The organism is Stutzerimonas stutzeri, assembly GCF_002890895.1.
Lineage (GTDB): Bacteria > Pseudomonadota > Gammaproteobacteria > Pseudomonadales > Pseudomonadaceae > Stutzerimonas > Stutzerimonas stutzeri_AB.
The window spans coordinates 1-113,904 of sequence record NZ_POUL01000003.1 but is presented as its reverse complement, the minus strand read 5'-3'; the positions used below and the strand labels follow the sequence as shown (position 1 = coordinate 113,904).

The window sequence follows — 113,904 nt, the reverse complement described above, 5'->3', positions numbered from 1 at the left end:
AAACTATTATCCGCTCCGCCCTGCGCCGACTGCTCGAGCGCAACCAATACGAGGTCAGCGAAGCCGGCTCGGTACAGGAAGCTCAGGAGCGCTTCAGCATTCCCTCTTTCGATCTGATCGTCAGCGACCTGCGCCTGCCAGGCGCTCCCGGTACCGAGCTGATCAAGCTGGCCGAAGGCACGCCCGTGCTGATCATGACCAGCTACGCCAGCCTGCGCTCGGCAGTGGACTCGATGAAAATGGGCGCGGTGGACTACATCGCCAAGCCCTTTGATCACGACGAGATGCTGCAAACCGTGGCACGCATTCTTCATGATCGGCAGCAAGCTGCCGCAGCGCCAGCTGAGACATCACGCAACGCCACGCCCGCTGCTGACGCAACGACAGAAGACTCCATCAATGGCGATCTTGGCATCATTGGTCGCTGCGGCCCGATGCAGGACTTGTTCGGCAAGATCCGCAAGGTCGCTCCGACCGACTCCAACGTATTGATCCAAGGCGAATCGGGCACTGGCAAAGAGCTGGTTGCCCGCGCAATGCATAACCTTTCCCGTCGCGCCAAGGCGCCGATGATCTCGGTCAATTGCGCCGCCATTCCGGAAACCCTGATCGAGTCCGAACTCTTCGGCCACGAGAAAGGTGCCTTTACCGGCGCCAGTGCCGGCCGCGCCGGCCTGGTCGAGGCCGCTGATGGCGGCACCCTGTTTCTCGACGAAATCGGAGAGCTGCCGCTGGAGGCACAGGCGCGACTGTTACGCGTACTGCAGGAAGGCGAAATTCGGCGGGTGGGCTCTACCCAGTCGCAAAAAGTCAATGTGCGCCTGGTCGCTGCAACCCACCGTGATCTGAAGACGCTGGCCAAAAATGGGCAATTTCGCGAAGACCTCTACTACCGACTGCACGTCATCGCCTTGAAACTCCCGCCCCTGCGTGAACGCGGCGCCGATGTGCTGGAGATCGCCAAGGCTTTCCTGGCACGCCAGAGCGAGCGCATGGGCAGTGAGGGTTTGCATTTCTCCCGCGAGGCCGAGCAGGCCGTACGGCAGTACGGCTGGCCGGGGAACGTGCGCGAACTGGAGAATGCCATCGAGCGCGCGGCAATTCTCAGTGAGAGTGACGAGATCAGCGCTGAGCTACTGGGTATCGATATCGAGCTCGACCCTCTCGACGAAGATTTCGATGAACCCGGCGTTCCGCTCGGTTCCGCTGTCTCGACCAGCAACGAGCCAACCGAGGATCTGTCGCTGGAAGACTATTTTCAGCATTTCGTACTTGAGCACCAGGACCACATGACCGAGACCGAGCTCGCCCGCAAGCTCGGCATCAGCCGCAAGTGCCTGTGGGAGCGTCGCCAGCGACTGGGGATACCACGACGCAAATCGGCCGCCGCTGGGTAGTGCGCTGTTACCGCCACTACCAAGACGTAACAAAATGCGGGTTCATCGGTAACGGCCGCCACCGACCCCACAGGCAAAACCAACCACGAAAAACACCAAACCATTGATTTTAAAGACTTTTCAAAAACTGGCACGGCTAATGCTTTATATCTAGCACAACAACAATAACAAGCAGACCCACAACAAGAACAAGACGTACCGGCTCTAGCAAAATAAAGACAATAAGGCAGAGGCGTAGCTAACTGATTCTTTTGGAGAGGAAATGCCAAATGGGGTTTTGCCCCACGACCAGGCTGAGAACAACAAAAACTGCATAAGCAGCGCCTGAACTGGTTGGATCGAATGATCAATGGTAAATCAGCGACCAAAGAAATCCGTTTGCTCTTTGCTCCCAATGTAGGAGCGATTCCCGGACGCGATAGCTGAAGGGAACGGGCGACCCAAACAAAAACAACACGCCCGAAATACTAATAACAACAAAGCACGCGACATCATTTAAAGGGGGAGCTTCGGCTCCCCCTCGTGCTTTCTGGCCCTCGCCGTACTTTGACACCTCTCCGCGCTTCGTTCACCATCCCTGCTCCCGGTGCTAGAATCCACGCCTGTTTCGTGGCTATTCACCTCGCCACCTTGTCATTTCGCCACACAGTGCCTCTCATGCTGAAAAAGCTGTTCCAGTCTTTTCGTTTCCCCCTGCGCCGACTACCGCATCCTCGTCGCACCCCCGAAATACTGTCCAGCCGGCAGCATTCGCTGCACCGCAACGATCTCAGCCGACACGCTGTCAGCGTCGTCGAGCGCCTCCAGCATGCCGGCTACGAGGCTTATGTCGTGGGCGGATGCGTCCGCGACCTGCTGCTGGACCTGGAACCCAAGGACTACGATGTAGCGACCAGCGCCACGCCCGAACAGGTGCGCGCCGAATTTCGCAACGCCCGCGTCATTGGCCGCCGTTTCAAGCTGGTCCATGTGCATTTCGGTCGCGAGATCATCGAAGTCGCGACCTTCCGCGCCAACCACCCGGAAGAAGACGATTATGAAGCCAACCATCTGGCTTCGCGCAACGAGAGCGGGCGGATTCTGCGTGACAACATCTACGGCACGCTGGAAGACGATGCGCAGCGCCGCGACTTCACCATCAATGCCCTGTACTACGACCCTTCCTCCGAGCGGATCCTCGACCACACCCATGGTGTGCACGACATACGCAACCGACTGATACGTCTGATTGGCGATCCAGAGCAGCGTTACCAAGAAGATCCGGTGCGCATGCTGCGAGCAGTCCGCTTCGCCGCCAAGCTGAACTTCGAAATCGAAAAGCACAGCGCCGAGCCGATTGCTGATCTGGCCGAGCTGTTGAACGACGTGCCGTCTGCCCGCCTGTTTGATGAAATCATCAAGCTGTTCCTTAGCGGCAAAGCCGAACGCACTTTCGAATTGCTGCTCGAATACGACCTGTTCGCACCGCTTTTCCCAGCCAGCGCCGATGCACTGGAAGCCAACCCCGAGTATGCCGGCACGCTGATCCGCAACGCCCTGATCAATACCGATCTGCGTATCGCCCAGGGCAAGCCCGTCACCCCGGCCTTCCTGTTTGCGGCGCTGCTCTGGCCGGCCTTGCCGGCGCGGGTCGCCGAGGTTCAGTCACGGGGCCTGCCGCCAATCCCGGCCATGCAGGAAGCGGCACATGACCTCATATGGGAACAGTGCCAGCGCACGGCTATTCCCAAGCGCTTCACCATGCCCATGCGCGAGATCTGGGACATGCAGGAACGCCTGCCGCGCCGTCAAGGGCGGCGTGCGGACCAGCTCCTGGAGAATCCACGCTTCCGCGCCGGCTATGATTTTCTGCTGCTGCGTGAGAGCGCCGGTGAAGAAACCGATGGCTTGGGTGAATGGTGGACGGACTACCAGGAAGCCAACGAGAGCGAGCGCCGCAACATGATTCGGGGGCTGAGCAACAAGGACGATGGCAGCGGTGCTCCACGCAAACGTCGTCGCAGCAACCGTCGCAAGCGCGGCCCCAACGAAAGCGCACCGGCGTCTGCCGATTAAATGGACCGGGTTTATATCGGCCTGGGGAGCAACCTGGCCGAACCTCGCCATCAGCTGCGTAGCGCCCTCGACGCCCTGAACAGAATCCCCGACACGCATCTCGCCGCTGTGTCCTCGCTGTATCTCAGCGACCCACTAGGCCCGCCGGATCAGCCGCGTTACCACAATGCCGTGGCTGCGCTGAACACTTCATTGCCACCCCTGGCCCTGCTCGATGCGCTCCAAGCCATCGAGCTGGCCCAAGGCCGTCAACGCAAAGCCGAACGCTGGGGCCCGCGAACATTGGACCTGGACATCTTGCTGTTCGGTGATCGCCTGATCAGCGATGCGCGCCTGACGGTGCCGCATTACCACATGCATGCCAGAGCCTTCGTTCTCTACCCGCTCGCCGAGATAGCCCCGGACGGCCTGCAGCTCGCCGACGGCCGCTCGCTTGCCGCGCTCGTCGCCAGCTGCCCTTACGAAGGCCTCGAGCGGCTTGGCGAGCCGCTGTAACCCCTGGGTAACAGATGTAACCTTTGGGTAACACTCACGATTGACTTAGTTCGCCGCCATCTGGACTATAAGCGCCCTCTGCCGGCACGCATCGAAACGGGGCAACCCTGACGCTCCGCCTGCAACCGTGATCCCCGAGAGGCTTTAGGAGGACGGCATTCATGCCAGACGTAACCCTGACCACCCTGCAAGGCCTCAAGCAGAAAGGCGAGAAGATCGCCATGCTGACCTGCTATGACGCCACCTTCGCCAAGATTGCCTGCGAGGCCGGTGTCGAGATGCTGCTGATCGGTGACTCCCTGGGGATGGTCCTGCAAGGTCACGACAGCACCCTGCCGGTTTCGGTTGACGAGATGGCGTATCACACGGCCTGTGTCAAACGTGGCAACCGCGGGGCGATGATCGTCGCTGATCTGCCGTTCATGGCCAACGCCACCCTCGAACAGACGCTGAACAACTCGGCGACCTTGATGAAGGCCGGCGCGCACATGATCAAGGTCGAAGGCGCAGCTTGGCTGGCCGAGTCCATTCGCCTGTTGGCCGAGCGCGGCATCCCCGTCTGCGCGCACATGGGGCTTACCCCGCAGGCCGTGAACATCTTCGGCGGTTACAAGGTTCAGGGCCGTCAAGAAGCTCAGGCGCTGCAGATGATTGCTGACGCCAAAGCACTGGAGGATGCCGGGGCGGCGATGCTGCTGCTCGAATGCGTTCCGAGTGAATTGGCCGCACGTATTACCCAGGCGGTAACGGTACCGGTAATCGGTATTGGCGCCGGTAGCGCAACAGATGGTCAGGTCCTGGTTCTGCACGACATGCTCGGCTTGTCGCTGACCGGCCGAGCACCGAAGTTCGTCAAGAACTTCATGCGCGAGCATGGCGACATTCCGACCGCCATCGCCGCCTACGTCCTGGCGGTTAAGTCCGTCGAATTTCCTGCCGCCGAACATGGGTTCTCCGCATGAACGTGGTGAAAACTGTTGCCGACCTGCGCGCCGCAGTAACCCGCGCACGGGGCGAAGGCAAGCGCATCGGCTTTGTGCCGACCATGGGCAACCTGCATGCCGGCCACATTGCATTGATCAAGAAGGCCGGCCAGCGCGCTGACTTCGTGGTTGCCAGCATCTTCGTCAATCCGCTGCAGTTCGGCCCCAACGAAGACCTCGCCAGCTATCCGCGCACGCTGACGGCCGACCAGGACAAGCTGTTCGACGCCGGCTGCCACTTGCTGTTCGCGCCCAGCGTCGAGGAGATGTATCCGCATGGTCAGGCGCTGCAGACCATCGTCCGCGTACCAGGCGTGTCCGAGGGGCTCTGTGGCGGCAGCCGCCCAGGCCATTTCGACGGCGTCTCTACCGTTGTCAGCAAGCTGTTCAACATGGTGTTACCGGACCTTGCGGTCTTCGGCCAGAAGGACTTCCAACAGCTGGCGGTCATCCGCACTATGGTCCGCGACCTGAACATGCCCGTGCAGATCATCGGCGAGCCCATCGTACGCGCCGAGGACGGCCTGGCGCTGTCCTCACGTAACGGTTACCTCAGCGCTGACGAGCGCGCAACCGCCCCGGTGTTGCACCGCACGCTGCAGCAACTGGCCGAAGCCATACGTAACGGTGAGCGCGACTACTCGGCGCTGCTTGCTTCAGGCCATCAGCGCCTGCAGACCGCCGGCTTGCGCCCGGACTACCTGGAAGTTCGCAACGCACTGGATCTCAGCCCGGTCACGGCCGACAGCCGCGAATTGGTGATTCTCGCCGCGGCCTACCTCGGTAAGACCCGGCTGCTGGATAACCTGCTGGTAGACATCTCCCAGCGAGCGTCCTGATACAGCCGACCATCGGCCTAACCCAGCCCGGCCCTCAGTCTTGAACACACCTGAGGGTTCGGGCACACTCTGCGCCGCTTGCGCCCCCGGAGGACCCCGCCATGCACGCCATCATGCTCAAGGCTAAACTGCACCGCGCCCAGGTGACCCACTCGGTTCTGGATTACGAAGGCTCCTGCGCCATAGACGGTGACTGGCTCGACCTCGCCGGCATCCGCGAATACGAGCAGATCCAGATCTACAACGTCGACAACGGCGAGCGCTTCACTACCTATGCCATCCGCGGCGAGGAAGGCTCGAAGATCATTTCCGTCAACGGCGCCGCCGCGCACAAGGCCGGCGTGGGTCATCGAGTGATCATTTGTGCCTACGCGCACTACAGCGAAGCCGAACTGGCCAGCTTCAAGCCACACGTTTTGTATATGGGCGCCGATGGCGATCTCAGTCACACCAGCAACGCAATTCCGGTTCAGGTCGCCTGAATTCGAAGTCAGTTGATCAAAAGCCCGCATCACCCAAGTGATGCGGGCTTTTTTGTGTGCAGAGGGTTTCCCCCGACCCTATAAATCTGCAATGGTCGTCTTGTCTTGGTCGCTATCGGCAGCCTGTGCGCAACGCTTCGGAACGCCGCGCGTTTTTGCCAGTCAGACCAGTCTCGACGGTGCAGGATGCACCGTCGCCGTTGCGGTCCAATCGCAGCGGAACGCGCCTGCCGCATTCAGGACGAATGCCAGCGTGCCAGCATGATCGAATGACTGTCCGAACGAATCGCAGAGCCGCAGACAGTCCGCCAAAGCAAAGGAAGCCGCACAACCATGAGCTACTACCAGCACCCTCTCGATGCCACCGGCTTGCCATCCTGGAAGGCCTTGGAAGAACACCGCCTGGCCATGCAGAACTTCAGCATGCGCGAGGCATTCAAGGCCGATCCGACGCGCTTCGATGACCTGTCGGTTTCCTGCAGCGGCCTGTTTCTTGATTACTCAAAGAACCTGATCACCCCGGAGACCCGCACCCTATTGGTGAACCTGGCGCGCGAGGCCGGCGTCGAGCAGGCGGCCCGCGCCATGTTCGAAGGCGAGCGGATCAACGCCTCGGAAAACCGTCCGGTACTGCACACCGCGCTGCGCCGACCGATGGGCGAGTCGGTGATGGTCGACGGAAAGAACATCATGCGTGACGTGCATGCGGCGCTGGCGCAGATGACCGACATCGTCACCCGGATCCATAACAACCTCTGGCGCGGCTTCAGCGACAAGACCATCACAGACGTGGTGAACATCGGCATCGGCGGCTCGTTTCTCGGCCCGCAGCTGGTCTCCGAAGCGCTACTGCCCTTCACTCAGCATGGCGTGCGCACGCACTACCTGGCGAACATCGACGGCAGTGAATTTCGCGAGGTAACCGACAAGCTGAACGTCGAAACCACGCTGTTCATCATTTCCAGCAAGACTTTCGGCACCCTCGAAACCCTGAAGAACGCCCAGGCTGCGCGCACCTGGTACTTGGGTAAAGGCGGCACCGAGGAAAAGCTCTACCGGCATTTCATCGCGGTCACCAGCAATAAAAAAGCGGCCGTCGAGTTCGGCATCCGCGAGAAGAACATCTTTCCAATGTGGGACTGGGTTGGCGGGCGCTACTCGCTGTGGTCGGCGATCGGCCTGCCCATCGCGCTGGCCATCGGCATGTCCAACTTCAAGGACTTGCTCTCCGGTGCCTACAGCATGGACCAGCACTTCCTCAACGAGCCGTTCGAAACCAACATGCCGATCCTGTTGGCGATGTTGGGCATCTGGTACCACAACTTCTGGGACGCGCAGAGCTACGCCTTCCTGCCCTACGACCACTACCTGCGCAACTTCGTCAAACACCTGCAGCAGATGGACATGGAATCCAACGGCAAGAGCGTGCGCCAGGACGGCACACCGGTGTCCTGCAATACCGGCCCGGTGATCTGGGGCGGTGTCGGCTGTAATGGCCAGCATGCCTACCATCAGTTGCTGCACCAGGGCACACCACTGATTCCCGCAGACTTCATCGTGCCTGTGGTCAGCCACAATCCGGTCGCCGACCACCACGAGTGGCTCTACGCCAATTGCCTGTCACAGAGCCAGGCTTTGATGCGCGGCAAGACGCGCGAAGAGGCGGAGGCTGAACTGCGTGCAAAAGGCATGAGCGAAGCCGAGATCGAGCGTCTGGCGCCGCACAAGGTCATTCCGGGCAACCGACCGAGCAACACCGTGGTCATGGAAACCATCAGTCCAGGCCGTCTCGGTGCCCTCATCGCACTCTACGAGCACAAGGTGTTCGTCCAAGGCGTGATCTGGGGCATCAACTCGTTCGACCAGTGGGGCGTGGAGCTCGGCAAGGACCTGGGCAAAACCGTCTACGGCCAGATGACCAGCTTCGATGCGCAGCCCGCCGAGGACGCTTCGACCCAAGGGCTGATCAACTTCTTCCGCGGCCGTCATCGCGGCTGATCGATGCAGAACCGGACAGCGCCTGGTCGCTGTCCGGCAACCCTCCCGCCACTGTTCTGATGACTTGCACGCGTGCGACCCTGGATTGATCGGCCAGGCCTGGGTAACACCTGCGCTTCGGGTAACATTCAAGTTCCCAGTCACGCCAGACGTTGCCTTTGGAAATCATCCGCCGTCATATTGAAACGCAGGTGCTCAGCCTGACCGGACTGGCCATCGGCGGTGTCGACTACGAAAACCCACCAGGTGACCCTGGCCTGTTCGGCCCGGAGTCAGTCTGCTGGCGCGTGCACGGTGACTTCACCTCCATGTTGGTGGGCGGGATCTCTGCCCTGCTGTTGCAAGCCCTGCATCCACTCGCCTTAGCCGGCGTCTGGGACCACTCGAATTTTCGCGACGACTTGCTCGGTCGGCTGCGCCGCACCGGCCAGTTCATCTCGGCGACTACATTTGGCAGTCAGACCGATGCGCAGCGACTGATCGAACGGGTCCGGGCCATTCACCTCAAGGTTACTGGGCATGCACCGGACGGCCGCCCCTATGCTGCGTACGACCCAGACTTACTGACCTGGGTGCACGTTGCCGAAGTCAGCAGCTTTCTCAAGGCGCACCTGCGCTACCTCAACCCCGCATTGCCAGGTCAAGAGCAAGATCGTTACTACAGTGAAGTGGCGCGTATTGCCAAAGCGCTCGGCGCCCGCCATGTGCCGCATTCCCGGCAAGAGATTGACGACTATCTGAAAGCGATTCGCCCACAGCTGCTCTGCGATGAGCGCTCACGGGAGATCGTGCGCATCCTGTTCGACGCCCCTGCTCCGAGTCGCCTGGCCAAGCCGTTTGGCGCGCTGATGATGCGCGCCGGCGTCGACCTGTTGCCGGACTGGGCCAGCGACATGCTTGATCTCAGCCAGTCCGACCGCCAAAGACAACTGATCCGAATGGCCGTCAGGCGAACCGCGCCGGTCCTGCGCTGGGCCGTGCGCAGCGGTTCGGTTCACCGGGCGCGCCGCCGCATGGGCCTGCCCATACGCTAGCGTGACCGGCAGGTTCCGCACCTGGAGCCACCTTTCGGCCTGTGCCACCATGAGCGCCCCGCGGAGCCCGCACCTTTCTCGAGGTTCAAGATCATGCAAGACGTCGTTATCGTCGCTGCCACTCGCACCGCTGTCGGCAGCTTTCAGGGCGCCCTGGCCAACATACCTGCCGTCGAACTGGGCGCCGCGGTGATTCGCCAACTCATTCAGCAGAGCGGAATCGATGCCGCGGAGGTCGACGAAGTCATCCTCGGCCAGGTGCTGACCGCAGGTGCGGGACAGAACCCGGCGAGACAGGCTTCGATCGGCGCAGGCCTACCCCATGCGGTACCCTCAATGACTCTGAATAAGGTCTGCGGATCGGGCCTGAAAGCGCTGCACCTGGCTGCACAGGCGATTCGCTGTGGCGATGCTGATGTGGTGATTGCCGGCGGCATGGAAAACATGAGCCTGGCGCCCTATGTCATGCCCGCCGCCCGCACGGGCTTGCGCATGGGCCACGGCAAGCTGGTCGACAGCATGATCCAGGACGGCTTGTGGGACGCCTTCAACGACTACCACATGGGCATTACAGCCGAAAATCTGGTGGAGAAATACGGCATTACGCGCGAGGCCCAGGATGCGTTCGCGGCGTCCTCCCAACAGAAAGCGGTAGCCGCCATTGAAGCCGGGCGCCTGCGCGGGGAAATCACCCCAATCGAGATTCCGCAGCGCAAAGGCGAGCCGCTGGTGTTCGACACCGACGAACAACCGCGGGCCGGCACCACGGCAGAGAGCCTGGCCAAGCTCAAGCCAGCCTTCAAGAAAGACGGCAGCGTCACGGCGGGTAACGCCTCCAGCCTTAACGACGGTGCAGCAGCGGTGTTGCTGATGAGTGCCGAAAAGGCCAAGGCGCTCGGCCTACCGGTCATGGCTCGCATCGCCAGCTATGCCAACGCTGGCGTCGACCCGGCCATCATGGGCATTGGCCCGGTGTCGGCCACGCGTCGCTGCCTGGAAAAGGCAGGTTGGACACTCGACGAGCTCGATCTGATAGAAGCCAACGAAGCCTTTGCGGCACAAGCGCTGTCGGTGGGTCAGGAACTGGGATGGGACGCGAACAAGGTCAACGTCAACGGCGGCGCCATCGCCATCGGCCACCCGATCGGCGCATCTGGCTGCCGCATCCTGGTGACTCTGTTGCATGAAATGATCCGCCGCGACGTCCACAAAGGACTGGCGACGCTTTGCATCGGTGGCGGTCAGGGCGTCGCGCTGGCAATCGAACGCTGACCGACGGGTAGCCCGCCGGCCAAACGCCGGCGATTTCCGCTAAACTGCGCGGCCCTCTTCCCGAGTCGCCGCGCATGTCCTCTCTCGAACAGGCGCTGCGCGCCGCTTACCTCAATCGCGAAGCACTGCTGTCCGAACTGCACCATCAGGCCACTGACTGTTACCGGTTGTTCCATGGCAGCCAGGAGGGCGCTCCCGGCCTCACCGTCGACCGTTATGGCCCGCTGCTGCTGGTGCAGAGCTTCCATCAGACGCTCGAACGTGGCGCCCTGCTGGCCCTGCATGAGCAGACCTGCACGAACCTGGGCACACGCCTGTTACTCGCCTACAACGACCGCTCTCAAGGGAACTCGCGTATTGACCGCAGTGACCCCGTCTACCGCGCCGATCCAGCTGCGCTGGAAGACCTGATCGGCCATGAGTGGGGCCTGAACTACCGCGTTCGCGCGCGCCATAGCGGTCAGGACCCACTGCTGTTTCTGGACTTGCGCAATGTCCGCCGCTGGATCAAGGCCAACAGCGCGGGCAAGTCAGTGCTCAACCTTTTCGCCTATACCTGCGGCGTCGGCCTCAGCGCTGCCGCTGGTGGCGCTCGCGAGGTGTGCAACCTGGACTTCGCCGAAAGCAACCTCGCGGTCGGCCGCGAGAACGGTGCGCTGAACCCTGAGTTGGTCCCGATGCAGTTCATTCAGTCGGATTACTTTCCCGCGATCCGTCAGCTCGCTGACATGCCTATTCCACAGCGACGTGGCCGTCCTCTGCCGGCTTACCCGCGCCTTTCACCCAAGCAGTTCGATCTGGTGTTGCTCGACCCACCGGCCTGGTCAAAGAGCGCATTCGGCACAGTCGACCTGCTGCGCGATTACCAGAGCCTGCTCAAACCCGCACTGCTCGCCACGGCTGAGAACGGCGTACTGATCTGCTGCAACAACCTGGCAAAGGTCGACCTCGACGACTGGAGAGATCAGGTCCTGCGCTGCGCGACCAAGGCCGGCCGGCCGGTTCGGGACTGTCAGGTGCTGCCACCGGCAGCCGACTTCCCTTCGACCGACGGCAAGCCGCCGCTCAAGGTGCTGATGCTCCAGTTGTGAGGCAATGCGCCCGCGCTCGCGGGAGGAACCCGCGTGTCATGCCATACTCCAAGGCAGTTCATCGCCTGGAAAGTAGGTCCGCATGCCCAACGGATTGAAGCGCGCGCTCATCGGCCTGATGACCGCCCTGATCGTTTATTGCCTGCTCGGTTTTCTGATCTTGCCCGGAGTGGCGCAGCGCGTCGTAAATCAGCAACTGGTCCAATACGCGACGGTACCGGCTCACCTTGAGCGGATCGAGTTCAACCCGTTCACGCTCGAGCTAAGGCTCCACAAGCTGCACATGGGCGAGCCGGAGGCCGAGCAACTAGCGTTCGAACGGTTATTTCTCGACCTCGAATGGGACAGCCTGTGGAGTCGAACCCTGCACCTTTCGGCTATCGAGCTCATCGGGCCGAATGCCGAAGTTCTGTTTGACCTCGACGGCAAACTGAACCTGACCGAGCTGTTCGAGCTGCCTCGGGCTGAAGCGTTGCCGGAAGAGGACTCCGAGCCCCTTGCCCTGCGTATCGACCGCTTGAAATTGGCCGGCGGCCGGGTGCACTTCGCCGATCAGCGAACCGAAGAGCCGATCGACTTCATCCTCGACTCGCTGGATTTCGAACTGCTTAACTTTGCGACCCGTTCAGCCGACGCGGCTGATGCCGTTCTGGTTGCCAAGGGCCCGGACGGATCACATATCGAATGGAAAGGTCAGCTCAACCTCTCCCCCATCACATCAACCGGCCAGCTTGAAATCGACGGACTGGCGCTTAAGACGTTCTGGCCCTATGTCCGCGACATGGCCCCGCTCGCTCTTAACGAAGGAAAGCTGAGCCTGAAGACGAGGTACCAGCTGGACCTCAGCGAAGGCACTTCACTGCAACTGAGCGACGCGAGCGCTACGCTGGCCTCGCTAAGCATCGATACCCTGGAAGGGCAGCCACTGATTCGGCTGAAGAGAGCAGAGATTGCCCAAACTTCGCTGGATTTGCAGAAGCGACAAGTGACCCTTGGCCAGGTACGCAGCCAGGCTCTGGAAAGCTGGCTGATCCGTGAGCCAGACGGTCAGCTCAATTGGCAGCGCCTCGTGGCAGGCAATGCGGAGCCACAGCCCACCGAAACATCTGACGAACCAAAGCAGGAAGAACCTCAGCCTGCGCAAAAAAGCGATGCCCCCAGTCAACCTTGGCGGATCGTTATAGCTGACGCTGAACTGCGTGGTTACCAGCTGCACCTGGCTGACAGAGCTCCTGAGCCGAACGTCGAACTGGAAGTCGGGCCGCTCGATCTGGACGTGCGCAACTTCGACAGCCGCGGCACCTCTCCAGTGGAGCTAAAACTGAAGACAGAGGTCGGCAAACAAGGCTCGCTGCTTGCCGAAGGGCAACTGACGCTGACGCCAATGCAGGGACGTTTCGACGTGACGCTGGCAGGTATCGACCTGCGCTTGGCGCAGCCTTACCTATCACCATTCGTTCACCTGGAGCTCCGCAGCGGACTGCTGGCCAGCCAGCTTGCCGTCGACTTAAAGGGCATCGAGCCGCTGACATTTCATATCGGCGGTTCCGCCGAGATCACACAGCTCCATACACTGGACACCATTCAGGACCGGGATCTGGTGAAATGGCAGTCATTGCAGGTCAGCGGCCTGAATTACAACTATCCGAGCGAGCTGCAGATCGACAAGCTCGACCTGAACCAACCGTATGCACGCTTCATCATCAACCCGGACCTGTCGACCAACATCAATGACCTGCTGGTGGACAAGCCGGCAGCTACGCCCAGTCCAGAGGTGGCTTCTTCGGAAGCATCAGCATCTCCAGACGAGCCAGACGTGCCCTTCGCATTACGAATCGGCGGGATTCAGATAGCCGACGGTTCGGCCAATTTCGCTGACCTGAGTCTGCGTCCGCCGTTCATCACTGCCATCCAGGATCTTGGCGGCAGCATTGGCACAATCGACAACCGACAACACAACGCTGCCAGCGTTGATATACAGGGCAAGGTTGACCGCTACGCACCTGTGAGCATCGAGGGCAGCCTGACGCCCTTCGAGCCACTCCAGAGCCTCGACATCACCACCCGTTTCAAACAGGTCGAGCTGACGACGCTCTCGCCCTACTCGGCCAAGTTCGCTGGCTACCGCATCCGCAAGGGCCGCTTGAATCTGGACCTGCATTACCGCATCCAGCAAGGGCAGCTGAATGCTGAAAACGAAGTGGTGCTGGAGGAATTGCAGCTGGGCGAAAAGGTCGACAGCGAACAGGCCGTCGATCTGCCAATACGCCTTGCAGTGGCGCTGTTGAAGGACAGCAGCGGCACCATTGCGCTGAAGATTCCGGTACAGGGAGATCTCAAGAATCCACAGTTCGATGTAGTGCCTATCATCTGGCAGACGCTGCGCAATCTGGTGGTTAAAGCGGCCAAGTCCCCATTCAAGTTTCTCGGTGGGCTCGTAGGTCGTGACCAGGCTGACCTCAGTCAAATCCTCTTTCCGCCGGGCAGCAGCGAACTGGACAGTGCTGCGCGTAGCAACCTGGATACGCTCGCGAGTGCGCTCAAGGAGCGACCGGTGTTGAGGCTTGAGATCGAAGGTATGAGCGCCCCCGCCGTGGATGGGCCCCTACTGGCCGAACAATGGCTGGAGCGCGAATATCAACAGACCTGGTACAAGGTCTTGCAGCGACGTGGTGACACTGTGCCCGCCGATCCTGCAATGCTTGAAATCAGTGAAGACGAAAAAGCCGCCATGTTGGAAGGCATCTATCGCAGCCGCCTGCAACAGCAGCCGCCCACTGAGTGGCAAAGCCTCGACGAGGACACTCGAACGCTACAGCTGCAGCAGGCAATCGTTAGCAGCCGAGAGAGCAGCACCGCCCTTCTGCGACGCCTGAGCCGTGCGAGAGCCGCCAGCATCAAGGATTATCTGGTGGACAATACAGGGCTGGCAGCAGACAGGGTTTTCCTGCTCGACACAGGCATCGCCCAAACTCCCCAAGGTAGAGAAGTCCCAACGGTGCTGCATCTGGAGGCGGAATGAAACGGACAGGCAGGCGGCATTGGAAAGTGGGCCTCTCTTTCGCGGTCGGTTTGATGAGCTCAGGAGTCGGCGCGGACACCCTCCGTTGCGGCAGCAGCCTGATCAACACTGGCGACCGTACCTTTGAAGTGGAGCGTAAATGTGGCGAACCGGTCCAGCGCGACCTGGTGGGTTACACCCTGGGCGCAAATCAGCGCCGCGAGATGATGCGTGAAGAATGGGTTTACGGCCCAGACAATGGCGTATTCAGCATCCTCACATTCGAGGGAAACCGGCTGGTACGGATCGAAACCAGTCGCGCCAACTGAGCTCTGGGAGTCGACATGCGAAAAAGTACCTTGCTTGCCGGGTTTACCCTCACGCTCTTTGCGCTGCAGGTGCAGGCTTCTTCGACATTCCGTTGCGGAAGCAAGCTGGTAAGCCTGAGAGATTCGACAGCCGATGTCCACGCCAAGTGCGGTGAGCCGACCAACCGTTCATTCACTGGATATAAGGAGCTGGTCGACGAATACGGTTTCCGTCAGGAGGTCCAGATCGAGGAATGGACTTACGGCCCCACCAATGGCATGTACCATTTTTTGCGCTTCGAAGGTAACCGTCTCAGCAACATCGATAGCGAACGAGGCTGATGGATAATAAAAAACCCGCTGCAAGCAGCGGGTTTTTTATTATTGCCTAAGCGGTTAGTCCACCGCTTTCAGGCCATCTGCAGAGACGTCTTTGACGCCTTCAATGGTCTTGGCCTTGTCGATGGCCATCTCACGCTGCGCCTCGGTGGCAACTGTCCCGGACAGAGAGACGACACCATTATTGGTTTCGACTTCGATCTGCATGCCTGGAGTCGAGTCGCCAGCAAGCAGAGCAGATTTGACCTTGGTAGTGATCCAGGTGTCGGACATCGCCTCACCCGCTTCGTCTGCGGTGTGCTCAGCAGCATCCATGGTGTCGCTTGCAGCCAACATCATCGGTTGCGCTTCGTCAAAAGCTGAGGTGGTTTCGGCGAACGCAGCGCCTGCCAGCGGCAAGCTGAAGGCAGTTGCAATAGCAGCAGCAGTTATAGAGGTCTGGATCTTGTTCATGAGGCGCACTCCTGTTTCTCATAGTTGCTGCGGCATAGCCCTACCGCAGGTTCACCTTAAAGATCGCAAGCTGCATGCCAAATGGCGGAATATTAAATTCCCTTATTATTCAGATACATAGCGCGGCATAGTGCCGTTAAGCCACTAGCACTCTGCATGTTTCGAGCAAGCGAAGCGTGCAGACTGCAATACCCAGGCTAGCGCAACGATCTGATTACCTTATGCCTGCGCAAAAAAAGAGCCCCGAAGGGCTCTTTTCTGTCACGGGGATGCTTATGCGCCAGATGCCTCGGCCGCAGCTACATCCTTGATCGACAGCTTGATACGGCCGCGGTTATCGACGTCCAGCACCAGAACCTTCACTTCCTGGCCTTCTTTGAGTACGTCGGTGACCTTCTCGACCCGCTGATCACTCAGCATCGAGATGTGCACCAGACCGTCCTTGCCCGGCAGGATGTTGACGAAGGCGCCGAAGTCGACAATGCGCTCAACCTTGCCGACGTAGATCTTGCCGATCTCTGCCTCAGCGGTAATACCCAGAACGCGCTGCTTGGCGGCCTCTGCAGCCTCCTTGGTCTCGCCAAAGATCTTGATCGAACCATCGTCCTCGATGTCGATAGAGGCTTTGGTTTCTTCACAGATGCTGCGGATGGTGGCGCCGCCCTTGCCGATGACGTCACGGATCTTGTCCTGATCGATCTTCATCGCAATCATGGTCGGTGCGTTGGCCGACAGCTCGGTACGCGACTGACCAATGACCTGATTCATCTGACCGAGAATGTTCAGACGCGCTTCCAGCGCCTGACCCAGCGCGATCTCCATGATCTCTTCGGTGATGCCCTGGATCTTGATGTCCATCTGCAGCGCAGTAACGCCCTTGGCGGTACCGGCGACCTTGAAGTCCATGTCGCCCAGGTGATCTTCGTCACCCAGGATGTCGGTCAGAACGGCGAACTTCTCGCCTTCCTTGACCAGACCCATGGCGATACCAGCAACAGGCGCCTTCATCGGCACACCGGCATCCATCAGTGCGAGGGAGGCACCACAAACCGAAGCCATGGAGCTGGAACCGTTGGACTCGGTGATCTCGGAAACCACGCGAATGGTGTACGGGAACTCGTCAGCGCTTGGCAGCATGGCCGAAACGGAACGACGGGCCAGACGGCCGTGACCGATCTCGCGGCGACCAGTAGCGCCCATGCGACCACACTCACCGACCGAGTACGGCGGGAAGTTGTAGTGCAGCATGAAGGGATCTTTCTTCTCGCCTTCGAGGGTATCGAGCAGCTGAGCGTCGCGCGCGGTGCCCAGAGTGGCAACCACTAGCGCCTGGGTTTCACCACGGGTGAACAGCGCCGAGCCGTGAGTTTTGTCGAGCACGCCGACTTCGATGTTCAGACCACGCACGGTACGGGTATCACGGCCATCGATACGCGGCTTGCCGTTGACGATGTTCTCGCGGACGGTGCGGTATTCGATTTCGCCAAAGGCTTCTTTGACTTCACCGGCTGACGGCTGACCTTCTTCACCGGAGAACTTGGCAACGATCTGGTCTTTCAGCTCACCCAGGCGCGCATAGCGGTCCTGCTTGATGGTGATGGTGTACGCCTGCGAGATGGCCTCGCCGAATTCGCTACGAATAGCGCTGAGCAGCTGAGTGTTTTCAGCTTTCGGCTGCCAGTCCCAGGTCGGCTTACCTGCTTCAGCCGCCAACTCGGTTACGGCCTGAACAACGGCCTGGAACTCGTCGTGGGCGAAGAGTACGGCGCCCAGCATCTGATCTTCGGTCAGCTCTTTGGCTTCTGATTCAACCATCAGCACGGCGTCTTTGGTACCGGCAACCACCATGTCCAGGCTGGATGCCTTGAGTTGCTCGTATGTCGGGTTTAGCAGGTAGCCGGTTTCCGGATGGAAGGCGACGCGTGCGGCACCGATCGGACCGTTGAACGGAATACCGGAAATTGCCAGCGCAGCCGAAGTACCGATCATCGCAGCGATGTCCGGATCGGTTTTCTTGCTGGTCGACACGACAGTACAGATGACCTGTACTTCGTTTTGAAAGCCTTCTGGGAACAGCGGACGGATCGGACGATCGATCAGGCGCGAGGTCAGCGTTTCCTTTTCGGAAGGACGTGCTTCACGTTTGAAGAAGCCACCCGGGATCTTGCCGGCTGCGTAGGTCTTTTCCTGGTAGTGGACCGAAAGCGGGAAAAAGCCTTTGCTTGGGTCGGCGGTCTTGGCACCGGTGACGGCGACCAGCACGGTCACATCGTCATCAACGGTGACCAATACGGCACCAGTGGCCTGACGGGCAATTCGGCCAGTCTCGAGGGTAACGGTCGATTGACCGAATTGGAATTTCTTGATTACCGGGTTCACGGTGGTTCCTTCTCTTTGTTGCCTTGGGGGAATCGTTCTCACATCCTGCGGGCACAGCCTCGCGCGGGACATGTCACACAAAATTTGTGGGCAGGGGTGGGAGTCGTCCCTACCGCTGTCCGAAACGTGCGCTTCTGAAAGGCAAAAGCTGGAAGCAGGGCAAACCCCACTTCCAGCTTTGGCATTCAGCTTCGCACCAGCATCGCTTAGCGACGCAGACCCAGACGACCGATCAGGGTGCTGTAACGAGTAGTGTCCTTGCCCTTCAGGTAGTCCAGCAACTTACGACGCTGGTTAACCATACGGATCAGACCACGACGGGAGTGGTGGTCTTTGCCGTTGGCCTTGAAGTGACCTTGCAGCTTGTTGATGTTGGCGGTGAGCAGGGCAACCTGCACTTCCGGGGAACCGGTATCGCCTTCAGCTTGCTTGTACTCGCCAACGATCTGGGCTTTTTCTTCAACGCTAAGTGCCATGATGGGCTCCTTCTATGAACAGGCCGGGATTGCATCCCGTGTTTTAAAAGAGGAGTGACCGTGCCTGCCAACAGCCATCCTCGTAACGCGACGCACCTTCAGGGCGCGCTGCGTATCGGTCACTCGGACCGAATCAGTCGACGCGGCGCAATGCGCCCGTCCTCGCTCACTTCACCGATTCCGATGAAGCGACCATTGTGATCCTGCACCCGCACCATGCCGAATTTCGGCGCTTCCGGTGCGCGTACCGGCTGCCCATGCAGCCAATAAAATGCGCTGTGCTCTGACAGCTGCAGCAGCGGCCAATGTTCAAGTCCGCTGTCCACTGGCTTCAGAAAGGCATCAACCGCCTCAGCACCACCCTCTGAGTGCACCCGTTCAAGCTCTTCAAGACTGACCGTCTGACTCAGATCGAACGGTCCCGCTTGGGTTCTTCGCAGCTCGGCTACGTGAGCACCACAACCCAAGGCATGCCCAATATCCTCGACCAACGTCCTTATATAGGTACCTTTACTGCAGGCGACTGCCAGACGCGCTCGGTCATCCTCAAGCGAGAGCAAATCCAAGCGGGCAATGGTAACAGAACGCGGCTCGCGCTCCACTATCTCTCCTGCCCGTGCCAGTTTGTACAGCGGCTGACCATCGCGCTTGAGCGCCGAGTACATCGGAGGGATCTGCTGCAAATCACCCCGGAACTGCGGCAAAGCAGCTTCTAGCTGTGCGTGGCTGACGGAGACGGGCTTGCGCTCAATCACCTCACCCTCAGCATCAGCCGTCGTGGTAGTCACGCCAAGCTGGGCGACGGTCTCGTAGCCCTTGTCAGCGTCCAGCAGATATTGAGAGAACTTCGTAGCTTCGCCAAAGCACAGGGGGAGCACGCCGGTTGCCAGCGGATCCAGGCTACCCGTATGTCCAGCTTTCTCGGCGTTGAGTAACCAGCGAACCTTCTGCAAGGCTGCGTTCGAAGTAAACCCACGGGGTTTATCAAGAATGATGATGCCGCTGACGTCGCGGCGAATGCGCTTTACCTGTGCCAAGCCTACTCTCCAACATCATCGCTGTGCTTGCGATCTTCTGCTACAGCGCGCTCGATGAGCGATGTCAACTCGACGCCACGACGCACACTGGCGTCATAGTTGAAGTGCAACTGCGGCACGGTACGAAGCTTCATTGCCTTGCCCAGCTGCATACGCAGGAAACCACTAGCGTCGTTGAGAATCCGAAGGTTGGCCTTGACCGCATCTTCATCGTCGTCTTTACCCATGACGGTGATGAACACCTTGGCATGGGACAGATCTCGACTGACTTCGACGGCGGTTATGGTTATCAGACCCAGACGCGGGTCTTTCACTTCACGCTGAATCAACTGCGCCAATTCACGCTGCATCTGATCGCCGATACGCTGGGTACGGCTGAATTCTTTGGCCATAAAATCTGCCTTGAGCAGCAAGCTGCTAGCCTAAAAAACGTTGTACTGCAAAGGCAAACGGCAAGCCTCAGGGTCGCCCCTGAATGCTTGCCGTCTGTTGCCTAACAGCTGCTGTTACAGCGAGCGCGCCACTTCGACTTTCTCGAATACTTCGATCTTGTCGCCGGCCTTGACGTCGTTGTAACTCTTCACCGCGATACCACACTCCATACCGGCACGTACTTCGGCGACGTCATCCTTGAAGCGACGCAGCGATTCCAGCTCGCCTTCGAAGATCACCACGTCGTCGCGCAGAACGCGGATCGGACGATTGCGGTGCACCATGCCCTCGGTGACCATGCAACCCGCCACGGCACCGAACTTCGGTGAGCGGAACACATCCCTGACCTCTGCAATACCGAGGATGTTCTCGCGAACATCGCTGCCCAGCATGCCGGTCAGCGCTTTCTTGACGTCTTCAATGATGTCGTAGATGACGTTGTAGTAACGCAGATCCAGACCTTCCTGCTCGACGATCTTGCGCGCACCAGCATCAGCACGAACGTTGAAGCCGAACAGCACTGCATTGGACGCCAGCGCCAGGTTGGCGTCGCTCTCGGTGATACCACCGACACCGCCACCGATGACGCGCACCTGAACCTCATCGTTGCCCAAGCCACTGAGCGAGCCCTGCAGGGCTTCCAGCGAACCACGAACATCGGATTTGAGGACGATGTTAAGCGTCTTCTTCTCTTCCTGGCCCATGTTCTCGAAGATATTTTCCAGCTTACCGGCATGTGCCCGGGCCAGCTTCACTTCGCGGAACTTGCCCTGACGGAACAAGGCCACTTCACGGGCTTTCTTCTCATCGGTCAGCACGCTGAGCTCATCGCCAGCGTCCGGCGTGCCATCGAGGCCAAGAATCTCGACCGGAATCGAAGGGCCAGCTTCCTTGATTGGCTTGCCGTTCTCATCGAGCATGGCGCGAATACGACCGTAGTTGGAGCCAACCAGGGCCATGTCGCCCTGACGCAGCGTGCCGTCCTGAACCAGCACGGTAGCAACCGGGCCGCGTCCCTTGTCCAGACGCGACTCGACCACAACACCACGGCCCGGGGCCGATGGGGTTGCTGTCAGTTCGAGAATTTCCGCCTGCAGCAGAACCGCCTCGAGCAAATCGTCGACACCGGTACCCATCTTTGCGGAGACAGATACGAACGGCGTGTCGCCGCCCCACTCTTCCGAAGTCACTTCGTGAACAGATAGCTCGCTGCGGATACGATCGAGATCGGCGCCCGGCTTATCGATCTTGTTCACGGCCACTACCAGCGGGACACCAGCGGCCTTGGCATGCTGAATTGCTTCGATGGTTTGCGGCATCACGCCATCGTCCGCCGCCACGACCAGAATGACGATATCGGTCGCTTGAGCCCCACGGGCACGCATCGCAGTAAACGCAGCGTGGCCCGGAGTATCAAGGAAGGTAACCATTCCACGATCAGTTTCGACGTGATAGGCACCGATGTGCTGAGTAATACCGCCCGCTTCACCAGCAGCAACCTTGGCGCGACGGATGTAGTCGAGCAGCGAGGTCTTGCCGTGGTCAACGTGACCCATCACAGTCACCACCGGAGCACGAGTGATAGCTTCACCCTCGAACTTCAGCAGCTCGGCCAGCTGTTCTTCCAGAGCGTTATCACTGACCAACTTGACCTTGTGGCCCAGCTCTTCAGCGATCAACTGGGCAGTTTCCTGATCCAGGACCTGGTTGATGGTCACCGGGGTGCCCATCTTGAACATGAACTTGATGACTTCCGCCGCCTTGACCGACATCTGCTGCGCCAGATCACCGACGGTGATGGTCTCACCGATGGCAACTTCGCGAACGATCGGGCCGGTTGGGCTTTGGAAACCATGCGCGTTGCGCTTCTTCAGCTTCGACTTGCCGCGTCCGCCGCGACGGAACCCATCGGCGTCGTCTTCGCCGCTTCGCGCTGTGCGCGACAACGGAGCCTTTGCCTTCAAGGACGGGCGATGCTGAGCTTGCTTGCGATCACGACGCTCGTCATCGTCGCTGCGTGCCTTATCGGGACGGCGCGGTTCATCCTTCTTGCGCTCCTCGACGGGAGGGGCGACGGGAGCAACGACCGGGGCAGGATCAGCAGACACAGCTGCAACCGGTTCAGGTGAAGCGGCGGCCGGCGCTTGAGTTTTTGCAGCTTCGGCCTGACGACGAGCTTCTTCCTCGGCTTGCTGGCGAGCCTCTTCAGCCGCTTTCTGACGAGCGGCTTCCTCGGCTGCGCGCTGCTCCTCGAGTTCGCGCTGCTTCTCCGCCTCGATTTCGTCAGGACTGCGCTTGACGAAGGTTTTCTTCTTGCGCACTTCCACGCTAATGGTCTTGCTGCCACCCACTTTCAGCTTGGTGGTGGTCTTGCGCTGCAAGGTAATCTTGCGCGGCTCATCCACCTTGGCGCCGTGGCTGCTTTTTAGGTGCGCCAACAGCGCCTGCTTTTCATTATCGGTCACTACTTGCTCGGCGCTGGTGTGCGACAGTCCTGCCTCACGCATCTGCTGTAGCAGTCGCTCGACCGGTGTGTCGACCACCTGGGCCAGTTGTTTCACCGTGACTTGCGTCATGCATCTCTCTCCTCAGGCCGCTAATTACTTACTCGAACCAATGGGCTCGGGCGGCCATGATCAGCTTGCCGGCACGTTCTTGATCTATGCCGTCTATGTCGAGCAGATCGTCAATCGACTGCTCGGCCAGGTCTTCGCGGGTGACTACACCCCGCACTGCCAACTCGACCGCCAGTTCGTTGTCCATACCATCCAGCGCAAGCAAATCCTCCGCCGGCTGGGCGTCTGCCAGTTTCTCTTCCGTTGCGATCGCTTTAGTTAGCAAGCGATCCTTGGCGCGGGTTCTCAGCTCGTTGACGATATCTTCGTCGAAGCCTTCGATGCCGAGCATTTCCTCCATAGGGACGTAGGCGATCTCTTCGAGAGAGGTGAAACCTTCCTCGACCAGTACTTGTGCCAGCTCCTCATCGACATCGAGCTCTTCGATGAAATTGCGTAAGATGTCACCAGTTTCTTCTTGCTGCTTGCTCTGGATGTCCGCTTCAGTCATCACGTTCAGCGTCCAACCGGTCAACTGACTGGCAAGACGTACGTTTTGCCCGCCCCGACCGATTGCCTGGGCCAAATTGTCTTCGCCGACCGCAATATCCATGGCATGCGCATCTTCATCGACGATGATGGCAGCCACTTCAGCTGGAGCCATCGCGTTGATAACGAATTGCGCGGGGTTCTCGTCCCACAGCACGATATCGACACGCTCTCCGCCGATCTCGCCGGAAACGGCCTGAACACGCGAACCGCGCATACCAATGCACGCGCCTTGCGGATCGATACGCTTATCTTTCGAGCGCACGGCTATCTTGGCGCGAGATCCTGGATCCCGCGAAGCAGCCATCACTTCAATCAGCCCTTCGGCGATTTCCGGAACTTCAATGCGGAAAAGCTCAATCAGCATTTGCGGCGCTGTGCGAGAAAGGATCAACTGAGGACCGCGATTCTCGGTACGGATTTCCTTAAGCAGCGCACGAACTCGCGCACCGACCCGAAAGGTTTCCCGAGAAATAATGTCTTCTCGGGCCAGCAACGCTTCCGCGTTATTGCCCAGATCGACAATGACGCTGTCTCGCGTAACCTTTTTCACCGTGCCGGAGATGATCTCGCCCATGCGATCACGATAGGCCTCAACCACTTGAGCGCGCTCGGCCTCCCGGACCTTCTGCACGATGACCTGCTTGGCTGTCTGAGCGGCGATCCGACCGAACTCGATTGACTCGACCTTTTCTTCCAGGACATCTCCAACTTTGGCCCCAGCATCGACAGCCTGCTTCATGTCGACGGTCAACTGGTGTGCCGGATCGTCGAATTCTTCTTCCTCGACCACCGTCCAGCGGCGGAAGGTCTCGTAGCTACCGTTCTGCCGATTGATCTCGACCCGCAGGTCAACCTCGTCCTCGAAGCGCTTCTTGGTAGCAGTGGCCAAAGCCAGCTCCAATGCCTCGAAGATTACACTGGCCGGTACGCCTTTCTCGTTGGATACCGACTCCACAACCAGCAGTACTTCTTTGCTCATCGTACGCCTCGCCTATCGCAATCCATTGGGGTCCGCGGGATCCGCGACTCACTCAAAACGGGGAATTATGTTGGTCTTGTCGATCATGTCGATCGGCAACAGGTATTCATGGTCGTCGACCAGCACCACTACATCCTGCTCCTCGACCCCGCGCAGAAGACCTTGGAAATTGCGCCGACCCTCAAAGGGCGAACGCAGCTTTATTTTGACCTGTTCGCCCACATGGGCCGTGAACTGCTCGAGCGTGAATAGAGGCCGATCCATACCAGGCGAGGACACTTCAAGGGTGTAGTCAGAGCTGATTGGATCTTCAACGTCGAGCACACCGCTCAATTGGCGGCTGACCTTTTCGCAATCATCGACAAGAATTCCGTTGGAATGGTCGATATAGACCCGCAACAAAGAATGTCGACCCTGCGAAATGAATTCGATACCCCAGCATTGATAGCCGAGCGCCTCGACCACTGGGGCCAACAAGGCCTGCAACTGTTCTAGCTTGCTCGACATCGAAGTCCCTCGCGCATGCTGTACAAATGAAAAATGGGCGAAACGCCCATCCATGACGATCGCCTGTAGATGCCGGCGACCTGGCTTGAAGCTAATAAAAAGCCCCTCGACAGGGGCTTTTTATCAACTGGTTGCGGGGGCTGGATTTGAACCAACGACCTTCGGGTTATGAGCCCGACGAGCTACCAGACTGCTCCACCCCGCGTCAAACTGGGCACGAATTATACGACCACACTGACAACAGGTCAACCGAAAGACTAAAACAAGAAAGCCCGCATCTGCGGGCCTGCTTGTTTGGTACCGAGGAGGGGACTCGAACCCCTACAGCCTATGGCCACTACCACCTCAAGGTAGCGTGTCTACCAATTCCACCACCTCGGCAAAAACCTTATTCCTGCTCCTGCAGCTGAGGCACATCATCTGCAACAGGTGCGGATGGAGCGCTTTCCAACACAGGCACATCTTCCGCTACTGGCTTACTGACCGGCACTTCAAGAACCGCCGGATCCGGCAGACCTGCCCCTGAGAGCTGGTCAGCCTGACGAGTTGCGAAAAATGCCAACCCAAGACTCGTGGCGAAAAAAACGGCCGCAAGTATAGCAGTAAATCGACTAAGAAAGGTAGAGGACCCCTGACTTCCAAATACAGTTGCGGAAGCACCCGAACCAAAGGAAGCGCCAGCATCAGCCCCTTTACCTTGCTGCAGCAACACCAGCGCAACCACACCAATGGCAACCAGCAGATGCACCACAATCACAACAGTCTGCAACATCTGATCAGTTCCCTGCGGCACGACAAATCGCACCGAAATCATTCGCTTTCAGGGAGGCGCCACCGATAAGCCCCCCATCGATATCCTGCATCTCGAAAAGCTCAGCAGCATTTTCCGCTTTTACACTGCCTCCGTAGAGGATTCGCACGCCATCAGCGATACGTCGATCTTCGCGAGCCAGCTGCTCCCGAATCGCAGCATGCACTTCTTGAGCCTGCTGCGGCGTCGCAGTCAACCCAGTGCCTATCGCCCAGACTGGCTCATAAGCCACCACCGCCTTTTCGAACGCGCCAACTCCAGCGTTAGCCAAGACACTAGCAAGCTGCCGACCAACCACTTCCAGAGTCTGCCCGGCTTGACGCTGCTCCAGCGTCTCCCCCAGGCATAGCACCGGCGTCATCCCGCACGCCAATGCAGCTGCAAATTTTTTGCCTACCACTTCGTCGCTTTCGCCCAAAATCAGACGCCGCTCGGAATGACCAACCAACACCCAACTGGAACCCGCATCAACCAGCTGAGAAGCCGACTCCTCACCTGTCAGCGCACCGAACCCGGCATCCGCCGCGCAGTCCTGAGCCCCTACAGCAATCGCCTTGCCCTGTAGACCACTCACGACCTGTGTCAGATGCAGACTCGATGGAAAGACAGCAACTTCTATAACCGCCGGAAGATCCTGCTGGCGAAGCGCCTCGATCAGCTCTGCGACGCTGGCGCGGGTACCGTTCATCTTCCAGTTACCAGCTACCAATGGGCGACGCATGCTTTACCTCGTCGGTCAAAGTGGGCGCAGATGGTACTCAACGAAAAGGCACCTGGCAAGCGTAAATCACACACAAACTTCCTTAACCGCGCTCGCCAGCTCCTCGGCGTAACTGCGGACCTGATTTTCGTCGTCCCCTTCAACCATAACCCGCACCAACGGCTCGGTGCCGGATTTTCGTAACAGCACCCGACCACGACCAGCCATACGCTCCGTAACGCTGTCACAGACAGCCTGCACCTGGGGATGGGCAATCGGATCCCGATTGCCACTGAACCGCACGTTGATCAATACCTGAGGGCATTTGCTCCAGACCATGCGCTCCTGCGCAAGGCTACGACCGCGACGCTTCAGAGCAAGCACAACCTGGAGCGCAGCAATGATGGCGTCTCCAGTGGTGACATGCTGCGCGCAGACAATGTGACCTGAGTTTTCCCCACCAAGCACCCAGTCACGCTCGAGCATTTCAGCCATCACGTAGCGATCACCGACTTTAGCCCGCACAAAAGGAATGTTGCGCGCCTTAAGTGCCAATTCTAGACCGAGGTTGCTCATCAACGTCCCGACAACCCCACCGATCAGACGGTCTCGGTCCTGCAAATCTGCGGCAATAATGTAGAGCAACTCATCGCCATCAACCTGAGTGCCGGTATGATCGACCATCATCACCCGATCACCGTCACCATCAAAGGCTATACCAAGATCAGCGCCCTGCTCAATCACGGCCTTCTGCAGCTGCGCGACATGAGTGGAGCCTACGCCGGCGTTGATGTTCAGCCCATCCGGCTGAGCAGCGATAACCGTCACCTCCGCCCCGAGCTCTCGGAAGACGCTGGGTGCAACCTTGTAGGTCGCACCGTGAGCGCAATCAAGCACAATTTTCATACCGCTAAAATCTGTGCTGGTCGGCACACTGCTCTTGCAGAACTCAATATAGCGCCCTGCTGCATCATTTATCCGTGAAGCCTTGCCTAGTTGCACCGACTCCACGACCGTCATCGGTGTGTCGAGCAGCTCCTCGATCATCAACTCAACCTCATCGGGCAGTTTCGTCCCGCGGCCAGAGAAGAACTTGATGCCATTATCGTGATGAGGGTTATGTGAGGCGCTGATCACGATACCAGCGTCCGCATGGAAGGTACGCGTCAGGTAGGCGACCGCGGGGGTCGGCATAGGCCCCAGCAGCAAGACATCGGCGCCTGCGGCAGAAAGCCCGGCCTGCAGTGCCGACTCGAACATATACCCAGAGATCCGAGTGTCTTTGCCAATCAAAATGCGACATTTCCCATGCTTGCGAAATGCCATACCTGCGGCCCAGCCAAGCCTCAGCATGAATTCCGGCGTGATCGGAAATTGCCCCACATGGCCACGAATACCATCGGTGCCGAAATACTTTCTACCCATACATATTCCCTATTCTGCCGCCTGCACTGCAGCAATCATTCGAACTACATCAACCGTTTCGGCCACGTCATGCACCCGAAGGATGTTAGCGCCTTTGGCAACAGCCAGCGCGGCCAGCGCCAGGCTGCCATAAAGACGATGCGACACATCCCGCTGCAACGTTTGGCCGACCATACTCTTGCGGGACACACCGACAAGCAACGGACGCCCCAGCGTATGGAGCTGCTCCAGTCTGTTGAACAGGCTCAAGTTATGCGCGAGATTTTTTGCAAAGCCGAATCCCGGATCGAGCACGACCCGGCCGGCTGGGATGCCTGCAGCTGCACACGCCTCTATGCGCTCACGCAAAAAGCTGACGACCTCGCGGGTCACATCGTCGTAGCGCGGATCGTTCTGCATATCGCCGGGCTCACCTCGCATATGCATCAAGCACACCGGAAGCCCACAGCTTGCTACAGCCTCCAGCGCCCCATCGCGAGATAGAGAGCGGACATCATTAATCAAGCCTGCACCGAGCCGGGCAGTCTCGCGAATCACAGCAGGCGTCGAGGTGTCGACCGAGATAATCACGTCAAGCTCTCGAGCAATCGCCTCTACTACAGGCGCAACACGCTCAAGCTCTTCGATCGGCGAAACAGCGCGCGCCCCCGGGCGAGTCGATTCCCCGCCCACGTCAATTAACGTCGCCCCCGCCGCCATCATGGCGTCGGCGTGCCGTAATGCAGCAACGACACCCGCATGCCTGCCGCCATCGGAGAAAGAGTCGGGAGTGACATTCAAGATGCCCATGACATGTGGGCGGGACAAATCAAGAACCCGGCTGCCACAAGACAGCCGGGTTGAGTACATCTTTTCCCTCATCTAACGCAGCCTTAGCTTAATGCTCGCCAGCGGGACCACCAATCGGCGCCTGTGGGCGGCCATCTTCTGGCTGAATAGGCGTTCCGGTTGGACCAGAGCCATTCTGCCAGTCACGCGGTTCACGGGGAGTCCGACCTGCCATAATGTCATCAATCTGATCAGCATCGATGGTCTCGTACTTCATCAGTGTCTCGGCCATCACATCGAGCTTGTCACGGTTGTCAGCAAGAATCTGCTTAGCCGTGCCGTAGCACTGATCGATGATGCTACGAACCTCGAGATCGATCATTTTTGCCGTGTCACCGGACACATTAGTGTGCTGGCTACCCGCACTGCGACCAAGGAACACCTCGCCCTCTTCCTCTGCGTACATCAGCGGGCCCAACTTTTCGGACAGGCCCCACTTGGTAACCATATTACGGGCCAACTGGGTAGCACGCATGATGTCATTGGAGGCACCAGTGGTAACCCCCTCAAAGCCGAGCGTCATTTCCTCAGCGATACGGCCTCCAAACAGCGAGCAGATTTGGCTGATCAAGGCTCGCTTGGAAAGACTGTAACGGTCTTCTTCGGGTAGAAACATTGTCACACCCAAAGCCCGACCGCGCGGAATGATCGATACCTTATAAACAGGATCGTGCTCCGGAACAACGCGCCCGACGATGGCATGCCCCGCCTCGTGGTATGCCGTATTGAGTCGCTCCTTTTCGGACATGACCATGGACTTGCGCTCGGCGCCCATCATGATCTTGTCTTTGGCCAGCTCAAACTCTTTCATTTCCACCAAGCGCTTGCCGGCGCGTGCTGCAAACAACGACGCTTCGTTCACCAGATTGGCCAGGTCCGCACCTGAAAAACCAGGCGTGCCCCGCGCAATCAGAGCCGGCTCAACAGTGTCACCAAGCGGAACCTTGCGCATGTGGACTTTAAGAATCTGTTCGCGACCACGAATATCGGGGAGCCCAACGACTACCTGACGGTCGAAACGACCGGGGCGAAGCAGCGCAGGATCGAGCACATCCGGGCGGTTCGTGGCAGCAATGACGATGATGCCGTCATTCATTTCGAAACCATCCATCTCGACCAGCAACTGGTTCAACGTCTGCTCACGCTCGTCGTGACCACCGCCGAGACCCGCGCCGCGATGGCGACCGACAGCGTCGATCTCATCGATGAAAATGATGCACGGTGCATGCTTCTTGGCTTGCTCGAACATGTCGCGCACGCGGCTAGCACCCACCCCGACGAACATCTCAACGAAATCGGAACCGGAGATGGTAAAAAACGGAACCTTGGCCTCGCCAGCGACCGCCTTAGCCAAAAGCGTTTTACCGGTACCCGGTGATCCAACCATCAGCACGCCACGCGGAATGCGGCCTCCGAGACGTTGAAACTTACCGGGGTCACGCAGGAACTCGACCAGTTCGGTGACTTCTTCTTTCGCCTCGTCACAACCAGCGACATCAGCAAACGTAGTTTTGACCTGATCTTCGGATAGCAGACGAGCCTTGCTCTTGCCAAAGCTCATCGGGCCGCCTTTGCCACCCGCGCCGCCTTGCATCTGCCGCATGAAGAACATGAAAACCGCGATGATCACCAAAATCGGGAAGCTAGCTACCAACAGCTGCGTCCAGATGCTCTGCTGCTCAGGCTGCCGGCCTTCGATCACCACATTGTTGTTGATCAGGTCACCGATCAGGCCGTTGTCCTGAATCGCGGGGCGAATCGTCTTGAACGTCTCGCCGTCACTGCGCTTGCCGGTAATGACGAAACCGTCGACGGTCACGCGCTCGACCTGACCTTCTTTCACCTGCTCGATGAAATCCGAATAGTTGAGCGTTTGCGGCTCTGTCGGGCTGGAAAAGTTGTTCATCACCGTCACCAGGACAGCGGCAATGATCAACCACAAAATCAGGTTCTTTGCCATGTCGTTCAATTCACTACCCTCTAGAGCAGGCGGGTTTTCGGGAGCCTGCATGACGGCCGATGGTTCGCTCTCGGCCTAACTTACTACACAACGTTGCTGAACGCGCAGCTCGGTCTGTAACCCGATATGAAACATGCTAGCCGGTAAATCATAGGCTCGGGTTCGACGGGATGGTTCAGCTCCATTCGGTTAAGACCGCAGCGCTTCCAGCGCGTTGCCATCGCCCCGGTATCCGCGCGCTAGCAGATACTGTTCACGTGAGCGGTCCCTTGATGACAAGGGTTTACGCATCTGCACCTTATCGAAATTCTGCCGCACATCCTTCAGGTAGGCATCGAAACCATCCCCCTGGAAAATCTTGATCAGAAAGTCCCCACCGGGGCGCAGAACTCGCATGGCCAGATCAAGCGCAAGCTCGCAGAGAAACATCGCTCGCGCCTGGTCAGCAACCTTCACCCCACTCATATTGGGGGCCATATCGGAAATCACAAGGTCAACTTGCGTTTCACCAATGGCCTGAAGGATCTCAGCGAATACTTCGTCCTCAGTAAAATCACCAAGAACAAAGGTCACGTCAGCAATGCTGTCCATGGGCAGAATATCGGATGCAATCAGCCTCCCGCGATCACCGATCACCCTGCTGGTGACCTGCGACCAGCCGCCCGGTGCAGCCCCGAGATCGACCACTGTCATGCCTGGCCGGAGAATACGATCCTTTTCTTGAATCTCGAGAAGCTTGTAGCTCGCTCGCGACCGATAGCCATCCCGCTGCGCCATCTTTACATAGGGATCATCAAAATGTTCTTTCAGCCAACGCGGGCTGGTCTTGGAGCGTGCCAAGCTGTTACCTCATCTGTGCGGCTCAGAGCGTGTCAGTTACACTAGCCGGGTTTTCCAGGGTTCTGACGCAAGGGTCGAATTATGCCGCTCACTAACGAGCAGAAGAAACAGTACAAATCCATCGGCCATCATCTGAAGCCTGTATTGATCGTATCGGAGAACGGCTTGACCGAAGGCGTACAAGCCGAGCTGGAGCGAGCCCTTAACGATCACGAATTGATTAAGGTGCAGCTGCGGATCACCGAGCGTGACGATCGGCGCGCGCTAACCGATGAATTGTGCAGAATTGGCGGCTGCGAACTGGTTCAGTCTATCGGCAAGATGGCACTGATCTATCGCAAGAACCCCAAAGTGAACAAGCAGCTTTCTAACGTGCATCGCTTCCAGAGCTGATCAACTTTTCAGCCGCTGTCTTCTGCTATCGCTCCCGCCCGGGAGCGACTTGCAGCACCAGGATCAACCCGCACAAACCCATCGCCAAGTAACTGAACACCAACCAGTACGGTGATTCGATCATGCCAGCTCGCGCCGAAAAATGACTTCCGGCCAGGAGCAGCACTGCCAGTAACAGCTGACCTCGCAGATCGCGCCAAAGACTACGAAGCCCGCAGAGCTGGATCAGCACCGCCGCCTGAAGCAACACACAGAACGCAGCGAAGCCCACCAGCAAAGGCCGCAGACTGCCGGCGACCTCTTCGATCAGCAACGGCGCCAAACCGGTCTTGGCCAACGCCGGCAGCATTACAAACTGCAGCAGCCATAACCCGCCTACCCAGAATGTCTGGGCCAGCTGCCAACTAATAAGGCCTGCGCGCATCGGTCGAATCTCAGAGATGGCGAACCTCGACGATCTCGAACTCGACCAGCCCTCCCGGCGTTTTCACCACAGCGACGTCACCTTCGACCTTGCCGATCAGGGCGCGCGCAATTGGGGAGCCTACGGAGATCTTGCCCAGCTTGATCTCCGCCTCGTCCTCACCAACGATCTGATAAGTGACGCGCTCATCAGTCTCGACATTGGCAATCTCAACGGTGGTCCCAAAGATCACCTTGCCGGTGTGCGGAATGCTGCTGACATCGATGACTTGGGCGTTCTGCAAACGCCCTTCGATATCACGAATCCGCGCCTCGACCATGCCCTGCTGTTCGCGAGCGGCGTGATACTCGGCGTTTTCCTTGAGATCCCCCAGCTCACGCGCCACGCCGATGTCATGACTGAGCTTGGGGCGAAGGACCTTGGTGAGATGGTGCAGCTCTTCTTCCAAGGCGCGCGCGCCCTGGACAGTCATCGGGTATTTAGTCATGCCTTGATTCCTGCATGGAGATCCTGCAAGCGACGTACAGTCTTCTCGGGACCGAACTTCAGCGCCTCACAGATCGCCTGCCCACCAGCCAGGGTGGTGGTGCAGCAGATCTTGTGCTGCAGAGCGTTACGACGGATTGAGTAAGAGTCGGCGATGGACTGACGCCCCTCGGTAGTATTGATGATCAGGGTGACCTCGTCATTCTTGATCATGTCGACAACGTGCGGGCGACCCTCGGTTACCTTGTTTACACGACGCACCGGCAGCCCAGCAGCCTCAATGATCTTTGCCGTGCCAGCCGTACCGACCACTTCGAAACCAAGCTCGATCAGATCACGCGCCACCTGGGCTACGTGTGGCTTGTCGTCATCGCGCACACTGATGAACGCACAGCCACTGTTCGGCAGAATCTCGCTAGCTCCGAGCTGAGCTTTGGCAAAGGCTTCAGCGAAGCTGTCGCCGACCCCCATCACCTCACCGGTCGACTTCATTTCCGGGCCGAGGATCGGGTCTACACCCGGGAACTTGGCGAAGGGGAAAACCGCTTCTTTAACACTGTAGAACTCTGGAATTATTTCTTCGGTCAGCCCGACCTCAGCCAGCGTTTTACCGGCCATGACACGTGCCGCAATCATCGCCAGCGAGACGCCAATGCACTTCGATACGAACGGCACAGTACGCGACGCACGTGGGTTGACCTCAATAACGAAGATGTCCTCGCCCTGCACGGCCATCTGTACGTTCATCAGACCGACCACACCCAACTCAAGCGCCATCTTCTTGACCTGGTCTCGAATTTCGTCCTGGATGTGCGCCGGCAGTGAGTAAGGCGGCAGTGAGCAGGCCGAGTCACCGGAGTGCACGCCGGCCTGCTCGATATGCTGCATGATGGCGCCGATTACCACGTGCTCGCCGTCACACACCGCATCGATATCGACCTCGATGGCGCAGTTGAGGAAGTGATCGAGCAGCACTGGGCTGTCATTCGACACTTTCACCGCTTCGCGCATGTAGCGCTTGAGCTCTTCTTCCTGGTAGACAATTTCCATCGCCCGACCGCCCAGTACATAAGACGGACGCACCACCAGCGGATAACCGATCACTTTCGAGGCGGCAAGTGCCTCTTCTTCGCTGCGGGCGGTCGCGTTTGGCGGCTGGCGCAGGTTCAGGCGCTCGACCATCTGCTGGAAGCGCTCACGGTCTTCAGCGCGGTCAATAGAATCAGGGCTGGTTCCGATGATAGGCACACCCGCCTCTTCCAGCGCACGAGCAAGTTTCAGCGGAGTCTGGCCACCGTACTGCACGATAACGCCTTTGGGCTGCTCGACACGGACAATTTCCAGCACGTCTTCCAAGGTTACCGGCTCGAAGTACAGACGATCCGATGTGTCGTAGTCAGTGGAGACAGTCTCAGGGTTGCAGTTGACCATGATGGTTTCATAACCATCATCGCGCATCGCCAGTGCCGCATGAACGCAGCAGTAATCGAATTCGATGCCTTGGCCGATACGGTTCGGGCCGCCGCCCAGAATCATGATCTTCTCGCGGCTGGACGGATTCGCCTCGCACTCTTCCTCGTAAGTCGAGTACATGTAGGCAGTGTCAGTGGCGAACTCGGCGGCGCAGGTGTCGACGCGCTTATAGACCGGCAGCACTTTAAGCTTGTGCCTGTGAGCTCGCAGGTTCTTTTCGGTTACGCCAAGCAACTTGGCCAGGCGCGCATCGGAGAAGCCTTTGCGCTTGAGCTTGTACATGACATCGCGATCGATGCTGGACAGGCCCATAGTCTTGATTTGCTCCTCCTCCTTGATCAGATCCTCGATCTGCACCAGGAACCACTCATCGATGCGCGTGAGGTCGAACACTTCGGCGACCGTCTTGCCAGCGCGGAAAGCATCAGCCACGTACCAAATACGATCAGCGCCCGGCACGGTCAGCTCACGCTTGAGGGTGCTTTCGCTCTCGGGGTCAGTCAGATCGAGCTTCGGATCAAAGCCGGACACACCGACTTCCAGCCCGCGCAGCGCTTTCTGTACAGATTCCTGGAAAGTGCGCCCGATGGCCATGACCTCACCGACAGACTTCATCTGGGTGGTCAAACGAGCATCAGCTTTGGGGAATTTCTCGAAAGCAAAACGCGGGATCTTGGTCACGACGTAGTCGATCGCCGGCTCGAAGGACGCAGGGGTGCGGCCACCGGTGATGTCGTTCTGCAACTCGTCGAGCGTGTAGCCCACCGCAAGCTTTGCAGCGATCTTGGCAATGGGGAAGCCGGTGGCTTTGGACGCCAGTGCCGACGAACGCGAAACACGCGGGTTCATCTCGATCACGACCATACGGCCGGTGTTGGGGCAAATGCCAAACTGCACGTTGGAACCGCCGGTTTCAACGCCGATCTCGCGCAGCACCGCCAGCGAGGCGTTACGCAGAATCTGATATTCCTTATCGGTCAGCGTTTGCGCTGGCGCGACGGTAATGGAGTCGCCGGTGTGGACCCCCATCGGATCGAAGTTTTCGATGGCACAGACGATGATGCAGTTGTCCTTCTTATCGCGGACCACCTCCATCTCGTATTCCTTCCAGCCGATCAGCGACTCATCGATCAGCAGCTCACTGGTCGGCGACAAGTCTAGGCCGCGCGCGCATATCTCCTCGAATTCTTCACGGTTGTAGGCGATACCACCACCGGTGCCACCCATGGTGAACGAGGGGCGGATGATGCAAGGAAATCCGACCTTCTCAAGCACGCCATAGGCTTCGTCCATGTTGTGCGCGATACCGGAAACCGGGCATGCCAGGCCGATATTCTTCATTGCCTTGTCGAAGCGTGAGCGATCTTCAGCCTTGTCGATGGTGTCGGCGTTGGCGCCAATCATCTCGACGCCAAACTTCTCCAGGATGCCGTGCTTTTCCAGGTCCAGCGCGCAGTTCAGCGCGGTCTGACCACCCATCGTCGGCAGCAGCGCATCGGGACGTTCCTTCTCGATGATCTTGGCGACGGTGGCCCACTTGATTGGCTCGATGTAAGTGGCATCAGCCATGGACGGGTCGGTCATGATGGTCGCGGGGTTGGAGTTGACCAGGATGACGCGGAACCCCTCTTCGCGCAGTGCTTTGCACGCCTGCGCTCCGGAGTAATCGAACTCGCACGCCTGGCCGATGACGATCGGGCCAGCGCCGAGGATCAGAATGCTTTTGATGTCTGTACGTTTTGGCATGGTCTCTCTCGAATTCTGTGCTCGGCGAACTTAGCGGCGCTTGGCCATGGCGTCGATGAAGCGATCAAACAACGGCGCGACATCATGCGGACCTGGGCTAGCCTCAGGGTGGCCCTGGAAGCTGAAGGCAACCTTGTCAGTGCGCTCAATACCTTGCAGCGTGCCGTCGAACAGCGACTTGTGCGTGGCGCGCACATTGCTAGGCAGGCTGGCTTCGTCCACGGCAAAGCCATGGTTCTGACTGGTGATCATCACCACACCCGTCTTCAGATCCTGAACCGGGTGGTTCGCACCGTGGTGGCCGTTGGGCATCTTCACGGTCTTGGCACCAGAGGCCAACGCCAACAATTGATGGCCGAGGCAGATACCGAACACCGGAATGTCGGTTTCGAGCACTTCCTGGATCGCCTTGATCGCGTAGTCGCAAGGCTCGGGGTCACCGGGGCCGTTGGCCAGGAAGATACCGTCCGGGTTCAGCGCCAGGGCTTCGCTGGCAGGCGTCTGAGCCGGCAACACAGTGACCCGGCAACCACGCGCGACCAGCATGCGCAGAATGTTGTACTTCACGCCGTAGTCGAAGGCGACCACATGGTACGGCAGCTCACTGGCAGGTACCTCAGCATGACCGTCATCACTCAGACACCAAACGCTCGAGCGCCACTCGTAGCGCTCCTTGACGCTGACCTCTTTGGCCAGGTCCATACCCTTGAGACCGGGGAAGCTGCGAGCCAACTCCAGCGCCTTTTCTTCAGTCGCATCATCACCTGCCAGGATGCAACCATCCTGAGCGCCTTTCTCGCGAAGGATGCGGGTCAAACGGCGGGTGTCGATGCCTGCAATGGCGACGGTGCCATTGGCCTTGAGGTAATCCGGCAGCGGCTGCTTGTCCCGCCAGTTGCTCGAGACCAGCGGCAAGTCGCGGATCACCAGCCCGGCCGCCCAAACCTTCCAGGACTCGGCGTCTTCTGGGGTGGTACCGGTATTGCCAACGTGCGGATAGGTCAAGGTGACGATTTGCTTGGCATAGGAAGGATCGGTGAGGATTTCCTGATAGCCGGTCATGGCGGTATTGAACACCACCTCACCGATAGTCTGGCCGTCGGCGCCGATAGATTCGCCGCGAAAAATACTGCCATCGGCAAGGGCGAGAATGGCTGGCTTAGTCAAGAGACCTCCCAAAGATCAAGGCTGAAGCAAGCGCAGATTGTAAAAAAGCGGGATGACGTGTGAAGGTCATCCCGCTTTTTATTTGATTCATTCTGCGCAACTTTTAGTGGACACACTAAAACGGGAAGCTTACAGAAACCGCCCTTTCAGGTCCAGCCGCAATCAGCCAAAACGCCGAGCGAGGCGCTTCCTCAGCGTAGCCCGAGCACATCCTGCATGTCATACAGCCCCGCTGGCTGCTGCTCCAACCACATCGCAGCACGCACCGCGCCTTTGGCGAAAGTCATCCGACTGGACGCCTTATGGGTGATCTCGACCCGCTCGCCCTCGGCTGCGAACAGAACGGTGTGATCTCCAACAACGTCGCCGGCACGCACGGTGGCAAAGCCGATCGTCTCCCGCGCACGGGCGCCCGTCTGCCCTTCGCGACCATAAACCGCAACCTCCTGCAGATCGCGACCAAGCGCCTGCGCGACGACCTCACCCATGCGCAACGCAGTGCCCGACGGCGCGTCCACCTTGTGACGGTGATGCGCCTCGATGATCTCGATATCGACCTCGTCCCCGAGCACCCGCGCAGCCGTATCGAGCAACTTCAGACACAAATTGACACCGACACTGAAGTTCGCCGCAAACACGATGGGAATATCCTGCGCGGCCGCCGCCAGCTTCTCTTTCTCTGCAACCGAGAAACCGGTCGTACCGATCACCATCGCCTTACCGGCGCGCCGGCACACTTCGAGATTTCTCAGCGTGACCGAAGGATGAGTGAAATCGATCAGCACATCGAACTCGTCGACGACCTTCGCTACCTCACCGATCAGCGGCACGCCGAGCCGCCCGATCGCCGCCAGTTCACCCGCATCGGCACCGACCAGAGTGCTGTCAGGCCTGTCGATGGCGGCGGTCAAGCCCGCAGCACCGGCAGTTTGCTGAACAGCTTCGACCAGTGTCTTGCCCATACGCCCGGCGGCGCCCGTTACTGCAATACGTCGCATAAAAACAGCTCCAAGCTGCAAGCCTCAAGCTGCAAGAGCGCCTTCAGGAAGGCTGCCGCCTGCAGCTCGCCGCTGGATTAAAGATCGCCAAAGAATCGCTTCACGCCTTCGAACCAGCCACTGGCCTTTGGCGAATGCGAGCTGTCGCTCTGCAAGGTCTTGCGGAACTCGTCGAGTAGCTCGCGCTGCCGCTTGCCCAGGTTGACCGGTGTCTCCACCGCGACCCGGCACAACAGATCGCCAGCCGCACCGCCACGCACAGGAGCAACCCCCTTGCCGCGCAAACGGAACTGCTTGCCAGTCTGAGTACCTTCCGGGATTTTCAACTTCACCCGCCCGTCGAGGGTTGGCACTTCCAACTCGCCGCCCAGCGCCGCATCGGCAAAACTGATCGGCACCTCGCAAAACAGGTGCTTGCCGTCACGCTGGAAGATCGGGTGCTCACGTACGTTGACCACTACGTAGAGGTCACCAGCCGGACCGCCCTGAGCGCCTGCCTCACCTTCACCCGTCAAGCGAATCCGGTCACCTGTATCGACGCCCGGCGGCACCTTGACCGAAAGTGTCTTCTGCTCCTCGACCCGACCTTGCCCATGGCAGCTACCGCAAGGATCGGAAATCATCTTGCCGCTGCCATGACAGCGCGGGCAGGTCTGTTGAACCGAGAAGAAGCCCTGCTGCATGCGCACCTGACCGATGCCACCACAGGTGGTACAGGTCACTGGACTGGTGCCCTTCTTGGCGCCAGAACCGTCGCAGGTCTTGCATTCAGCCAACGTGGGCACCCGGATGGTGACCGTGGTGCCCCGCACAGCCTCTTCCAGATCCAGCTCAAGGGTGTAGCGCAGATCGCTGCCGCGCTGAGCGCCGCCGCGCGAACTGCCGCGACCGCCAGCAAAGAAATCGCTGAACACATCGCCAAAGATGTCGGAGAAATTGGCGTTGCCGTAAGCCGCACCCGCGCCAGCTCCCATCTGGGGATCGACGCCGGCATGACCGTACTGGTCGTAGGCCTGACGCTTGCTCGCATCGGAAAGCACTTCGTAAGCCTCGTTGGCTTCCTTGAATGCGTCTTCAGCGGCTTTGTCTCCGGGATTACGGTCCGGATGATGCTTCATTGCGAGGCGACGATAAGCCTTTTTCAGCTCTGCCTCGCTGGCGCCGCGCTCGACACCCAGCACTTCGTAATAGTCACGTTTGGCCATAAGTTTCCTGAACCTTCAAATTCGTACCCTCCAGACACGCCGACGCGGGAGCAAGCCCCCGCGCAGCGATCAGCCCTGTCGCGGCATCACCGCATCGGGCTGGAGCGAAAGGCAGCAGCCTGAACGGACTCTGCCCTCACCCCTCTCATGGAGGTCATAAGCCGCGGCTTACTTGTTGTCCTTGACCTCTTCGAACTCAGCGTCAACCACGTCGTCACCTGACTGAGCATTGTCGCCAGCCTGCTCGCCTTCGCCGCCCTGAGGCTGCTCGGCGTACATCTTCTGCGCCAGCGGAGTAGAAGCCTGCGAGACTGCTGCGATCTTGGCTTCGATCTCGGCCTTGTCGTCGCCCTTGATGGCCACTTCCAGCTCGCCGATGGCTTTTTCAATGTTCGCCCTGTCTTCTTCGGTGGCCTTGTCGCCAGCCTCGGTCAACATCTTGCGAGTTGCATGGACCAGCTGATCGCCCTGGTTGCGGACAGTCACCAGCTCTTCGAACTTGCGGTCTTCCTCGGCGTTGGCCTCGGCGTCACGCACCATCTGCTCGATTTCCTCCTCGGAAAGACCCGAGTTGGCCTTGATCACGATGGACTGGTGCTTGCCGGTGGCCTTGTCCTTCGCCGACACGTGCAGGATGCCGTTGGCATCGATGTCGAAGGTCACTTCGATCTGCGGCACACCACGCGGAGCTGGCGGAATATCAGCCAGATCGAAACGACCCAGGGACTTGTTCTGCGACGCTTGCTTGCGCTCACCCTGCAATACATGGATGGTCACGGCGCCCTGGTTGTCATCGGCCGTCGAGAACACCTGCGACTTCTTGGTTGGGATGGTGGTGTTCTTCTCGATCAGCGCAGTCATCACGCCACCCATGGTTTCGATACCCAGGGTCAGCGGGGAAACGTCGAGCAACAGCACGTCCTTGACGTCGCCAGCCAGCACTGCACCCTGAATGGCTGCACCCATGGCCACGGCTTCGTCGGGGTTGACGTCCTTGCGCGCTTCCTTGCCGAAGAACTCGGCAACCTTCTGCTGCACCAGCGGCATGCGGGTCTGACCACCGACCAGAATCACGTCGTCGATCTTGGAGACGTCGATCCCGGCGTCTTTCATCGCCATGCGGCACGGCTCGATGGTGCGCTGAACCAAATCCTCGACCAGCGCTTCGAGCTTGGCGCGAGAGATTTTCACGTTCAGGTGCTTCGGCCCGGTCGAATCTGCCGTGATGTAAGGCAGGTTGACGTCGGTCTGCTGGCTTGAAGACAGCTCGATCTTGGCCTTTTCAGCAGCTTCCTTCAGACGCTGCATGGCCAGCGGATCACCCTTGAGGTTCATGCCGCTTTCTTTCTTGAACTCGTCAACAAGGTAGTCGATCAGGCGGATGTCGAAGTCTTCACCACCAAGGAAGGTGTCGCCGTTGGTGGCCAACACTTCAAACTGATGCTCGCCGTCAACCTCGGCGATTTCGATCACCGAGACGTCGAAGGTACCGCCACCCAGGTCATATACGATGACTGTGTGATCACCCTTGGCCTTGTCCATGCCATAGGCCAGCGCGGCAGCAGTCGGCTCGTTGATGATGCGCTTAACATCCAGACCCGCAATGCGCCCAGCGTCCTTGGTGGCCTGACGCTGGCTGTCGTTGAAGTACGCCGGAACGGTAATTACCGCCTCGGTGACCGGCTCGCCGAGATAGTCTTCGGCAGTCTTCTTCATTTTCTTCAGGATCTCGGCAGAGATCTGCGGCGGTGCCATTTTCTGGCCGCTCACCTCTACCCAGGCGTCACTGTTGTCCGCTTTGACGATCTTGTACGGAACCATCTGGATGTCTTTCTGCACGACGTCTTCATCGAAACGACGACCGATCAGTCGCTTCACGGCGTACAGCGTGTTGTGCGGGTTGGTAACAGCCTGACGCTTGGCCGATTGACCAACCAGGATTTCACCGTCATTGGCGTACGCAATGATCGAGGGGGTGGTGCGACCGCCTTCGGCGTTCTCGATCACCTTGGCCTTGCCGTTTTCCAGAATGGAGACGCAGGAGTTGGTCGTTCCCAGGTCGATACCGATAATCTTGCCCATGTGCTTCTCTCCGAACTTTGATTGATCCGCGCCTGTTTACCGGCTGCGGGTAATACAAAAACGCTTGGCTACCAGATGGGGGTCAGCCGCAAAAATTCAAGCCTTCTCATCAATCGAAGGCGGGGTTTCTGCCGGCGCCTTGCTGACAACGACCATCGCCGGACGCAACAGACGTCCGTTGAGCAGATAGCCCTTCTGGAACACCTTGAGCACGCTGCCTGGCTCGGCATGGGTGCTTTCTTCCATGGCCATGGCCTGGTGATGCTCGGGATTGAAGGGCTCGCCCTGTGGGTCAATCTGCACCAACTGATGGCGCGCCAGAGTGTCGAGCAACAACTTGAACGTCAGCTCGACACCTTCGCGCATCGGCTTGACTGCTTCATCATCTGGATTCGACAGCTCGAGCCCGCGCTCCAGACTGTCAGCGACGCCCAGCAGGTCGCCAGCGAACTTCTCCAGCGCAAACTTGTGCGCTTTCTCGACATCCTGCTCGGCACGACGACGGATGTTCTGCAACTCGGCCGCCACTCGCAGGGACTGATCCTGCGCCGCGGCCAATTGCTCTTCGAGGGACTGCACCCGTGCAGCCAGATCCTCGGTCACCTCGGCTTGCGCGGTCTCGTTTTCATCAGGGGTCTGGTTGTCCAGGTTCTGCTCGTCGGCCATGCGGTCCTCCTCATCGATACGTCAGCGGGCGTCGACCCGCGCTTGTGCCGCTATATGGGGGCAACAAAATTCTGCTTCAAGGGCGTATCCACATCAAAGAAACACCAGCCCCTTTCGAACAGCCCATTCAGCGCCTAACCGACCGCATTTGTTTACATACCAGTCACGCGGAGCAGCTTGATGAGCCACGCAGAAGCACTGTATAAATACCCAGTCACCTACGCAGGAGTCCTGCCATGCTGGTCCATCTTTCCGTTCACAATTACGCAATCGTCGAGCATCTCGATCTTGAGCTGAAACGCGGCATGAGCGTAATCAGCGGCGAGACCGGCGCAGGCAAGTCGATCATGCTCGATGCGCTAGGCCTCACTCTCGGCGATCGAGCCGACAGCAGCGTGGTGCGCATAGGCGCGGACAAGGCGGATATTCTCGCCAGCTTCGACCTGGACGACATCCCAGATGCACGAGCCTGGCTGGCCGAGCGCGATCTGGAAAATGATGGCCCATGCATCCTTCGGCGAGTGATCACGGCTGAAGGTCGTTCGCGCGGCTATATCAACGGAACGCCCTGCCCGCAAGTTGACCTCAAGGCGCTTGGCGAGCTACTGATCGATATCCACAGCCAGCACGAACACCAGTCACTGCTAAAGCTCGATACGCACCGGCGTTTGCTCGATGAGTACAGCGGCAATCAAGATCTTGCCCGCCAGGTGCAGCTGGCCGCCCAGCGCTGGCGGCAAACCCGGCAGACCCTGGAGCGACTTAGCAGCAGCAGTGATGAACAGCGCGCCCGCCACCAGCTGCTCAGCTACCAACTCGAGGAGCTTGAGACACTGGCTCTGGGCGACGACGAATTGGACCAGCTGGAGCAGGAACACAAGAACCTTTCCAACGCAGAACACCTGCTCGGCGCCTGTCGCCAGGTGATCGAGCTGTGTAGCGAGAGCGACGCCGGCAACGTACTGTCAGCGCTGACCTCGAGCCTGCAGCGCCTGACTGGATTTCAGAACCAGCCCGGCGCGCTTGGCGAGGCCGTCAATCTACTGGCCAGTGCGCAGATACAGGTTGAAGAAGCGATCGGCGAACTCAATCGCTTTCTCGATCACTTCGATTCCGACCCACAAAGGCAGCAGGCACTGGAAGAACGCCTCGACAGCATCTATACCCTGGCGCGCAAACACCGCGTTCAGCCGTCAGAATTACCGAGCTTGCAGCAACGCCTCTTCGAAGAACTGGAAAGCCTTAACGCCGACGACACTGCACTGGAGCAACTCGGCGAAGAGCTTGCCGCCTACGAGCGACATTATCGAGAAAAAGCCGAACAGTTGAGCGCTTCGCGCCAGCTGGCGGCAGAATCCTTGGCGCAGGCCGTCGAAACGGAGATTCAGCGTCTAGGCATGCCAGGCGGCAAGTTCAGCGCTGTGTTGAAGCCCGCAGCAGAAGGAGACCTGATGCCACACGGACTGGAACAGGTAGAGTTTCTGGTAAGCGCCAACCCAGGCCAGCCACTGCGTCCACTGGCAAAGGTTGCCTCGGGCGGTGAGCTGTCGCGCATCAGTCTTGCGATTCAGGTGATCACAGCGCAGACATCACGCATTCCGACCCTGGTGTTCGACGAAGTGGACGTCGGCATCGGCGGGCCGACCGCAGAAGTGGTCGGCCAATTGCTGCGCCGCCTCGGCGAGCGGGGCCAAGTACTGACCGTGACCCACCTGCCACAAGTTGCGGCACAGGGTCACCATCACCTGTTTGTACACAAGGCGCGCGGCGCCCAAGAAACCCACACCGCTGTCGCCGCACTGGATGGCAGTGAACGGGTCGAGGAAATTGCCCGCATGCTGGGTGGGCTTGACCTCACCGAGCAAGCACTGGCCCACGCCCGCCAGATGATCGGCACAGCTCAAACATCCTGAAAAAGCAGGCAACGACGACGACCCACGGATCATCTTGCCGCGGCGACAGACCACTGGAGAGCACGCACCATCCCCGTACCGGATTGCACTGGGCTGGCTTGCAATAAAAACGCGCCTCATCTGGCACATTGTCATGGGCACATCCCCAACGCGCTGAGCCGGCAGCAGCCGGATGAATCGCGCCTTCAAAACAAAACCCCGCCAATCGGCGGGGTTTTGTCATATTGCAAGATTATCCGAGGCTCACATTCGAACCGGATCGACTCCGATCACTCAGGCTTCTTGCGGACGTACAGCACCAAGTTGTGATCCACCAGGTCGTAGCCATGGCGCTTGACGATCTCCTTCTGCAGCTTCTCGATCTCCGGATCAAAAAACTCGATCACATCGCCGCTGTCGACGCACACCATGTGGTCATGATGGCCACCGTCAGCCAGCTCGAACACGGCATGGCCGCCATCGAAATTATGCCGAACCACAAGACCGGCTGCCTCGAACTGGGTCAGCACGCGGTAAACAGTTGCCAGACCGACATCCTCGCCGGCCTCCATCAATGCCTTGTAGACGTCCTCTGCGCTCATATGGCGACGATCAGTGGTATCCAGCATTTGCAGGATCTTGACCCGTGGCAGGGTTACTTTGAGGCCAGCTTTGCGTAGTTCGCTATTTTCAACCATGGTGGGCTTTCTCGCTGCTGCTGTTTCGCAGCCTCCTTCAATACGGGTATGATCCGGGCTTTGCCCAGCCAAGATAGTGGAAGTCACCTACCGATGCAAAACACCAAGCTCATGCTGTCCAGCCTCACGCTAGTGGGCCTGTTCGCACTCGCCGGTTGTTCATTCCCCGGGGTTTACAAGGTCGACATTCAACAGGGCAATGTCGTGACTCAGGACATGATAGACCAGTTGCGCCCCGGAATGACCCGATCACAAGTGCGGTTTATCATGGGCAACCCGCTGATCACCGACACGTTCCACGCTAACCGCTGGGATTATCTGTACAGCATCCAGCCCGGCGGCAGAGAACGTCAGCAGGAGCGCGTCAGCCTTGTATTCAATGCTAACGACCAGCTCGCTGGTCTTGCAGGCGACTTCAAGCCCGGCGTGAGCCGTGACGAAGCCATTCTGGGGACTGATCTACCGGCAAGCACCGAAGACCCTGTCAGTACCGAACCAGAGGCTACCGCTCCTGGCTCTCTGCTTGAACAGATCCAGCGCGACGTAGATGCGGCAGAGCCCGTTCCGGTGCCTACTCCAGGCAGCCTGGACACAAACTAAGCGTTAACCGAACACCAGAAAAGGCCCGGCATGCCGGGCTTTTTCTCGTTAATGCCAGCTTCATGTGACCGCTTCACCTGATTCCCCGGCCTTGTTTTGTGCAGCCTTCGCCGCACGCTGCTTGCGAACTTCTTTCGGGTCGGCGATCAGTGGCCGATAAATCTCAACTCGCTCCCCCTCGACAAGCGTGCGCTCGTCCGGCTTGGATACCGCCTTGCCGAAGATGCCCAACGGCGACGTTGCCAAATCCAGCCCCGGAAAGTAGCCATCCATTCCCGAGCGCAGCGCTGCCTCTCGGACGCTGGTGCCCTGAGGAACGGCCAAGCGCAGCAACTTCTGCTTGTCCGCCAGCGCATAGACGACCTCAACCGCGATCATCGGCTTATCCATAAAGCTGCTTCGCCCTGTCACAGAACGCATCGACCAACGTATTAGCAGCCTGATTGAACAACGGTCCCAAGGTGGCACGAACCAACGGCCCGGCGTAATCGAAGGTGAGATCAAGACTGATCTTGCAGGCCTTTTCACCCAACGCCTTGAATTCCCAAATACCATGCAGATGACTGAAAGGCCCCTCTTCCAGCGACATCTCGATTCGCTTACCTGCCTGCAACTCATTGCGCGTGAGGAAGCGCTGGCTCATGCCAGCCTTCGCCACCGTCATGCTTGCGTGCATCTGTGTGTCACTGCTGGACAGCACTTCGGTTGCCGAACACCAGGGCAGAAACTTTGGATAGCTGGCTACATCATTGACCATGTCGAACAGCGCATGAGCCGGATAGGGCAGCAGCGCCGAACGTTGAATATGCGTCGTCATTCAGTCCCTTCTACTTCGTCAGTCGACAATCAGCAGCCGGAGCCTAGGCCGACAGCCGCTCACCGAGAGCAAGCGTAAAGCTCATACCTGCTACGCAGCAGGTGTTTGAGCATGAACAAACGTAAAGTTGGCCATTGTCGAGGATAAGCGCACCCCTCTCAAGTTTCGCACCGTCGCACCACGCAGGTTATCGCCAGCCGCAACGGGACTCCCTATAATGCTCACCCTATGGCCAAACAGAAGAAACAGTCCCCCGGGACCATTGCGCTGAACAAGAAAGCGCTACACGACTACTTCATCGAACAGAAATTCGAGGCGGGCCTCGTGCTGGCCGGCTGGGAAGTGAAAAGCCTTCGAGCTGGAAAAGCCCAGCTGGTGGACAGCTACGTCCTTCTCAAGGATGGCGAAGCATGGCTGATGGGCTGCCACATTACGCCTCTGACCACCGCTAGCACCCATGTCATTGCCGACCCGACCCGCACCCGCAAGCTGCTGCTCAACAAGCGTGAACTGGGCAAGTTGTTCGGCGCCGTGCAGCAGAAGGGTTACGCCTGTGTGGCGCTGTCGATCTACTGGAAAAAGCATTTGATCAAGTGCGATATCGCGCTAGGCAAGGGCAAGAAGGAGTTTGACAAGCGCCACACCGAAAAAGAGCGCGACTCTGATCGAGAGATTCAGCGCGCCATGCGCACCAAGGGCAAGGAAGACTGACCCTCGGCGTATCGAGCGGAACCCAGCCGCTCGATCTAGCTTTTCAACCCACCACCGCGCCAGCCCTGCTAATTCTTTTCGGGGTGCGCCTGACGCCGCTGCGCACGCGCCAACCGTTGAGCTTCCTGCTGCCCTTCCGCCAGAACTTCTTGGACATAGCTAATGTGGTGATGAATGACATCCCTCGCGTCGTTCGCCCGCCGCGCGATGATCGCATCGTATAGCTCCTGATGCTGATTCATCAGCATGTCGCGGGTTTCGCTGCGTAACGCGTACATACCGCCGATATTGGTCACTACGTTGCGTTTGAGCAGATCGAACAGACCCCGAATGGTATGCAGCAGCACTGCATTGTGACTGGCCTCGGCAATCGCCAGGTGAAAGCGCGCGTCAGCGGCGCCCTCCTCGGCACGGGTAACCACCCCTTCGCACGCATAGCAATCCTGCAACGCCGCAAAGGCCTCTTTCAGGCGTTGCCTGTCCACTTCAGTTGCGCGCAAGGCGGCGTAATAAGCGCAACTGCCTTCCAGCGTATGGCGAAACTCGAGCAGGTCACGCTGCGCATCAGCGTTGTTTTCGAGCAGATGCAGCAGCGGATCACTGAAGGTCGACCCGAGGGACTCGGCAACGAAATTGCCACCACCGTGACGACTGACCAGCAAGCCCTTGGCCGCCAGCTTCTGGATCGCTTCGCGCAGCGACGGACGTGATACTCCAAACTGTTCCGCCAGCACCCGCTCGGCAGGCAGCCGCTCCCCAGCCTTGAGCGTCCCCTCGAGGATCATGGTTTCGAGTTGCTCGACGATGTTATCCGCCAGCCTCCGCTGGCGCACCACTCCCACTTCCATGACGCCTCTCGATTGGTTTGACCACTGTATTGGGAAGCAGCGTAGCCAGCCGCTAGGTCCACCGCAATAACCGCCGCCGCGACCAAAGTCTATAGCTTGCTAATTGACGCAGTGCCGACAGAACTCTTACGCTGGCCGGACCCTACTGTAAATTGGTATTACCACTTTACAGATAGAGTAACCAAACAAGAAGAGGACTAGTTAATGCGGTCTCCGTTTATCTGCTCATCACCGGTCCGCCCGGGCCCCCATTCGCTCATTTCGACCCTGGGAGCCTGACATGTCTACCGGACTGCTCGCCCTGTTTGCCTTTACCCCGATCCTGCTGGCCGCCGTTCTGCTGATTGGCCTTCGCTGGCCGGCCAGCCGCGCCATGCCGGTTGTGTTCTTGTTCACCGCAGCCATTGGCTTGTTCATCTGGGACATGAGCTTTACCCGGATCATCGCCTCAACCCTGCAAGGCCTGGTGATCACGCTGGGACTGCTGTGGATCATCTTCGGCGCGATCCTGCTGCTGAACACGCTCAAGCATTCGGGTGGCATTACCGCCATTCGGGCCGGTTTCACCACCATTAGCCCGGACCGTCGAATTCAGGCCATTATCATTGCCTGGTTGTTCGGCTGCTTTATCGAAGGTGCCTCTGGCTTTGGTACTCCCGCAGCAATTGCAGCACCGCTGCTGGTTGCGGTGGGCTTCCCGGCCATGGCAGCGGTCCTGATGGGCATGCTCGTGCAGAGCACGCCTGTGTCCTTTGGCGCGGTCGGTACGCCGATCATCGTTGGTGTGAATAGCGGACTCGACACCGCCTCCCTCGGCGCACAACTCGCCGCGCAAGGTTCCAGCTGGCCGATCTTCCTGCAGCAGATCACCAGCAGCGTCGCCATCACCCACGCCATTGTCGGCACGGTCATGCCACTGATCATGGTCTTGATGCTGACGCGCTTCTTCGGCAAGGAAAAAAGCTGGAAAGCCGGATTCGAAGTGCTGCCTTTCGCACTCTTCGCAGGCCTAGCCTTCACCCTGCCCTATGTCGCCACCGGTGTATTCCTTGGCCCTGAGTTCCCGTCGCTGCTGGGCGGCCTGGTCGGCCTGGCGATCGTCACCACCGCCGCGCGCTTCAAGTTTCTGGTGCCGAAAACCAATTGGGATTTCGCTGCCGCGAAAGACTGGCCAGCGGAATGGATCGGCACTATCGAGATGAAGCTAGACGACCTCGCGGCACGCCCGATGAGCGCTTTCCGCGCCTGGCTACCCTACATCCTGGTCGGCGCAATTCTGGTGATCAGCCGTGTCTTCCCGCAGGTCACCGGCGCGTTGAAATCCGTGTCGATCGCCTTCGCCAACATTCTCGGCGAGACCGGCGTCAGCGCCAGCATCGAGCCGCTGTACCTGCCTGGCGGGATTCTGGTTGCCGTTGTACTGATCACCTTCTTCATCCATGGCATGCGCGCCGCCGAACTCAAGGCTGCAGTGAAGGAATCGAGCAGCGTGCTGCTCAGTGCGGGGTTCGTGCTGCTGTTCACCGTGCCAATGGTGCGCATCCTGATCAACTCGGGTGTCAACGCTGGCGACCTGCCAAGCATGCCCATCGCCATGGCGCGCTATGTGGCTGACAGCGTAGGCGGCATCTACCCGCTGCTGGCCCCTACTGTTGGCGCGCTGGGAGCATTCCTTGCTGGCTCGAACACTGTCAGCAACATGATGTTCAGCCAGTTCCAGTTTGGTGTTGCACAGTCGCTGGGCATTTCCGGCGCGATGGTCGTGGCCATCCAGGCCGTGGGTGCCGCCGCCGGCAACATGGTGGCGATCCACAACGTGGTTGCCGCCTCGGCCACTGTCGGCTTGCTGGGTCGTGAAGGCGTCACCCTGCGCAAGACCGTTTGGCCTACGCTGTACTACGTGCTGGCCACCGGCCTGATCGGGATGATCGCGATCTACCTGCTTGGCGTGACGGACCCGCTAGTCGGCGTCTAACGCAGCCTATGACCATTGCCCCGGGAAACACTCGGGGCAATGGCGTTTGGAATCATGTCCTGACCTCTCCATCGCCCGACCCGGTGATCAGGACAGCTGTAAATCGAACACCGCCTTCGTCGATGACGGGCGCTCCGAGACTTATCTCGTTTCAGTCGGTGAGAACATAAGATGATCATTTCTGCTTCCACGGATTACCGCGCTGCCGCAAAACGCAAACTCCCGCCGTTCCTGTTTCACTACGTCGATGGCGGCGCCTACGCTGAGTACACGCTGCGGCGCAACGTCGAGGATCTGGCAAGCATCGCCCTGCGCCAGCGCGTGCTGCGCAACATGTCGGAACTCAGCCTGGAAACCCAGCTGTTCGGCGAAACCCTGTCGATGCCGGTTGCCCTCGCCCCGGTCGGCCTGACCGGCATGCTCGCTCGCCGTGGTGAAGTGCAAGCCGCTCGTGCGGCTGACAAGAAAGGAATTCCCTTCACCCTGTCCACCGTATCGGTCTGCCCGATCGAGGAAGTCGCACCGGCAATCAAGCGGCCGATGTGGTTTCAGCTCTATGTGCTGAAGGATCGCGGCTTCATGAAGAACGCGCTGGAGCGTGCCAAGGCCGCCGGCGTTACCACACTGGTTTTCACCGTCGATATGCCCACCCCCGGCGCGCGCTACCGCGACGCGCATTCCGGCATGAGTGGCCCCAACGCCAACGTACGTCGCATTCTGCAGGCCATGACACACCCCTTCTGGGCCTGGGACGTCGGACTGCACGGCAAGCCGCACGACCTCGGCAACATCACCACCTACCGCGGACACACTACCGGGCTGGAAGACTACATCGGCTGGCTTGCCGCCAACTTCGATCCATCGATTTCGTGGAAGGATCTGGAGTGGATCCGCGAATTCTGGGATGGCCCGATGGTGATCAAAGGTATTCTGGACGCCGATGACGCCCGCGACGCCGTGACCTTCGGGGCCGACGGCATCATCGTCTCCAACCACGGCGGGCGTCAGCTCGACGGCGTTCTGTCCAGTGCACGTGCGATGCCGGCGATTGCCGACGCGGTCAAAGGTGACCTGAAAATCCTCGCCGACTCGGGGATCCGCAGCGGGCTTGACGTTGTGCGCATGATCGCCCTCGGCGCGGATACCGTGCTGCTCGGCCGCGCCTTCGCCTACGCGCTGGCGGTGGACGGCGAAGCGGGGGTAAGCAACCTGCTCGACCTGATCGAAAAAGAAATGCGTGTTGCGATGGTGCTGACCGGCGCCAAGACCATCAGCGAGATCAGCACGGATTCGCTGGTACGCGAGGTTGATCACTATCAGACCAGCCGCCACGTCGACTGAGCCTGGCTGATCCCATCGAGAAGGCCGCCGGCACTCGCCGCGGTCGCTACCTCCCGGAGCCCGAAATGAACGCGTCTGCCGCTCTACCGACCGACTTTCTCGCCGCTGTCGAAAAGCTGATTCCGGCTGAGCGACGCTTCGACGACCCTCTTTCAACGCTGGCCTTTGGCACAGACGCCAGCTTCTACCGGCTGATTCCCAAGCTGGTGGTACGGGTCGAGTCCGAGATGGAGGTGGTGGGACTGCTCAAGCTGGCTCACAGCCAACGGGTACCCGTTACCTTCCGGGCGGCGGGCACCAGCCTATCCGGCCAGGCGATTTCCGACTCGGTACTGATCGTACTGGGCGACAACTGGAACGGTCGCGAGATACGCAACGGCGGCGAGCAGATACGCCTTCAGCCCGGCGTAATTGGTGCCAATGCCAACGCCATACTGGCGCCGCTCCAGCGCAAGATCGGCCCTGATCCGGCCTCGATCAATGCCGCAAAAATCGGTGGCATCGTCGCCAACAACTCGAGCGGCATGTGCTGTGGAACAGCGCAGAACAGCTACAAGACCCTCGCCGGCCTGCGCCTGGTGCTTGCAGATGGCAGCGTCGTCGACAGCGAAGACGCTACCAGCGTCGAAGCTTTCCGCCAAAGCCACGCAGCGATGCTCGACCAGCTCGCCGAACTCGGCCGCACCACCCGCGCCAACACCGAACTGGCGGCGAAAATTCGCCACAAGTACCGGCTGAAGAACACCACTGGCTTCTCGCTCAATGCGCTGGTCGACTACGACGAGCCACTCGACATCCTCAACCACTTGATGGTCGGCTCCGAAGGCACACTGGGTTTCATCAGCGCAGTGACCTACGACACCGTGCCCGATCACCCGCACAAAGCCAGCGCGCTGGTTGTCTTTCCCGACGTAGAAACCTGCTGCCTCGCCGTACCCGTGCTCAAGCAACAGCCGGTGTCGGCAGTGGAGCTGCTTGATCGCCGCAGCTTGCGCTCGGTGGAGAACAAGGCCGGCATGCCGGAGTGGGTCAAGCAACTGTCGGCCAATGCCTGCGCGCTGCTGATCGAATCCCGCGCAGCCAGCGGGTCGCTTCTGCACGAGCAAATCAACCAGATCATGGTCTCGATCGCTCATTTCCCGGTGGAGAAGCAGGTCGATTTCAGCGAAGACCCGGTCGTCTACAACCAGCTCTGGAAGATCCGCAAGGACACCTTTCCCGCGGTCGGTGCGGTGCGTCAGACCGGCACGACGGTGATCATTGAGGACGTCACTTTCCCTATCGAGCGCCTTGCCGAAGGGGTCAATCGGTTGATCCAGCTGTTCGATAAGCACGCCTACAGTGAGGCGATCCTGTTCGGCCATGCCTTGGAGGGCAACCTGCACTTTGTCTTCACCCAGGGTTTCGACGATCCACTGCAAGTCGCACGCTACGAAGCCTTCATGCAAGACGTCACCCAGCTTGTGGCCGTTGAGTTCGGCGGCGCGCTGAAAGCCGAACACGGTACCGGCCGCAACATGGCGCCCTTCGTCGAACTGGAATGGGGCAACGATGCGTACCAACTGATGTGGCAGATCAAGCGTCTGCTAGACCCTCAGGGCATCCTCAATCCCGACGTAGTGCTCAGCGAAGACCCACAGATCCACCTCAAACATCTCAAGCCAATGCCGGCTGCCGACGAAATCGTCGACAAGTGCATCGAATGCGGCTTCTGCGAACCGGTCTGCCCATCTAATGGACTGACCCTGACGCCGCGTCAGCGCATCGTCGTCTGGCGCGACATTCAAGCGAAAAAGCGCGCTGGCATCGACACAAGCGAACTCGAGCAACTCTACGACTACCAGGGCGTCGAGACCTGCGCTGCGACCGGGCTATGCGCACAGCGCTGCCCGGTAGGCATCAACACCGGCGACCTTGTGCGCAAACTTCGAGGGCGCAATGCGGAAAGTACGCGGGCCGCCACCTGGCTGGCCGAGCATTTCCGCACCGCCGTGCAGGGCGCGCGGTTCATGCTGCATGTCGCCAATGGCGCACACCTGCTCATGGGCACGCGGCTGCTCAGCAAGACCTCCGCTGCGCTCACCAATGCCAGCAGAGGTCGCGTGCCCTTGTGGACCCCCGCCACACCGCAGCCGCTGCAGCGGCTCCATCTGCCCAAGCCATCGTCCCAGGACCAACGCCCGAGGGTGGTTTACCTCGCCGCCTGCGTCTCGCGCGCCATGGGTCCCGCAGCTCGCGATCAGGAACAGGAACCCCTGCTCGACACCACCCGCACCCTTCTGGAGAAAGCTGGTTACCAGGTCATCTTCCCCGATGAGCTGAACAACCTCTGCTGCGGCCAACCGTTCGCCTCCAAAGGCTATGCAGAGCAGGCCGAGCAGAAGCGTCAGGAAACACTGGACGCCCTACTCAAGGCCAGCCGCGGCGGGCTTGACCCTATCTACTGCGACACCAGCCCCTGCACGCTGCGCCTGGTTCAGGACCTGGCGGACGATCGCCTTCAGGTTTTCGATCCGGTGCGCTTCATCCGTGCGCATCTGATCGACAAGCTGGACTTCGAGCCGCAGGACGGGCCGATTGCCGTGCACGTCACCTGCAGCACCCAACACCTCGGCGAAGCCCAAGCGCTGATTGATATCGCACGCCGCTGCGCCAAAGAAGTGGTCGTGCCAGAAGGCATCCATTGTTGCGGCTTCGCTGGCGACAAAGGCTTCACCACCCCCGAGCTCAACGCCCATGCCCTGCGCAGCCTGAAAGACGCCGTGCAAGTCTGCGAAGAAGGCATCTCCACCAGCCGAACCTGCGAAATCGGCCTGTCACAACATGGCGGTATCGACTATCACGGACTGGTTTATCTGGTTAACCGAAACAGCCGAGCCAGAGCGGCCGCAGCGCCCTAGTGAGCGGCGCCCGGCGAAGACGACGACATACGTAAATGAAACGCTTCAGCGCAGCCGCAGTCGGAAGTTAGGAGCCCAGTTTCAACAGAGGCTCACCCGCCTCGGCGCCGCCGCGCAATTGCAGAAACAGGCAGGCCCGCCGGGAAGTTAACTCCCTGGAGGACTTTATGAAGAAATTTGCCCTACTTGCCGCCGCAGCTCTGATCGCAAGCCCTGCCGTGTTTGCCGACGATAAAAACCTGTGTCAATTGAACATGCAGGAAATCGAAGACGACATGGCCACCAACCGAGCCACCCTCGGTGAGCCGGCGCGCAGCGAAGTGCAAGAACTGATCAAGCAGGCCCGCGAAGCGCAGCAAGCTGGCGACGTTGAAAACTGCATCGTTCATACCACCCAGGCTTTGCGCAAACTCGAAGGTCCTGGCAGCTCCGGCAGCACAGGCACCAGCGGCACTGGCTCGGGCACCGGTAACTGATACGCCCGCGAGGCAAGGCCGCCAGCAGTTGGCCTTGCCGATTCTCGGTTTACCCTTGATTTTCAACGGGCTGCCCTAATTAAGAAGATCAAGCGTTCGACGCAGCCAAACCTTATGGCGTACACTGCGCAACACATGAGGCAGCAACACGCTTCATGGGGCCGATTAGGATTCGACGCCGGTAACAAAACTCTAGGTGCATGCCGAGTTGGTAACAGAACTCGTAAATCCACTGTTGCAAACTTATAGTTGCCAACGACGACAACTACGAAGGGTACGCGCTAGCCGCCTAACCTTCATCTGGTCGCTTCGGCGCCAGCGGTCACTAGGGGATGCCTGTAAACCCGAAATGACTGTCAGATAGAACAGGATCGCCGCCAAGTTCGCTGCAGACGTAACGGCTAAAACTCATGCAGCTCGCTCCAAGCACCCTGCCAATCGGGCGGCGCGGAGTTAACTCAATAGATTTGGCTACGCATGTAGTACCGACAGTGGAGAGCTGGCGGACGGGGGTTCAAATCCCCCCGGCTCCACCAAATAGCTGTTTAGACCTGTCTCAGACAGTCTACGAAACACCTCAAGAAGCCCGCCCCGTGCGGGCTTTCTTGTTTCTGGCTGTATTTGCCTGTCTACGTCTCTAACTTCCCTTCGTGTATCCAGCTGTGTATCCCCAAGGTTAATGACATCCGTTCGCTGCACCTTCGAATGCCGAATGAAAGTGTTGGTTCTCAGCATGAGAGATCAGCCGGCGCGACTTGATCCTTTTCAGTCGTGCTTTGCACCGAAGCGGCGCTGGCTCACGTCACTCGTGCACGCGGGTCGCGCCCACGCCTAGATGCGCGGCTAGTCGGCATATGGGGATCACATCAGCCAGTCAAATGCGCCGCCGGCTGCCGCCAAGCATCAAGGCGTGATAGCGACAGGCGGTCCGAGAAGGCCGCCAACCGCGGCAAATGCATCTCTTCGGGAAGCGGTCACTCACGTTCTCGTCAGCGGGCAGTCCTGCCCGCTGCGAGATGGCGCCTATCGCCTAGAGGCCCTTGCCCAGCATGGTGCCGTTGACGATTTCACCGTAGAGGTTCACGCCATCGTTGGCGTGGTACTTGTCGCGGGTCTTTTCGACCGAACCGTCGATCAGCCGCGGATCCTGGGGCCGTTCGTGGCTGTTCATAAATGCGGCCACGTGCCAGGCGTCCTCATCCGACAAACTGCCGCCCTTGCCCAAGGGCATGTTCTCCTTGATGAACGCGGCGGCAGTGTTTATCCGGTGCATGCCTGCCCCCCAGTTGAACGAGTCAGCGCCCCAAAGGGGTGGGAACACATAATCGTCACCGGACTTCTGCCCTTCCCCGTTCTGCCCATGACATACAGCGCATTGGGCCGCATAGACCTGCTCGCCCTTGGCCAGGTCATAGCCGTTTTCAGGTTTTGGCACTTCCGGATAGGCACGACCGGGGAGCTCCTGACCAGTCGGGGCACCGGTAGCGAGCCAATAGGAATAGGCCGACAGTGCCGCGATCACCGGTCCGTCCGCTTCTGGGGCCTTGCCGTTCATGCTGAATTGGAAACACCCCTGTAGCCGCTCGGCGTAGCTGTTGACCTTGTTGTTTTTCTTCCGGTACGCCGGATACATGGTGTATGCCGCCCACAGTGGAGCGGAGTTGGCTTTGCGGCCCTGCTCAAGGTGACAGTTCGCGCATGCGAGGCCGTTGCCCACGTATTCCGTAGCCCGGTTTTTGGTATCGACAAAGATGGCGCGGCCTTCCTGCACCAGCTTTCCGTAAGCATTGTCGGGAAGTTCGCTCTCCTGGGGTGGCTGAAAGTAGCGGCTGCTGGCCGTCTCACCCGCCCCGGTGAGAATCTGCGACTGATCCTCCATCACGATGTCATCGGCATAGGCTGGTGCGGCCAGGGCGATCAACAGCAAGGCGCTGGTTTGAGTGTTCATCTTGCTGCTCCTTGGTCGGTCAAACCGGCGAAGTACGCCGAGACGGCCTTGATCTCGTCGTCGCTCAGGCTACGGGCGATATGCCCCATCAGATCGTTGGGATCGTTCTTGCGCGTGCCTTGACGCCAGGCGGTCAGCTGCGAGGCAAGGTACTGCGCGGACTGTCCCGCCAACGGTGGAAAGGCGTCGCCGACACCCACTCCGCTGGGGCCGTGGCAGGCGACGCATTCAGGGATGTTGCGCTCCCAGGCCCCACGCAGGGCCAGCGTTTCACCTGGGCCTTCGGCCGCCGCAGTACGGCCGACCCGTTCCACCTGCGGTCCCGGCTTGTCAGCCAGCATCGCCGTGACTGCGTCCGCTTCCTCGGCACTCAGGGCAGCAGCAATAGGCTGCATGACGGGATTGGCGCGTGCGCCAGAAGCGAAATCGGCCAGTTGCTTTCTCATGTAACCAGCCGGGAGTCCGGCAAGCCTGGGAAAGCCAGCTGCCGCCATTCCCTCGCCCTCGACTCCGTGGCAGGTGACGCAAGCCATGGCGGCAGGATTGGAGCCGCCCTTGGTATAGACAACCGTCGAATCGGCGGCATGGGCGGGCAGAAAGGCTGCTATCAGCACTCCCGTCAGCGGCCAGTGAGCGATATTCATAAAGCCTCCAGATCGTTTTTTATAGTTTTGGCAGCAGGCAGTACTGTTTGACCTTTCTACCGTTTCGGTGACAGCGGCCCCATGATCTCGGCCAGGGAATCGGGGCGAGGCGCACCTTGTTGCTGCTGCAAACGTCCGTTGCCGTCCAGGTAGTAAATGGCTGGCGTTGCCGAGGCGCCCATCGCCCCCATCAGCGTCAGGTTCGCCTCAAGCTCTTCAGTCAGCTTAGGCGATACCTCTTCAAGCGGTTCCAGTTTGCTCGCCTTTCCTGCTGTTTCGTGCCTGTTCAAAGCGGCCGCTGGATTCTCAGCCTGCAGCAATGCGGCCGATTTGCCCGCGCTGTCCGGGCGCAGCATGCCGACCATGACATGGCGCAGCTGGACATCGCCGGACTCGACCCAAGGCCGGGCCTGCTTCCAGAACATGTTGCAGTACGGACAATTCGGATCGGAGAACAGGTAGACGATTCGCGGCGCCTCAACAGCGCCGTCCTGAATCCAGGTGCTGCTCTCGAGCCGTTGCCACATTTCCTTGCTGAGAGGTTCGTAGACCAGTTTTTCAAGGGGAGCCCGCGTCAGATCTTCGCCGGTGGCATCGAGCAGGCTGCCGATCAGAACGTGGTCACCGTCGGGCGTCAGATAAAGCGCGATGCCCTGTCCGTTATAGCGTGCTGCGTAGCCCTTCAATCCGCCCGGCGCGTCGAAGCTACCGACCACTTCGGCGCCGCGAGCCTCAACGGCCTGGACCGCAGGAGGCAGATCCTGTGCCAGCGCCACGGATGCGGGCAGCAAGGCCAGCGTTGAACAGAACAAAGAAAGCGGTCGCAGATTTTTCATGGCTGAGTGGTTACCTCCAGTTGTTCAAGGGCGCGCGCCAAACTGGCGCGAGAAAGCTCACCGAGGTGGCTGCCAACCTGCCGCCCGTCGGCGTCGTAGAAAAGCGTTGTTGGGAGTGCCGAAGAGCCTATGTGCTGGCCGAGGCGGCCGCCGGTGTCGAGCAGCACGTTGTCCAAACCGAGCGCTTCAGCGCTGAGGAAGTCCGCGATGACCCGCTCGCCTTCGCCCTGGTTGACGAAGAGAAAGGTCACCTCGGACTGGTTGCGCTGTGCTTCTGCCAGGACCGGCATCTCCCGTCGGCAGGGCGGACACCATGTGGCCCACAGATTGACGACGAGCGGCTTGCCGACGAAATCCTGCAGGGCAACCGGTTTACCTTGACTGTCGCGCAGCCCCATCTCGGGAAGGCGCGTGCCCTGCTCGAAGGCATGCAATGCGAAGGTCCCGAACCCCCAACTCAGCACACCGACAGCGACCGCAGCGCCCAGCGGTTTGCGCAACCCGAGCTCACGCCTGGCCAGCCATACGCCAAGCAGCACGGCCACCAGCACGCCCGGCCAGGCAATGAACCCGCCGTCACGAATGTCGATCACGCGCCAGGGCTCATCTCGGAAATGCTCGACGTAGACCACCACGAACGCCAGCCGGGCAACGAGCAGCGCCACCAGCAGCAGCCTGAACAACTGCTGCTCGGGGTTGCGCTCGCTGCGCCGCCCAACCCACCAACCGGTCAGCATCGCCAAGAACAGGCTCGCCAGCAGCAATACATGGGGAACGGCCAGCGCGAACGGCCCCACGTTCATCGTCATCATCAGCCTTGCTCCATCGTTTCGTTCCACGTACCCAGGAATTGGCCGGCGTCGACCTCACCGGTTATGCGTTGCGAGCGGCGCTCCGCCCCGTCCGGGCCAATCAGCAGGAGCGTCGGCGGCCCCATGACCTGATAGCGCCCCAGCAGCTCGCGGCTGGCGGAATTGGTCTGCGTCACATCCGGTCGCAGCATGCGTACGCCCTTGAGTGCAGCTTGCACCTGGCCGTTGCCAAAGACTTCCTTCTCCATGACCTTGCACGACACACACCAGTCCGCGTAGTAGTCGATCAGCACCCATTGCCCGGCAGCTTTGGCGGCAGCGAGTTCACGATCAAGAACAGCCGGATCGGTGAAACCAACGAAACCCTGCGGACCTTCGATCTCAGTTGTCGAAGCGACGCTGCTGGTGAACACGGCAAGCGGCCGGTTCGGATCCTCCGCGCCACCCGCCGCACCAAGCACCAGCGCCACGCCCCATACGCCGGATAACGCTGCAACGGAGCTGAGCAACGCCCGATGCTGCTTGAGCTGACGCGACAACTGCAGGAGTACGTTGGCAACCAGCAGCCAGAATGCACCCCACACGCCCACCCACCACGAATCCGTCAGTAACGGGCGGAGCACATAGAGGGCTGCGACCAGAAAAATGAAACCAAACGTGGTTTTGACGCGATCCATCCAGGGCCCCGGTTTCGGAAGGAAGCGATTGCCGACCGTCACCAGCAATACCAACGGCGTTCCGATGCCCAGGCCAAGGGCAAACAGCACCAGCCCTCCGTTGACGGCACTGCCGCTCTGGGCGATATACAGCAGTGCCGCAGCCAGCGGAGCGGTCATGCAGGGCCCGACCAGCAAGCCGGACATCACCCCGAGTGCGCTGGCTCCAGCCAGGCTACCGCCCTGTCGCTTCCGTCCGGCCTGTTCCAGCCGATCACGCAGACCAGCCGGCAACTGCAGCTCGAAGAAACCAAACATTGGAAAGGAAAGCAGAACGAACAGGCCGGCAAAACTGGCGATCAGCCAGGGCTGCATCAGCCATCCCTGCAGGTTCGCACCGAGAAGCGCAGCCACGACGCCCAGCGCGGCGTAGACCAGCGCCATGCTGACCACATAGGAAGCGGCAAGCAGCATGCCGCGGCGAGGGCTGGCCCGGCTGCCGACCACAATACCGGCAAGGATTGGCAGCATCGGCAGGGAGCACGGCGCAAAGGCGAGCAACAAGCCAAGCCCAAAGAAGATCATCAGACTCCAGCCAAGCGGCTGTTGCGCCAGTCTGCTTGCCAGTGCCTGATCATCGGCCTGAACAGGCTCAGAGGGTCCCGCTGCAGACCCGCTCAGATCGACCGCGCGAGCCTGCGGCGGATAGCACAAGCCGGCATCGGCGCAGCCTTGCCATCCCAGTTCCAGCGTGGCGAGACCTGGCTCGTCTAGGGTGACTTCCAGGCTGTTGCGATAGACCTGTGAATCGCCAAAATAATCGTCGTGATAGGGCTCTCCCGGTGGCAACTGCGGTTCGTTACCTGCTGCCAATCCACCAAACCGCAGCCGCTCCTGATACAGGTAATAACCTGGCGCGATGTCCCAACGCAGCACAACACCGCCGCTGGCTGGGCGCTCGACCCGCAGGCTGAACGCTTGGTCTACCGGCAAGAAGGTCTCCTGCTTCTGACCAAGCGCGAACGGCGCAGCACTCGCCAGCTGCACAAGCCAGAGGCAGCAGGCCAGAGAGAAAAGGACCGCTCGCATGAACTACACACCCCATCAGCAAATTCAATGCGAGCATGGCGACTGGGGATTAAGTGGCCGTTAACGAATTGGCTTGGAGCTGACCACTGACCGACAGAGAAAGACCGACATGCGAGGCTACGCGAGCAACTCAGCGTACCCTCTGATAACGCTCCGTTAATCGAGAAGCGTGATACTGGCCGGTGCATTCAAGACGAGTTTCCCATGCAGGTACTGCTGACAGAAGACAATGCGCTCATCGCGAGTGGCATCGTTGCCGGGCTCCAAGCCCAGGGCTTCGGCGTGGCCCATGCCGCGACTGCCGCTCAGGCGGACGCGCTGCTGCGCACTGCCCACTTCGATCTGATGATTCTCGACCTGGGGCTGCCAGACGAAGATGGCCTGCACTTTCTCCAGCGACTGCGGCGTCGCGGGCTCGAATTGCCCGTGCTCGTTCTGACAGCCCGGGATGCGGTGGCCGAACGTGTCTCGGGGCTCCAGGCAGGCGCCGACGACTACCTGGTCAAACCCTTTGATCTGCGCGAACTGGCGGCGCGGCTGCATGCTCTGCTGCGCCGCGTCGCCGGACGAACGACGCACCTGATCGAACACGGTCCGCTGAGCTATGACCCGGCCGCCTGCTCCGCCTCCATGGCGGGCGAACCAGTTGACCTGTCCCGGCGTGAACAGGCGCTGCTGCAAGCGCTCTTGCAGAACCCCGGCCGGGTGCTTTCGGCCGAGCAGCTCAAAGACGCGGTATACGGGCTGGATGACGAGGTCGAGAGCAATGCGCTCAACGTCCACATCCATCATCTGCGTCGCAAGCTGGGCAACGGCATTGTCGAAACCGTCAGGGGACTCGGCTATCGACTGGGACCCGCCGGGCCCGTGACCGAACCGGCCCGAGCCACCGACACATGAGTCTGCGCCTGCGTCTGACCCTCGCCCTCGGCGCCGCTTTTGTGCTGCTCTGGTCGGCGGCAGCGACCTGGATGCTGTTCGATGTACGCAACCAGCTGATGCTGTCGCTCGATCAGCGACTGGCCGCCTCGGCTCGGATGGTCACCGGGCTGCTGGTGCAACTGCCGCAGCCGCAGCTGGGTGAAGGCGGTATCACTCGCTTGAGCGCAGAGCAACTCGGTATCGAGAACGGGCTGGCCTGCCAGGTCAGCTCGCTGCGCGGTGAGGTGCTCGCGCGCAGCCATTCGGCGCCAGACAGCGTGCTCGACGCCCAGCACACCGGCTTTCACAACCAGCTGATCGGCGACACGGCCTGGCGAACCTTCACCATGATCCGCGACGGGATGCGCATCACCACGGCTGATCGACTCGATGAACGCGCTACGCTCAAGCGCTCGGTGCTGCTGGCTGCAGCACTGCCGGTACTGGTCGCCCTGCTCGGCAGTTTGGTCGTGCTCTGGATTGGCCTTGGCAAAGGCCTGTCGCCACTCAGGCGAATCCGCACCGCTCTGGCGCAGCGCAGTGCCGACTCGGTCGACCCCCTGATCATCGAACGGCTGCCGCCGGAATTGGCGCCTTTGGTAGAAACACAGAATCAGCTGTTTGCACGGATCGCGCAGGCGCTCGAACGTGAACGCCGGCTCACCGATGACGCCGCCCACGAGCTGCGCAGCCCGCTGACGGCCATCAAGACCCATCTGCAGGTCGCAGCCATGACCGAGGGCGATACCGCCAGGCGGGCGTTGGCCCAGGCCGAGCTCGGCACCGATCGCTTGCACCGAACACTGGAGCAGCTGCTGATGCTGGCCCGTGTGGAGGGACGGGTGTCCTTCGATGACGGCCAACGGTGCACGGCCATCGAGGTGGCGCAACTGGCCATCGCTGACTCCAGTCAGCAGCCAGGTCCCCGCATCGAGTTGAACGCGGCGGCAGACGTGTCCCTACGTGCCCTGGCCATGCCGCCCGCTCTGGCCATCGCCGCACTGCGCAATCTGCTGGACAACGCACGTCGGCATACGCGCCCAAGGTCCCACGTTCAGCTGTCACTGCAGCAGCATGCTGAAGACAAGGTTTGCTTCACGGTGGTCGATCACGGACCGGTCATCGCCGCACAACAGGTCGAACGATTTACCGAACGATTCTGGCGAAACAGCGAGGGGGACGGCAGCGGGCTCGGGCTCTCCATCGTCAAGGCCATCGCCGAGCGCTGCGGTTGTGAACTCAGGTTCGTCGCTCACGGCGATGGACTGCAGGTTGAGCTGATTGCTGGTCTGCAGGAGGACGTTATCGAGAAGACTTCGCGGCTGAGTGATCCGCCACCTCAACCGACTGACCGGTGACGCTTACGCTACGTATGCCGCATGCGAGACGCGCCATCGTGCGCCCTGCTCAAGGTTCGCTGACGTTCTCCTCGACGTGAGGCGCCTGGCAGTACAGCTTGTACAACACCTGCATGACCTCCATCGCTTGTGGACTGGCGATGCCGTAGTAGACCTGCTTGCCTTCGCGACGGGTGCTGACCATGCCGTTATGTCGCAGCACGGTCAGTTGCTGAGAAAGGGTCGGCTGAGTGATGCCCGTCTGGGTCGCCAGATCGCCCACGCAGTACTCGCCCTGAGTCAGTTGGCACAACAGCAGCAACCGGTCGGGGTTACCCAAAACCTTGAGCAAACCGCAGGCCTGCGCTGCACTGCTACGGAGCGTTTCCATATCGATTTCTGACGCAGCGTCCATTTTCCACCGTTAATCAGGACAGGTTGACGGAACATTTTACCGATATATATCTCAATAAAGTGTCCCTGCTCGTCGGAGCGGTTTTCATCGGAACTTATGGGCGTTGTACTGCCTCGCACCTGTTCCAGTAGTCATTTTCTCACCACGCCAGCCCCACTGGTGGGCGTGCATCAGGAGACTGCCATGACCACAATCCATCAGGACCTTGCCACAAGTGACCAGACGGATCGAGTTCGCCGCTCGACATCCGCCTCGATCAATCACGCTATTGATCAGCAAACCGAAGAAAACATCCGCCACTTCAGCAATCTGGATCGACACTCGATCATCCAACGCATCGAAGCACTCGATCGCGAGTGGGATGTCGAGCGCGCGCTGGAGGTCAACGCTTCTTCGCTTGCTCTGTCCGGCCTGCTGCTCGGGCTGACGGTGAACCGTAAATGGTTCCTGCTCCCCGGTATTGTGCTGCCGTTTCTGCTGCAACACGGCCTGCAAGGCTGGTGCCCGCCACTGCCGGTGATGCGTCGACTGGGGATTCGCACGCGCGGCGAGATCGATCGTGAGAAGTTTGCACTGCTGGAAACGCTGAACCAAGCGCCGCAGCCATCCCACAACTGAACGGAGAAGACGATGATCTTTCGCCAGCTATTCGAGCCCGTTTCCTCCACCTACACCTATTTGCTGGGCTGCGAGGATACCGGACAAGCAGTGCTGATCGACCCGGTCATTTCAACGATGGATCGCGATCTGGCCGAGTTGGCCGGCCTGGGCTTGAAGCTGGCGTTCACGCTCGACACGCACGTACATGCCGATCACATCACCGCCGCGCTGGAGCTGAAACGGAAGACCGGCTGCCGTATCGCCAGCCCGGCCATCGACAAGCTGGCCTGTACTGACGTAGGCATCGAGGAAGGCACTCCGTTTGAGGTCGGCAGCCTGCAGCTGACGCCGTTGCATACGCCGGGCCATACGGACGGGCATTTCGCGTACCTGCTCGGCGATCGACTGTTCAGTGGCGATGCACTGTTGATAGACGGCTGCGGCAGGACCGATTTCCAGAACGGCAGTGCAGATGATCTGTTCCACAGTGTCAGAGGCAAGCTGTTCGCTTTGCCGGACGACACCCTGGTTTATCCCGCCCACGATTACCATGACCGCCGCGTATCGACCATCGCCCAGGAAAAGCGACGCAACCCGCGACTGGGCGAAGCCGTATCGCTGGAGCAATTCAGAACGATCATGGCGGAGCTGGATCTGCCGTATCCGAAGTTCATCGATCACGCGGTTCCTGGCAATCGCCAGTGTGGTGTGTGCCCGTCCGACTTATCAGAAAGCTACCGGCAGTACTGCGAGCAGGCGGAACACAGCCCTCAGGGGTAAAAACACAAAGAACGCGAGCAGAAAGAGTCATCCACGTAGCTGACTCAGTTGCCGCTTGAGCAACTCGACCTGCCCCGTTTCCGCTCGCAGGCCTGCGCTAAGCTCGGCCTTTTCGTGCTCCAGACGCTGGATGATCTCACCGAGCCCCTTTAGCAGATCACGCAGCACGGCGAGTTCCACCTTGTGTTGCCTGAGCTGCAACCACTGCAGCCACAGAATGATGGCCAACACCAGCGCAGCGCAAAGCGAACCTCCCGTCACCATCCAGAACGTCCCCATTGTTCCCATAGATCAAATCCTTCTGTTGCCACCGGCATATCCGGCGATGGCTAAACAATATGTCGCCACAACTTACAGGTCGATAATGTTTACTCGTACAGGTAAACAAAGGCAGCGGGTTTTGGGCGAACTCAATGAGGGTCCCAAGGGTGTCCAGCGGTGGCATACCTAGTGCTGCGTGCCAGAAGGCTAAGTGAGAGGAGACCTCAGCAGTGACCTGTAAGCGAACCCCTATGTCGCAAATAACGACACATCGATGCGCGATTCGCGGTCTGGCTGAACAGAACATTGGCCGGATCTGCCCGATTCAAACAGTTCCAAATCGAGGCTAACCGTTCAGCGGGAATCTCTTTTCAGGCGATGAGCGGAAGCTTGCAAAGGCCCTTCAGCTGTCAGAATGACATCACGGCTGCAGAGGAGCAGCCGCCTCTTGAATCGAGCACGAGCCTGCTAATCATGTCTGCCGAAAAACTCTACACCATTGTCCTGGAGCACAGCCTGGAGGTACTCCTTGAGGCCGCCACAATGGAGCAGGTCGAAGCATTCTGGGATGCGTATGACAACCGCTACTTCGGCCTGCGCATGGAGGAGGAAACCAGCCACCACGCGCGAGTGATCGTCACCGATGAGATCCCCGAGGACGAGGAAGAAGCCGAGCTTTGCATCGGCTGATCCGGGGCTCGGTCACTCAGTGTCTATGTGTCGAGCGGCCATGGCTTGCTTGCTGTCCAGCTGAAAGAACAACGATGCGGCCAGCATCGACATCGCCCCGATGCATAGAAAGGTCAGGTGAAACGCCTCCAGCAACGCCGTCCCATCCGCACCCGGCACAGTAAAGCCGCCCAGCAGGGCACCGGCCGAGGCGACACCCAGGCTCATCGACAACTGCACCACCACCGATAGCAGGCTGTTGCCGCTGCTGGCGTTCTGGTTGCTGAGCCCCACCAGCGTCACGGTATTCATTGCCGTGAACTGCATGGAATTGACCATGCCGATCAGGCTCAGGTGCAGCAGCAACAACACAGTCGAAGTCTGCCCGTCGATGGTCGCCAGACTGGCGATCAGGCTGCCCAGCAGCAGCGTGTTGCCGATCAGGATTCGCCGATAGCCGAGTCGGTCGATCAGCGGCTTGGCCAAGGGTTTGATGAACATCGCACCCAGCGCCAACGGAATCATGGTCATGCCCGCTTGCGACGGGGAATAGCCCAGCGCGACCTGCAGCAGCAATGGCAGCAGGAACGGCAATGCCCCGCTGCCCAATCGCGCGAACAGGTTGCCAAAGATACCAACGGCAAAGCTGCGGGTGTGGAACAGCGTCGGACTGAACAGCGGTTTGTCGATGTGACCGGCGCGCAACCAGTAGGCCGCGAGGCAAGCACCGCCAATAGCCACCAACAACATCACGCGGGCGTGGGGCATTTGCATCTCGCCGAGGCCTTCAAGCGCAATGGTGATCAGCACCATGGCGCCACCGAATAGCAGAAAGCCGACGGTATCGAAGCGCATGCGCTCGGCACTCTTCAGGTCGGGCATGAAACGAGAGGCAGCGATGCAGCCGATCAGCCCGACCGGCAGATTGATCAGGAAGATCCAGTGCCAGGACGCATATTGGACCAGCCAACCGCCGAGCGTCGGACCCATCAGAGGCCCGACCATGCCCGGTAGCGCGATGAAGGTCATAACCCGGACAAACTCGCTGCGCGGGTAGGCCCGCAGTATCACCAGCCGTCCGACCGGCAGCATTAGCGCGCCCCCAACCGCCTGCACCACACGCGACATCACCAGTTGGTTGAAGCTGGTGCTCACCGCGCACAACAGCGAACCCAGCGTGAACAGCACGATAGCGGAAAAGAAAACCGGCCGAGTCCCAAAGCGATCCGCTACCCAGCCCGACGCCGGAATCAACAGCGCCACGGTGAGCATGTAGGCGATGACCACACCCTGCATCCGCAGTGGATCTTCAGCAAGGTCGCGGGCCATCGCCGGCAAGGCGGTATTGAGAATGGTGCCATCCAGGGTCTGCATGAAGAATGCGATAGCAACCAGCCAGGGCAGTACACGGGCGGTTCTGGCATCCAGTACAGCTTGAGTCATGAAATTCCCCGACTCCGAAAGTGCATATGGTAGGCCGCTATCGATCTGCCTCGCAGCTTTAAATCGTCTGCAGCGTTACCCACCCGTCGCAGCTGCAGCGAACAGATCGCTGCCGACTGAGCGCTCGAACCGGGTGTGACAACTCAACGCACAAAGGGCTTAAAAGCCCCTAGAGACGCCGCCTGGCGCTCTATCAGACGCAACGATAAGCAGCAATCGAGGGTATACGTTACAAAGTATTTCATTCAAAATTGACGCGAATCATTATCGTTAAGCATCACAGGTGCGAACCTCTCCACGTCATTCATCTCTTCTCCTCGGAGGCTTCATGCGCATTCCCGCTACCCTCGCCATCACTTCTTTGCTGCTCGCTTCCCTCGCTCAGGCCAAGGAATACCCCATCGGTGAACCGCAGCAGTGCGGTGGCATGGAAGTCGGTGCCGTTTACCTGCAACCGGTCGAGATGGAACCTGCCGGCATGATGCTCGATGCCGCTAAATCCGACGTGCATCTGGAGGCCGACATCGCCGCCACCGAAGGCAACCGCAACGGCTGGCAGGAAGGCAGCTTCGTCTCCTATCTGAACATCCGCTATGCGCTGAGCAAGAAGGGTTCGGACGAGAAGATCGAAGGCGACTTCCACCCGATGGTCGCCAATGACGGCCCGCACTATGGCGACAACGTCAAGCTGATGGGGCCAGGCAAGTACCAGCTGACCTTCATCGTCTCCCCGCCGGATGGCAAGCACACCATGTTCGGCCGTCACGTCGACAAGGAAACCGGCGTTGCGCCCTGGTTCGAGCAGTGCACGCTGAACTACGAGTTCACCTATGCCGGCATCGGCAAGAAAGGTGGTTACTAAGTCGGAGGTGAGCATGCAACGCGCCCTGCTTCCAGCCCTCGCCCTGCTCGCTGCCGGCTTTGCCGGCGGCGCCCAGGCCGGGCTGCCTACGTATGAGCTGACCATTCGCGACGGCCATTTCGAGCCGGCGACCATTGAAGTCCCGGCCCGCCAGCGCTTCAAGATCGTCGTCATCAATGCCGGCAATGGCCCGACCGAGTTCGAGAGCACGCCCCTGCGGGTGGAAAAGGTGCTCTCGCCCGGCGTCACCTCGTTTGTCGTCATCCATCCCCTCAAACCCGGCCGCTATCCCTTCTTCGACGAGTTCCATATGGACCTCCCGGAAGGCGAAATCATCGCCAAGTAGTCTCTCAACAGGAGAAGCGACATGGGCCAATCAATGTTCATCGTCTGGCGTGAAAGCGTCGAGGCGCTACTGGTCATCGGCATCCTGCATGCCTGGCTGAGTCAGCAGCCGGGCAACCGTCAGGCGCTGCGCATGCTCTGGGGCGGCGTGGTGGCCGGCCTGGGTCTGGCTTCGCTGCTGGCCTGGGGCATTCTCAGCGCCGGCGACTGGCTGGCCGGTCCCGCCGGTGAGTGGTTCCAGTGCGCCATGCTGCTGGCTGCGGCGCTGCTGATCCTGCAGATGGTCGGCTGGATGCACCACCACGGCCGCGATCTCAAGCGCAACCTGGTGGACAGTGCCGCGTCGCACCTCAGCCAGGGCAGCGGCGTCGGCCTGCTGGTACTGGCGATGCTCGCCGTGGCGCGTGAAGGCAGCGAAACGGTGGTGTTTCTCTACGGCATCGGTCATCAGAAAGACGGAGCGGACCTGACCGGCTTCGTCGTCGGCGGTGTGCTGGGCTTTGTGCTCGCATTGCTGAGCTACGCGGCCTTGCAGGCCGGCAGCCGGCTGTTTTCCTGGAAGCACTTTTTCAAGGTCAGCGAAGTCCTGCTGCTGCTGCTCGGCGCGGCGCTGTTGATGGGTGGGCTAGACCGCTTCAGCGGGCAGCTGATGGGCATGGAGGTTCCGGAGATGCTGTACACGGTCTTCGGCGATCCGCTGTGGGACACCTCCGCCCTGCTCGATGACGGTGGCACCCTGGGCAGCACCATTGCCGGGCTGACCGGTTACCGGGCCATGCCTTCGCTGGCGGCGGTCATCCTGATGGGGCTCTACTGGTTAGCCGTCTGGGCCTGGTTGCGACCGAAGTCGGAGGCCAGTCTCGAGGCGAGCCCCGCATGATCACCAATGCCCCTTGGCTGGCCCGCGTCGGCGACCTGCTGCGCCAGCATGCCAGGACCATTCGCCTGATCCAGTGGCTGGTGGTGGGCTTCTACCTGGTGTTGCTGCTGGTGCCGGCGTTTCTGTCGCTGCCGCCGTCCGAAGCGCGCATGCTCGACAGCATTACGGTGTTCGCCCAGTTCCTGTTCTGGGGGCTCTGGTGGCCTTTCGTCTTGCTGTCGATGGTGCTGTTCGGTCGCCTCTGGTGCGGCGTGCTCTGCCCGGAGGGCTCGCTCAGCGAGTGGATCAGCTGGCGCGGGTTGAACAGACGCACCCCGCAATGGATCCGCTGGAGCGGCTGGCCGACCATTGCGTTCGTGCTGACCACCGTCTACGGCCAGCTGATCAGCGTCTACGACTACGGCCGGGCTGCCGCGCTGATCCTTGGCGGCTCAACGGTCGCGGCGATGCTCGTCGGCTATCTCTATGGGCGCGGCAAACGTGTCTGGTGCCGACATCTGTGCCCGGTCAGCGGCGTGTTCGGCCTGCTCGCCCGCCTGGCGCCGATGCATTACAAGGTCGACGAAGAACGCTGGCAGGCCAACGAAGGGCCGCGACTGGCCACGCCCAACTGCGCCCCGCTGATCGACATCCGCCGTATGCAGGGCAACAGTGAATGTCACGCCTGCGGTCGTTGCAGTGGCCAGCGCGGCGCCGTCGCCCTCGCCGCCCGCTCGCCGAACCAGGAAATCCTCATCGTCGGCAACCAGGCGCAGCATGGCCACTGGGACAGCAGCTTGCTGCTGTTCGGCATGATCGGCCTGGCAATGGGGGCGTTCCAATGGACAGTCAGCCCCTGGTTCATCAGCCTCAAGCAGACCGCTGCCGAGTGGTTGGTCGATCGCGACATCTTCTGGCCGCTGGAGGCCAATGCACCCTGGTGGCTGCTGACCCATTACCCGCAGAACAACGACGCCTTCACCTGGCTCGACGGTGCGGCAATTCTTACCTATATCGGCGCCAGTTCGCTGCTCATTGGCGGCGCGCTCTGGCTGCTGTTGCAAGGTGCAGTGCGCCTGATGAATCGCCGAGGTGAGGTGTTCCACCATCTGGCACTGGCGTTCACGCCGCTGGGTGGCGCCGGACTGTTTCTCGGCCTTTCAGCCACCACCATCAAACTGTTGCGGTACGAAGGTTTCATCCTCGCCTGGGCGCAGCCGACACGCGCCCTGCTTCTGGCCGGTGCGATTGGCTGGAGTCTGTATCTGGCCTGGAAGGTGATCAGCCGTTACGGTGCCAACGGCCTGCGTCGGCTGCTCGCCTTCGGTTGCGTCGGACTGGCGACAGCGGTGGTTGGCTATGGCTGGTATCTGCAGTTCTGGGGCTGGAGCTGATCGTTCTTTTGACGATGAGTTGAAGCGAACCCTACCCGGCTGGATCGGCTCGCTCCGTTTGGAGTGACGAACCGGTGGGCTGAAGCCCACCCTACGCACTGATTCATGGCCTGAAGCCCACCCGGACTGCGCGAGCGCACAAGCCCGTTCGCGAGCAAGCTCGCTCCTACAGAAGTGAGCTTGCCCACTAGGTACGAACTCAACCTCGCAAAACGAACGACGGAAACAACCGCCCCATGCGGTCCCAGAGTTTTCGCTGATCGTAGGGCGCACGGCTGTCGGCAAGAGACTCATCGAGCATCCGGGCGGTGCGCACGCATTGCACGGCGAACCGTTCTACACCCAGTTTGCGCAAGCGCTGTGCCATGTCCCACAGGCGTTCAGCATCGAACAGCTGCCAGTGCACGGTGGTGCGGCACTCATAGTCCACGCCGCTCGCAACAAGCGCTTCGAGACTTTTCCAGTTGGCCTCGCCACTGCCTTCCACGCCCGTGATCAGCCGGCCATGTTCGGGCAACGCCTTGACGTCGAAGCCCACCCAGTCCACCAGCGGCAACACCTGGCGAAACAGTTTCGGCTTGATGCCGGCGCTGTGCAGCCCGATCTTGAATCCCTTGGCACGGACCTGCTCAATGGCGTCCGGCAGGGCAAGCTGCAGGGTTGGCTCACCGCCGCTGAACACGACCGCTTCGAGCAACCCGACACGCTGGTCGAGGAAGCCGAGAATCTCGTCCCAGCCGCGCTCCTCGGCACCACAAGTCGGGATCAACTGTGGGTTGTGGCAATAGCGACAACGCCAGCCACAACCCTGACAGAACAGCACGCAGGCCAAGTGATCAGGGAAATCGAGCGTGGTCAGCGGCACCATGCCGCCGACCCGTAGCGCGGCGCCCATGGCTAGCGAGCCAACCCTGCAGCCTGCTCGGTGAAATGAGTCCGCTCACGGTGCTCTGACTGCTTGCCGGGATTGAATGCCGCGACCGGGCGGTGATAGCCCATGACGCGGGTCCAGACCTCGCAACGCTGGCGTTGGGCTTCAGGCAGTTGGGTGGTTTGAGTCATGTGTCGCTCCTTCAGGGGTGGATGATTTGTTGTAGATCCGGGATGCGCCGGTCGACGCAGCCATAACGGTGATCGCCAGCAAGCCGGCGCCTAATGTGGTCCGGGGTGCATTGACGCCGGGGCGCGCAACGACCGCGCCCCAGTCACAAGAGGCTCAGACGCAGCAGCTCTGTTGTTTGGCGATCAGCGCCTCGTCGCATTTCGGGCAGAACTCGTGTTCACCGCTGAGATAGCCATGCACCGGGCAGATCGAGAACGTCGGGGTAATGGTCAGGTAAGGCAGACGGAATCGACCCAGCGCGGTGCGCACCAGGTTCTTGCAGGCCTGCGCCGAGGAAATCTGCTCGGCCATGTACAGGTGCAACACGGTGCCGCCGGTGTATTTGGTCTGCAGCTCGTCCTGCAGCATCAACGCTTCGAACGGGTCATCGGTGAAACCCACCGGCAGCTGCGACGAGTTGGTGTAGTACGGCGCCTCGGCAGAGCCCGCCTGTAAAATCTCTGGGAAACGCCTGCGATCTTCCTTGGCGAAGCGGTAGGTGGTGCCTTCGGCCGGTGTCGCCTCGAGGTTGTAGAGGTGGCCGGTTTCTTCCTGAAAGCGCACCAGCTCTTCCCGCACATGGTCGAGCAGATCGACGGCCAAACGCCGTCCGGCCTCGGTGTGCAGGCCTTCGCTGTCCTCGGTGTAGTTGCGCACCATCTCGTGCAGCCCATTCACGCCAATGGTGGAGAAATGGTTGCGCAGCGTGCCCAGGTATCGCCTGGTGTAGGGATACAGCCCGGCATCCATGTGGTGCTGGATCACCTTGCGCTTGACCTCCAGGCTCTGCCGCGCCAGCTCCAGCAGCGCATCGAGATGCTCGATCAGCCCGGTCCAGTCGCCGGCATGCAGGTAGCCAAGGCGCGCGCAGTTGATCGTCACCACGCCGAGCGAGCCGGTCTGCTCCGCTGAGCCGAACAGCCCGCCGCCGCGCTTGAGGAGCTCGCGCACATCCAGCTGCAGGCGACAGCACATCGAGCGCACCTGATTAGGCTGCATGTCCGAATTGAGGAAGTTCTGGAAATACGGCAGCCCGTAGCGCGCGGTCATTTCGAACAGGCGCTCGGCGTTCTCGCTGTCCCAGGGAAAATCGTGGGTGATGTTGTAGGTTGGGATCGGAAAGGTGAACACCCGGCCCAGCCCGTCGCCGGCCTGCATGACCTCGATGTAGGCGCGGTTGATCAGCTCCATCTCATGTTGCAGGTCACCGTAGGCGAAAGGCATTTCCTCGCCGCCGATGTAGGGAATCTGCTCGCGCAGGTCTTCCGGGCAGACCCAGTCGAAGGTCAGGTTGGTAAAGGGTGTCTGGGTGCCCCAGCGCGACGGCACGTTGAGGTTGTAGATGAATTCCTGGATCGCTTGGCGGATTTTCGCGAAGCCAAGGCCATCCTTGCGCACGAAGGGCGCGAGATAGGTATCGAAGCTGCTGAACGCCTGGGCGCCGGCCCACTCGTTCTGCAGCGTGCCGAGAAAGTTGACCATCTGCCCCAGCGCGCTGGACAGGTGCTTAGGCGGCCCGGCCTCGACCCGACCTGGAATGCCATTGAAACCTTCGTTGAGCAGCGTGCGCAGCGACCAGCCCGCACAGTAGCCGGCGAGCATGTCCAGATCATGGATGTGCAGGTCGCCCTCGCGATGGGCGATGCCGATTTCCGGACTGTAGACCTCGTCCAGCCAGTAGTTGGCAGTGACCTTGCCCGACACGTTGAGAATCAGCCCACCCAGTGAGTAGCCCTGGTTGGCGTTGGCGCGTACCCGCCAGTCCTCGCGCGAGAGGTATTCGTTCATCGACGAGGCGACGTCGACCAGCGATTTGCGATCGCGCCGCAGCCGTCCATGACGCTCGCGGTAGACGATGTACGCCCGCGCTGTGTCGTAGTAACCCGCCTCCATCAACACACGCTCGACGGCATCCTGAGCCTGCTCGACCGCCACTACCCGCTGCGGCAGACGCACCAGGACCTGAGCAGCCAGCGCCTGGGCAGTGACCGGTTCGAATTCACCGGTCGCAAGGCCAGCGGCCTCGATCGCAGCACCGATCTTGGCCAGTTCGAACGCCACCAGGCGTCCGTCCCGCTTGCGCAACGAAACCGGCCGATCCACTTCCCCAAGCCCCAGCATCACGCCTCCATCACCATATGTAGTTGTTAAAAACTTGTTAAGCACTAGATGGTGTGGAATGTAGGCAAAAGCGATGCAGAGCGAATTGACCATCGTCAATTCACCTCTGCCGTATTTCTAAAACAGGCGCCGAGACATCCACAGCTAAGGATCTTGTCTGCGATCAAGGAAGCTGGGTGATGCGTTCTCCTAGGATGCAACGTCGAACAATCCCGGACAGGTACCGGCGGAGGAATCATGTTGACCGAAACATCCCTTGTTGCGGACCTCCGCCGACACCACCTGTTCAGCCGGTTGCCCGAAGCGGCGCTGCAGGAGGTGTGCGCCTCGGCCAACCTCAAGCGCGTGCCTGCGGGCGCCTCGCTGTTTCATCAAGGTGACAAGGCCGAGCGGTTCTACTTTCTGTTCAGTGGCCAGGTGAAGCTGCACCGCGTGGTCTGTGACGGGCAGGAAAAGCTGGTTGAGGTGATCCGCGCCGGCGAGTCGTTCGCAGAAGCCTTGCTGTTCACCGGCGCGCCGAACTATCCGGTCAGTGCCACCGCCCTGAAAGCCAGCCTGGTGGCCAGCCTCCATGGGCCGCACTACCGGCGCATGCTCGAGCAGCACCCGAGCATCTGCCTGGACATTCTTGGCACCTTGAGCATCCGCCTGCACCAGCGCCTGAACGAGATCGATACCCTGACCCTGGCCAACGCCAGCCACCGCGTGGTGCGCTTTCTCTATCAATCGCAGGAGGACGACAGCGGCGTCGTCACACTCGATGTGCCCAAGCGCTTGATCGCGTCCAAGCTGGGCATTCAACCGGAAACCTTTTCGCGCATCCTGCACAGGCTCATCGAGTCCGGAATGATCAGTGTGCAGCGCCGGCGCATCGAGATACTCGACAGCCAGGGACTGGCCGCCTATCAGGACTGAGCTGCGGCGGATTGCCCCAGCTTCTTGATGGCCGTCATGGGTCACTTCAGGATTGATGCGGATACTGGCGTAGCCCTAACAGATCGGGAGAACAGCATGTCCAAACCTCGCCTGCCCCTGGTGTATGCCTGCTCGGGCTGTTCCAATGTGGCGCAACTGGCCAATACCCTCGCAGTGCGTCTGGACCGTGCCGGCCTGGCAGAAATGTCCTGCATCGCCGGTGTCGGTGGCCGGGTGAGCTCGCTGGTCAACAAGGCCAACTCCGGCCGGGCGATCCTGGCCATCGACGGCTGTCCGCTGCATTGCGCGCGTGCCTGCCTGGCGCAGCACGGCGTTGTTGCCAACGTTCACATCACCCTCAGCAGCTACGGTCTGCGCAAGCGTTATCGCGAAGACTGCTCCGAAGCCGAAGCCGATGCGCTGTTCGAGGACATGCGCAACATCATCACCAGCGACCGGATGAAACCGCGGCACCAGCTGCACTCGGTGTAGCGGCTCACCGCGGCGACTGGGTGGGAGATGTCGGCCTAACCGGTCAATGCTCGATCAGGCACTGACCGGCTGCGCACAACCAGCCAGCGCCACTTCCTCTCCCGCGCCCTGCAGCAGTTTCCACAGCCATGGCGGCAGCAGGTCCGGGTCCAGACTGTCGATCAGGTTCTTGATGGCCAGGCCGAGTTCGGTGTCGCCTTCGATCACCAACCGGCGGCGAAAGAACAGCGTATCGGGGTCTTCCTGGCGACTGGCGAGCAGCAGGAATTCCCGCCAGTTGCCGCGAATGGTGACCTGAACCGGCACCTGCTCGGCGATGCGCAGCTTCTGCCCATCGCAACTCAGGCACCAGGCCAGGTTGAGGTCGGCGACTTCCAGGCGCATCCAGTTACCTTCCAGTGCCTCGAAGGCATCATCAGCCAGGGGCTCAGCAAAGACCTGATTGAGGCTGCGCTCCAGCGCGATACGTTGCAGCGCGAACGGGGTTCGCGCAGCCAGCGGCAACAGATGCTCTCCGAGTTTCAACAGGTGCGCCCGAGGCTTCAGCATAATCCGGCCTCCTCGGCGCGCAGCATGCCGGGCTGGCCATGCCAGTAACCGTTGCAGCCGTCGACGGCGAGCGGTGGCAGGCCGCCGTTGCGCACCGCGTCAAATGCCTGCACCACCTCGATCATGCCCGACGCACGCGGGCTTAGCCGCAGCAGCTCGGCCCCGCTGTCGACCAGCGCCGGATAGTCCGCCAGCAGGTTGCTGACCGAGGCCGACAGGGTCTGGATACCATTGATGGTGAACAGCGCCTCGCCCTCCTGGCTCAACAGCGGGATACCTTCGGGATAGTTCTGGCAGCAGAACTGGCAATCATCCTTCGGTCGGTTTTCGGCGCGAGCGGTGAAGCAGCGCGCCGAATAGGCCAGCGGAAGGTGGCCGTAGGCGAAGATCTCGATTTCCGGCATGGCGACACCGAGCTGCGACAACTGCGCTCGCGCGTCGCGGATCATGGTCCCGGAGATTTCCACTGGCGGAACCCAACGCTGCATGCCGCTGCTGACCAGTTCGGCCAGTGCATGGCCGTTGTAGAGGTTGAGCGCCGGACCGCCAACAAAGGGCAAGCCTCTCTCGGACAGGTACTGCACGGCGCCCATGTCATTGGCTTCGACCAGCAGTTCGCCGTTCTCGCAGAGCCGGCGCAGGCTGGACAGCTCCGAAGCCGCCTCGACCAGCGCCAGGCCGGACAGCACCAGCTGCGCCGTCGACTGCTGTTTGAGCTCGCGGGCCAGACCGAGCCAGTCGTCCAGGCCCATGTCGCGGCGCTTGGAACAGACGGTTTCGCCGAGATAGATCACATCCAGCGGCATGTCTGCCATGTCGGCGTAGAAATCGAGGGTGTGCTGGCGATCCCAATAGAACAGCACGGGGCCTAGGCTGAGTTTCATAACTGCTCCTTGCTGAAGAGGTTCACTGCCACGCCCGGTGGTAGGCGCCGAGGGTCGTTTGCGAGCCCTCCGACAAGCCGTCGAGCACGTCACGCCAGCCGGGCTGCACGGCATAACGCTGCGGCGCCTGCAGATAGGCATCGAGCGCCGAGCGCCAGACGCGGGTGACCTGCTCGACATAGGCGGGGCTGCGTTGCCGCCCCTCGATCTTCATCGCCGTGACGCCGATGTTGGCCAGCTCCGGAATAAGGTCGAGGGTATTCAGGCTGGTGGGCTCCTCCAGTGCATGGAAGCGCTCGCCGTTGACCATGAAGCGGCCCTTGCAAAGCGTCGGATAGCCGGCTGATTCGCCTTCGGCATAACGGTCGATGAGCACGTTGTTCAGCCGCGAAGTCAGCCCTTCCGGCTCCTCGCTCCAGCGCACCGCCTTGGCTGGCGAACAGACGCCGCACAGATTCGGAGATTCGCCGGTGAGGTAGGAAGACAGGTGACAACGGCCCTCGGCCATGATGCACAGGCTGCCGAAAGCGAACACTTCGATAGGCACCGGACTGCTGGCGGCGACCTGCTTGACCTGCTTGAGCGACAGCACCCGCGGCAGCACGGCGCGCTTGATGTTGTAGCGCTGTTGGTAAAAGGCCAGCGCGGCGGCATTGGTCGCCGAACCCTGGACCGACAGGTGCAGGTTGAGCTGCGGATGGTGTTTGGCGGCGTAACCGAGCACGCCTGGATCGGCGGCGATCAGCGCGTCGACACCGAGGTCGGCGGCCTGATCGACCGCACGCTGCCAGCGGGACCAGCCTTGCGGCTGGGCGTAGGTGTTGACGGCAATATAGAGCTGGCGACGCTTTTCGCGGATCAACTGCAGCCCCTTGTCGAGCTGCTTCGCATCCATGTTGAGGCCGGCGAAATGACGGGCGTTGGTGTCGTCCCGAAAGCCGACATAAACGGCATCGGCACCCTGCTGGACGGCAGCCTTGAGCGCGGGCAGGCTACCTGCTGGACAGACCAAGTGCATGGCAACTCCTAGACATGCGGAATCATGCGCACCCTGCCTGCGGCAAAGGTGCCCGTCCGGGCCGGACGGAAAGTCGGCAGTCTAGGTAGGCCTCCAGTGGGAGGCATTGATAAGCGTCAAGGAGGCAAAGCTGAGGAGGCGCTCTGAACAGGGCGCCCCGAGCGAAACGAGTCGCCAGGACAGGGTAAAGGGCAGCGCTGGCGGAGGCTCAAGACTGCCCGGCGAGGCAAGTCCCAAGCAGACGCGTGCGCGGCCGGGCGATCAGGCCAGCGCAATGGTGCGCGGCCTCCGTCTCGGACTGGCGTCGCGCTATATCCCTTCGTCGCCCTGAAACTCCTCGGTCGCGCGAACAACGGCGTCCCGCCAGTTGCCGGACTCTTCAGCGAGCAGGCGCATCGCCTTGAGGCTGGATTCGAAAGCCTGCTGATAGTGCTGCGGGTTGTTCTCGCTGGCGGCACGGTCGGCGTGGGCCTGGGCCTCGCTCAGCAGCTGGTTGAACTGGTCATGGTCCAGAGCCATGGAAGTCTCCTGTTGGTGATAGTTGGAGCTTAGACCGCGACACCTCGAAGACAACTCACGCCGACTGGCGGAACAACCGCCAGCGGTATTGCGGCTTGGTCGACCGCCTCATTTCAGTTTCAGCCGCCGCGCCAGTTTGTGCAGGTTGCTCGAATCGACGTCCAGCAACCGCGCGGCCTGCGCCCAGTTCTCTCCACTGGCCTCCAGCGCCCGGATGATCGCCTGGCGCTGGGCGCCATCGACGGCTTCGCGCAACGAAACGATCTCCTCTACTGCGGGCGCGGGCGCTACATCGGCAGCCGGGGCGAAAGAGCTGGCGTGCTCGTTGTCCAGCGCCAGCAGGTCCGGTTCCAGCGTGAGGATTTCGCTGCGCGAGGCGCCCCGGCTGAGCAACCGCAGCGCCGCTCGGCTGATCACGTGCTCCAGCTCCCGGACGTTGCCCGGCCAGCCATAGCCGAGCAATGCCCGTTCGGCAGCGGGCGACAGCCGCATGCTGCGCAGGCCCAGACGCGCACGGTTCAATTCGAGAAAGTAGCCCGCCAGAATCAGAACATCGTTGCCGCGTTCGCGCAGAGGCGGAATCGGCGCTGGATAAACCGAAAGACGGTGATAGAGATCAGCGCGGAAATGCCCGTCACGTACGCTGTCGCGCAAGTTGCGGTTGGTCGCCGCGATAATGCGCACATCGACCTGACGCGGCTTGTCAGCCCCGAGGCGCTGGATTTCCCCATTCTGCAAGGTGCGCAGCAGCTTGGCCTGCACCACCAGCGGTAGCTCGCCTACCTCATCGAGCAGCAGCGTGCCGCCGTTCGCCGCATCGAAACGGCCAGGCCGGTCGGTGGTTGCACCGGAGAAGGCACCCTTCACATGACCGAACAGCTCGCTTTCGGCCAGCGATTCGGGCAACGCCGCGCAATTGACCAGCACCAGCGGTTTGTTGCGCCGCCGCGAGTGACGATGCAGCCAGCGTGCGAACAACTCCTTGCCCACGCCGGTTTCACCCAGGAGCAGCACCGGCAGCTCCGAGTCGGCAACCACTTCCAGCTCACGCAACAGCTCGCGAATCACGGCGCTTTGCCCGAGAATCTCGCCGTCGCCCGGCACCTGTGTGGTTTCCAGCACGTCACTGCGTGCGAGGCGCAGACCGCGGTTTTCGTGCTCCAACCGGGTAATACGGATGGCCGCCTCGATCACCAGGGTGTAGCGCTGCAGGTCGCGCCGCGCGTCGTCGTCGAAAGTCCCTGCGTGCAGTGCATCGAGGGTCAGCGCTCCCCACAGTTTGCCCTCGACGAACAGGCTGACGCCCATGCAGTCGTGCACCGGCAAGGGTTCGCCGACATGCGCATCAAGCAGACCGTCGTAGGGGTCGGGCAATCGACTGTCAGGCTCGAACCAGGTGGGCTCGCGTTGCGAGAGAATCGCCGCCAATCGGGGATGCTGAGCCACCACGAAGCGCCGCCCCAGTGCCTCCTGCACCAGCCCCACCGCCGCCAGCGGGCGCAGCGTGTCGTCATCGAGGCGTAGCAGCACTACTGCTCCACAGCGAAAGCGCTGATGCAGCGTGTGCACCAAGCGTTGCAGGCGAACCGCATTGGGCAGCTCGGTGACAAGATCGGCAAGCAGGGCTTCTTCCATCATGGTGATTACTACCCGTAAGGTTTTTTAAACCCTATACCGCCTGGGTAAATTTCACCAATCAAATTATTTTCCTTCTGATAATCAATGACTTGCCCATGGCACAGGGTTTGCTCCAGTACAAGCAACATCCACTCATGGAACGCCGCCATGACGACTGCACTTACCGACCAAACCCTGGGCAGCCTGGCCTGCCGGATCCCTGGTGCCACACGCGTGTTTCGCCAGTACAAACTGGACTTCTGCTGCGGTGGAGACACCCCGCTGCGCGACGCCGCCCTGCAGCGCAACCTCGACGCCCAGGTCATCGCAGGCGAGCTCGCCGCACTGACGGGGGAACCGGCGACGGAGCCAGACTGGCGCGGCGAGCCCGCAAGTGCGCTGATCGAATTCATCCTCGAACGCTTCCACGAGCGTCATCGCGACCAACTGCCCGAACTCATTCGCCTGGCCAGTCGTGTCGAAACAGTCCACGGCAACAAGCCGGACTGCCCGACCGGCCTCGCCGAGCACCTCTGGAGCATGCAGCAGGAGTTGGAGAGCCACATGCTCAAGGAAGAGCAGATTCTCTTCCCCATGCTGCAACGCAACACTCAGCTACCCCAGACCCAGGGTCCGATTGCGGTGATGCGCTATGAACACGATCAGCACGGCGCCGCGCTGCAACGGCTGGCCGAACTGACCAACGACATCACCCCGCCCGCGAACGCCTGCAACACCTGGCGTGCGCTGTATCGCGGGCTCGAAGAACTGCGTGGCGATCTGATGCAGCACATTCATCTGGAGAACAACATCCTGTTCGCCCAGGCACCCGCACACTGAAACGACCTCAACGCTACGGGCCAGACGGCCCGCCCCCTGCAGTACCGGAGGTGCACATGAAAGCAGTCATCCAACCCCTGGCCTGGGGCCTTGCAATGGCGTCGATGCTGGCGCTGGCCAGCGGCGTGGCACTCGACGTGGTGATCGATACCGCACAGGCGACAGGCAGTCACAACGAGCTGGGTACGCGCCCTGCGTTGCCCACTGACATCGATCAGCGATGGACCACCGACAGCGCCTCACTGGAGCGAGACCGAAAACCGCTTCGGTAAGGCATGCGCGGAAGGATCTGCGTCAGCCTAATCCGGCCTGCATCAATACTCGCGCCATGGCATCTGGGCTAGGCTCTGTAAGACTTTTCACTGCGCTCTCGAAGCAGCTTCGGCCTGCCTGTTCGAGCGCAGGTACCGTTCCGCTCTGCAAACATGATTGCAGACGACTCAATTATTAGAAATTAAGGATGCCTTGCATGGTGCTTCACCGCGTACACAACCAGATTCTGCGCAGCCACCACCTGTTCGAACCCCTGAACGACGAACAGATGGACGAGCTGATGAGCGCAAGTCAGTTGCTCAACCTGGACAAGGGCGACAACCTTTTTCATCAGGGCGAACCGGCGCATTCGTTCTATTTCGTGATTTCCGGCGCGGTGAAAATCTACCGCCTCACCCCGGACGGGCAGGAGAAAGTCTTCGAGGTGATCGGCAATCGCCAGACCTTTGCCGAAGCGATGATGCTGATGGACACGCCCAACTATGTCGCCTCGGCCCAGGCTGTCTGTCCGACGCAGGTCTATCGCTTCTCCAATGCGGCCTACATGCGCCTGCTGGAAGCGAACCAGAAGCTTTCCTTCGCCCTGCTCGGCAAGCTCAGCGTGCGCTTGCACCAGCGCATCAACGAAATCGAAACCCTTTCGCTGAAGAACGCCACTCACCGCGTGGTGCGCTATCTGATGACTCAGCTGGCACGCTTGAAGGATGAAGGCAGCAGCTTTGAGTTGCCCATGGCCAAGCAGCTGATCGCCGGCCATCTGTCGATCCAGCCGGAGACATTCTCGCGGATCATCAGGCGCTTGATCGATGAGGAGATCATCACCCAGGAAGGCCGGCAGATCACCATCCTTGATCGTCAACGGCTCGAATCCTTCGAGTAACGCGCCAGCGATACACCTGCTCACCAGCCCCTTGGGGGCAGTTGATGCAGGGGCGCGAACCTCTTGCAACTCATTGATTACCGTCAACCTCTAACAGCAGCAGTGCATGGCAAGCTGGAAGTGAACTAGAGAGGACGCTGCCATGCCCAGATGCCTGTATTGCCAGCAACCCAATCCGCCGCAGGAAGCCGAATGCAGCAACTGCGGCATGCCCCTACCCGCCCTGGCCGACACCGCAGGGGATCGCCGTCAAAACAGATTCTTCTGGTTCTGTATCGGTCTTGCGGTGTTCTGCGCGGTGATGATCGTCTGGCTGCCGCGCAACCTGTTCTAGGCCGTTGGTAGGGTGGATCACGCCTGAACGATTTACCGGGTGGCGATTCACCGGGTAGCGATCCACCGAGCGGTGTGGTGGTGGATGTAAAGCGCGACATCCACCCTTGGAATCACCGTCCCCCGAGGCAGCTTCGGGAGAATGGATAGCGGCATCAAGCTTGGCGGGCAACAGCCGCTCGATAGATGCCTTGGTGCGCTGAAGCCCCCTACAAAACCGCCGGCGTGCTCCGACCGCATAGCTCGGCCATCCGGCAGAGTGGGCTTGCGTCCATCAAAGCAACGTCCTTCCCAAACGGGCAAGCCAGAGTACGGCGCGCCATAACTTCGTAGGGTGGGCTTCAGCCCACCGGTGAATACGTCAGAGTCAAACGACACAGCTGCCCTATAACAACATGGCCTCGGAACACTGCGTCAATGTCGCGGCATGAACAGGCCATGTCCGCAGGTGAACGGCGAGATATCAAGCGGCGCAAAGGCTTGTGGGCGCAAACGGAACGCCGCCCGTTTTACGCTACGGTAGCCACGCCATCTGCCCCAGCCGATTAGCAGGATGGATCACGCCTCACCGATCCACGGGGTGGCGGTCCACCGTGTTGCGATCCACCGAGTGCAGTCACGGTGGATGTGAAAGGCCACATCTACCCTACGGCTGGGTCAGCTGCTTATACAACTGCGGCAGGCGGAACGGCAGTTGCTGCGGCTCCTTGATCAGGGTGTAGCCGTTGGCACCGAACATATAGGGCAGGTAATCGCCGGCTTCCTGGTCGATGGTGATGCAGAACGGCAGCAGGCCATGGCGCCGGGCCTCGAGCACTGCTTGGCGGGTGTCCTCGACGCCGTAGCGTCCCTCATAGAGATCCAGATCGTTGGGCTTGCCGTCGGTGACCAGCAGCAGCAACTTGCGCCGTTGCTTGCACTTGCCGAGCAGCTCGGTGGCTTGGCGAATGGCTGCGCCCATGCGCGTGTAATAACCGGGTTTCAGCGCCTGGATCCGGCCGCGGGTGTCGTCGCCATAACGCTGCTTGAAGCTCTTGAGTTCCTGCATGCGGACCTGCTGTCGACGCAGCGAGGAAAAGCCATACAGCGCGAAATCGTCGCCTACGGCAGACAGTGCTTCGCCGAACAGCAGCAGGCTGTCGGTGATCACGTCGATCACCTTGTGCTCGTCGTCCAGGTGCGCGTCGGTGGACATCGACAGGTCGGCCAGCAGCAGGCACGCCAGGTCGCGACGATTCTGCCGCTGTTCCATGAACAACCCACGTTCGGCGCATTGGCCATGCTGACGCTCGACGTGAAAGTCCAACCAGGCCTGCATGTCCAGCTCCGAGCCCTGGGGCTGACCGCGCAGCCATTGCCGATCATTTCGCAGGTGTTCGAACTGCCGGCGCAGCTTGCGCGCCAGCGGGCTCAGCCGCAGCGGCAGGCCCATGGGTTCGGAGCCTCGCGGCAGCATCATCTGCAGGCTGACGAAGTTCTCCTGCATGTGCTGTTTGCGGTAATCCCATTCAGGCAGTTTGATGCCATCGCCCAGCGGAATGTCATCGACGTCCGCGGGCGGAAGATCGAGATGCAGTTTGAGGCCGCCGCCCTTGCGCATGCGCTGACGCGACATGGCAATCTCGTCGAGGTCCTCGGCGACGCGGGAAGCGTCCTCGTTTTCGCTGTCGTCACCCTGACGATCAAGCTCGACATGCTCGGACCAGCTGAACAGGTTTTCCAGACGGAACAGCATCAGGCCGCCCTTGCTGGTGCTGTCCTCGACACGCTTGGCGCGCTTGCGCATGCCCTTCTGCTCGGTAGGCGGGGCCTGCAGGTTGTTGTCCTGATCTTCTTCAGCGAGTTCGGTGGCCTGCGGCACGCCGAGATTTTCCGCCGGGTACAGCCACATGGGCAGCGGCCAGGGGGCCACTTCGCTACGCGGAAATTGCTGAACACTGCCCGGCTCCCGCAGGGCCTGGCAGATGGCACGCTCCAGCGCACCCTCCGCGCGGGGCAGCGTATCCGGGTCGGGGCGCAGCTGCAGATGCGCCTCGACCAAGCGCGCGTAGCGAGGCTGCATGGCCGGAAAACGCTCGAGGATGACCTGCGTCCAGCGTTGGTTGTCACGCGCCCAATGGCGCATCTCGCCAGCCTGCGCCGCAAGCAGCGCCAGCCAGCGATAGAGATCCTGGTTGAGTGAAACGTCGGGGTAGACCGCAAGGTTTTGTGGCAGCCGCAGGTTGCTGGCATCGCACCAGGCGACCGGCAGCTGTTTGCAGGTACCGGCAACCTGTTGGAGCAGCGTCCGACGCAGCATCAGATCGCGCGCGTTGGCCGCTTCGACACCAATACCGCTGGCACCGCCCATGGCGCGAAACAGCACCGACAGTGGCCGTTGCATGCTTTCCAACGAAACGCTGGCGTCGGGAAAGTCCGGGCTGGCGCGGCGGGTGATGAAACGGTGCCAGACACTGCCGACCCACTCTTCGACTTCGATGGTAAAGGCCATGACGATCGCTCCGTAGCGGTTTGAAAACAGCAACGGCCCGCTGTGTCAGCCGGGCCGTCAGTTACATCGGTGCCTTGCCTCAGGCCGCAACCGCGGCCGCGGGCACATCAGCGGTTACCCGCCCACGCTGCCTGAAGCTGCAGAGGTAGAGCACCAGCCCGATGAGGAAAAACACCCCAGCGATCAGCCGCAGCCAGAAGAACACGGCCAGTTGGTCAGCGGTGTTCATGAAGGACATTGCCGCGCCATCAGCCGGGATACGCTGCAACCAGACCTGAACCACGCCAGCAGCGGTAAGGAACAGGGTGATCGCCACCATCGACAGAGTCATCAGCCAGAAGCCCCAGATCTCGATGCGTTGAGCCCGCGCATCCGGTGCTTCACCCAGGCCCCGCAAGCGCGGCATGGCGTAGCTGATCATGGTCATGACGATCATGGCGTAGGCGCCGTAGAAAGCCAGGTGGCCGTGGGCAGCGGTGATCTGCGAACCGTGGGTGTAGTAGTTGACCGGTGCCAGGGTGTGCAGGAAGCCCCACACGCCAGCCCCGAGGAACGCGGTGACGGTCGTGCCGATGGCCCAGAGCGAAGCTGCCTTGTTCGGATGCTGACGACGGCGACGGTTCACCATGTTCAGCGAGAACAGCACCATGGCGAAGAACGGCAGCGGCTCGAGGGCAGAGAAGATCGAGCCCAGCCACAACCACACCTCAGGCGCACCGATCCAGAAGAAGTGGTGACCGGTACCGATGATGCCGGTGATCAGGGCCATGGCGATGATCACGTAGAGCCACTTCTCGATCACTTCGCGGTCGACGCCGGTGATCTTGATCAGAACGAAGGCCAGCATCGAACCCATGATCAGCTCCCACACGCCTTCCACCCACAGGTGCACCACGAACCACCAGTAGTACTTGTCGCGTGCCAGGTTTTCAGGGTTGTAGAAGGAGAACAGGAAGAACACGGCCAGGCCGATCAGCCCCGTCATCATGACCATGCTGATGGCGGTCTTGCGGCCTTTGAGCAGGGTCATGCCGACGTTGTAGAGGAAGCCCAGGGCCACCACCACGATGCCGATCTTGGTGATCGTCGGTTGCTCCAGGAACTCACGGCCCATGGTCGGCAGCAGTTCGTTCTTGGTCATTTCCGCCAGCCCGGCATAGGGCACGAACAGGTAGCCGAGAATGGTCAGCACGCCGGCGGCGGCGAACACCCAGAACAGGATGATGGCCAGTTTCGGGCTGTGCAGCTCGCGGTCCGCTTCCTCGGGGATGAGGTAGTAGGCCGCGCCCATGAAGCCGAACAACAGCCAGACGATCAGCAGGTTGGTGTGAACCATCCGTGCCACGTTGAAGGGCAGCAGCGGGAACAGGAAGTCACCGACGACGTACTGCAGCCCCATGATCAGACCGAACAGGATCTGGCCCACGAAGAGCATCAGCGCAAACACGAAGTAGGGTTTGGCGACGGCCTGCGATTGAAACTTGAGATGCGGATTCATGATGCTCATCTCTCAGCCCTCCCTGTTTGGCGGCCAGTTGTTGGTATCGATCTTCGAGGTCCACTTGAGGAATTCGGCCATATCGTCGACTTCCTGCTCGCTCAGATTGAACTGAGGCATCGACCTGCGTCCGGGCACGCCCAGCGGCTGAGCTTTCATCCACGCCTGCAGGAAGGGCTTGAAGGCCGCATCCTCACCGCGACGGACGAAGACGTTGCCCAGTTCCGGCGCGAAGTAGGCACCTTCGCCGAGCAGGCTGTGGCAGCCGATGCAGTTGTTGTTTTCCCAGACCGCTTTGCCTCGCACCACTGCTTCGGAGATTTCCGACTCGTTGGATCGCTCTGGAAAGGTCTGCTCTGTGTGATAGGTCAGGCCCAGAAATACCAGGAGGAAGAACACGCTTCCCCCGAAGTAGATGTTTCTGGCCATTCCCTTGGTAAAGGTCTCGGACATGGTCGCCTCCTCATGGCGTTGGCGTGGCCAGTTTAAGAAGGGAGCTATCGAAACCTGCTTGATGGCAATCAAGAAAAACCTGAACGCAACACTTGGTCTTTCGCAGGCCCGAACCGTTAGCGTCGGCCGCAGGCTTGCAGTCGGGATTTACCGATAGCCAGGCAAAACGGCGGGTAGGGATTGGATCGGATCTGGATGAAAATGCGGCGGGAAAGGCGGCTGCCAGTGCTGTGTTGGTGGGTTGAAGCCCACCAACCGCTATACCGCGAGCACAGTAGGGTGGAGTCGCTTTTTACATCCACCGAGCTCAGGTTCGGTGGATCGATGAAACGTGATCCACCCTACGATCGGGCTCTCCATCACGGCGTGACGCAGCGTTCCGGTGCTTTGCTTTTTGGGCTGGCGCTTTGCTGAGAGCCGGCGTGCATCTACGGTGCCGCCGGCTACCTAGCCATCAGAAGCTCATCGCCAATAGAATCCCGCCAGCCATCGCCAGCGGCCAGCCAAACAACAGCAAACGCCACATGGGTGGCGCATGGCGCAGCTCCATGAATCCTTCTGTGATCACCCAGGCCTTGACCAGCGCGACAGCCAGCACGGCGCCAGCGAGCAACAACGTCGAGCCGGCGTTCCCCAGCAATACGGTGGCCGTGGACAGAACGGCCAGCGCCAGCCAACACCCGATCAGCACCTTTGAAGCGGACATCTCGGCCTCCTCAGTTGATGACGTAGACCAGCGGGAACAGCAGCACCCAGACCATATCCACCATGTGCCAGTAGAGCACCCCTGATTCCAGCCCCGCACAGTCCTGCGCACTGTAGGCGCGCCGACGACAGCGTTCGGCCATCCAGCCGAGGATGACCAGCCCCAGCAACACATGTAGGAAGTGAAAGCCAGTAAGGATCCAGTACAGGGTGAAGAAAGTGTTGTGCTCGAGCCCCAGCCCGAGCGATGACAGATGGCCGTACTCGTTGAGCTTGAGCACTACGTAGACACAGGAGATCAGCAGCGCGCCGAGCAATAGCAATGCCCCGCGCTGCGGCCGCGCCAGGCGCACCTGCTCCACGGCCAGGGCGGCCAGCAGACCGGAGGTCAGCAGGCTGAGGGTCAGTGCCAGCCCGATCGAGCTGTCCAGCGCCGCACGGCTTTCACGAAACAACTCTGGATGGAGCACTTGAGCTACCGCGAACGCCAGGATCAGGATGGCGAAGACGGTCAACTCGGCGAGGATGAAGAACCACATCGCCAGATCACCGGGCAATCGCCGGGAGAGGCTGGTGCGATCAACCGAAATGGACATCGACCACATCCATCAGCGCCGCGACGGTCTGCGGGTCATCCGACAGCGGCTCGGCCAGGCAAGCCATGCAGGCCTCGCGCGGGCTCATGCCCGAGCGGATCATTCTGGCGGTGAAGATCAGCAGACGGGTCGAGGCAACTTCTTCCAGATCGTGCTGCTCGAGCCGGCGCAACGCCTGCCCAAGCTTGACCACCTGTGCTGCCAGCGCGGCATCGACCTGCGCCTCATTGGCAACGATACGCTGCTCCTCGGCTGCCGGTGGATAGTCGAAACGCATGGCGACGAAACGCTGCCGGGTGCTCGGCTTCATGCCCTTGAGCAGATTCTGGTAACCCGGGTTGTAGCTCACCACCAGCATGAAGCCCGGCGGCGCTTTCAAAGCCTCGCCGGTACGTTCGATGAACAGCTCGCGGCGGTCATCCGCCAGCGGGTGAAGCACCACGGCGGTATCCTGCCGTGCCTCCACCACTTCGTCCAGGTAGCAGATACCGCCCTCACGCACGGCGCGGGTCAGCGGGCCGTCTTGCCACCAGGTGCCCTGAGTGCCGATCAAATGCCGCCCTACCAGATCCGCGGCGCTCAGATCATCGTGACAGGCCACGGTGTACAGCGGCAGGTTTAGCCGATGCGCCATGTGCTGCACGAATCGGGTCTTGCCGCAGCCGGTCGGCCCCTTGATCAGCACCGGCATGCCGTGCCGCCAGGCCTGTTCGAAGAGCACCTCTTCGTTGCCTAGCGACTGATAGAACGGGGCAGTCGTCAAGCCGACAACATTTTCGGGCGCGCTCATTGGCAATACCTCACTGCAGCGGTTGGATTTGTCCACTGCCACGCTAAACGCCGCACCGCTCCCTCTCAAGCCAACCCGCGGCGAAGCTTGATTACGGTCAAGCCCGACTCGAAATGGACGACCGCACGCCTCCGAACGGCCCGTTCTGACTGCGCTTTTTCTCACCAGGATCGGCTTTCTTGCGCTCCCCGCGACACGACGTCACGCCTGGCCCATCCCGGATCGACTCTTGATTGCCATCAAGCGCCTTCGTGCAAAGCCCACCATAGGATGCAAGCGCACACAGCAAGACCCGGGAACTGCCACATCGCCGTTACTAGCAGGAACCGCACGAAGCGGTCAGAGGAGATCACTATGAGCAAACCCATACTGGCGGGCATCATTGCCGGCTTTTCACTGCTCGGCCTGGCAGTTGCCCAGGCTGCGATGAATCCAGAAAACGCCGATGCCGCCTACAAGGGCCAAGCCTCCGCTATCGATCCGGCCAGCGCCCAGGTGGTCCATTCGCCCGGTGCTCCCGACCTGAACGCCGCCGAATTCGAGCAGGCCAAAGAGATCTATTTCCAGCGCTGCGCCGGCTGCCACGGTGTACTGCGCAAGGGCGCCACCGGCAAGGCACTGACCCCGGACATTACCCAGGAGCGTGGACAGGCCTATCTCGAGGCGTTAATCACTTACGGCTCCCCCGCCGGCATGCCCAACTGGGGCACCTCCAACGCGCTGAGCAAAGACGAAATCACGCTGATGGCCAAGTACATCCAGCACACTCCGCCGACCCCGCCAGAGTGGGGGATGGTCGAGATGAAGGATTCCTGGAAGGTGCTGGTCAAGCCGGAAGACCGGCCGAAGAAGCAGATGAACAAGCTGGATCTGCCCAACCTGTTCTCGGTCACCCTGCGTGACGACGGCAAGATTGCGCTGATCGACGGCAAGAGCAAAGAAATCATCAAGACCATCGACACCGGCTATGCGGTGCACATCTCGCGCATGTCCGCCTCCGGCCGTTACCTGTTCGTGATCGGTCGCGATGCCAAGATCGACATGATCGACCTCTGGGCCAAGGAGCCGCTGAAGGTCGCGGAAATCAAGGTGGGTATCGAAGCCCGCTCGGTCGAAACCTCCAAGTTCGAGGGCTACGAAGACAAGTACGTGATTGCTGGCGACTACTGGCCGCCGCAATACACCATCATGGACGGCGAAACCCTCGAGCCGCTGCAGATCGTCTCCACCCGCGGCATGACCGTGGGCACCCAGGAATACCATCCGGAACCGCGCGTGGCGGCGATCATCGCCTCCCACGAGCACCCGGAGTTCATCGTTAACGTCAAGGAAACCGGCAAGGTGCTGCTGGTCAACTATGAGGACATCGACAACCTCACTACCACCATGATCGGCACCGCGCCGTTCCTGCATGACGGCGGCTGGGACGTCAGCCATCGCTACTTCATGACGGCGGCGAACAACTCGAACAAGGTGGCGGTAATCGACTCGAAAGAGCGCAAGATGGCGGCACTGGTCGATGTGGGCAAAATCCCACACCCAGGTCGCGGCGCCAACTTTGTCCATCCGAAATTCGGCCCGGTCTGGGCAACCAGCCACCTGGGCGATGAAACCATTTCGCTGATCGGCACTGACCCAGACAAGCATCCCGATCAGGCCTGGAAAGTGGTCGAGACGTTGAAGGGTCAAGGCGGCGGCTCGCTGTTCATCAAGACCCATCCGAAGTCCAACCACATCTACCTGGACACCACCTTCAACCCGGACGCCAAGATCAGCCAGTCGGCAGCCGTCTTTAACATCGACGATCTAGGCGCAGGCTTTACCGTGTTGCCAATCGCCGAATGGGCCGGAGTGACAGACGGTGCCAAGCGCGTCGTGCAACCGGAGTACAACGAAGCGGGCGACGAGGTCTGGTTCTCTGTCTGGAGTGGCCAGGACGAGCAATCAGCTATCGTCGTGGTCGATGACAAGACGTTAAAGCTGAAAAAGGTGATCAAGGACAAAAGGTTGATTACCCCAACCGGTAAATTTAACGTCCATAACACTCAGCACGACGTGTACTGAGTAAAACCGGGGGGGACGCCAAGATCCCCCTCTAGCCTTGAGGAAGTAACTCATGAAAAAAGTTCTCATCCCACTGCTCGCCCTCGGCGGCGCGATGGTCCTGCAGCCCGCCGTGGCTCAGGACGGTGAAGCGCTGTTCAAGAGCAAGCCCTGCGCGGCCTGCCACAGCATCGACGCCAAAATGGTCGGCCCGGCTCTGAAAGAAGTCGCCGCCAAATACGCCGGTCAGGATGGCGCTGCCGATCTGCTCGCCGGCCACATCAAGAACGGCACCCAGGGTAACTGGGGTCCGATCCCGATGCCGCCAAACCCCGTCACCGAAGAAGAAGCCAAAACCCTCGCTGAGTGGGTTCTGAGCCTCAAGTAACACCCAGGAGGGCATCATGATCAGGTCCCGACACGCAGTATTCGGTTTGGGGCTCACTCTGGTGTCCCTCCTCCCCTTTTCCGCTGCCCTGGCCGATACGCCTACAGCCGCTCGCCAGGCTCAGCTCGAACACCTGCTGGTGCAGGACTGCGGCTCCTGCCACGGCCTGCGTATGACCGGCGGCCTTGGCCCGGCACTGACCCGCGACGCCATCGCCGACAAACCCCGCGACGCTCTGATCGCCACCGTGACCCACGGACGGCCCGGCACCGCCATGCCCGGCTGGAATGCCCTGCTCGACGATCAGGACATCGCCTGGCTGGTTGACCTACTGCGCAAAGGATACCCAAAGCCATGATGCGTCCTACCCTGTTGCTGGCCGCTGCCAGCCTGCTGCTTAGTGCCTGTGCCGGGCAACCGCCGCGCGGCACCGGTGACATGGGCGTGGTGGTGGAGCGCGCCACCGGCGCCCTGCAGATCATCGAAAGCAGCGGCCAGACACGGCTGGCGCGCGTCGAAGGCCTGGGTGATCTGTCCCACGCCTCGGTGGTGTTTTCCCGCGATGAACGCTTCGCCTATGTCTTTGGCCGTGATGGTGGTCTGACCAAGGTCGACCTGCTGCGCCAGCGCATCGACAAACGCGTCATCCAGGGTGGCAACAGCATCGGCGGCGCCATCAGCCAGGACGGCAAGCTGATTGCCGTCGGCAATTACGAACCCGGCGGCGTCAAGGTATTCGACGCCGACACCCTTGAGCTGGTGGCCGATGTTCCCGCCACGCCGCTGGCCGATGGCAGCCGCAACTCGCGGGTGGTCGGTGTCATCGACGCCCCCGGCCGCCGCTTCATCTACAGCCTGTTCGACACCCATGAAACCTGGCTGCTGGACTTCAGCCAAGGCAACAGCCCCGAGATCACCCGTTTCGAGAACATCGGCAAGCAGCCCTACGACGGTCTGCTGACTCCCGATGGTCGCTACTACATCGCCGGCCTGTTCGGCGAGGACGGCATGGCCAAGATTGACCTCTGGCACCCCGACCGTGGTGTCGAGCGGATCATCGACGGTTACGGCCGCGGTGAGGAGAAACTGCCGGTCTATAAGATGCCGCATCTGGAAGGCTGGACGGTCGCCGGCAATCAGACCTTTGTCCCCGCCATCGGCCATCACCAGGTCTTGGTGATGGATTCGCAAAGCTGGAAGCAGACCGACGCCATCGATGTCGCCGGCCAGCCGGTGTTTGTCATGGCACGCCCAGACGCCCGGCAGATCTGGGTCAACTTTGCCCACCCCGACAACGGCAAGGTCCAGGTCATCGACAGCGAGACCCACGAGATCATCGCTCAGCTGGAACCCGGCCCCGCCGTACTGCACATGGAATTCACCGCCCGCGGCGACCAGCTCTGGCTGTCGGTACGCGACGGCAACGAGGTGCAGGTCTGGGACCCTTACACGCTGAAGCTGCTCAAGCGCCTGCCGGCCGACAGTCCGAGCGGCATCTTCTTCACCAGCCGCGCGCACGAGACGGGGTTGTGACATGCATATCGATGCTCTCAGCCGCCGCTTGATCGACCGCTTCCAGCACGGTATGCCGCTGTGCGCCGAACCCTACCGCGCCATGGCCGATGCCCTCGAATGCAGCGAAGACCAGGTACTGGCCTGCCTTGAAAACCTGGAAAGCAGCGGCGGCCTCTCGCGCATCGGCCCGGTGTTCGAACACAGCCGCGCCGGTGCCAGCACCCTGGTGGCGCTGGCCGTGCCGGAAGCACAGCTCGAACAGATTGCGGAACTGATCAACAGCTACCCCGAGGTCAATCACAACTACCTGCGTGAACACCGCTACAACCTCTGGTTCGTACTCACCGGGCCGGATCGTCAGCACATCGACGCGCTTCTAGCTGCAATCGAAGCGCAAACCGGGCTTGTCCCCCTCGACCTGCCCATGCAGGCGGCCTACCGCATCGACCTCGGCTTTCCGATTGGAGATACGCCATGACGTCACTCCTCAACGATTTGCAGGCACTGCAGCTGCGGCGCCTGCTCGAAGCTGGCCTGCCGCTGGCCGCGCGGCCCTATCAGGTGCTGGCCGAGCGCATCGGCGCCAGTGAGGAGGCGGTGCTTGATCAGGTCCGCCGCTGGAGCGAGAGCGGACTGTTTCGCCGCGTGGGCCTGGTGCTCAAGCACCGCGCCATGGGCTTTCGCGCCAACGCCATGCTGGTGATGAACATTCCTGATGATCAGGTCGATGAGGTCGGCCGCAAACTTGGCCAGGCCGCAGGCGTGAACCTCTGTTACCAACGCCCGCGGCGACTGCCTGACTGGCCTTACAACCTGTTCTGCATGGTTCACGGCCGCGAACGCGAGCAGGTGTGCCGCCTGATCGACGAGATGCTCGCCGAGCGCGGGCTCAGTGATGTACCGCATCAACTGCTGTTCAGCACCCGCGCCTTCAAGCAGTGTGGCGGCCGCTACGCACCGCCCGCCGCGCTGGAGCGCGCCCATGGATGAGCTGGACCGCCGCCTGATCAATCGTCTTCAGCATGGCCTGCCGCTGGTCCGTCATCCGTGGCAGGAACTGGCCGAGGAGCTGGGCGCAGGCCCGCAGACGCTGCGCGAGCGCGTCCAGGCCCTGCTCGACGATGGCACGCTGACCCGCTTCGGGCCGATGTTCGACATCGAGCGACTGGGCGGCGCCTTCACTCTCGCTGCATTGTCGGTGCCCGAAGATCGTTTCGATACGGTCGCCGAACTGCTGGCAGCGATGCCTGAAGTGGCGCACAACTACCGCCGCGAACACGCCTGGAACATGTGGTTCGTGCTTGGCTGCGCCACCCCGCAAGGCATCGCCGACACCATTGCGCGGATCGAAGCGCAGACCAGCCTGCCGGTGCTTAACCTGCCCAAGGAGGAGACTTACCATGTCGGCTTGCACTTCGCCGTTTGACTCCTCCGAGCGGGACGAGCTAGCCCAACGCCTGGTTGCGCTCACCGAGGGCGGTCTGCCGCTGGTCGAGGATCCCTGGGGCTGGCTGGCCGAGCGATTGGAGATCAGTGCTGACGCCACCCTTGAGCTCCTGCAGCAGCTGCAGACCGAGGGTGCAATCCGCCGCATCGCCGCCGTGCCCAACCATTACCGCCTCGGCTACCGGCACAACGGCATGACCGTCTGGGACGTGGACGATGCCGAAATTGCCCGCCTTGGTCCGCTGATCGGCGCGCAACCCTTCGTCAGCCATTGCTACCGTCGCCCGCGCCAGGAAGGCTGGCACTACAACCTGTTTGCCATGGTGCATGGACGCAGTGCCGAGGAGATCGACGTCTATCGCGCCGAGATCCGTGAGCTGCTCGGCAGCGCCTGCCGCGCCGATGAAATGCTGGTCAGCAGCCGCATCCTCAAGAAAACCGGACTGCGTGTCAGCAGTCGTCGCTAGGGCGACGCGCGTGCCCCTGTAGGGTGGGCCGGGCGGCGCTCCGCTTCAGCCCACCGTCACCATGTGCTGTGCTGGTGGGCTGAAGCCCACCCTACGAAATGCCCGGACTCACGACAGTATCGGTAATGCTCATCTGCGCATCATTGAGGTTCCTGGGGACGGCTTTCTGGCCTCTACCGCGGTTGATGAGCAGACGTTTGCTTTGTGAAGACAGCCAGAAACAGCTCGCTTTCGAACAAGCGGTGCATACCCCTGCCAGGACCATGGCTTTTATTGTTTCCAGTCAAGGATTGGCGAGTGTCGCTCGGGGATGCTGCATCCACAGACCGCGCAACCAAGCGTGATGCGGCAGGAGAAAGCACATGTTGAGAATCAGCCATTACCTGCGTGCCCTCGCCCGGCCCGCCATGCCGGTACTGGGCGCACGCAGCACCGGTGGCGCACGGCCGCCGGTGGTGATCTGGAACCTGCTGCGGCGCTGTAACCTGACCTGCAAGCACTGCTACGCCACCTCCGCCGACAGCGTATTTCGCGACGAGCTGGACACCACCGAAGCCCTCAAGGTCATCGACGATCTGCACGAAGCCGGTGTCCGCGTACTGATCCTTTCCGGCGGCGAACCGCTGCTGCGCGACGACATCTTCGAGCTGTCCGAGTACGCGCGCCAGCGCGGCTTCTTCGTTGCACTGTCGACCAACGGCACGCTGATCGACGAGCAGAACATCGAGCAGATCGCCGCCGCGAAGTATGACTACGTCGGCATCAGCATCGACGGCCTGGAAGCGGTGCATGACGACTGGCGCCAGCTCAAGGGCAGCTTTGCCGCGTCCATGCACGCCATCGATCTGTGCCGCGGGCACGGCATTCGCGTCGGCCTGCGCACCACCCTGACCCAGAACAACTACCCGCAGCTGCCGGCCCTCCTGGCGCTGATGCGCGAACACGATGTACAGAAGTTCTACCTTTCACACCTCAACTACAGCGGCCGCGGCAAACGCAGCCGCAGCCGCAAGGCCGATGCGCATCACCAGATGACCCGCGACGCCATGTACCAGCTGTTCGAGCAGGCTTGGGACGACGTGCAGCACGGCCGCGAGACCGATTTCGTCAGCGGCAACAACGACGCCGACGCGGTGCTCCTGCTGCAGTGGGTCGAGGCCCGCCTGCCCGAGCACCGCGAGCGCCTGGAGCGGATGCTGCGCGCCTGGGGCGGCAACGCGTCGGGCAGCGGCATCGCCAATATCGACAACATCGGCGATGTGCATCCCGATACCTACTGGTGGCAACACACCGTCGGCAATGTGCGCCGGCAGTCGTTTCGCGAGCTGTGGCTTGACCAGCCCGAGCCGCTGCTCACCGAGCTGCGCCAGCACCCACGTGCCGTGACAGGCCGCTGCGCCGAGTGCCGCTGGCTGTCGATCTGCAATGGCAACACCCGTACCCGCGCCTGGGCCGAGGGCAACCTCTGGGGCGAAGACCCTGGCTGCTACCTCAGTGACCAGGAGATCGGCCTGCCGCAACCGCAGCGCATCCCCAGCATCGCCCTTTGATACCGAGCGCGGCCCCGAGGCCGCCCGAGACCTACCGCCGTCCGATGAGATTTTCAGGAGTTCGCATGGATCAGCCAACCATTCTCCCCGCTGCACTCGGCGCCACGCTGGCCCCTGGCGAAGTCGCCCTCGTCGGCGCCGGCCCCGGCGATCCGGGCCTGCTCACCCTGCGCGCCTGGAGCCTGCTGCAGCAGGCCGACGCGGTGGTCTACGACCGCTTGGTGAGCGACGATCTGATGAAGCTCTTGCCGGCCCGCTGCGTCCGCCACTACGTCGGCAAGACCAGCGGCTACCACAGCCTGCCGCAGCCACAGATCAACCAGCTGCTGGTCGATCTGGCGCAGCAGAACCTGCGCGTAGTGCGCCTCAAGGGCGGCGATCCGTTCATCTTCGGCCGCGGCGCGGAAGAACTCGAATACCTGCTGGCGCATGGCATCAATGGTCAGGTGGTTCCCGGGGTGACCGCGGCCGCCGGGTGCAGCGCCTACGCCGGAATTCCGCTGACCCACCGCGACCTGGCGCATTCCTGCCAATTCATCACCGGTCACCTGCAGGAAGACGGCGCGCTGCAGCTGCCCTGGAACAGCCTGGTCGAGGGCAAGCAGACCCTGGTGTTCTACATGGGCCTAGCCAGCCTCGGTGAAATCTCGCGTAACCTGATAGCCGCTGGCTTGCCGGTCGACACCCCCGCCGCGTTGATCGGCAACGGCACCCGAGCCGATCAACGGGTGGTGCGCTGCACGCTGAAACAGCTGCCGTCGATGGCACAGGAACAACAATTGAAGCCACCGACGCTCACTGTGATTGGTGAAGTGGTCGGCCTGTTCGCGAATCATTCCCTGGAATTCCCGGCGCGTCTCTGTGCTGAGCACAATTCTGAGTCCGCCGTTCTGGAGGCGCTATGCGACTGATTCCCTTCGCCCTGCTCATCCTCTGTGGCGCCGTTCAGGCCGCACCCGAAGTCGTGTCGCTGGATCAGGCTGGCGTGCTCTATGAACAACACTGCCAGAGCTGCCATGGCGTCAACCGCTTAGGCGGCGCCGGGCCGGCACTGCTGCCCGAGAGCCTCAGCCGAATCAAACCCGATGAGGCGCGCGCGGTGATCCACAACGGTCGTCCGGCCAGCCAGATGGCCGCGTTTGGCGACCGCCTGAGCAGCGCCCAGATAGACGGGCTGGTCAGCTACCTCTACCAGCCGGCCGCCACAGCACCGACCTGGAGCGACGACGACATTCGCGCCAGCCACCGCATTCTCGCTGACGTCGCCGCGCTGCCGAGCACACCGCAGCACGGCGCCGATCCGCTGAACCTGTTTGTCGTGGTCGAGGCCGGCAATCATCACGTGCGCGTGCTGGACGGTGATCGCTTCGAGGAGCTGGCTAATTTTCCTTCGCACTTTGCGCTGCATGGCGGGCCGAAATTCTCGCCGGATGGCCGCTTCGTCTACTTCGCCTCGCGTGACGGCTGGATCAGTGTGTACGACCTGCACAACCTGACCATGATCGCCGAGGTGCGCGCGGGGCTGAACACCCGCAACCTCGCCGTCAGCAACGATGGCCGCTGGGTACTGGTGGGCAATTACCTGCCGGGCAATCTGGTGTTGCTGGATGCGCGCGATCTGTCGCTGGTCAAACATATACCTGCCGTCGCTGCCGACGGGACCCAATCGCGGGTCAGCGCCGTTTACACCGCACCACCTCGTGACAGCTTCGTGGTGGCGCTGAAGGATGTGAAGGAAGCCTGGGAACTGTCCTACGCCGGCGAGCCCGACTTCCAGCCACGGCGCATCGAAGCGGCCGACTTTCTCGACGACTTCTCGTTCACGCCGGATTACCGCTACCTGCTGGCCACCTCGCGCAAGGCGCTCGGTGGGCAGGTCATCGACCTGGACACCGGCAAGGCCGTCACCGATATCCCGCTGCCGGGCATGCCACACCTGGGCTCGGGCATCTACTGGAAACGCGGCGGCGACTGGGTGTTCGCCACACCCAACGTGAGCAAGGGGCTGATCTCCGTGCTCGATCTGCAGAGCTGGAAACTGATCAAGGAAATCCCCACCGAAGGGCCGGGCTTCTTCATGCGCAGTCACCTGAACTCGCCCTATGCCTGGACAGACGTGTTTTTCGGCCCGAACAACGATGCCGTGCACCTGATCGACAAGCAGACCCTGGAGGTCGCCCATACGCTACGGCCGATGCCCGGGAAGAATGCTGCCCATGTCGAGTTCACCAACGACGGCCGCTACGCCCTGCTCAGCGTTTGGGACACCGATGGCGCCTTGATCGTCTATGACGCCAAAACACTGGAGGAGGTCAAACGCATCCCGATGAACAAGCCGTCCGGCAAATACAACGTCGGCAACAAGATCGAGTTTGCCGAAGGCACTTCGCACTGACAGCAGCAGATCGGCGGTTGGCTGAAGCCAGCCGCTGTCCTTTTTCATACCAAACTGCTTTCATATCAACCCTTTTGATATGAGCAGCCCATGGACATCGATCTCGCCCGCACCTTTCTCGAGATCATTCGCAGTGGCAGCTTCGTCGCCACCGCCGAGCGGCTGCATATCACTCAGACCGCAGTCACTGCACGGGTGCGCAGCCTGGAGATGCAACTTGGCTGCCGACTTTTCGTGCGTAACCGCGCCGGCGCGCGCTTGACCAGCAATGGCGAGCGTTTCGTCACCCATGCCACCCAGTTGGTGCAGACCTGGGAAACCGCCCGGCGTGATCTGCCGCTGCCGCGCGGCTACGACAAGCTGCTGTCGCTGGGCGCCGAGATCAGCCTGTGCAATCCACTGATGCTGGCCTGGGTCCAGCGCCTGCGCCAGATGATGCCTGACCATGCCTTTCGTAACGAGGTGGCCAGCGGCGAGGAATTGCAGAAGCAGCTAGGCCTCGGCGCGCTGGATGCGGCGCTGGTGCATCAGCCCGAATATTGGCCAGGGCTGCAGGTAGAGCAGCTGCTTGAAGAAAAGCTGATTCAGGTGGTTCACAGCTACGTTCCTGACCCCTACCTGTACGTCGACTGGGGGCCGGCGTTTCGAAGCCAGCATGATCGCGCGCTGCCGGAACACATCCGCGCCGCGCTCTCCTTCAGTCTCGGCCCGTTGGCGCTGCAGTTTCTGCTGCAGCATGGCGGTCGCGGCTACTTCCGCACGCGGGTGGTCCAGCGCTACCTCGATGAAGGCCTGCTCAAGCGGGTCGAGCAGGCGCCGGAGTTCAGCTACCCGGTCTATCTGGTGTATCCGCGCGCCGCCGAGTCGCCGGCGTTGCGGCTTGCCATTGACCTGCTGCGAGAAGCCGCCGAAGAGGAGTACGACTGGTCGCGTTGGAACTACGAAATCTAGCCGGTCGCTTTCGATGAGGTGCTGGCGCTGCGACGGCTCAGTCGCTCAGCCGCTTCATCCAGTTCTGGTACAGCCCGGCGACCAGATCACTCTGGGTGATCATGCCGACCAGGCGCTGCTCGGCGTCGACGACGGGCAGGCAGGACATGCGGCGGTCGGCCAGCAGATGGACCAGATCGGCGAGCTGAGCATCCTCATGCACGGAGACCACCGGCGCGCTCATGATCCCTTCCACGCGCATTTCGCGACCAAACGTCAGCCGCCGCAGGTTGAGCCGTGAGGGGCTGGGCTCGAAATGCTGCAGCAGATCGGTCAGGGTAAGAATGCCCACCAGCTTGCCACTGCCTGCTTCAACCACGGCCAGCGAGTGCAGCCGGTGCCGACGCACGACATCCCAGGCCTGACGCATGCGCGCCGCGGGATCGACCCAGTGCAACTCGCGACACATGATGTCGGCAGCGGCCACCGTGCCCATGCTGCGGCGGATGGCATGGGTTTCGGTGCGTTTGATCAGCTCGACCAGGTCGTCGCGTGTGACGTCGACATACTCACCGAAATCCTCCAGTGCGCGGTCTACGTCGTCACTGGTGAAGCTCATGTGCTCCTCGCCCAACGGGACACTGCCGCTCTGCTCGCCGCTACTGGCAGCGCGAGGCTTGGGATAGGGATGACGCGTGAGGTTGTTGTAGACCAGCGCAGCGGCGATCAGCAACAGCGAGTTGAAGGCCACCGGGAGCAGCAGGCCATAACCCAATTCGCTGATCCCCGGCCCACCGATGGCGGCGACCATCGCCAGCGCACAGCTCGGCGGGTGCATACAGCGCAGCAGGAACAGACAGGCAATGGCCAGACACACCGCCAGCACCGCCGCCGCGACAGTGGGCAAGGCACTCGCCCCGAGGGCAACGCCGATGGTCACGGCAATGAGGTTGCCACCGAATACCGACCAAGGCTGCGCGAAGGGGCTCGATGAGGCACTGAACAGGATCACCGCCGAGGCGCCCGCCGGCGCGACGATGTGCAGCGTAACCGGGCCGCCGAACAGCCAGAGGCCGACGGAAACCATCGGCAGCACCACCAGCCCGACGCCGATCACCGCGCGCAGCCATTCCTTCGGTCCCACGCTCAATGGCACCGGAAAGAAGGATCGCAGCCAGTTGTTCAAAGGGTCTTGCATGGGCTCGGCTTGGAGGAGGTATAGCACTCAGGCACTGCGACTATGCCACAGGTTCCGGCAGTTCCTGCCGCGGGCTGCGATGCGCACGCTGATGACGATCGTCAATCGGGCCTCATCCCCAGATCGTGGCGCTTCAGTCCGGCAGGTGCTTCAACCAGTTCCGATAGAGCGCCGCGATCAGATCGGTCTGGGTGATCATGCCGACCAGACGGTGTTCGGCGTCTACCACCGGCAAGCAGTGCAGACCGCGGTCGGAGAGCAGGAACACCAGGTCAGCCATGTGCGTGTCCGGGTTAACCGTCACCACCGGCGTAGTCATGATCGAGCGCAAACGAGCGCTATCTGAGCGCTTCAGCTGGCTGAGACGCAGTCGCCCCGGCGTCGAGCGCAGATGCTTGAGCAGATCGACCAGCGTGACGATGCCGAGCAATTCACGGCTGTCGCCCTTGACCACCGGCAACGAATGCAGGCGGTGCTCGCGCAGGCTCTGCCAGGCCCGCTGAATGGAGCCGTCCGGGGTGCCCCAGTAAAGATCGCGGGACATGATATCGGCGGCGGTTATCTCGCCCATGCTGCGCCGCAACGCATGCTTTTCGGTCTGTTTGATCAGCTGGGCCAGGTCATCACGGGTGACGTCGACGTATTCGCCAAACTCGGCCAGCGCCTGCTCGACGTTGTCATCACTGAAGCTCATGCGCTCGCTGGGCAGCGGGTCACGGGTGTGATGCGTGTTGCCCTTCTGCGGGCGCGGCTTGGGGTAGGCGTGGCCACTGAGATTGTTGTAGAGCAGCGCCACCACCACCAGCAGCAACGAGTTGAACGCCACCGGGTAGAGCAGCTGGAATCCGTAGGCATGCAGCTCCGGGCTGCCGACCACCGCCACCAGCGCCAGCGCTGCACCCGGCGGATGCAGGCAGCGCAAGCCGAACAGGCAGATGATCGCCAGCGCCCCGGCCAGGCCAGCCGCCACAGCCACGGGCAATTGGCTCGCGCCCAGGGCGATACCGATGGCAGCGGCCAGCAGGTTGCCGCCGATTACCGACCATGGCTGGGCGAAGGGGCTCGACGAGGCAGCGAACAGCAGCACCGCGGACGCAGCCGCCGGTGCGGCCAGTGGCAGCGTGACCGCGATTCCGAACACCCAGGCGCTGAAAGGGATGATCACCAGCAGAGCCAAACCCATGCCCGTTGCGGCACGCAGCCATTCAGCCGGACGCGCCGACAAAGGTATGGGCGCAAATGATCGACACCAGTCTAGAAGGCGTTCCTGCATGGTTCCTGCTTGCGTTGAGTCTGCGATCGCTGCGACAGCCAAGTGTTTGCATGGCCGGCATGTCAGCCGATCAGAAGAGGCCTGGCGCCACAAATAGGGGCACAGACCGAAACGGGCGCACATTGTCGGTGCATCCCAGACTCCAGACCAATGAATAGTATTGGTGCTTCGCTGCAGTATTTTTGTTATCAACCTTGCGATCAGGCGTGCCTGACCTGCAGCAATAGACAGAACCGGCCTCGCTTCAGCCGTTGATATCCAAAAATGAAGGCGTATCCGGGGTGTTAGCACGCTTCGCTGATGGCCGGCCGCAGCTCTTTTTCGTGCTCGCCGATCAGTGCGGCAACGATGCGCATCACGTCGAGATTGGCCTCTTCCATTTCGCTCATATGGGCGAGCGCGTCTTCCAGCGCCTGTCGGCGAAACGCCTCGATGGCCTGCTGGCCCTGTTGATGGACGGCCGTGTGCGGACGTTCGATCTGCTGGAAATGCGCCAGGCGGTGCATGCCGCGATTGGTCTCCCCGTAATACCAGCGGCCAAAGCGACACTCACGCTCGCTGGGCAGCACCGGCGCGCTCTGACTGCTCGAACCGAGCACCTGGTTGTAGACGACGAACTTAAGCGACAGCTCATCGAGGTTGGCCAATTCAATGCCAGCGCGGAACGAGGAGCGCTCGATGCCGTGGCGCATGTTGCCCGCCAGCTGATGCAAGTGCTGCATGGCTGCTACGGCCAGTTCGGTGGTGCGGCTGAACCCTTGCGCCAGGCCGCCCTGCATCTGGATATAGGCATGCACGCTGGCGATCTCGGCCTGCACCTCGGTAATTTTCTGCACGATGTCGGCGGTGGCCAGCGCGGTCTTTTCCGCCAGGGTGCGGATTTCCCCCGCGACCACGGCGAAGCCGCGACCGGCGTCACCGGCCCGCGCCGCCTCGATGGCAGCGTTGAGGGCAAGTAAATTGGTCTGACTGGCGATGCCGCTGATGAGATCGACGATCCCGTTGATCTGTTGCGAATGGGCCGCAAGGGCATCGACCTGCTGCGATGCCTGATTAAGCCCGCTCTCCATGTCGACTGCCTTGCTCTGTAACTCGCCGAAATGCTGCTGGTTACTCAGCGCTGCATTGGCGACCTGCTCGGCTTGCGTGCGGTTTTCGCTGAGCTGGCCGGTGAGGTATTCGAACGAGTCACCCAGATGCTCGACCGAATGGCCGAAGCGAACCAGATTGCCGGCCACGCCGCGGTAATAGTCCAGGTGCCGTTGCCCTTCGGCGTTGGTGGCGCTGACGGCGGCCACCTGCGCCTCCAGCGCGGCGATACGCGCGGCTTGCTCCACGCAGGTCCGCTGCAGCCGATCACGCTCCTGCTGCAGCTCGCGAGCGGCTCGTTTCCATTTGAAAAACATCGGCTGCCTCGCGGATTCAGTTGAGTGTGTAGCCGTTGTCGACCACCCAGTCCTGGCCGTATACGCCACGTGCGCCCTGCGACAACTGGAACAGGATGACATTGGCGACGGCGGCAGATTCGAGGAAATGCCCCGGCAGCAGGCGCTGAGTGACGCCTTCGGCCACCTGCTCAAGCTGTTCCTCGGCCAAACCCAATGTCCCCCAGATCGCGGTGGCGGTCGGCCCCGGAGACACCACGTTGATGCGCACGTTGAGCGGTGCGAACTCCACCGCCAGGGTGCGGGCATGGGCGACCAGCGCGGCCTTGCTGGCGATGTAAGCGGCCAGCCCAGGGAAGGTGCTGCGGGTCAGGAAGGTGCCGACAAAAACCACTGATGCTGGCTTGGCCAGTTCGGCACGCAAGGCCGCCAGGGTGTTCAAGGCTCCCGCTCCATTGACGGCCCACTGGCGCTCGAAGCAGGCCACATCCAGGCTGTCACCCAACTCGGCGATACCCGCGTTCGGCACCAGATAGTCCACCGGACCGAGCTCCGCCGCGCGACGGGCCAGTGCTTGAAGATCGTCTTTGGAGGTCACGTTGCCAGCGTGCCAATGCAGGTGCTCGGGGTAGGTTTCCACCAGCTCGGCCAAGCCGCCCAGGGTGCGTGACATGGCCAATACGCGCGCACCGCGCTGCAGCAGTGCGGTACACAGCGCCAGCCCAATACCGGAGCTGGCACCGGTAACGACGGCCAGGCGCTCATTGAATTCATTTTTCATCATCATCTCCGATGCCGGCGCTCGCCGAGCCGCAGGCTGCCCGTCCCGGAATGGGCAGGCAGCAGTTTTCAGTAGGGGTGGTGGAATAAGCTGGTTAATTCAGCGTCTAGCCTGGATGGCCATCGACCCGCGCAGTCACCAGCATCGGCGCATAGCGCCAGGCATACAGGGCGAACGCCAGGGCCCAGCAAATCGCGGCAGCCCACAGGCCGATCACTGGCCATTCGGTGATCAGAAACACCCGCGTAGCGGCACCGAGGTTGAACAGCACGAAGGCGCCCACGATGCCAGGCGGCAACTGCAACGGCCGTCCGGTATGACCGAGCGTGACGCGAGCGATCATCGCCAGAATCAGGCCACTCATGGAGCCGACCGACAGTGCATGCAGCGACGAACTGGAGCTGTCCAGCAGGCCGAAATTCCACAGCGCCAGGCCGGTTGCCGCGACCACCAGCCAGAGCATGGCCAGGTGCAGCGACCACAGCAGCGGCACGCGCCAGATGCCGCTGTCATACCAGCGCGCCAGCCTCAACAAATGCCCGGCGGCGATGCCGAGAAACAGCACGCCGAGCCAGACATGCTGCTGCAGCGCAACGCCGACGGCGTAGAGCACGGCAATCAGGCCGGTACCCACCAGCAGCGCCCCGTCCAGCCAGAGCCAGGGCTTGACCGCTTCGGTGCGGCCGAGACCACGTTGAGTGAAGAAGGGAATCACCCGTCCGCCGATGATCGCCATCAGCGCCGCCACCAGCCATAACCCGGCGAGTACGCCCTGGCGCTGCAAAGCGTCATCGCCGAGCGCGACGCCGCAGAGCACCAGCACATCGGCGGCGGTCATCAGGCCGAGCACGGCGATGATCGGGTAGTTGCGCTTCTGCCTGGCCTTCCAGAGGATGCGCGCCATCAGCCCGGCCACCCCCAGCATGAACAGCAGATCCAGCGGGATCAGCAAGGCCACGGGCAGTCCGAACAACCAGCCGAGGCGGGCCAGCAGCCAGACCACGGCAAGCGCCATCAACCTGTTGCCCGATACGCCAGGCTGTCCGGTCCAGGTTTGCCCAGCCGTCAGCAGGAAGCCGGCAACGATAGCCATGGCGAAACCGAACAGCATCTCGTGACGGTGCCAGGACAACCAGCCACCGGTTGGCTGAAAGCCCGGCCAGAAACCTGTCCATGCTGCGATCCACAGAGGTATCGCCAGCATCGCAAAGAGGCTGCCGGCGAGGAAAAACGGGCGAAAGGCGAGCCGCCACACGGGCGGGATACTCAAGGCTTTTCGCCGATCGATAACTTGCACAAAGGCCTCCTGAGCTTTTCGTATCTGCCTGGAGGAAAGAAGCCCTGCCGGTCAGAAAGGTGACTGCTCCGAGTTGCGGAGCCAGGCCTACTTTTTACAGCTTAGGGGGCTCTGGCAGACTTGATTGCAATCATCTTTTTTTGGGAGGGAGGCCGGCTGCGACGGCCGGCAGGTCCGAGTGCACTGAGGAAGTGGCGCAGGAACGCCGCCGCGCAGGGCACGAGCGATTCGGATCGTGCGTACGCCCAGCGGCCGTAGGATGGATCACGCTTCACCGATCCACCGAGTAATCGATCAACCGACCCCGCGATCCAGCAAGCCACTGAGCTGAGTCGCGGTGGATGTAAAAGGCGACATCCACCCTACGCAGCGGTGGAGCGTGGGGGACGTTACTTCGGCTCGTGCTTGACCGTTTCGGTCGCCGTAGCGCTGTCGCCGTCGCTCATGGATTTGCGGAATCCGCTGATCGCACCACCCAGGTCCGAGCCCAGGCCGCGCAGGCGCTTGGTGCCGAACAGCATGACCACGATCAGCAGTACGATCAGAAGTTGCCAGATGCTGATGCCCATCATTTCAAGTACCTCATCGAGTTGTTGGTTGGCGGTCTAGTGACCGGCGTGAGCCTGTTGATGGCCGGGCATGGCGTGAGGCATGCCGGACGATTGTTGTAATACGGATTGATCAATGTCCTCGAAGCGCAGCACTCGGCCGCCGTGCATGGCCGCAAGCCCCTTGGCGGCAGACTCGTCAGCAAAGGTGGCCAACACTACGCCCATTGCGCCTTTGAGCGATGTGCCCGCGACATAGTAGGCGCTGGTGGCATCGATCAGGTATTCGTCGTCAGGGTGCTCCCAGGTGGAGCGGCCCATGTCGTGAACATAGAGTTTGGCATCGAGCATGCGGTTTTCCGGTTGCAGCCACCAGCCGAGCATCTCGGCGGTGGAACAGAATTTACGTACCCCGCCCTTTTCCACCGCTTGCCCCTTAGGTCCGGGGAAATCGCTGATCACCATGCCACAGACATGGCATTCATCACTGCTGTGAAAGGCGACGGGTTCAAGCAGCTGCTCGCTCTGCTCGGCTTCGTTGCAAGCGGCCAGGCCCAGCATCAATGCAGCGGCGACCAGTACGCGTGACGCTCTGTATAGCGCATTCATCGTTACAGTTTCCTTTTCGTGGTCATGCAGGACGACGGCGGAACACGCCGTAGGCCAGCAGCAGAGAAACACCTACCCAGAGCAACAGGCACAGCCAGAGCGCGGCGGTCGGCAGCGGCAGATCGCTGCCCAGCGCCAGTACGCCCATGGCCTTGCCGCCCTCGAAGCCGGACAGATTGATCAAACGGTAGATATCAGCCGGGTTGAACAGCAGCAGCCAGGGCAACAGCTCGGGGTTGAACTTGCCTTCGCTGAGCACCAACAGCGCCAGCAAAACGAGATCGAACACCAGCACGAAGAGAAACCACACCCCAAGCGCCAGCCCGGCGGCACTGGACTTCTCGCCCACCTTGCTGCTCAGCACATAGGCCAGGGCGAGAAACACCCAGCCCAGCAGTGTCGAGGAAATCATGAAGCGGCCGAAGGCCCAGAGCAGCAGACCGATCTCGATATTTTCCACCAGCGCAGCGATGGCCAGCATGGCGCAGCCGAAGCCGATCAGCACTGCCAGTGCCAGGATCAAACCGTGGCCGACGAACTTGCCCAGCAGGATTTGTCCACGCCCCAGCGGGTAGGTGAGCAACAGCATCAGGGTGCCGCCCTCGTCCTCGCCAACGATGGCGTCGTAGGCCAGCAGCAGTGCGATCAGCGGCATCAGAAAGGTTGCCAGGCTTGCCAGGCTGGCAATGGTCGCCGGAATCGAGGTGAAGCCCAACTGCCCGGACGCGGCAGCACCCAGCCAGGCAATGCCCACTGCCAGCACCGCGAACAACAGGCTGATGGCCAGCAACCAGCGGTTGCGCAAACCGTCGCTGAATTCCTTGCGGGCGATGTTCCAGATCTGGTTCATAGCGTGCCCTCCGCAGCGCGAACGTCACCGGCGCGTTGCATGTAGTAGCGATACAGGTCTTCGAGCGATGGCTGGTGAATCTCGATGTCATCCGGCTCGCTTTCGCCCAGCAATTCGCGCAGCAGCGGCAGCTTGTGACCGTTGATGGCTGATACCTCGACGCTGCGCTCGCCCAACGAACGCGCGCTATGCCCAGCGGCGTCCCAACGCTGCAACCAGCCAGCGCTGTCGCCGATACCACTGGCCCGAATCCGCACCGGCAGCCCGGCCTCGACGCGCAGCTGCGCCAGGCTGCCGACCGCCTGTAGCCGCCCCTTGGCGAGAATCGCCGCCCGATTGATATGTGCCTCGACTCCCGGCAGCACATGCGAGCAGAGGATGACGCTGGTGCCGCGTTGGCGCATGCGGTCGATCAGCTGATAAAGGTCGCCGGTCGCGATGGGATCGAGTCCCACCGTGGGCTCGTCGAGCAGCAGCAGCTGCGGATCGCCGAGCAGCGCCTGAGCCAGACCGAGGCGTTGGCGCATGCCCTTGGAATAGGTCTTGACCCGCCGCTCGGCGGCGTGGGCCAGGCCCACCTGCTCCAGCAATTCATCCACCTGCCCCAGCGATGCGCCTTTCAGCCGGGCGAAGTGGCGGAGCGTCTCGCGGCCGCTGAGCTGCGGATAGAAGGTCACGTTTTCCGGCAGGTAACCCAGCTGGCGACGGACCTCGGGATCATGCGGCGCTCGACCGAGCACGCGCACCTGCCCTTCGCTGGGCGTGAGCAGGCCGAGGATCAGCTTCATGCTGGTGGTCTTGCCGGCGCCGTTATGGCCGAACAGGCCCAGCACCTCGCCTTCGCCGAGGGTCAGGTCGAGGTCATGCAGCACGGTCATGCTGCCGTAACGCTGGTTCACGCCCTGGATCTCTACAGCGCTCATGGCGTTGGCTCCTGCGTTTTGCTTGTCGATGATTCGGTTGGCGGCTGCATCAGCGGGTGGCTGTCCTGCACGCCGGGTGATTTGATCACCGGGAAGGCCCGTTGAACCCAGCGCAGCACCTCGATACTCGGGCTGTTCATCAACAGCCGTACCTGCGGGTAGAGCCACAGCAGGCGGTCGACGTTGTCGTTGGGCTCGTAGGCCAGGTCGCCCAGGCCGTCGTTGTTGCGGTCCCAGCCGAGGTAGTCGCTCCAGTAGTTGCCACGGCCGTCGATGGACCATTCCTGCGTGCGGGTGGCCACGTACTTGACCTGCTGCTGATTGCCGATGAAGGCGTTACCCGCGATGCGGTTGTCTTCCGAGCCGGCGGTCAGGTGGATGCCCAGCGCGCTCTTCTCGAAACGGTTGCCTTCGATGGTGTTGAACAGCGAGTTGTAGATAAACAGCGCCTTGCCCTCGGCGCCGGAGATCATGCTGTCACCGGTCGAGCCACTGCGCACGTCGCTGACAACATTGTCGCGAATGGTCGAGTAGGTGATGTAGTTCATCAGGATGCCGTAGTTCTCATCGCCCTCGGAGCGGTTGCCGATGACCTCGAGCTTGCGGCTTTGCATCAGCGCGTAGCCGGTGCGGGTGCGGCGGGTGACATTGCCGATCACGCTGTTGTCGTTGGCGAACATGTAATGCACGCCGTAGCGCAGATCCTCCAGCACGTTGCCTTCGATGTGGTTGCCGTTGGAGGTGTCGATGTAAATGCCGTCGCGGGTATGGCGCACCTGATTGTCGATGATCCGCGCGCCGCTTACCGCGTAGAGATGAATGCCGTTGCCACGGTCCTGGGAACGGATGCTCGTGTCGCCTTCGATCCTGTTGCCGATCAGGCTCACATCCTTCGAGCCGTCGACCCAGACGCCGAAACCGGCGCCACGCAGCTGGTTGTCGCGGATCACCACACGCTGCGCCTTGGGCTGGACGAAGATGGCGGCGTTCATCGCCGTCAGGTCGCGTCCCCAGTCGAGCAGCGTGCAGCCCTCGACCGTGACATCCGATGCCTCGATCAGCAGGCCGTTACCCTCGCCTTGCGCCTGCAATACGGCGCCGGGCTCGCAGCGCAGCTCCATGGGCTGGTCGATGATGAATTGGCCGGTGTATTCGCCGGCTGGCAGGCGCCAGCGGTTGCCCTCTTCCGCCTCCAGCGGCAAGGCCGTAATGGGTTGCGGAGCCGCCGCGGCCACCCCGCAGAACAGGGCCAGCAGCAACGCTGCCAGCGGTTGAAACGTGGATATCGCCTGAGATCTGAGCACAGCGTTGTTCCTCTTCAGCTTCCAGGCAGGTGAAGGGCGGGAGCGACCGCTCCCGCCCGGTTGTGTTACGCCGGCTCGACCATCATGCGGCCGACCATTTCCATGTGCAGCGCGTGGCAGAACCAGCTGCAGTAGTACCAATGCAGGCCGGGCTTGTCGGCCGTAAAGGTGATGGACGAGGTCTGCTGCGGGCTGATTTCCATGCTCGCGCCGTGGTTGGTCATGACGAACCCGTGGGACACGTCCTCGATCTGGTCGATGTTGGTGATGGTCACGGTGACTTCGTCGCCCTGCTTGACGTTGAACTCGGTCAGGCCGTAGGTCGGCGCCATCGAGGTCATGTACACGCGCACCTTGTTGCCGTCGCGGATGACCTTGTTATCGGTCTCCAGATTGATGCCGTCCTTCTTCGCCATTTCCACAGTGGGTGCGAAGAACGGGTCGTCCCGTTTCCAGATCTTCTGTGGCTTGATCTGGTCACGGCGCGCCAGGATGCAGTCGTGCGGCTCGGCGTAGGTCGGGCCGTCGTGCACCAGCTTCATTTCCTCACCGGAGATGTCGATCAGCTGGTCGTTTTCCGGGTGCAGCGGGCCGGTCGGCAGGAAGCGGTCCTTGGAGAACTTGCACAGCGCAACCAACCACTTGCCATCGGCTTCGCTGGTTTCGGTCAGCGAGGCATGCAGGTGACCCGGCTGGTACTGCACGTCGAGCTTCTGCTTGATGTAGTTGACCTTCTCGCCGTTGTAGGCGCGCACCGCGTCGGCCATGTTCCACTTGACCACCTGGCTGTCGATGAACAGCGTGGTGTAGGCGTTGCCACGACCGTCAAAGGTGGTGTGCAGCGGGCCGAGGCCCAGTTCAGGCTCGGCGGCGACCACGTCGCGCGGGTCCTTCAGCTTGTCGTCGAACAGGTCATCGAGCTTGGCGATCTCGATCATGGTGACGGTCGGTGACAGCTTGCCCGCCGCGATGAAGTACTTGCCGTCAGACGAGGTGTTGCAGCCGTGCGGGTTCTTCGGCACCGGGATGTAGCGGGTGAATTCCGAACCGGCGCGGCCGTCGACCACAGGCACTTTCGAGTCGCCGACGGTGCTGAACTTGCCAGCCTTGATCGCTGCCTCGATACGCGGAATGTTGTACACCACCACCCAGTCGCGCTCGTTGCGCATCATGCCGCCCAGGTCGGTGGCCTTCTCCGAGTTGTAGCAGGTGGAGGCGGCATATTTGCCGGTGTAGTCGGCGTCGGTGTTGTCCAGGTTGCCGTCGACGATGACCTGGAAGGCCATCTCCATTTTTTCCGCGTCGATGACGTTGAACATGGTGTAGGCGTTTTCGGCCTGCAGGTCGTAGGAGCTGCCGTCGTTGGGGTGCGGAATGACGAATTCGGCGTTGGCGAACACGTACTTGGTGTGCGGCACCTTCTGCAGACGCAGGCCGTGGATCGCCTGGACGTTCGGCACGGTCAGCATCTTGTCGCACTTCATGATGTCCAGACGGATACGCGCAACGCGGCTGTTGGCCTTGTCGTTGATGAACAGGTACTTGCCGTCGTACTTGCCGTCGGTCATCGAGATGTGGGGATGGTGGCAGTCGCCGTTCAGGAACTTGGCGCTGTCGCCCATGATGTGGCGGCTTTCGTTGGTCAAACCCCAGCCGGTGGCGGAGTCGACGTTGAACACCGGGATGCGCATCAGCTCACGCATCGAGGGCACGCCTACAACGCGCACTTCACCCTGGTGGCCGCCGCTCCAGAAACCGTAATAGTCGTCCAGCTCGCCCGGCGCGACGTGGATCTTCTGCTGCGCGTCCTTGACGGCGGCCGCCCAGGCTTCGCGGCTCATGACGGCGCCGCCAAAAGCAGTGGCGGCCACAGCGGCACCGGTCAGCGCGCTGGCGCCGAGGAAACCGCGGCGGCTCAGGCCACCCTTTTCCAGCGTTTCGGGGGTGTTCTTGCTCTTGTCGCTCATGGGTCTTGCTCCTTATCGTGTACGGACAGGTCAAACGATCGGTTGCGAGCGCTCGCGATCAGGCGTGTCGCTCTGCGGGTCTACCACTTGCACTACAGGGATCAGCGTCGGGCCGGCCGGGGCTTTCTTGCCGCGCTTGCTGCGCTTGTTCTTCAGGATCAGCGGCGGGCACTTGTTTTCGTTGTGATAGGTCATCTGGCAATCGAGGCAGTAGTGGCACTCGTTGTGATTGATGTGCCCGTCCGGATGGATCGCCTGGACTTCACATTCGTTGGCGCAGACCTGACAGGGGTTGCCACACTCCTTGCGCCGCTTGAGCCAGTCGAACAGGCGGAAGCGGCCGGTGATCGCCAGACCCGCACCCAGCGGGCAGACGTAGCGGCAGTACACCTTGCGGGTGAAGATGTTGATCGCCAGCAGGGCCACCGCGTAGGCGACGAACCACCATTGGCGGTCGAACTTGAGGGTGATGGCGGTCTTGAACGGCTCCACTTCGGCGGCCTGCTCGGCCATCGTCATCGATTCGAGCGAGATGCCGAACAGCACCAGCAGCACGATGTACTTGATCGCCCAGAGCCGCTCGTGAACCGCGAAGGGCACTTCGTACTGACGAATCTTGAGCTTGCGTGCGGCCTCGTTGATCAGCTCCTGCAGCGCACCGAAGGGGCACAGCCAGCCGCAGAAGACCCCACGCCCCCAGAGCAGGATGCTGGCGGCGGTGAACACCCAAAGGATGAAGATCACCGGATCGGTAAGGAACAGCTCCCAGCGGAAGTCCTGTACCAGGGCATGCACGAAGGTCAGCACATTGACCACTGACAACTGGCCCAGGGCATACCAACCGATGAACACCACAGTGAAGATCAGGTAGCCGTGGCGTAGTTTCTTCAGGAAGTTGGGATGCTGGGTGAGCTTGTCCTGCATGAACAGAATGACGGTCAGCAGGAGCAGCGCGGCCAGGATCACGCCAATCTGGAAGCTCTGCTGATACCAGATGTTGACCCACATCGGCCGGTTGGCCTCCTCGGCTGCCGCCAGTTCTTCGGCAGTCGGCTGCGGGCGATCGATGTACTGCTCAGGCATCTGGTAGGGCAGTTCGAAGCTGGTGAACATGCCACTGATCGGGCCGGTCTGGCGGCGCACCAGCAGCTCCAGCGTCCAGGGCGAGCCGGGATCGAACGCCGCATGCTCACGGACGATGAACACCGCCATTTCGCTGAAATCCGGCATGCCTTCGGCGTACACGTCGTCGAGGCGCTGGAAGTCCATGTCGCGGAAGCTGATCACGTTGCCGAACTGGCGCAGCTGAACCCGATCGAAGATCCCGCCCCGTACATAGCCCGAGCCCTTGAACGAGTACTCACCACTGGCCATGACCGCGACGGCGTGCTCGCCTGGCTTGAGCTCCCCCTTCAGGTCGGCGTAGTGAGCGTCGCCGAGCAGGGCGCGACCGATAGTGGGCGGGTTCAGGTGCGTGGCGTAGAGGTCGATGAAGGTCTCACCGACTTCCTCCGGTGCGGCCTCGTCGATGCCTTCGGCTTCGGTCCCTTTGAACGCCTGATCGATGTCGCCCTTGGTCAGGTGCAGGCGGCGAATCGCGCCATTGCCGGTCAGCTCGCTCCAGCTGGCGGGCTCGTAATAGTCTTCGCGGACGGTGGCGGGCTTTTGCGTCGCACCGGCCTTTTCTTCCACCAGCCCGAGCGACACGGCAACGTCATGGGCTGCGCGCATGACGATTTCATTAACCACCATGACCGTAACGGTGGCGCCAGTGACCGCATCGATGGTGACCGCCTTCTCATCGCTGGAGTGGCCGACCACGACCCGCTGATCGACCTTGATCCCCTCGTACTTGGCTGTGAAGGCGTGAAGTTTTTCAATCGGAATGCCGACCAGCAGGATCGGCTCATGGTGCTCGAGCACGTAGGCATCGACGATCACACCCTGTGGATCGAGCAACACCTGCAGGTTGATGGGCTTGCCGGAATAGGCCGGGATATCGACCACGTTGATGGTCTGGAACGCGTAGCCCTGCACCTCGTCGCCCTTGGTAAGGGTGCGGACCTGGTAATCACCTTCTGCCGCAGAGGCCTCGGCGCCTGGAAAGAACTGCTCGATGCGCTGTTGCTCGGCCTCGTAGTCCTTGGCCTGGGTGAGCGCACTGAGCATCAGCGCCAGCAGCAGAGCAAAGCCGAGCCCCCATGCGCCTCTGGTGCCAGCTGCGAAAGAGAGAAGGGACTTCATGAGCGACCTGCTTGATGTTGCGAATGTGAGCCGATGGTAGGCAGCAGTCCCCCACCCTCTCCTTGACGGCTATCAAGATTGGCCGGCAGCGGTGATTGCATTGAGCCATGTCAATGCGCAGGGAGAGTTGTGCTGGGGATTCGCGAGCAGGCTCGCTCCTACTGGGCGCAGCGAAGCTCGGCGCTCCGCCCAGTTGGTGCAGCTCATAACATCAGGAATGTGGGTCCGTAGGGTGGGATTCAGCCCACAAGCGCTCGTGCGCATGCCGCATGCCGCATGCCGCATACATCAAAGCTTTGGGCACCTGCCGGAGGCCGACAGTGCACGTCTTACCGCGGTGGACTGAAGCTGAACGCCCCCCCCCCGCCCGGCCCACCCTACCCGGCTGAAACCGCAGGCTGCTTTAAGTGCATCATTTGCAAGGCAGGGTGAGCGGCGCGCCGCTCCGTCTAACGACCAGCGCAAAAGGCGAACGTCGCGTCACCCACCCACTGCGCTGGTCAGGCCGCCGCCATACTGGGTGACGGCTCGTAGGGTGGATCACGCTTCATCGATCCACCAACCCGGGCCACGGTGGATGTAAAAAGCAATATCCACCCTTGTATCTCGACTACCACGCTATGTTGGGGTGATAGTTCCCGACTGATCATCGGGGGAAGGCCAGGAAGCCGTATCCACCCTTAGGCTTTGAGCCTGCGACGTAGATAGCGCTGCGGCC

108 protein-coding genes, 2 tRNA genes and 1 other RNA gene (1 of these 111 only partly in view) are annotated in these 113,904 nt (G+C 61.0%); 49 read left to right on the top strand and 62 right to left on the bottom strand.

The window, feature by feature from the left end; genetic code table 11:
- From CXK96_RS06180 to CXK96_RS06120, 13 genes are all read left to right on the top strand, one after another.
- Positions 1-1,397 carry the 3' portion of a sigma-54-dependent transcriptional regulator gene (locus CXK96_RS06180; protein WP_102835613.1) on the top strand. It extends 28 nt beyond the left edge of the window, so the window shows 1,397 of its 1,425 coding nt (coding positions 29-1,425); its start codon lies beyond the left edge, outside the window; its stop codon occupies positions 1,395-1,397.
- Positions 1,398-2,054: 657 nt separating this feature from the next.
- The gene (locus CXK96_RS06175) at positions 2,055-3,452 is read left to right on the top strand and encodes a polynucleotide adenylyltransferase PcnB (protein WP_102835612.1); all 1,398 of its coding nucleotides are present in this window, start codon (positions 2,055-2,057) and stop codon (positions 3,450-3,452) included.
- Entirely contained in the window at positions 3,453-3,947 is a 495-nt protein-coding gene (folK, locus tag CXK96_RS06170; protein ID WP_102835611.1) for a 2-amino-4-hydroxy-6-hydroxymethyldihydropteridine diphosphokinase, read from the top strand. It abuts the gene before it with no gap.
- Between the two features lie 161 nt (positions 3,948-4,108).
- Positions 4,109-4,909: a 3-methyl-2-oxobutanoate hydroxymethyltransferase gene (gene panB, locus CXK96_RS06165; RefSeq protein WP_102835610.1), complete on the top strand. Its 801-nt coding sequence runs from the start codon at positions 4,109-4,111 to the stop codon at positions 4,907-4,909.
- Positions 4,906-5,769, top strand: coding sequence for a pantoate--beta-alanine ligase (panC, locus tag CXK96_RS06160; protein ID WP_102835609.1), 864 nt, complete (start codon positions 4,906-4,908; stop codon positions 5,767-5,769). Before panB ends, panC begins: the two co-directional genes overlap by 4 nt.
- 101 nt (positions 5,770-5,870) lie before the next feature.
- Positions 5,871-6,251 (top strand): aspartate 1-decarboxylase, encoded by a 381-nt coding sequence (gene panD / locus CXK96_RS06155; RefSeq protein ID WP_019342093.1) that lies wholly within the window; start codon positions 5,871-5,873, stop codon positions 6,249-6,251.
- Between the two features lie 333 nt (positions 6,252-6,584).
- A complete protein-coding gene (pgi, locus tag CXK96_RS06150; RefSeq protein WP_102835608.1) occupies positions 6,585-8,249 on the top strand; it encodes a glucose-6-phosphate isomerase in 1,665 nt (554 codons plus the stop codon).
- A 158-nt stretch (positions 8,250-8,407) separates the two neighbouring features.
- Entirely contained in the window at positions 8,408-9,283 is an 876-nt protein-coding gene (locus CXK96_RS06145; RefSeq protein WP_102835607.1) for an oxygenase MpaB family protein, read from the top strand.
- 93 nt (positions 9,284-9,376) lie between these two features.
- Complete coding sequence (locus CXK96_RS06140; RefSeq protein ID WP_102835606.1) at positions 9,377-10,555, top strand: acetyl-CoA C-acetyltransferase; 1,179 nt, start codon at positions 9,377-9,379, stop codon at positions 10,553-10,555.
- Positions 10,556-10,629: 74 nt separating this feature from the next.
- Positions 10,630-11,646, top strand: coding sequence for a class I SAM-dependent rRNA methyltransferase (locus CXK96_RS06135; RefSeq protein ID WP_102835605.1), 1,017 nt, complete (start codon positions 10,630-10,632; stop codon positions 11,644-11,646).
- An 82-nt stretch (positions 11,647-11,728) separates the two neighbouring features.
- Positions 11,729-14,668, top strand: a complete 2,940-nt coding sequence (locus tag CXK96_RS06130; protein ID WP_102835604.1) for a DUF748 domain-containing protein — start codon at positions 11,729-11,731, stop codon at positions 14,666-14,668.
- A 53-nt stretch (positions 14,669-14,721) separates the two neighbouring features.
- Entirely contained in the window at positions 14,722-14,976 is a 255-nt protein-coding gene (locus tag CXK96_RS06125) for a DUF2845 domain-containing protein (RefSeq protein WP_256061582.1), read from the top strand.
- A 15-nt stretch (positions 14,977-14,991) separates the two neighbouring features.
- Positions 14,992-15,297, top strand: a complete 306-nt coding sequence (locus tag CXK96_RS06120) for a DUF2845 domain-containing protein (protein WP_102835602.1) — start codon at positions 14,992-14,994, stop codon at positions 15,295-15,297.
- Positions 15,298-15,351: 54 nt separating this feature from the next.
- Here the strand turns inward: CXK96_RS06120 and CXK96_RS06115 are convergent, their stop codons facing one another.
- The 16 genes from CXK96_RS06115 to rlmE form a co-directional block, all read right to left on the bottom strand.
- Positions 15,352-15,747, bottom strand: a complete 396-nt coding sequence (locus CXK96_RS06115) for a BON domain-containing protein (RefSeq protein ID WP_102835601.1) — start codon at positions 15,745-15,747, stop codon at positions 15,352-15,354.
- Between the two features lie 273 nt (positions 15,748-16,020).
- A complete protein-coding gene (pnp, locus tag CXK96_RS06110) occupies positions 16,021-18,126 on the bottom strand; it encodes a polyribonucleotide nucleotidyltransferase (protein WP_102835600.1) in 2,106 nt (701 codons plus the stop codon).
- A gap of 206 nt (positions 18,127-18,332) precedes the next feature.
- Positions 18,333-18,602, bottom strand: coding sequence for a 30S ribosomal protein S15 (rpsO, locus tag CXK96_RS06105; protein ID WP_019342083.1), 270 nt, complete (start codon positions 18,600-18,602; stop codon positions 18,333-18,335).
- A gap of 119 nt (positions 18,603-18,721) precedes the next feature.
- Entirely contained in the window at positions 18,722-19,639 is a 918-nt protein-coding gene (truB, locus tag CXK96_RS06100) for a tRNA pseudouridine(55) synthase TruB (protein WP_102835599.1), read from the bottom strand.
- A gap of 2 nt (positions 19,640-19,641) precedes the next feature.
- Entirely contained in the window at positions 19,642-20,031 is a 390-nt protein-coding gene (gene rbfA / locus CXK96_RS06095) for a 30S ribosome-binding factor RbfA (protein ID WP_102835598.1), read from the bottom strand.
- Between the two features lie 114 nt (positions 20,032-20,145).
- Positions 20,146-22,647 carry a translation initiation factor IF-2 gene (gene infB, locus CXK96_RS06090; protein ID WP_102835597.1) on the bottom strand — a complete coding sequence of 834 codons (2,502 nt, stop codon included), beginning with the start codon at positions 22,645-22,647 and terminating at the stop codon, positions 20,146-20,148.
- A 28-nt stretch (positions 22,648-22,675) separates the two neighbouring features.
- Positions 22,676-24,157 (bottom strand): transcription termination factor NusA, encoded by a 1,482-nt coding sequence (gene nusA, locus CXK96_RS06085; protein WP_102835596.1) that lies wholly within the window; start codon positions 24,155-24,157, stop codon positions 22,676-22,678.
- A 48-nt stretch (positions 24,158-24,205) separates the two neighbouring features.
- Positions 24,206-24,664 carry a ribosome maturation factor RimP gene (gene rimP / locus CXK96_RS06080; protein ID WP_102835978.1) on the bottom strand — a complete coding sequence of 153 codons (459 nt, stop codon included), beginning with the start codon at positions 24,662-24,664 and terminating at the stop codon, positions 24,206-24,208.
- Between the two features lie 128 nt (positions 24,665-24,792).
- Positions 24,793-24,869, bottom strand: a tRNA-Met gene (locus CXK96_RS06075).
- Positions 24,870-24,959: 90 nt separating this feature from the next.
- Positions 24,960-25,045: transfer RNA gene (locus CXK96_RS06070), tRNA-Leu, on the bottom strand.
- A 7-nt stretch (positions 25,046-25,052) separates the two neighbouring features.
- Entirely contained in the window at positions 25,053-25,436 is a 384-nt protein-coding gene (gene secG, locus CXK96_RS06065) for a preprotein translocase subunit SecG (RefSeq protein ID WP_102835595.1), read from the bottom strand.
- A 4-nt stretch (positions 25,437-25,440) separates the two neighbouring features.
- Positions 25,441-26,196: a triose-phosphate isomerase gene (gene tpiA, locus CXK96_RS06060; protein WP_102835594.1), complete on the bottom strand. Its 756-nt coding sequence runs from the start codon at positions 26,194-26,196 to the stop codon at positions 25,441-25,443.
- A gap of 66 nt (positions 26,197-26,262) precedes the next feature.
- A complete protein-coding gene (gene glmM / locus CXK96_RS06055; RefSeq protein ID WP_102835593.1) occupies positions 26,263-27,600 on the bottom strand; it encodes a phosphoglucosamine mutase in 1,338 nt (445 codons plus the stop codon).
- Positions 27,601-27,609: 9 nt separating this feature from the next.
- Entirely contained in the window at positions 27,610-28,461 is an 852-nt protein-coding gene (folP, locus tag CXK96_RS06050) for a dihydropteroate synthase (RefSeq protein WP_102835592.1), read from the bottom strand.
- A gap of 16 nt (positions 28,462-28,477) precedes the next feature.
- On the bottom strand, positions 28,478-30,388 hold the full coding sequence (gene ftsH, locus CXK96_RS06045; RefSeq protein ID WP_102835591.1) for an ATP-dependent zinc metalloprotease FtsH: 1,911 nt from the start codon (positions 30,386-30,388) through the stop codon (positions 28,478-28,480).
- Positions 30,389-30,577: 189 nt separating this feature from the next.
- Positions 30,578-31,228, bottom strand: coding sequence for a 23S rRNA (uridine(2552)-2'-O)-methyltransferase RlmE (gene rlmE / locus CXK96_RS06040; protein ID WP_102835590.1), 651 nt, complete (start codon positions 31,226-31,228; stop codon positions 30,578-30,580).
- Positions 31,229-31,309: 81 nt separating this feature from the next.
- Here rlmE and CXK96_RS06035 point away from each other — a divergent pair, with 81 nt between their 5' ends.
- Positions 31,310-31,621: a YhbY family RNA-binding protein gene (locus CXK96_RS06035; protein WP_102835589.1), complete on the top strand. Its 312-nt coding sequence runs from the start codon at positions 31,310-31,312 to the stop codon at positions 31,619-31,621.
- Between the two features lie 25 nt (positions 31,622-31,646).
- Here CXK96_RS06035 and CXK96_RS06030 read toward each other — a convergent pair whose 3' ends face one another.
- The 8 genes from CXK96_RS06030 to grpE form a co-directional block, all read right to left on the bottom strand.
- Positions 31,647-32,045 (bottom strand): DUF4149 domain-containing protein, encoded by a 399-nt coding sequence (locus CXK96_RS06030; RefSeq protein ID WP_102835588.1) that lies wholly within the window; start codon positions 32,043-32,045, stop codon positions 31,647-31,649.
- A gap of 10 nt (positions 32,046-32,055) precedes the next feature.
- A complete protein-coding gene (gene greA, locus CXK96_RS06025) occupies positions 32,056-32,532 on the bottom strand; it encodes a transcription elongation factor GreA (protein ID WP_046162835.1) in 477 nt (158 codons plus the stop codon).
- Positions 32,529-35,750, bottom strand: a complete 3,222-nt coding sequence (gene carB, locus CXK96_RS06020) for a carbamoyl-phosphate synthase large subunit (protein ID WP_102835587.1) — start codon at positions 35,748-35,750, stop codon at positions 32,529-32,531. The genes greA and carB overlap by 4 nt, the downstream gene beginning before the upstream one ends.
- A 30-nt stretch (positions 35,751-35,780) precedes the next feature.
- A complete protein-coding gene (carA, locus tag CXK96_RS06015) occupies positions 35,781-36,917 on the bottom strand; it encodes a glutamine-hydrolyzing carbamoyl-phosphate synthase small subunit (RefSeq protein WP_102835586.1) in 1,137 nt (378 codons plus the stop codon).
- A 191-nt stretch (positions 36,918-37,108) separates the two neighbouring features.
- Complete coding sequence (dapB, locus tag CXK96_RS06010; protein WP_102835585.1) at positions 37,109-37,915, bottom strand: 4-hydroxy-tetrahydrodipicolinate reductase; 807 nt, start codon at positions 37,913-37,915, stop codon at positions 37,109-37,111.
- Positions 37,916-37,992: 77 nt separating this feature from the next.
- Positions 37,993-39,120: a molecular chaperone DnaJ gene (gene dnaJ / locus CXK96_RS06005; protein WP_102835584.1), complete on the bottom strand. Its 1,128-nt coding sequence runs from the start codon at positions 39,118-39,120 to the stop codon at positions 37,993-37,995.
- A gap of 168 nt (positions 39,121-39,288) precedes the next feature.
- Entirely contained in the window at positions 39,289-41,202 is a 1,914-nt protein-coding gene (gene dnaK, locus CXK96_RS06000) for a molecular chaperone DnaK (protein WP_102835583.1), read from the bottom strand.
- A gap of 96 nt (positions 41,203-41,298) precedes the next feature.
- The gene (gene grpE / locus CXK96_RS05995) at positions 41,299-41,868 is read right to left on the bottom strand and encodes a nucleotide exchange factor GrpE (protein ID WP_102835582.1); all 570 of its coding nucleotides are present in this window, start codon (positions 41,866-41,868) and stop codon (positions 41,299-41,301) included.
- Between the two features lie 236 nt (positions 41,869-42,104).
- On the opposite strand from grpE, the gene recN reads away from it, so the two are divergent.
- The gene (recN, locus tag CXK96_RS05990; RefSeq protein WP_102835581.1) at positions 42,105-43,781 is read left to right on the top strand and encodes a DNA repair protein RecN; all 1,677 of its coding nucleotides are present in this window, start codon (positions 42,105-42,107) and stop codon (positions 43,779-43,781) included.
- A gap of 269 nt (positions 43,782-44,050) precedes the next feature.
- Here recN and fur read toward each other — a convergent pair whose 3' ends face one another.
- Positions 44,051-44,458: a ferric iron uptake transcriptional regulator gene (gene fur / locus CXK96_RS05985; protein ID WP_045429745.1), complete on the bottom strand. Its 408-nt coding sequence runs from the start codon at positions 44,456-44,458 to the stop codon at positions 44,051-44,053.
- A gap of 93 nt (positions 44,459-44,551) precedes the next feature.
- Between fur and CXK96_RS05980 the strand changes: the two genes are divergently transcribed.
- Complete coding sequence (locus tag CXK96_RS05980) at positions 44,552-45,058, top strand: outer membrane protein assembly factor BamE (protein WP_102835580.1); 507 nt, start codon at positions 44,552-44,554, stop codon at positions 45,056-45,058.
- A 60-nt stretch (positions 45,059-45,118) separates the two neighbouring features.
- Here CXK96_RS05980 and CXK96_RS05975 read toward each other — a convergent pair whose 3' ends face one another.
- Positions 45,119-45,448, bottom strand: a complete 330-nt coding sequence (locus CXK96_RS05975; RefSeq protein ID WP_102835579.1) for an RnfH family protein — start codon at positions 45,446-45,448, stop codon at positions 45,119-45,121.
- Positions 45,441-45,875 carry a type II toxin-antitoxin system RatA family toxin gene (locus tag CXK96_RS05970; protein WP_102835578.1) on the bottom strand — a complete coding sequence of 145 codons (435 nt, stop codon included), beginning with the start codon at positions 45,873-45,875 and terminating at the stop codon, positions 45,441-45,443. Before CXK96_RS05970 ends, CXK96_RS05975 begins: the two co-directional genes overlap by 8 nt.
- A 228-nt stretch (positions 45,876-46,103) precedes the next feature.
- Here CXK96_RS05970 and smpB point away from each other — a divergent pair, with 228 nt between their 5' ends.
- The gene (gene smpB, locus CXK96_RS05965; RefSeq protein ID WP_019340344.1) at positions 46,104-46,586 is read left to right on the top strand and encodes an SsrA-binding protein SmpB; all 483 of its coding nucleotides are present in this window, start codon (positions 46,104-46,106) and stop codon (positions 46,584-46,586) included.
- Between the two features lie 68 nt (positions 46,587-46,654).
- Here smpB and CXK96_RS05960 read toward each other — a convergent pair whose 3' ends face one another.
- Positions 46,655-47,434, bottom strand: a complete 780-nt coding sequence (locus CXK96_RS05960; RefSeq protein ID WP_102835577.1) for a GntR family transcriptional regulator — start codon at positions 47,432-47,434, stop codon at positions 46,655-46,657.
- 280 nt (positions 47,435-47,714) lie between these two features.
- On the opposite strand from CXK96_RS05960, the gene CXK96_RS05955 reads away from it, so the two are divergent.
- The 5 genes from CXK96_RS05955 to ssrA all read left to right on the top strand — a co-directional run bounded on the left by CXK96_RS05955 (position 47,715) and on the right by ssrA (position 54,662).
- Positions 47,715-49,409: an L-lactate permease gene (locus CXK96_RS05955; RefSeq protein WP_102835576.1), complete on the top strand. Its 1,695-nt coding sequence runs from the start codon at positions 47,715-47,717 to the stop codon at positions 49,407-49,409.
- A gap of 171 nt (positions 49,410-49,580) precedes the next feature.
- A complete protein-coding gene (lldD, locus tag CXK96_RS05950; protein WP_102835575.1) occupies positions 49,581-50,750 on the top strand; it encodes an FMN-dependent L-lactate dehydrogenase LldD in 1,170 nt (389 codons plus the stop codon).
- 65 nt (positions 50,751-50,815) lie between these two features.
- On the top strand, positions 50,816-53,650 hold the full coding sequence (locus CXK96_RS05945) for an FAD-binding and (Fe-S)-binding domain-containing protein (RefSeq protein WP_102835574.1): 2,835 nt from the start codon (positions 50,816-50,818) through the stop codon (positions 53,648-53,650).
- Positions 53,651-53,817: 167 nt separating this feature from the next.
- Positions 53,818-54,126, top strand: coding sequence for a hypothetical protein (locus CXK96_RS05940; RefSeq protein ID WP_064481622.1), 309 nt, complete (start codon positions 53,818-53,820; stop codon positions 54,124-54,126).
- Between the two features lie 157 nt (positions 54,127-54,283).
- Positions 54,284-54,662: a transfer-messenger RNA gene (gene ssrA, locus CXK96_RS05935) on the top strand.
- 494 nt (positions 54,663-55,156) lie between these two features.
- On the opposite strand, the gene CXK96_RS05930 is transcribed toward ssrA, so the two are convergent.
- From CXK96_RS05930 to dsbD, 5 genes are read right to left on the bottom strand one after another with little or no spacing between them, the layout of a single operon-like run.
- On the bottom strand, positions 55,157-56,074 hold the full coding sequence (locus CXK96_RS05930) for a c-type cytochrome (protein WP_102835573.1): 918 nt from the start codon (positions 56,072-56,074) through the stop codon (positions 55,157-55,159).
- Positions 56,071-56,718: a c-type cytochrome gene (locus CXK96_RS05925; RefSeq protein ID WP_102835572.1), complete on the bottom strand. Its 648-nt coding sequence runs from the start codon at positions 56,716-56,718 to the stop codon at positions 56,071-56,073. Before CXK96_RS05925 ends, CXK96_RS05930 begins: the two co-directional genes overlap by 4 nt.
- A 56-nt stretch (positions 56,719-56,774) precedes the next feature.
- The gene (gene dsbG / locus CXK96_RS05920) at positions 56,775-57,554 is read right to left on the bottom strand and encodes a thiol:disulfide interchange protein DsbG (protein WP_102835571.1); all 780 of its coding nucleotides are present in this window, start codon (positions 57,552-57,554) and stop codon (positions 56,775-56,777) included.
- Positions 57,551-58,366, bottom strand: a complete 816-nt coding sequence (locus CXK96_RS05915; protein ID WP_102835570.1) for a TlpA family protein disulfide reductase — start codon at positions 58,364-58,366, stop codon at positions 57,551-57,553. The genes dsbG and CXK96_RS05915 overlap by 4 nt, the downstream gene beginning before the upstream one ends.
- A complete protein-coding gene (gene dsbD / locus CXK96_RS05910; protein ID WP_180981497.1) occupies positions 58,366-60,111 on the bottom strand; it encodes a protein-disulfide reductase DsbD in 1,746 nt (581 codons plus the stop codon). Before dsbD ends, CXK96_RS05915 begins: the two co-directional genes overlap by 1 nt.
- A 204-nt stretch (positions 60,112-60,315) precedes the next feature.
- Between dsbD and CXK96_RS05905 the strand changes: the two genes are divergently transcribed.
- Complete coding sequence (locus tag CXK96_RS05905; RefSeq protein ID WP_102835569.1) at positions 60,316-61,011, top strand: response regulator; 696 nt, start codon at positions 60,316-60,318, stop codon at positions 61,009-61,011.
- Positions 61,008-62,390 carry an ATP-binding protein gene (locus CXK96_RS05900; RefSeq protein WP_102835568.1) on the top strand — a complete coding sequence of 461 codons (1,383 nt, stop codon included), beginning with the start codon at positions 61,008-61,010 and terminating at the stop codon, positions 62,388-62,390. Before CXK96_RS05905 ends, CXK96_RS05900 begins: the two co-directional genes overlap by 4 nt.
- A 49-nt stretch (positions 62,391-62,439) precedes the next feature.
- Here CXK96_RS05900 and CXK96_RS05895 read toward each other — a convergent pair whose 3' ends face one another.
- Complete coding sequence (locus tag CXK96_RS05895; protein ID WP_372239384.1) at positions 62,440-62,760, bottom strand: ArsR/SmtB family transcription factor; 321 nt, start codon at positions 62,758-62,760, stop codon at positions 62,440-62,442.
- Between the two features lie 207 nt (positions 62,761-62,967).
- Between CXK96_RS05895 and CXK96_RS05890 the strand changes: the two genes are divergently transcribed.
- Both CXK96_RS05890 and CXK96_RS05885 read left to right on the top strand, forming a co-directional pair.
- Positions 62,968-63,402 (top strand): hypothetical protein, encoded by a 435-nt coding sequence (locus CXK96_RS05890; protein WP_064481552.1) that lies wholly within the window; start codon positions 62,968-62,970, stop codon positions 63,400-63,402.
- 12 nt (positions 63,403-63,414) lie between these two features.
- Positions 63,415-64,164: an MBL fold metallo-hydrolase gene (locus CXK96_RS05885; protein ID WP_102835567.1), complete on the top strand. Its 750-nt coding sequence runs from the start codon at positions 63,415-63,417 to the stop codon at positions 64,162-64,164.
- Between the two features lie 27 nt (positions 64,165-64,191).
- Here CXK96_RS05885 and CXK96_RS05880 read toward each other — a convergent pair whose 3' ends face one another.
- The gene (locus tag CXK96_RS05880) at positions 64,192-64,452 is read right to left on the bottom strand and encodes a hypothetical protein (RefSeq protein ID WP_306109790.1); all 261 of its coding nucleotides are present in this window, start codon (positions 64,450-64,452) and stop codon (positions 64,192-64,194) included.
- A 447-nt stretch (positions 64,453-64,899) separates the two neighbouring features.
- On the opposite strand from CXK96_RS05880, the gene CXK96_RS05875 reads away from it, so the two are divergent.
- A complete protein-coding gene (locus CXK96_RS05875) occupies positions 64,900-65,115 on the top strand; it encodes a hypothetical protein (RefSeq protein WP_029404662.1) in 216 nt (71 codons plus the stop codon).
- Between the two features lie 12 nt (positions 65,116-65,127).
- Here CXK96_RS05875 and mdtD read toward each other — a convergent pair whose 3' ends face one another.
- Positions 65,128-66,537 (bottom strand): multidrug transporter subunit MdtD, encoded by a 1,410-nt coding sequence (gene mdtD / locus CXK96_RS05870; protein WP_102835566.1) that lies wholly within the window; start codon positions 66,535-66,537, stop codon positions 65,128-65,130.
- A gap of 328 nt (positions 66,538-66,865) precedes the next feature.
- On the opposite strand from mdtD, the gene CXK96_RS05865 reads away from it, so the two are divergent.
- The 4 genes from CXK96_RS05865 to CXK96_RS05850 are packed head-to-tail and all read left to right on the top strand — an operon-like array spanning position 66,866 to position 69,997.
- Positions 66,866-67,399: an iron transporter gene (locus tag CXK96_RS05865; protein ID WP_102835565.1), complete on the top strand. Its 534-nt coding sequence runs from the start codon at positions 66,866-66,868 to the stop codon at positions 67,397-67,399.
- Positions 67,400-67,412: 13 nt separating this feature from the next.
- Positions 67,413-67,745 carry a cupredoxin domain-containing protein gene (locus CXK96_RS05860; RefSeq protein ID WP_102835564.1) on the top strand — a complete coding sequence of 111 codons (333 nt, stop codon included), beginning with the start codon at positions 67,413-67,415 and terminating at the stop codon, positions 67,743-67,745.
- Positions 67,746-67,766: 21 nt separating this feature from the next.
- Complete coding sequence (locus tag CXK96_RS05855; RefSeq protein WP_102835563.1) at positions 67,767-68,624, top strand: FTR1 family iron permease; 858 nt, start codon at positions 67,767-67,769, stop codon at positions 68,622-68,624.
- The gene (locus tag CXK96_RS05850; protein WP_102835562.1) at positions 68,621-69,997 is read left to right on the top strand and encodes a 4Fe-4S binding protein; all 1,377 of its coding nucleotides are present in this window, start codon (positions 68,621-68,623) and stop codon (positions 69,995-69,997) included. The genes CXK96_RS05855 and CXK96_RS05850 overlap by 4 nt, the downstream gene beginning before the upstream one ends.
- A gap of 199 nt (positions 69,998-70,196) precedes the next feature.
- Here the strand turns inward: CXK96_RS05850 and CXK96_RS05845 are convergent, their stop codons facing one another.
- The 3 genes from CXK96_RS05845 to CXK96_RS05835 form a co-directional block, all read right to left on the bottom strand.
- Positions 70,197-70,892 (bottom strand): anaerobic ribonucleoside-triphosphate reductase activating protein, encoded by a 696-nt coding sequence (locus CXK96_RS05845; RefSeq protein ID WP_102835561.1) that lies wholly within the window; start codon positions 70,890-70,892, stop codon positions 70,197-70,199.
- A gap of 2 nt (positions 70,893-70,894) precedes the next feature.
- Complete coding sequence (gene nrdD, locus CXK96_RS05840) at positions 70,895-71,059, bottom strand: anaerobic ribonucleoside-triphosphate reductase (RefSeq protein ID WP_045430017.1); 165 nt, start codon at positions 71,057-71,059, stop codon at positions 70,895-70,897.
- A 154-nt stretch (positions 71,060-71,213) separates the two neighbouring features.
- On the bottom strand, positions 71,214-73,220 hold the full coding sequence (locus CXK96_RS05835; protein ID WP_102835560.1) for a ribonucleoside triphosphate reductase: 2,007 nt from the start codon (positions 73,218-73,220) through the stop codon (positions 71,214-71,216).
- Between the two features lie 237 nt (positions 73,221-73,457).
- Between CXK96_RS05835 and CXK96_RS05830 the strand changes: the two genes are divergently transcribed.
- Together CXK96_RS05830 and CXK96_RS05825 are read left to right on the top strand one after the other, a co-directional pair.
- Positions 73,458-74,135: a Crp/Fnr family transcriptional regulator gene (locus CXK96_RS05830; RefSeq protein ID WP_102835559.1), complete on the top strand. Its 678-nt coding sequence runs from the start codon at positions 73,458-73,460 to the stop codon at positions 74,133-74,135.
- A gap of 96 nt (positions 74,136-74,231) precedes the next feature.
- Positions 74,232-74,627, top strand: a complete 396-nt coding sequence (locus CXK96_RS05825) for a putative zinc-binding protein (RefSeq protein WP_102835558.1) — start codon at positions 74,232-74,234, stop codon at positions 74,625-74,627.
- A gap of 54 nt (positions 74,628-74,681) precedes the next feature.
- On the opposite strand, the gene ubiT is transcribed toward CXK96_RS05825, so the two are convergent.
- From ubiT to norR, 5 genes are all read right to left on the bottom strand, one after another.
- Complete coding sequence (gene ubiT / locus CXK96_RS05820) at positions 74,682-75,176, bottom strand: ubiquinone anaerobic biosynthesis accessory factor UbiT (RefSeq protein ID WP_102835557.1); 495 nt, start codon at positions 75,174-75,176, stop codon at positions 74,682-74,684.
- Complete coding sequence (locus CXK96_RS05815; protein WP_102835556.1) at positions 75,170-76,060, bottom strand: U32 family peptidase; 891 nt, start codon at positions 76,058-76,060, stop codon at positions 75,170-75,172. Before CXK96_RS05815 ends, ubiT begins: the two co-directional genes overlap by 7 nt.
- Before the next feature lie 22 nt (positions 76,061-76,082).
- Positions 76,083-77,078 (bottom strand): ubiquinone anaerobic biosynthesis protein UbiU, encoded by a 996-nt coding sequence (ubiU, locus tag CXK96_RS05810; protein ID WP_102835555.1) that lies wholly within the window; start codon positions 77,076-77,078, stop codon positions 76,083-76,085.
- 309 nt (positions 77,079-77,387) lie between these two features.
- Complete coding sequence (locus tag CXK96_RS05805; RefSeq protein WP_102835554.1) at positions 77,388-77,597, bottom strand: hypothetical protein; 210 nt, start codon at positions 77,595-77,597, stop codon at positions 77,388-77,390.
- Between the two features lie 108 nt (positions 77,598-77,705).
- Positions 77,706-79,235 carry a nitric oxide reductase transcriptional regulator NorR gene (gene norR, locus CXK96_RS05800; protein ID WP_102835553.1) on the bottom strand — a complete coding sequence of 510 codons (1,530 nt, stop codon included), beginning with the start codon at positions 79,233-79,235 and terminating at the stop codon, positions 77,706-77,708.
- Positions 79,236-79,382: 147 nt separating this feature from the next.
- Here norR and ytfE point away from each other — a divergent pair, with 147 nt between their 5' ends.
- The 4 genes from ytfE to CXK96_RS05780 all read left to right on the top strand — a co-directional run bounded on the left by ytfE (position 79,383) and on the right by CXK96_RS05780 (position 81,541).
- A complete protein-coding gene (ytfE, locus tag CXK96_RS05795; protein WP_102835552.1) occupies positions 79,383-80,054 on the top strand; it encodes an iron-sulfur cluster repair protein YtfE in 672 nt (223 codons plus the stop codon).
- Positions 80,055-80,110: 56 nt separating this feature from the next.
- Positions 80,111-80,326, top strand: a complete 216-nt coding sequence (locus CXK96_RS05790; protein WP_180981496.1) for a hypothetical protein — start codon at positions 80,111-80,113, stop codon at positions 80,324-80,326.
- Between the two features lie 197 nt (positions 80,327-80,523).
- Positions 80,524-81,207 carry a Crp/Fnr family transcriptional regulator gene (locus tag CXK96_RS05785; protein ID WP_102835551.1) on the top strand — a complete coding sequence of 228 codons (684 nt, stop codon included), beginning with the start codon at positions 80,524-80,526 and terminating at the stop codon, positions 81,205-81,207.
- A gap of 142 nt (positions 81,208-81,349) precedes the next feature.
- On the top strand, positions 81,350-81,541 hold the full coding sequence (locus CXK96_RS05780; protein ID WP_102835550.1) for a DnrP protein: 192 nt from the start codon (positions 81,350-81,352) through the stop codon (positions 81,539-81,541).
- Between the two features lie 645 nt (positions 81,542-82,186).
- Here the strand turns inward: CXK96_RS05780 and CXK96_RS05775 are convergent.
- The 6 genes from CXK96_RS05775 to CXK96_RS05750 all read right to left on the bottom strand — a co-directional run bounded on the left by CXK96_RS05775 (position 82,187) and on the right by CXK96_RS05750 (position 88,073).
- On the bottom strand, positions 82,187-84,031 hold the full coding sequence (locus tag CXK96_RS05775) for a nitric oxide reductase activation protein NorD (RefSeq protein ID WP_102835549.1): 1,845 nt from the start codon (positions 84,029-84,031) through the stop codon (positions 82,187-82,189).
- Between the two features lie 79 nt (positions 84,032-84,110).
- Complete coding sequence (locus CXK96_RS05770) at positions 84,111-85,538, bottom strand: cbb3-type cytochrome c oxidase subunit I (protein WP_102835548.1); 1,428 nt, start codon at positions 85,536-85,538, stop codon at positions 84,111-84,113.
- A gap of 3 nt (positions 85,539-85,541) precedes the next feature.
- The gene (locus tag CXK96_RS05765; RefSeq protein ID WP_102835547.1) at positions 85,542-85,982 is read right to left on the bottom strand and encodes a c-type cytochrome; all 441 of its coding nucleotides are present in this window, start codon (positions 85,980-85,982) and stop codon (positions 85,542-85,544) included.
- 454 nt (positions 85,983-86,436) lie between these two features.
- Positions 86,437-86,688, bottom strand: coding sequence for a cytochrome C oxidase subunit IV family protein (locus CXK96_RS05760; RefSeq protein WP_102835546.1), 252 nt, complete (start codon positions 86,686-86,688; stop codon positions 86,437-86,439).
- Between the two features lie 10 nt (positions 86,689-86,698).
- Complete coding sequence (locus tag CXK96_RS05755) at positions 86,699-87,283, bottom strand: cytochrome c oxidase subunit 3 (RefSeq protein ID WP_102835545.1); 585 nt, start codon at positions 87,281-87,283, stop codon at positions 86,699-86,701.
- A complete protein-coding gene (locus CXK96_RS05750; protein WP_102835544.1) occupies positions 87,267-88,073 on the bottom strand; it encodes a CbbQ/NirQ/NorQ/GpvN family protein in 807 nt (268 codons plus the stop codon). The genes CXK96_RS05755 and CXK96_RS05750 overlap by 17 nt, the downstream gene beginning before the upstream one ends.
- A gap of 354 nt (positions 88,074-88,427) precedes the next feature.
- Here CXK96_RS05750 and CXK96_RS05745 point away from each other — a divergent pair, with 354 nt between their 5' ends.
- The 12 genes from CXK96_RS05745 (at position 88,428) to CXK96_RS05690 (ending at position 98,828) form a co-directional block, all read left to right on the top strand.
- Positions 88,428-90,137: a nitrite reductase gene (locus CXK96_RS05745; protein WP_234484523.1), complete on the top strand. Its 1,710-nt coding sequence runs from the start codon at positions 88,428-88,430 to the stop codon at positions 90,135-90,137.
- A gap of 52 nt (positions 90,138-90,189) precedes the next feature.
- The gene (locus CXK96_RS05740; RefSeq protein ID WP_102835543.1) at positions 90,190-90,504 is read left to right on the top strand and encodes a c-type cytochrome; all 315 of its coding nucleotides are present in this window, start codon (positions 90,190-90,192) and stop codon (positions 90,502-90,504) included.
- A 16-nt stretch (positions 90,505-90,520) separates the two neighbouring features.
- Complete coding sequence (locus CXK96_RS05735) at positions 90,521-90,862, top strand: c-type cytochrome (RefSeq protein ID WP_178114599.1); 342 nt, start codon at positions 90,521-90,523, stop codon at positions 90,860-90,862.
- Positions 90,859-92,037 (top strand): cytochrome D1 domain-containing protein, encoded by a 1,179-nt coding sequence (locus tag CXK96_RS05730; protein ID WP_102835542.1) that lies wholly within the window; start codon positions 90,859-90,861, stop codon positions 92,035-92,037. Before CXK96_RS05735 ends, CXK96_RS05730 begins: the two co-directional genes overlap by 4 nt.
- 1 nt (position 92,038) lies before the next feature.
- The gene (locus CXK96_RS05725; RefSeq protein ID WP_102835541.1) at positions 92,039-92,497 is read left to right on the top strand and encodes an Lrp/AsnC family transcriptional regulator; all 459 of its coding nucleotides are present in this window, start codon (positions 92,039-92,041) and stop codon (positions 92,495-92,497) included.
- Complete coding sequence (locus CXK96_RS05720) at positions 92,494-93,009, top strand: Lrp/AsnC family transcriptional regulator (protein WP_102835540.1); 516 nt, start codon at positions 92,494-92,496, stop codon at positions 93,007-93,009. The genes CXK96_RS05725 and CXK96_RS05720 overlap by 4 nt, the downstream gene beginning before the upstream one ends.
- On the top strand, positions 93,002-93,445 hold the full coding sequence (locus tag CXK96_RS05715) for an Lrp/AsnC family transcriptional regulator (RefSeq protein ID WP_102835539.1): 444 nt from the start codon (positions 93,002-93,004) through the stop codon (positions 93,443-93,445). Before CXK96_RS05720 ends, CXK96_RS05715 begins: the two co-directional genes overlap by 8 nt.
- Complete coding sequence (locus tag CXK96_RS05710; RefSeq protein WP_102835538.1) at positions 93,420-93,932, top strand: Lrp/AsnC family transcriptional regulator; 513 nt, start codon at positions 93,420-93,422, stop codon at positions 93,930-93,932. The genes CXK96_RS05715 and CXK96_RS05710 overlap by 26 nt, the downstream gene beginning before the upstream one ends.
- A gap of 362 nt (positions 93,933-94,294) precedes the next feature.
- Entirely contained in the window at positions 94,295-95,482 is a 1,188-nt protein-coding gene (gene nirJ, locus CXK96_RS05705) for a heme d1 biosynthesis radical SAM protein NirJ (RefSeq protein ID WP_102835537.1), read from the top strand.
- A gap of 65 nt (positions 95,483-95,547) precedes the next feature.
- Positions 95,548-96,393 carry a uroporphyrinogen-III C-methyltransferase gene (gene cobA, locus CXK96_RS05700; protein ID WP_102835536.1) on the top strand — a complete coding sequence of 282 codons (846 nt, stop codon included), beginning with the start codon at positions 95,548-95,550 and terminating at the stop codon, positions 96,391-96,393.
- Positions 96,384-97,877, top strand: a complete 1,494-nt coding sequence (locus CXK96_RS05695) for a nitrite reductase (protein WP_102835535.1) — start codon at positions 96,384-96,386, stop codon at positions 97,875-97,877. Before cobA ends, CXK96_RS05695 begins: the two co-directional genes overlap by 10 nt.
- A 90-nt stretch (positions 97,878-97,967) precedes the next feature.
- On the top strand, positions 97,968-98,828 hold the full coding sequence (locus CXK96_RS05690) for a LysR family transcriptional regulator (RefSeq protein WP_102835534.1): 861 nt from the start codon (positions 97,968-97,970) through the stop codon (positions 98,826-98,828).
- Positions 98,829-98,865: 37 nt separating this feature from the next.
- On the opposite strand, the gene CXK96_RS05685 is transcribed toward CXK96_RS05690, so the two are convergent.
- From CXK96_RS05685 to nosR, 12 genes are all read right to left on the bottom strand, one after another.
- A complete protein-coding gene (locus CXK96_RS05685) occupies positions 98,866-100,005 on the bottom strand; it encodes an HPP family protein (RefSeq protein ID WP_102835533.1) in 1,140 nt (379 codons plus the stop codon).
- A gap of 133 nt (positions 100,006-100,138) precedes the next feature.
- Positions 100,139-101,278: an HPP family protein gene (locus CXK96_RS05680; RefSeq protein WP_102835532.1), complete on the bottom strand. Its 1,140-nt coding sequence runs from the start codon at positions 101,276-101,278 to the stop codon at positions 100,139-100,141.
- A 284-nt stretch (positions 101,279-101,562) separates the two neighbouring features.
- The gene (locus CXK96_RS05675) at positions 101,563-102,684 is read right to left on the bottom strand and encodes a methyl-accepting chemotaxis protein (RefSeq protein ID WP_102835531.1); all 1,122 of its coding nucleotides are present in this window, start codon (positions 102,682-102,684) and stop codon (positions 101,563-101,565) included.
- Positions 102,685-102,700: 16 nt separating this feature from the next.
- Entirely contained in the window at positions 102,701-103,444 is a 744-nt protein-coding gene (locus CXK96_RS05670; RefSeq protein WP_102835530.1) for an SDR family NAD(P)-dependent oxidoreductase, read from the bottom strand.
- Positions 103,445-103,550: 106 nt separating this feature from the next.
- Positions 103,551-104,741, bottom strand: coding sequence for an NnrS family protein (locus CXK96_RS05665; protein ID WP_102835529.1), 1,191 nt, complete (start codon positions 104,739-104,741; stop codon positions 103,551-103,553).
- A 389-nt stretch (positions 104,742-105,130) separates the two neighbouring features.
- Positions 105,131-105,310 (bottom strand): twin-arginine translocase TatA/TatE family subunit, encoded by a 180-nt coding sequence (gene tatA / locus CXK96_RS05660; protein WP_102835974.1) that lies wholly within the window; start codon positions 105,308-105,310, stop codon positions 105,131-105,133.
- Between the two features lie 36 nt (positions 105,311-105,346).
- A complete protein-coding gene (locus CXK96_RS05655; protein ID WP_102835528.1) occupies positions 105,347-105,898 on the bottom strand; it encodes a nitrous oxide reductase accessory protein NosL in 552 nt (183 codons plus the stop codon).
- Between the two features lie 22 nt (positions 105,899-105,920).
- Positions 105,921-106,748 carry an ABC transporter permease gene (locus tag CXK96_RS05650; RefSeq protein WP_102835527.1) on the bottom strand — a complete coding sequence of 276 codons (828 nt, stop codon included), beginning with the start codon at positions 106,746-106,748 and terminating at the stop codon, positions 105,921-105,923.
- Complete coding sequence (locus CXK96_RS05645) at positions 106,745-107,671, bottom strand: ABC transporter ATP-binding protein (RefSeq protein ID WP_102835526.1); 927 nt, start codon at positions 107,669-107,671, stop codon at positions 106,745-106,747. The genes CXK96_RS05650 and CXK96_RS05645 overlap by 4 nt, the downstream gene beginning before the upstream one ends.
- Complete coding sequence (locus CXK96_RS05640; protein ID WP_102835525.1) at positions 107,668-108,975, bottom strand: nitrous oxide reductase family maturation protein NosD; 1,308 nt, start codon at positions 108,973-108,975, stop codon at positions 107,668-107,670. Before CXK96_RS05640 ends, CXK96_RS05645 begins: the two co-directional genes overlap by 4 nt.
- Before the next feature lie 65 nt (positions 108,976-109,040).
- Complete coding sequence (gene nosZ, locus CXK96_RS05635; protein ID WP_102835524.1) at positions 109,041-110,942, bottom strand: TAT-dependent nitrous-oxide reductase; 1,902 nt, start codon at positions 110,940-110,942, stop codon at positions 109,041-109,043.
- A 30-nt stretch (positions 110,943-110,972) separates the two neighbouring features.
- Positions 110,973-113,186, bottom strand: coding sequence for a transcriptional regulator NosR (nosR, locus tag CXK96_RS05630; RefSeq protein ID WP_102835523.1), 2,214 nt, complete (start codon positions 113,184-113,186; stop codon positions 110,973-110,975).
- Positions 113,187-113,904 lie beyond the last annotated feature (718 nt).

Excerpts from the sequence above, each read along its gene's own strand:
- CXK96_RS05790 (WP_180981496.1), top strand. The coding sequence starts at position 80,111 with ATGAAAGCAGTCATCCAACCCCTGGCCTGGGGCCTTGCAATGGCGTCG.
- CXK96_RS06030 (WP_102835588.1), bottom strand. The coding sequence starts at position 32,045 with ATGCGCGCAGGCCTTATTAGTTGGCAGCTGGCCCAGACATTCTGGGTA.
- CXK96_RS05645 (WP_102835526.1), bottom strand. The coding sequence starts at position 107,671 with ATGAGCGCTGTAGAGATCCAGGGCGTGAACCAGCGTTACGGCAGCATG.
- CXK96_RS06175 (WP_102835612.1), top strand. The coding sequence starts at position 2,055 with ATGCTGAAAAAGCTGTTCCAGTCTTTTCGTTTCCCCCTGCGCCGACTA.
- CXK96_RS06130 (WP_102835604.1), top strand. The coding sequence starts at position 11,729 with ATGCCCAACGGATTGAAGCGCGCGCTCATCGGCCTGATGACCGCCCTG.
- fur (WP_045429745.1), bottom strand. The coding sequence starts at position 44,458 with ATGGTTGAAAATAGCGAACTACGCAAAGCTGGCCTCAAAGTAACCCTG.
- CXK96_RS05765 (WP_102835547.1), bottom strand. The coding sequence starts at position 85,982 with ATGTCCGAGACCTTTACCAAGGGAATGGCCAGAAACATCTACTTCGGG.
- rbfA (WP_102835598.1), bottom strand. The coding sequence starts at position 20,031 with ATGGCCAAAGAATTCAGCCGTACCCAGCGTATCGGCGATCAGATGCAG.
- CXK96_RS05730 (WP_102835542.1), top strand. The coding sequence starts at position 90,859 with ATGATGCGTCCTACCCTGTTGCTGGCCGCTGCCAGCCTGCTGCTTAGT.
- CXK96_RS05890 (WP_064481552.1), top strand. The coding sequence starts at position 62,968 with ATGACCACAATCCATCAGGACCTTGCCACAAGTGACCAGACGGATCGA.
- CXK96_RS05780 (WP_102835550.1), top strand. The coding sequence starts at position 81,350 with ATGCCCAGATGCCTGTATTGCCAGCAACCCAATCCGCCGCAGGAAGCC.
- secG (WP_102835595.1), bottom strand. The coding sequence starts at position 25,436 with ATGTTGCAGACTGTTGTGATTGTGGTGCATCTGCTGGTTGCCATTGGT.
- smpB (WP_019340344.1), top strand. The coding sequence starts at position 46,104 with ATGGCCAAACAGAAGAAACAGTCCCCCGGGACCATTGCGCTGAACAAG.
- CXK96_RS05860 (WP_102835564.1), top strand. The coding sequence starts at position 67,413 with ATGCAACGCGCCCTGCTTCCAGCCCTCGCCCTGCTCGCTGCCGGCTTT.
- grpE (WP_102835582.1), bottom strand. The coding sequence starts at position 41,868 with ATGGCCGACGAGCAGAACCTGGACAACCAGACCCCTGATGAAAACGAG.
- CXK96_RS05805 (WP_102835554.1), bottom strand. The coding sequence starts at position 77,597 with ATGGCTCTGGACCATGACCAGTTCAACCAGCTGCTGAGCGAGGCCCAG.
- CXK96_RS05650 (WP_102835527.1), bottom strand. The coding sequence starts at position 106,748 with ATGAACCAGATCTGGAACATCGCCCGCAAGGAATTCAGCGACGGTTTG.
- CXK96_RS05745 (WP_234484523.1), top strand. The coding sequence starts at position 88,428 with ATGAGCAAACCCATACTGGCGGGCATCATTGCCGGCTTTTCACTGCTC.
- CXK96_RS05740 (WP_102835543.1), top strand. The coding sequence starts at position 90,190 with ATGAAAAAAGTTCTCATCCCACTGCTCGCCCTCGGCGGCGCGATGGTC.
- mdtD (WP_102835566.1), bottom strand. The coding sequence starts at position 66,537 with ATGACTCAAGCTGTACTGGATGCCAGAACCGCCCGTGTACTGCCCTGG.
- CXK96_RS05850 (WP_102835562.1), top strand. The coding sequence starts at position 68,621 with ATGATCACCAATGCCCCTTGGCTGGCCCGCGTCGGCGACCTGCTGCGC.
- tpiA (WP_102835594.1), bottom strand. The coding sequence starts at position 26,196 with ATGCGTCGCCCATTGGTAGCTGGTAACTGGAAGATGAACGGTACCCGC.
- CXK96_RS05940 (WP_064481622.1), top strand. The coding sequence starts at position 53,818 with ATGAAGAAATTTGCCCTACTTGCCGCCGCAGCTCTGATCGCAAGCCCT.
- CXK96_RS05675 (WP_102835531.1), bottom strand. The coding sequence starts at position 102,684 with ATGTTTTTCAAATGGAAACGAGCCGCTCGCGAGCTGCAGCAGGAGCGT.
- CXK96_RS05980 (WP_102835580.1), top strand. The coding sequence starts at position 44,552 with ATGCAAAACACCAAGCTCATGCTGTCCAGCCTCACGCTAGTGGGCCTG.
- CXK96_RS06115 (WP_102835601.1), bottom strand. The coding sequence starts at position 15,747 with ATGAACAAGATCCAGACCTCTATAACTGCTGCTGCTATTGCAACTGCC.
- infB (WP_102835597.1), bottom strand. The coding sequence starts at position 22,647 with ATGACGCAAGTCACGGTGAAACAACTGGCCCAGGTGGTCGACACACCG.
- CXK96_RS05710 (WP_102835538.1), top strand. The coding sequence starts at position 93,420 with ATGTCGGCTTGCACTTCGCCGTTTGACTCCTCCGAGCGGGACGAGCTA.
- ytfE (WP_102835552.1), top strand. The coding sequence starts at position 79,383 with ATGACGACTGCACTTACCGACCAAACCCTGGGCAGCCTGGCCTGCCGG.
- CXK96_RS05785 (WP_102835551.1), top strand. The coding sequence starts at position 80,524 with ATGGTGCTTCACCGCGTACACAACCAGATTCTGCGCAGCCACCACCTG.
- nirJ (WP_102835537.1), top strand. The coding sequence starts at position 94,295 with ATGTTGAGAATCAGCCATTACCTGCGTGCCCTCGCCCGGCCCGCCATG.
- CXK96_RS05695 (WP_102835535.1), top strand. The coding sequence starts at position 96,384 with ATGCGACTGATTCCCTTCGCCCTGCTCATCCTCTGTGGCGCCGTTCAG.
- CXK96_RS06140 (WP_102835606.1), top strand. The coding sequence starts at position 9,377 with ATGCAAGACGTCGTTATCGTCGCTGCCACTCGCACCGCTGTCGGCAGC.
- CXK96_RS05815 (WP_102835556.1), bottom strand. The coding sequence starts at position 76,060 with ATGAAACTCAGCCTAGGCCCCGTGCTGTTCTATTGGGATCGCCAGCAC.
- CXK96_RS05875 (WP_029404662.1), top strand. The coding sequence starts at position 64,900 with ATGTCTGCCGAAAAACTCTACACCATTGTCCTGGAGCACAGCCTGGAG.
- dapB (WP_102835585.1), bottom strand. The coding sequence starts at position 37,915 with ATGCGACGTATTGCAGTAACGGGCGCCGCCGGGCGTATGGGCAAGACA.
- norR (WP_102835553.1), bottom strand. The coding sequence starts at position 79,235 with ATGATGGAAGAAGCCCTGCTTGCCGATCTTGTCACCGAGCTGCCCAAT.
- nrdD (WP_045430017.1), bottom strand. The coding sequence starts at position 71,059 with ATGACTCAAACCACCCAACTGCCTGAAGCCCAACGCCAGCGTTGCGAG.
- CXK96_RS05945 (WP_102835574.1), top strand. The coding sequence starts at position 50,816 with ATGAACGCGTCTGCCGCTCTACCGACCGACTTTCTCGCCGCTGTCGAA.
- CXK96_RS05930 (WP_102835573.1), bottom strand. The coding sequence starts at position 56,074 with ATGAACACTCAAACCAGCGCCTTGCTGTTGATCGCCCTGGCCGCACCA.
- CXK96_RS05770 (WP_102835548.1), bottom strand. The coding sequence starts at position 85,538 with ATGAGCATCATGAATCCGCATCTCAAGTTTCAATCGCAGGCCGTCGCC.
- CXK96_RS05670 (WP_102835530.1), bottom strand. The coding sequence starts at position 103,444 with ATGAAAAATGAATTCAATGAGCGCCTGGCCGTCGTTACCGGTGCCAGC.
- CXK96_RS05975 (WP_102835579.1), bottom strand. The coding sequence starts at position 45,448 with ATGGATAAGCCGATGATCGCGGTTGAGGTCGTCTATGCGCTGGCGGAC.
- CXK96_RS05750 (WP_102835544.1), bottom strand. The coding sequence starts at position 88,073 with ATGAGCGCGCCCGAAAATGTTGTCGGCTTGACGACTGCCCCGTTCTAT.
- CXK96_RS05970 (WP_102835578.1), bottom strand. The coding sequence starts at position 45,875 with ATGACGACGCATATTCAACGTTCGGCGCTGCTGCCCTATCCGGCTCAT.
- CXK96_RS05895 (WP_372239384.1), bottom strand. The coding sequence starts at position 62,760 with ATGGAAACGCTCCGTAGCAGTGCAGCGCAGGCCTGCGGTTTGCTCAAG.
- CXK96_RS05865 (WP_102835565.1), top strand. The coding sequence starts at position 66,866 with ATGCGCATTCCCGCTACCCTCGCCATCACTTCTTTGCTGCTCGCTTCC.
- CXK96_RS05775 (WP_102835549.1), bottom strand. The coding sequence starts at position 84,031 with ATGGCCTTTACCATCGAAGTCGAAGAGTGGGTCGGCAGTGTCTGGCAC.
- CXK96_RS05925 (WP_102835572.1), bottom strand. The coding sequence starts at position 56,718 with ATGAATATCGCTCACTGGCCGCTGACGGGAGTGCTGATAGCAGCCTTT.
- ubiU (WP_102835555.1), bottom strand. The coding sequence starts at position 77,078 with ATGCACTTGGTCTGTCCAGCAGGTAGCCTGCCCGCGCTCAAGGCTGCC.
- rimP (WP_102835978.1), bottom strand. The coding sequence starts at position 24,664 with ATGTCGAGCAAGCTAGAACAGTTGCAGGCCTTGTTGGCCCCAGTGGTC.
- panC (WP_102835609.1), top strand. The coding sequence starts at position 4,906 with ATGAACGTGGTGAAAACTGTTGCCGACCTGCGCGCCGCAGTAACCCGC.
- dsbG (WP_102835571.1), bottom strand. The coding sequence starts at position 57,554 with ATGAAAAATCTGCGACCGCTTTCTTTGTTCTGTTCAACGCTGGCCTTG.
- panD (WP_019342093.1), top strand. The coding sequence starts at position 5,871 with ATGCACGCCATCATGCTCAAGGCTAAACTGCACCGCGCCCAGGTGACC.
- glmM (WP_102835593.1), bottom strand. The coding sequence starts at position 27,600 with ATGGGTAGAAAGTATTTCGGCACCGATGGTATTCGTGGCCATGTGGGG.
- folP (WP_102835592.1), bottom strand. The coding sequence starts at position 28,461 with ATGAGGGAAAAGATGTACTCAACCCGGCTGTCTTGTGGCAGCCGGGTT.
- CXK96_RS06120 (WP_102835602.1), top strand. The coding sequence starts at position 14,992 with ATGCGAAAAAGTACCTTGCTTGCCGGGTTTACCCTCACGCTCTTTGCG.
- CXK96_RS05825 (WP_102835558.1), top strand. The coding sequence starts at position 74,232 with ATGTCCAAACCTCGCCTGCCCCTGGTGTATGCCTGCTCGGGCTGTTCC.
- ubiT (WP_102835557.1), bottom strand. The coding sequence starts at position 75,176 with ATGCTGAAGCCTCGGGCGCACCTGTTGAAACTCGGAGAGCATCTGTTG.
- CXK96_RS05835 (WP_102835560.1), bottom strand. The coding sequence starts at position 73,220 with ATGCTGGGGCTTGGGGAAGTGGATCGGCCGGTTTCGTTGCGCAAGCGG.
- panB (WP_102835610.1), top strand. The coding sequence starts at position 4,109 with ATGCCAGACGTAACCCTGACCACCCTGCAAGGCCTCAAGCAGAAAGGC.
- CXK96_RS06035 (WP_102835589.1), top strand. The coding sequence starts at position 31,310 with ATGCCGCTCACTAACGAGCAGAAGAAACAGTACAAATCCATCGGCCAT.
- CXK96_RS05885 (WP_102835567.1), top strand. The coding sequence starts at position 63,415 with ATGATCTTTCGCCAGCTATTCGAGCCCGTTTCCTCCACCTACACCTAT.
- folK (WP_102835611.1), top strand. The coding sequence starts at position 3,453 with ATGGACCGGGTTTATATCGGCCTGGGGAGCAACCTGGCCGAACCTCGC.
- carB (WP_102835587.1), bottom strand. The coding sequence starts at position 35,750 with ATGCCAAAACGTACAGACATCAAAAGCATTCTGATCCTCGGCGCTGGC.
- rpsO (WP_019342083.1), bottom strand. The coding sequence starts at position 18,602 with ATGGCACTTAGCGTTGAAGAAAAAGCCCAGATCGTTGGCGAGTACAAG.
- nusA (WP_102835596.1), bottom strand. The coding sequence starts at position 24,157 with ATGAGCAAAGAAGTACTGCTGGTTGTGGAGTCGGTATCCAACGAGAAA.
- CXK96_RS05900 (WP_102835568.1), top strand. The coding sequence starts at position 61,008 with ATGAGTCTGCGCCTGCGTCTGACCCTCGCCCTCGGCGCCGCTTTTGTG.
- CXK96_RS05760 (WP_102835546.1), bottom strand. The coding sequence starts at position 86,688 with ATGTCCGCTTCAAAGGTGCTGATCGGGTGTTGGCTGGCGCTGGCCGTT.
- CXK96_RS05725 (WP_102835541.1), top strand. The coding sequence starts at position 92,039 with ATGCATATCGATGCTCTCAGCCGCCGCTTGATCGACCGCTTCCAGCAC.
- CXK96_RS05685 (WP_102835533.1), bottom strand. The coding sequence starts at position 100,005 with ATGCAAGACCCTTTGAACAACTGGCTGCGATCCTTCTTTCCGGTGCCA.
- recN (WP_102835581.1), top strand. The coding sequence starts at position 42,105 with ATGCTGGTCCATCTTTCCGTTCACAATTACGCAATCGTCGAGCATCTC.
- CXK96_RS05960 (WP_102835577.1), bottom strand. The coding sequence starts at position 47,434 with ATGGAAGTGGGAGTGGTGCGCCAGCGGAGGCTGGCGGATAACATCGTC.
- CXK96_RS05905 (WP_102835569.1), top strand. The coding sequence starts at position 60,316 with ATGCAGGTACTGCTGACAGAAGACAATGCGCTCATCGCGAGTGGCATC.
- tatA (WP_102835974.1), bottom strand. The coding sequence starts at position 105,310 with ATGGGCATCAGCATCTGGCAACTTCTGATCGTACTGCTGATCGTGGTC.
- CXK96_RS05720 (WP_102835540.1), top strand. The coding sequence starts at position 92,494 with ATGACGTCACTCCTCAACGATTTGCAGGCACTGCAGCTGCGGCGCCTG.
- dnaJ (WP_102835584.1), bottom strand. The coding sequence starts at position 39,120 with ATGGCCAAACGTGACTATTACGAAGTGCTGGGTGTCGAGCGCGGCGCC.
- CXK96_RS06125 (WP_256061582.1), top strand. The coding sequence starts at position 14,722 with ATGAGCTCAGGAGTCGGCGCGGACACCCTCCGTTGCGGCAGCAGCCTG.
- CXK96_RS05880 (WP_306109790.1), bottom strand. The coding sequence starts at position 64,452 with ATGGGAACAATGGGGACGTTCTGGATGGTGACGGGAGGTTCGCTTTGC.
- nosZ (WP_102835524.1), bottom strand. The coding sequence starts at position 110,942 with ATGAGCGACAAGAGCAAGAACACCCCCGAAACGCTGGAAAAGGGTGGC.
- dnaK (WP_102835583.1), bottom strand. The coding sequence starts at position 41,202 with ATGGGCAAGATTATCGGTATCGACCTGGGAACGACCAACTCCTGCGTC.
- dsbD (WP_180981497.1), bottom strand. The coding sequence starts at position 60,111 with ATGCGAGCGGTCCTTTTCTCTCTGGCCTGCTGCCTCTGGCTTGTGCAG.
- CXK96_RS05690 (WP_102835534.1), top strand. The coding sequence starts at position 97,968 with ATGGACATCGATCTCGCCCGCACCTTTCTCGAGATCATTCGCAGTGGC.
- nosR (WP_102835523.1), bottom strand. The coding sequence starts at position 113,186 with ATGAAGTCCCTTCTCTCTTTCGCAGCTGGCACCAGAGGCGCATGGGGG.
- ftsH (WP_102835591.1), bottom strand. The coding sequence starts at position 30,388 with ATGGCAAAGAACCTGATTTTGTGGTTGATCATTGCCGCTGTCCTGGTG.
- CXK96_RS05755 (WP_102835545.1), bottom strand. The coding sequence starts at position 87,283 with ATGTCCATTTCGGTTGATCGCACCAGCCTCTCCCGGCGATTGCCCGGT.
- CXK96_RS05845 (WP_102835561.1), bottom strand. The coding sequence starts at position 70,892 with ATGGGCGCCGCGCTACGGGTCGGCGGCATGGTGCCGCTGACCACGCTC.
- CXK96_RS05655 (WP_102835528.1), bottom strand. The coding sequence starts at position 105,898 with ATGAATGCGCTATACAGAGCGTCACGCGTACTGGTCGCCGCTGCATTG.
- cobA (WP_102835536.1), top strand. The coding sequence starts at position 95,548 with ATGGATCAGCCAACCATTCTCCCCGCTGCACTCGGCGCCACGCTGGCC.
- greA (WP_046162835.1), bottom strand. The coding sequence starts at position 32,532 with ATGACTAAATACCCGATGACTGTCCAGGGCGCGCGCGCCTTGGAAGAA.
- CXK96_RS05735 (WP_178114599.1), top strand. The coding sequence starts at position 90,521 with ATGATCAGGTCCCGACACGCAGTATTCGGTTTGGGGCTCACTCTGGTG.
- CXK96_RS05915 (WP_102835570.1), bottom strand. The coding sequence starts at position 58,366 with ATGATGACGATGAACGTGGGGCCGTTCGCGCTGGCCGTTCCCCATGTA.
- CXK96_RS05955 (WP_102835576.1), top strand. The coding sequence starts at position 47,715 with ATGTCTACCGGACTGCTCGCCCTGTTTGCCTTTACCCCGATCCTGCTG.
- CXK96_RS05830 (WP_102835559.1), top strand. The coding sequence starts at position 73,458 with ATGTTGACCGAAACATCCCTTGTTGCGGACCTCCGCCGACACCACCTG.
- CXK96_RS06135 (WP_102835605.1), top strand. The coding sequence starts at position 10,630 with ATGTCCTCTCTCGAACAGGCGCTGCGCGCCGCTTACCTCAATCGCGAA.
- pgi (WP_102835608.1), top strand. The coding sequence starts at position 6,585 with ATGAGCTACTACCAGCACCCTCTCGATGCCACCGGCTTGCCATCCTGG.
- CXK96_RS05715 (WP_102835539.1), top strand. The coding sequence starts at position 93,002 with ATGGATGAGCTGGACCGCCGCCTGATCAATCGTCTTCAGCATGGCCTG.
- CXK96_RS05680 (WP_102835532.1), bottom strand. The coding sequence starts at position 101,278 with ATGCAGGAACGCCTTCTAGACTGGTGTCGATCATTTGCGCCCATACCT.
- CXK96_RS05855 (WP_102835563.1), top strand. The coding sequence starts at position 67,767 with ATGGGCCAATCAATGTTCATCGTCTGGCGTGAAAGCGTCGAGGCGCTA.
- lldD (WP_102835575.1), top strand. The coding sequence starts at position 49,581 with ATGATCATTTCTGCTTCCACGGATTACCGCGCTGCCGCAAAACGCAAA.